The organism is Streptomyces sp. NPDC006332 (genome assembly GCF_040612855.1).
In the GTDB taxonomy this organism is placed as follows: domain Bacteria; phylum Actinomycetota; class Actinomycetes; order Streptomycetales; family Streptomycetaceae; genus Streptomyces.
The window spans coordinates 1-112,617 of record NZ_JBEXRA010000009.1; the positions used below are offsets into that span (position 1 = coordinate 1).

104 protein-coding genes (1 of these 104 only partly in view) are annotated in these 112,617 nt (G+C 71.1%); 35 read left to right on the plus strand and 69 right to left on the minus strand.

Annotated elements, in window-relative coordinates; translation table 11 throughout:
* Positions 1-126: 126 nt before the first annotated feature.
* The 12 genes from ABZ027_RS10660 to solA form a co-directional block, all read right to left on the minus strand.
* Complete coding sequence (locus ABZ027_RS10660) at positions 127-1,410, minus strand: FAD-binding oxidoreductase (RefSeq protein ID WP_356766532.1); 1,284 nt, start codon at positions 1,408-1,410, stop codon at positions 127-129.
* 50 nt (positions 1,411-1,460) lie between these two features.
* On the minus strand, positions 1,461-2,126 hold the full coding sequence (locus ABZ027_RS10665) for a haloacid dehalogenase type II (RefSeq protein ID WP_356766534.1): 666 nt from the start codon (positions 2,124-2,126) through the stop codon (positions 1,461-1,463).
* 62 nt (positions 2,127-2,188) lie between these two features.
* Positions 2,189-3,127, minus strand: coding sequence for an aldo/keto reductase (locus ABZ027_RS10670; protein ID WP_356766535.1), 939 nt, complete (start codon positions 3,125-3,127; stop codon positions 2,189-2,191).
* Positions 3,124-4,584, minus strand: coding sequence for an aldehyde dehydrogenase family protein (locus tag ABZ027_RS10675; protein WP_356766536.1), 1,461 nt, complete (start codon positions 4,582-4,584; stop codon positions 3,124-3,126). Before ABZ027_RS10675 ends, ABZ027_RS10670 begins: the two co-directional genes overlap by 4 nt.
* A complete protein-coding gene (locus tag ABZ027_RS10680; RefSeq protein ID WP_356766538.1) occupies positions 4,581-5,534 on the minus strand; it encodes a M14 family metallopeptidase in 954 nt (317 codons plus the stop codon). The genes ABZ027_RS10675 and ABZ027_RS10680 overlap by 4 nt, the downstream gene beginning before the upstream one ends.
* Before the next feature lie 34 nt (positions 5,535-5,568).
* Entirely contained in the window at positions 5,569-6,960 is a 1,392-nt protein-coding gene (locus ABZ027_RS10685; protein WP_356766540.1) for an aminotransferase class III-fold pyridoxal phosphate-dependent enzyme, read from the minus strand.
* Complete coding sequence (locus tag ABZ027_RS10690) at positions 6,957-7,826, minus strand: ABC transporter permease (RefSeq protein WP_356766542.1); 870 nt, start codon at positions 7,824-7,826, stop codon at positions 6,957-6,959. The genes ABZ027_RS10685 and ABZ027_RS10690 overlap by 4 nt, the downstream gene beginning before the upstream one ends.
* Entirely contained in the window at positions 7,823-8,704 is an 882-nt protein-coding gene (locus ABZ027_RS10695) for an ABC transporter permease (RefSeq protein WP_356766544.1), read from the minus strand. The genes ABZ027_RS10690 and ABZ027_RS10695 overlap by 4 nt, the downstream gene beginning before the upstream one ends.
* Positions 8,705-8,748: 44 nt before the next feature.
* The gene (locus tag ABZ027_RS10700; protein WP_356766546.1) at positions 8,749-9,888 is read right to left on the minus strand and encodes an ABC transporter ATP-binding protein; all 1,140 of its coding nucleotides are present in this window, start codon (positions 9,886-9,888) and stop codon (positions 8,749-8,751) included.
* Entirely contained in the window at positions 9,881-10,990 is a 1,110-nt protein-coding gene (locus ABZ027_RS10705; protein WP_356766548.1) for an ABC transporter substrate-binding protein, read from the minus strand. Before ABZ027_RS10705 ends, ABZ027_RS10700 begins: the two co-directional genes overlap by 8 nt.
* A gap of 72 nt (positions 10,991-11,062) precedes the next feature.
* Positions 11,063-12,136 carry a succinylglutamate desuccinylase/aspartoacylase family protein gene (locus ABZ027_RS10710; protein ID WP_356766550.1) on the minus strand — a complete coding sequence of 358 codons (1,074 nt, stop codon included), beginning with the start codon at positions 12,134-12,136 and terminating at the stop codon, positions 11,063-11,065.
* Positions 12,133-13,269 carry an N-methyl-L-tryptophan oxidase gene (solA, locus tag ABZ027_RS10715; protein WP_356766552.1) on the minus strand — a complete coding sequence of 379 codons (1,137 nt, stop codon included), beginning with the start codon at positions 13,267-13,269 and terminating at the stop codon, positions 12,133-12,135. The genes ABZ027_RS10710 and solA overlap by 4 nt, the downstream gene beginning before the upstream one ends.
* 283 nt (positions 13,270-13,552) lie before the next feature.
* Here solA and ABZ027_RS10720 point away from each other — a divergent pair, with 283 nt between their 5' ends.
* Both ABZ027_RS10720 and ABZ027_RS10725 read left to right on the plus strand, forming a co-directional pair.
* Entirely contained in the window at positions 13,553-14,299 is a 747-nt protein-coding gene (locus tag ABZ027_RS10720; RefSeq protein ID WP_356766878.1) for an IclR family transcriptional regulator, read from the plus strand.
* A gap of 121 nt (positions 14,300-14,420) precedes the next feature.
* Positions 14,421-15,164 carry an IclR family transcriptional regulator gene (locus ABZ027_RS10725; protein WP_356766880.1) on the plus strand — a complete coding sequence of 248 codons (744 nt, stop codon included), beginning with the start codon at positions 14,421-14,423 and terminating at the stop codon, positions 15,162-15,164.
* A 183-nt stretch (positions 15,165-15,347) separates the two neighbouring features.
* On the opposite strand, the gene ABZ027_RS10730 is transcribed toward ABZ027_RS10725, so the two are convergent.
* Genes ABZ027_RS10730 through ABZ027_RS10740 form a run of 3 tightly spaced genes read right to left on the minus strand, consistent with a single transcriptional unit; the run spans position 15,348 to position 20,934 of the window.
* Positions 15,348-16,787, minus strand: a complete 1,440-nt coding sequence (locus ABZ027_RS10730) for an NAD-dependent succinate-semialdehyde dehydrogenase (RefSeq protein WP_356766554.1) — start codon at positions 16,785-16,787, stop codon at positions 15,348-15,350.
* Positions 16,784-19,669 carry an FAD-binding and (Fe-S)-binding domain-containing protein gene (locus ABZ027_RS10735; RefSeq protein WP_356766556.1) on the minus strand — a complete coding sequence of 962 codons (2,886 nt, stop codon included), beginning with the start codon at positions 19,667-19,669 and terminating at the stop codon, positions 16,784-16,786. Before ABZ027_RS10735 ends, ABZ027_RS10730 begins: the two co-directional genes overlap by 4 nt.
* Positions 19,666-20,934, minus strand: a complete 1,269-nt coding sequence (locus tag ABZ027_RS10740; RefSeq protein ID WP_356766558.1) for an aminotransferase class III-fold pyridoxal phosphate-dependent enzyme — start codon at positions 20,932-20,934, stop codon at positions 19,666-19,668. The genes ABZ027_RS10735 and ABZ027_RS10740 overlap by 4 nt, the downstream gene beginning before the upstream one ends.
* Before the next feature lie 226 nt (positions 20,935-21,160).
* Between ABZ027_RS10740 and ABZ027_RS10745 the strand changes: the two genes are divergently transcribed.
* Complete coding sequence (locus ABZ027_RS10745) at positions 21,161-22,828, plus strand: PucR family transcriptional regulator ligand-binding domain-containing protein (RefSeq protein ID WP_356766560.1); 1,668 nt, start codon at positions 21,161-21,163, stop codon at positions 22,826-22,828.
* Positions 22,829-22,931: 103 nt separating this feature from the next.
* Here ABZ027_RS10745 and ABZ027_RS10750 read toward each other — a convergent pair whose 3' ends face one another.
* The 4 genes from ABZ027_RS10750 to ABZ027_RS10765 are packed head-to-tail and all read right to left on the minus strand — an operon-like array spanning position 22,932 to position 27,647.
* A complete protein-coding gene (locus tag ABZ027_RS10750; protein WP_356766562.1) occupies positions 22,932-24,332 on the minus strand; it encodes an acyl-CoA reductase in 1,401 nt (466 codons plus the stop codon).
* Entirely contained in the window at positions 24,329-25,672 is a 1,344-nt protein-coding gene (locus tag ABZ027_RS10755; protein WP_356766564.1) for a hypothetical protein, read from the minus strand. The genes ABZ027_RS10750 and ABZ027_RS10755 overlap by 4 nt, the downstream gene beginning before the upstream one ends.
* 17 nt (positions 25,673-25,689) lie before the next feature.
* Positions 25,690-26,394, minus strand: a complete 705-nt coding sequence (locus ABZ027_RS10760) for an ATP-binding cassette domain-containing protein (RefSeq protein ID WP_356766566.1) — start codon at positions 26,392-26,394, stop codon at positions 25,690-25,692.
* A gap of 11 nt (positions 26,395-26,405) precedes the next feature.
* Positions 26,406-27,647, minus strand: a complete 1,242-nt coding sequence (locus tag ABZ027_RS10765; RefSeq protein WP_356766568.1) for an ABC transporter substrate-binding protein — start codon at positions 27,645-27,647, stop codon at positions 26,406-26,408.
* 127 nt (positions 27,648-27,774) lie between these two features.
* Here ABZ027_RS10765 and ABZ027_RS10770 point away from each other — a divergent pair, with 127 nt between their 5' ends.
* The gene (locus ABZ027_RS10770; protein WP_356766570.1) at positions 27,775-30,540 is read left to right on the plus strand and encodes a branched-chain amino acid ABC transporter permease/ATP-binding protein; all 2,766 of its coding nucleotides are present in this window, start codon (positions 27,775-27,777) and stop codon (positions 30,538-30,540) included.
* An 80-nt stretch (positions 30,541-30,620) separates the two neighbouring features.
* On the opposite strand, the gene ABZ027_RS10775 is transcribed toward ABZ027_RS10770, so the two are convergent.
* The 5 genes from ABZ027_RS10775 to fabG are packed head-to-tail and all read right to left on the minus strand — an operon-like array spanning position 30,621 to position 36,160.
* Positions 30,621-31,415 carry a glucose 1-dehydrogenase gene (locus ABZ027_RS10775; protein WP_356766572.1) on the minus strand — a complete coding sequence of 265 codons (795 nt, stop codon included), beginning with the start codon at positions 31,413-31,415 and terminating at the stop codon, positions 30,621-30,623.
* A 16-nt stretch (positions 31,416-31,431) separates the two neighbouring features.
* Positions 31,432-32,640: an acetyl-CoA acetyltransferase gene (locus ABZ027_RS10780; RefSeq protein ID WP_356766574.1), complete on the minus strand. Its 1,209-nt coding sequence runs from the start codon at positions 32,638-32,640 to the stop codon at positions 31,432-31,434.
* Positions 32,637-34,112 (minus strand): OB-fold domain-containing protein, encoded by a 1,476-nt coding sequence (locus ABZ027_RS10785; RefSeq protein ID WP_356766576.1) that lies wholly within the window; start codon positions 34,110-34,112, stop codon positions 32,637-32,639. Before ABZ027_RS10785 ends, ABZ027_RS10780 begins: the two co-directional genes overlap by 4 nt.
* The gene (locus ABZ027_RS10790) at positions 34,112-35,362 is read right to left on the minus strand and encodes an acetyl-CoA C-acetyltransferase (RefSeq protein WP_356766578.1); all 1,251 of its coding nucleotides are present in this window, start codon (positions 35,360-35,362) and stop codon (positions 34,112-34,114) included. The genes ABZ027_RS10785 and ABZ027_RS10790 overlap by 1 nt, the downstream gene beginning before the upstream one ends.
* 51 nt (positions 35,363-35,413) lie before the next feature.
* A complete protein-coding gene (fabG, locus tag ABZ027_RS10795; protein WP_356766580.1) occupies positions 35,414-36,160 on the minus strand; it encodes a 3-oxoacyl-ACP reductase FabG in 747 nt (248 codons plus the stop codon).
* 158 nt (positions 36,161-36,318) lie between these two features.
* Here fabG and ABZ027_RS10800 point away from each other — a divergent pair, with 158 nt between their 5' ends.
* The 3 genes from ABZ027_RS10800 (at position 36,319) to ABZ027_RS10810 (ending at position 39,133) form a co-directional block, all read left to right on the plus strand.
* Positions 36,319-37,545 carry an acyl-CoA dehydrogenase family protein gene (locus ABZ027_RS10800; protein WP_356766582.1) on the plus strand — a complete coding sequence of 409 codons (1,227 nt, stop codon included), beginning with the start codon at positions 36,319-36,321 and terminating at the stop codon, positions 37,543-37,545.
* Between the two features lie 118 nt (positions 37,546-37,663).
* On the plus strand, positions 37,664-37,912 hold the full coding sequence (locus tag ABZ027_RS10805; protein WP_356766882.1) for a hypothetical protein: 249 nt from the start codon (positions 37,664-37,666) through the stop codon (positions 37,910-37,912).
* A gap of 15 nt (positions 37,913-37,927) precedes the next feature.
* Positions 37,928-39,133 carry an SPFH domain-containing protein gene (locus ABZ027_RS10810; protein ID WP_356766584.1) on the plus strand — a complete coding sequence of 402 codons (1,206 nt, stop codon included), beginning with the start codon at positions 37,928-37,930 and terminating at the stop codon, positions 39,131-39,133.
* Positions 39,134-39,243: 110 nt separating this feature from the next.
* On the opposite strand, the gene ABZ027_RS10815 is transcribed toward ABZ027_RS10810, so the two are convergent.
* The gene (locus tag ABZ027_RS10815) at positions 39,244-40,905 is read right to left on the minus strand and encodes a DUF5597 domain-containing protein (RefSeq protein ID WP_356766586.1); all 1,662 of its coding nucleotides are present in this window, start codon (positions 40,903-40,905) and stop codon (positions 39,244-39,246) included.
* 105 nt (positions 40,906-41,010) lie between these two features.
* Here ABZ027_RS10815 and ABZ027_RS10820 point away from each other — a divergent pair, with 105 nt between their 5' ends.
* On the plus strand, positions 41,011-42,276 hold the full coding sequence (locus ABZ027_RS10820) for an MFS transporter (protein ID WP_356766588.1): 1,266 nt from the start codon (positions 41,011-41,013) through the stop codon (positions 42,274-42,276).
* 43 nt (positions 42,277-42,319) lie between these two features.
* Entirely contained in the window at positions 42,320-42,928 is a 609-nt protein-coding gene (locus tag ABZ027_RS10825) for a TetR/AcrR family transcriptional regulator (RefSeq protein WP_356766590.1), read from the plus strand.
* Here the strand turns inward: ABZ027_RS10825 and ABZ027_RS10830 are convergent.
* Entirely contained in the window at positions 42,907-43,503 is a 597-nt protein-coding gene (locus tag ABZ027_RS10830; protein ID WP_356766592.1) for a DUF2889 domain-containing protein, read from the minus strand. The two genes, ABZ027_RS10825 and ABZ027_RS10830, sit on opposite strands and share 22 nt — an antisense overlap.
* Positions 43,500-44,348, minus strand: a complete 849-nt coding sequence (locus ABZ027_RS10835) for an enoyl-CoA hydratase-related protein (RefSeq protein WP_356766594.1) — start codon at positions 44,346-44,348, stop codon at positions 43,500-43,502. The genes ABZ027_RS10830 and ABZ027_RS10835 overlap by 4 nt, the downstream gene beginning before the upstream one ends.
* A gap of 167 nt (positions 44,349-44,515) precedes the next feature.
* Between ABZ027_RS10835 and ABZ027_RS10840 the strand changes: the two genes are divergently transcribed.
* Positions 44,516-45,319, plus strand: a complete 804-nt coding sequence (locus tag ABZ027_RS10840) for an FCD domain-containing protein (protein WP_356766596.1) — start codon at positions 44,516-44,518, stop codon at positions 45,317-45,319.
* A 150-nt stretch (positions 45,320-45,469) separates the two neighbouring features.
* Positions 45,470-46,651 carry an amidohydrolase family protein gene (locus tag ABZ027_RS10845; RefSeq protein WP_356766598.1) on the plus strand — a complete coding sequence of 394 codons (1,182 nt, stop codon included), beginning with the start codon at positions 45,470-45,472 and terminating at the stop codon, positions 46,649-46,651.
* 45 nt (positions 46,652-46,696) lie between these two features.
* On the opposite strand, the gene ABZ027_RS10850 is transcribed toward ABZ027_RS10845, so the two are convergent.
* The 6 genes from ABZ027_RS10850 to ABZ027_RS10875 all read right to left on the minus strand — a co-directional run bounded on the left by ABZ027_RS10850 (position 46,697) and on the right by ABZ027_RS10875 (position 51,586).
* Positions 46,697-47,824, minus strand: a complete 1,128-nt coding sequence (locus ABZ027_RS10850) for a serine hydrolase domain-containing protein (protein WP_356766600.1) — start codon at positions 47,822-47,824, stop codon at positions 46,697-46,699.
* On the minus strand, positions 47,814-49,280 hold the full coding sequence (locus ABZ027_RS10855) for a class I adenylate-forming enzyme family protein (RefSeq protein WP_356766602.1): 1,467 nt from the start codon (positions 49,278-49,280) through the stop codon (positions 47,814-47,816). Before ABZ027_RS10855 ends, ABZ027_RS10850 begins: the two co-directional genes overlap by 11 nt.
* Before the next feature lie 4 nt (positions 49,281-49,284).
* The gene (locus ABZ027_RS10860; protein WP_356766884.1) at positions 49,285-49,686 is read right to left on the minus strand and encodes a MaoC/PaaZ C-terminal domain-containing protein; all 402 of its coding nucleotides are present in this window, start codon (positions 49,684-49,686) and stop codon (positions 49,285-49,287) included.
* Between the two features lie 17 nt (positions 49,687-49,703).
* A complete protein-coding gene (locus ABZ027_RS10865; RefSeq protein WP_356766604.1) occupies positions 49,704-50,156 on the minus strand; it encodes a MaoC family dehydratase N-terminal domain-containing protein in 453 nt (150 codons plus the stop codon).
* An 85-nt stretch (positions 50,157-50,241) separates the two neighbouring features.
* A complete protein-coding gene (locus ABZ027_RS10870; protein ID WP_356766606.1) occupies positions 50,242-51,090 on the minus strand; it encodes an enoyl-CoA hydratase-related protein in 849 nt (282 codons plus the stop codon).
* Between the two features lie 4 nt (positions 51,091-51,094).
* Positions 51,095-51,586 (minus strand): PaaI family thioesterase, encoded by a 492-nt coding sequence (locus ABZ027_RS10875; RefSeq protein ID WP_356766608.1) that lies wholly within the window; start codon positions 51,584-51,586, stop codon positions 51,095-51,097.
* Between the two features lie 145 nt (positions 51,587-51,731).
* Between ABZ027_RS10875 and ABZ027_RS10880 the strand changes: the two genes are divergently transcribed.
* The gene (locus ABZ027_RS10880; RefSeq protein ID WP_356766610.1) at positions 51,732-52,928 is read left to right on the plus strand and encodes a CoA transferase; all 1,197 of its coding nucleotides are present in this window, start codon (positions 51,732-51,734) and stop codon (positions 52,926-52,928) included.
* Positions 52,929-53,150: 222 nt separating this feature from the next.
* Here the strand turns inward: ABZ027_RS10880 and ABZ027_RS10885 are convergent, their stop codons facing one another.
* The 4 genes from ABZ027_RS10885 to ABZ027_RS10900 are packed head-to-tail and all read right to left on the minus strand — an operon-like array spanning position 53,151 to position 56,751.
* Positions 53,151-53,909: an SDR family oxidoreductase gene (locus ABZ027_RS10885; RefSeq protein WP_356766612.1), complete on the minus strand. Its 759-nt coding sequence runs from the start codon at positions 53,907-53,909 to the stop codon at positions 53,151-53,153.
* Complete coding sequence (locus ABZ027_RS10890) at positions 53,906-54,421, minus strand: nuclear transport factor 2 family protein (protein WP_356766614.1); 516 nt, start codon at positions 54,419-54,421, stop codon at positions 53,906-53,908. The genes ABZ027_RS10885 and ABZ027_RS10890 overlap by 4 nt, the downstream gene beginning before the upstream one ends.
* Positions 54,418-55,596: an acyl-CoA dehydrogenase family protein gene (locus tag ABZ027_RS10895; protein ID WP_356766616.1), complete on the minus strand. Its 1,179-nt coding sequence runs from the start codon at positions 55,594-55,596 to the stop codon at positions 54,418-54,420. The genes ABZ027_RS10890 and ABZ027_RS10895 overlap by 4 nt, the downstream gene beginning before the upstream one ends.
* Before the next feature lie 36 nt (positions 55,597-55,632).
* Complete coding sequence (locus tag ABZ027_RS10900; RefSeq protein WP_356766618.1) at positions 55,633-56,751, minus strand: acyl-CoA dehydrogenase family protein; 1,119 nt, start codon at positions 56,749-56,751, stop codon at positions 55,633-55,635.
* A 107-nt stretch (positions 56,752-56,858) separates the two neighbouring features.
* On the opposite strand from ABZ027_RS10900, the gene ABZ027_RS10905 reads away from it, so the two are divergent.
* Both ABZ027_RS10905 and ABZ027_RS10910 read left to right on the plus strand, forming a co-directional pair.
* Positions 56,859-57,680, plus strand: a complete 822-nt coding sequence (locus ABZ027_RS10905; protein ID WP_356766620.1) for an enoyl-CoA hydratase/isomerase family protein — start codon at positions 56,859-56,861, stop codon at positions 57,678-57,680.
* 85 nt (positions 57,681-57,765) lie between these two features.
* Positions 57,766-58,293: a MaoC/PaaZ C-terminal domain-containing protein gene (locus ABZ027_RS10910; protein ID WP_356766622.1), complete on the plus strand. Its 528-nt coding sequence runs from the start codon at positions 57,766-57,768 to the stop codon at positions 58,291-58,293.
* A gap of 40 nt (positions 58,294-58,333) precedes the next feature.
* Here the strand turns inward: ABZ027_RS10910 and ABZ027_RS10915 are convergent, their stop codons facing one another.
* Complete coding sequence (locus ABZ027_RS10915; RefSeq protein ID WP_356766624.1) at positions 58,334-59,755, minus strand: family 1 glycosylhydrolase; 1,422 nt, start codon at positions 59,753-59,755, stop codon at positions 58,334-58,336.
* 77 nt (positions 59,756-59,832) lie between these two features.
* Complete coding sequence (locus ABZ027_RS10920; protein WP_356766626.1) at positions 59,833-60,768, minus strand: crotonase/enoyl-CoA hydratase family protein; 936 nt, start codon at positions 60,766-60,768, stop codon at positions 59,833-59,835.
* 115 nt (positions 60,769-60,883) lie between these two features.
* Between ABZ027_RS10920 and ABZ027_RS10925 the strand changes: the two genes are divergently transcribed.
* The 3 genes from ABZ027_RS10925 to ABZ027_RS10935 are packed head-to-tail and all read left to right on the plus strand — an operon-like array spanning position 60,884 to position 63,834.
* Positions 60,884-61,669 (plus strand): enoyl-CoA hydratase/isomerase family protein, encoded by a 786-nt coding sequence (locus ABZ027_RS10925; RefSeq protein ID WP_356766628.1) that lies wholly within the window; start codon positions 60,884-60,886, stop codon positions 61,667-61,669.
* Positions 61,670-61,672: 3 nt separating this feature from the next.
* Positions 61,673-62,815: an acyl-CoA dehydrogenase family protein gene (locus tag ABZ027_RS10930; protein WP_356766630.1), complete on the plus strand. Its 1,143-nt coding sequence runs from the start codon at positions 61,673-61,675 to the stop codon at positions 62,813-62,815.
* Positions 62,812-63,834: a TIGR03617 family F420-dependent LLM class oxidoreductase gene (locus tag ABZ027_RS10935; RefSeq protein WP_356766632.1), complete on the plus strand. Its 1,023-nt coding sequence runs from the start codon at positions 62,812-62,814 to the stop codon at positions 63,832-63,834. The genes ABZ027_RS10930 and ABZ027_RS10935 overlap by 4 nt, the downstream gene beginning before the upstream one ends.
* Before the next feature lie 44 nt (positions 63,835-63,878).
* On the opposite strand, the gene ABZ027_RS10940 is transcribed toward ABZ027_RS10935, so the two are convergent.
* The 6 genes from ABZ027_RS10940 to ABZ027_RS10965 form a co-directional block, all read right to left on the minus strand.
* Positions 63,879-64,637 (minus strand): FCD domain-containing protein, encoded by a 759-nt coding sequence (locus ABZ027_RS10940; protein ID WP_356766634.1) that lies wholly within the window; start codon positions 64,635-64,637, stop codon positions 63,879-63,881.
* A gap of 5 nt (positions 64,638-64,642) precedes the next feature.
* Positions 64,643-65,044: an OB-fold domain-containing protein gene (locus tag ABZ027_RS10945; protein WP_356766636.1), complete on the minus strand. Its 402-nt coding sequence runs from the start codon at positions 65,042-65,044 to the stop codon at positions 64,643-64,645.
* Positions 65,041-66,240: a thiolase family protein gene (locus ABZ027_RS10950; RefSeq protein WP_356766638.1), complete on the minus strand. Its 1,200-nt coding sequence runs from the start codon at positions 66,238-66,240 to the stop codon at positions 65,041-65,043. The genes ABZ027_RS10945 and ABZ027_RS10950 overlap by 4 nt, the downstream gene beginning before the upstream one ends.
* Positions 66,197-67,828 carry an AMP-binding protein gene (locus ABZ027_RS10955; RefSeq protein ID WP_356766640.1) on the minus strand — a complete coding sequence of 544 codons (1,632 nt, stop codon included), beginning with the start codon at positions 67,826-67,828 and terminating at the stop codon, positions 66,197-66,199. Before ABZ027_RS10955 ends, ABZ027_RS10950 begins: the two co-directional genes overlap by 44 nt.
* Before the next feature lie 28 nt (positions 67,829-67,856).
* A complete protein-coding gene (locus tag ABZ027_RS10960) occupies positions 67,857-69,347 on the minus strand; it encodes an aldehyde dehydrogenase family protein (protein ID WP_356766642.1) in 1,491 nt (496 codons plus the stop codon).
* Positions 69,348-69,440: 93 nt separating this feature from the next.
* Positions 69,441-70,583: an acyl-CoA dehydrogenase family protein gene (locus tag ABZ027_RS10965; protein WP_356766644.1), complete on the minus strand. Its 1,143-nt coding sequence runs from the start codon at positions 70,581-70,583 to the stop codon at positions 69,441-69,443.
* A gap of 85 nt (positions 70,584-70,668) precedes the next feature.
* Between ABZ027_RS10965 and ABZ027_RS10970 the strand changes: the two genes are divergently transcribed.
* The 6 genes from ABZ027_RS10970 (at position 70,669) to ABZ027_RS10995 (ending at position 76,071) form a co-directional block, all read left to right on the plus strand.
* Positions 70,669-71,424, plus strand: a complete 756-nt coding sequence (locus ABZ027_RS10970) for a 3-oxoacyl-ACP reductase family protein (RefSeq protein ID WP_356766646.1) — start codon at positions 70,669-70,671, stop codon at positions 71,422-71,424.
* A gap of 10 nt (positions 71,425-71,434) precedes the next feature.
* Complete coding sequence (locus ABZ027_RS10975) at positions 71,435-72,205, plus strand: enoyl-CoA hydratase/isomerase family protein (protein WP_356766648.1); 771 nt, start codon at positions 71,435-71,437, stop codon at positions 72,203-72,205.
* 32 nt (positions 72,206-72,237) lie between these two features.
* Positions 72,238-73,392, plus strand: coding sequence for a CoA transferase (locus ABZ027_RS10980; RefSeq protein WP_356766650.1), 1,155 nt, complete (start codon positions 72,238-72,240; stop codon positions 73,390-73,392).
* A gap of 23 nt (positions 73,393-73,415) precedes the next feature.
* The gene (locus tag ABZ027_RS10985; protein ID WP_356766652.1) at positions 73,416-74,327 is read left to right on the plus strand and encodes an SDR family NAD(P)-dependent oxidoreductase; all 912 of its coding nucleotides are present in this window, start codon (positions 73,416-73,418) and stop codon (positions 74,325-74,327) included.
* Positions 74,324-74,842, plus strand: coding sequence for a DoxX family protein (locus ABZ027_RS10990; protein ID WP_356766653.1), 519 nt, complete (start codon positions 74,324-74,326; stop codon positions 74,840-74,842). Before ABZ027_RS10985 ends, ABZ027_RS10990 begins: the two co-directional genes overlap by 4 nt.
* A gap of 71 nt (positions 74,843-74,913) precedes the next feature.
* Positions 74,914-76,071, plus strand: coding sequence for an acyl-CoA dehydrogenase family protein (locus ABZ027_RS10995; protein ID WP_356766655.1), 1,158 nt, complete (start codon positions 74,914-74,916; stop codon positions 76,069-76,071).
* Positions 76,072-76,134: 63 nt separating this feature from the next.
* On the opposite strand, the gene ABZ027_RS11000 is transcribed toward ABZ027_RS10995, so the two are convergent.
* The gene (locus tag ABZ027_RS11000) at positions 76,135-77,244 is read right to left on the minus strand and encodes a glycoside hydrolase family 76 protein (protein WP_356766657.1); all 1,110 of its coding nucleotides are present in this window, start codon (positions 77,242-77,244) and stop codon (positions 76,135-76,137) included.
* A 180-nt stretch (positions 77,245-77,424) separates the two neighbouring features.
* Complete coding sequence (locus ABZ027_RS11005) at positions 77,425-78,198, minus strand: DeoR/GlpR family DNA-binding transcription regulator (protein ID WP_356766659.1); 774 nt, start codon at positions 78,196-78,198, stop codon at positions 77,425-77,427.
* Positions 78,199-78,427: 229 nt separating this feature from the next.
* Between ABZ027_RS11005 and ABZ027_RS11010 the strand changes: the two genes are divergently transcribed.
* The 3 genes from ABZ027_RS11010 to ABZ027_RS11020 are packed head-to-tail and all read left to right on the plus strand — an operon-like array spanning position 78,428 to position 81,587.
* Positions 78,428-79,813, plus strand: coding sequence for an extracellular solute-binding protein (locus ABZ027_RS11010; protein WP_356766661.1), 1,386 nt, complete (start codon positions 78,428-78,430; stop codon positions 79,811-79,813).
* 8 nt (positions 79,814-79,821) lie between these two features.
* The gene (locus tag ABZ027_RS11015) at positions 79,822-80,769 is read left to right on the plus strand and encodes a sugar ABC transporter permease (protein WP_356766663.1); all 948 of its coding nucleotides are present in this window, start codon (positions 79,822-79,824) and stop codon (positions 80,767-80,769) included.
* On the plus strand, positions 80,766-81,587 hold the full coding sequence (locus ABZ027_RS11020; protein WP_356766665.1) for a carbohydrate ABC transporter permease: 822 nt from the start codon (positions 80,766-80,768) through the stop codon (positions 81,585-81,587). Before ABZ027_RS11015 ends, ABZ027_RS11020 begins: the two co-directional genes overlap by 4 nt.
* A 49-nt stretch (positions 81,588-81,636) precedes the next feature.
* Here the strand turns inward: ABZ027_RS11020 and ABZ027_RS11025 are convergent, their stop codons facing one another.
* The 7 genes from ABZ027_RS11025 to ABZ027_RS11055 are packed head-to-tail and all read right to left on the minus strand — an operon-like array spanning position 81,637 to position 88,610.
* Positions 81,637-82,752, minus strand: a complete 1,116-nt coding sequence (locus tag ABZ027_RS11025; RefSeq protein WP_356766667.1) for an acyl-CoA dehydrogenase family protein — start codon at positions 82,750-82,752, stop codon at positions 81,637-81,639.
* Complete coding sequence (locus tag ABZ027_RS11030) at positions 82,749-84,008, minus strand: acyl-CoA dehydrogenase family protein (RefSeq protein ID WP_356766669.1); 1,260 nt, start codon at positions 84,006-84,008, stop codon at positions 82,749-82,751. The genes ABZ027_RS11025 and ABZ027_RS11030 overlap by 4 nt, the downstream gene beginning before the upstream one ends.
* Before the next feature lie 17 nt (positions 84,009-84,025).
* The gene (locus ABZ027_RS11035) at positions 84,026-85,174 is read right to left on the minus strand and encodes a thiolase family protein (protein ID WP_356766671.1); all 1,149 of its coding nucleotides are present in this window, start codon (positions 85,172-85,174) and stop codon (positions 84,026-84,028) included.
* A complete protein-coding gene (locus ABZ027_RS11040) occupies positions 85,171-85,638 on the minus strand; it encodes an OB-fold domain-containing protein (RefSeq protein WP_356766673.1) in 468 nt (155 codons plus the stop codon). The genes ABZ027_RS11035 and ABZ027_RS11040 overlap by 4 nt, the downstream gene beginning before the upstream one ends.
* Positions 85,625-86,551 carry an SDR family oxidoreductase gene (locus ABZ027_RS11045; RefSeq protein WP_356766675.1) on the minus strand — a complete coding sequence of 309 codons (927 nt, stop codon included), beginning with the start codon at positions 86,549-86,551 and terminating at the stop codon, positions 85,625-85,627. Before ABZ027_RS11045 ends, ABZ027_RS11040 begins: the two co-directional genes overlap by 14 nt.
* A gap of 23 nt (positions 86,552-86,574) precedes the next feature.
* Positions 86,575-87,285: a hypothetical protein gene (locus tag ABZ027_RS11050; protein ID WP_356766677.1), complete on the minus strand. Its 711-nt coding sequence runs from the start codon at positions 87,283-87,285 to the stop codon at positions 86,575-86,577.
* The gene (locus ABZ027_RS11055) at positions 87,285-88,610 is read right to left on the minus strand and encodes a phenylacetate--CoA ligase family protein (protein ID WP_356766678.1); all 1,326 of its coding nucleotides are present in this window, start codon (positions 88,608-88,610) and stop codon (positions 87,285-87,287) included. The genes ABZ027_RS11050 and ABZ027_RS11055 overlap by 1 nt, the downstream gene beginning before the upstream one ends.
* 184 nt (positions 88,611-88,794) lie before the next feature.
* Between ABZ027_RS11055 and ABZ027_RS11060 the strand changes: the two genes are divergently transcribed.
* From ABZ027_RS11060 to ABZ027_RS11085, 6 genes are all read left to right on the plus strand, one after another.
* The gene (locus ABZ027_RS11060) at positions 88,795-89,556 is read left to right on the plus strand and encodes an electron transfer flavoprotein subunit beta/FixA family protein (protein WP_356766680.1); all 762 of its coding nucleotides are present in this window, start codon (positions 88,795-88,797) and stop codon (positions 89,554-89,556) included.
* Positions 89,557-89,605: 49 nt separating this feature from the next.
* The gene (locus ABZ027_RS11065; RefSeq protein ID WP_356766682.1) at positions 89,606-90,568 is read left to right on the plus strand and encodes an electron transfer flavoprotein subunit alpha/FixB family protein; all 963 of its coding nucleotides are present in this window, start codon (positions 89,606-89,608) and stop codon (positions 90,566-90,568) included.
* A 120-nt stretch (positions 90,569-90,688) separates the two neighbouring features.
* Positions 90,689-91,768: an amidohydrolase family protein gene (locus tag ABZ027_RS11070; protein WP_356766684.1), complete on the plus strand. Its 1,080-nt coding sequence runs from the start codon at positions 90,689-90,691 to the stop codon at positions 91,766-91,768.
* Between the two features lie 23 nt (positions 91,769-91,791).
* Positions 91,792-94,218 carry a GNAT family N-acetyltransferase gene (locus ABZ027_RS11075; protein ID WP_356766686.1) on the plus strand — a complete coding sequence of 809 codons (2,427 nt, stop codon included), beginning with the start codon at positions 91,792-91,794 and terminating at the stop codon, positions 94,216-94,218.
* On the plus strand, positions 94,215-95,189 hold the full coding sequence (locus ABZ027_RS11080; RefSeq protein WP_356766688.1) for an LLM class flavin-dependent oxidoreductase: 975 nt from the start codon (positions 94,215-94,217) through the stop codon (positions 95,187-95,189). Before ABZ027_RS11075 ends, ABZ027_RS11080 begins: the two co-directional genes overlap by 4 nt.
* Positions 95,190-95,219: 30 nt before the next feature.
* Complete coding sequence (locus ABZ027_RS11085; protein WP_356766690.1) at positions 95,220-95,741, plus strand: PaaI family thioesterase; 522 nt, start codon at positions 95,220-95,222, stop codon at positions 95,739-95,741.
* On the opposite strand, the gene ABZ027_RS11090 is transcribed toward ABZ027_RS11085, so the two are convergent.
* Positions 95,735-96,886: an acyl-CoA dehydrogenase family protein gene (locus ABZ027_RS11090; RefSeq protein ID WP_356766692.1), complete on the minus strand. Its 1,152-nt coding sequence runs from the start codon at positions 96,884-96,886 to the stop codon at positions 95,735-95,737. The genes ABZ027_RS11085 and ABZ027_RS11090 overlap by 7 nt on opposite strands.
* A 159-nt stretch (positions 96,887-97,045) precedes the next feature.
* Here ABZ027_RS11090 and ABZ027_RS11095 point away from each other — a divergent pair, with 159 nt between their 5' ends.
* Together ABZ027_RS11095 and ABZ027_RS11100 are read left to right on the plus strand one after the other, a co-directional pair.
* Entirely contained in the window at positions 97,046-97,843 is a 798-nt protein-coding gene (locus ABZ027_RS11095; protein ID WP_356766694.1) for a phytanoyl-CoA dioxygenase family protein, read from the plus strand.
* Complete coding sequence (locus tag ABZ027_RS11100) at positions 97,828-98,703, plus strand: AraC family transcriptional regulator (protein ID WP_356766696.1); 876 nt, start codon at positions 97,828-97,830, stop codon at positions 98,701-98,703. The genes ABZ027_RS11095 and ABZ027_RS11100 overlap by 16 nt, the downstream gene beginning before the upstream one ends.
* A 24-nt stretch (positions 98,704-98,727) precedes the next feature.
* On the opposite strand, the gene ABZ027_RS11105 is transcribed toward ABZ027_RS11100, so the two are convergent.
* From ABZ027_RS11105 to ABZ027_RS11115, 3 genes are all read right to left on the minus strand, one after another.
* On the minus strand, positions 98,728-99,495 hold the full coding sequence (locus ABZ027_RS11105; protein ID WP_356766698.1) for a transposase: 768 nt from the start codon (positions 99,493-99,495) through the stop codon (positions 98,728-98,730).
* Between the two features lie 64 nt (positions 99,496-99,559).
* Positions 99,560-100,495 (minus strand): aminoglycoside phosphotransferase family protein, encoded by a 936-nt coding sequence (locus ABZ027_RS11110; protein ID WP_356766700.1) that lies wholly within the window; start codon positions 100,493-100,495, stop codon positions 99,560-99,562.
* Between the two features lie 91 nt (positions 100,496-100,586).
* Positions 100,587-101,756, minus strand: coding sequence for an acyltransferase (locus ABZ027_RS11115; protein ID WP_356766702.1), 1,170 nt, complete (start codon positions 101,754-101,756; stop codon positions 100,587-100,589).
* Positions 101,757-102,065: 309 nt separating this feature from the next.
* Between ABZ027_RS11115 and ABZ027_RS11120 the strand changes: the two genes are divergently transcribed.
* Positions 102,066-102,440 carry a hypothetical protein gene (locus tag ABZ027_RS11120; RefSeq protein ID WP_356766704.1) on the plus strand — a complete coding sequence of 125 codons (375 nt, stop codon included), beginning with the start codon at positions 102,066-102,068 and terminating at the stop codon, positions 102,438-102,440.
* A gap of 99 nt (positions 102,441-102,539) precedes the next feature.
* On the opposite strand, the gene hypE is transcribed toward ABZ027_RS11120, so the two are convergent.
* The 11 genes from hypE to ABZ027_RS11175 all read right to left on the minus strand — a co-directional run.
* Positions 102,540-103,622 carry a hydrogenase expression/formation protein HypE gene (hypE, locus tag ABZ027_RS11125; protein WP_356766706.1) on the minus strand — a complete coding sequence of 361 codons (1,083 nt, stop codon included), beginning with the start codon at positions 103,620-103,622 and terminating at the stop codon, positions 102,540-102,542.
* Positions 103,615-104,742, minus strand: a complete 1,128-nt coding sequence (gene hypD, locus ABZ027_RS11130) for a hydrogenase formation protein HypD (protein WP_356766708.1) — start codon at positions 104,740-104,742, stop codon at positions 103,615-103,617. The genes hypE and hypD overlap by 8 nt, the downstream gene beginning before the upstream one ends.
* Positions 104,739-105,044 carry a HypC/HybG/HupF family hydrogenase formation chaperone gene (locus tag ABZ027_RS11135; RefSeq protein ID WP_356766710.1) on the minus strand — a complete coding sequence of 102 codons (306 nt, stop codon included), beginning with the start codon at positions 105,042-105,044 and terminating at the stop codon, positions 104,739-104,741. The genes hypD and ABZ027_RS11135 overlap by 4 nt, the downstream gene beginning before the upstream one ends.
* 30 nt (positions 105,045-105,074) lie before the next feature.
* Positions 105,075-107,453, minus strand: a complete 2,379-nt coding sequence (gene hypF / locus ABZ027_RS11140; RefSeq protein WP_356766712.1) for a carbamoyltransferase HypF — start codon at positions 107,451-107,453, stop codon at positions 105,075-105,077.
* Positions 107,450-108,241: a hydrogenase nickel incorporation protein HypB gene (gene hypB, locus ABZ027_RS11145; protein WP_356766714.1), complete on the minus strand. Its 792-nt coding sequence runs from the start codon at positions 108,239-108,241 to the stop codon at positions 107,450-107,452. The genes hypF and hypB overlap by 4 nt, the downstream gene beginning before the upstream one ends.
* Positions 108,242-108,244: 3 nt before the next feature.
* On the minus strand, positions 108,245-108,643 hold the full coding sequence (locus ABZ027_RS11150) for a hydrogenase maturation nickel metallochaperone HypA (RefSeq protein WP_356766716.1): 399 nt from the start codon (positions 108,641-108,643) through the stop codon (positions 108,245-108,247).
* A gap of 265 nt (positions 108,644-108,908) precedes the next feature.
* Entirely contained in the window at positions 108,909-109,451 is a 543-nt protein-coding gene (locus tag ABZ027_RS11155; RefSeq protein ID WP_356766718.1) for a hydrogenase maturation protease, read from the minus strand.
* Positions 109,448-110,878, minus strand: coding sequence for a hypothetical protein (locus tag ABZ027_RS11160; RefSeq protein ID WP_356766720.1), 1,431 nt, complete (start codon positions 110,876-110,878; stop codon positions 109,448-109,450). Before ABZ027_RS11160 ends, ABZ027_RS11155 begins: the two co-directional genes overlap by 4 nt.
* On the minus strand, positions 110,875-111,567 hold the full coding sequence (locus ABZ027_RS11165; RefSeq protein WP_356766722.1) for a DUF6084 family protein: 693 nt from the start codon (positions 111,565-111,567) through the stop codon (positions 110,875-110,877). The genes ABZ027_RS11160 and ABZ027_RS11165 overlap by 4 nt, the downstream gene beginning before the upstream one ends.
* Positions 111,564-112,205 carry a DUF5947 family protein gene (locus ABZ027_RS11170; RefSeq protein WP_356766724.1) on the minus strand — a complete coding sequence of 214 codons (642 nt, stop codon included), beginning with the start codon at positions 112,203-112,205 and terminating at the stop codon, positions 111,564-111,566. The genes ABZ027_RS11165 and ABZ027_RS11170 overlap by 4 nt, the downstream gene beginning before the upstream one ends.
* On the minus strand, positions 112,202-112,617 hold the 3' portion of the coding sequence (locus tag ABZ027_RS11175) for a hypothetical protein (RefSeq protein WP_356766726.1). Its footprint extends 130 nt past the window's final position; the window shows 416 of its 546 coding nt (coding positions 131-546); its start codon lies off the right edge, out of view — the gene reads right to left on this strand; the stop codon is at positions 112,202-112,204. Before ABZ027_RS11175 ends, ABZ027_RS11170 begins: the two co-directional genes overlap by 4 nt.

Genomic DNA, 112,617 nt, shown 5'->3' on the forward strand with positions numbered 1-112,617 from the left:
GCGTTGGCGAACTTGTGGCGGGTGAAGTGGGTGTTGATGCCGGCCAGGAAGTCCTTCTCGCTGACACCGGGACGGGCGGCAGCGGCTTGGTGCGGTGACCGCGAGGACCACCGCGCGGTCTCGAACTCAGCGCAGCCGGTCCTTGGCCTTGTAATAGGCGCCACCGAACGGCAGGAACCAGGGGGTGCCGTTGTAGAAGGGGACGGGGACCTTCGGGAAGCCGAGACCCCGCAGGGGGTTGGCCTCCGGGCGGCCGTCCATCATCTCGGCGACCGCGCGGCCCATGTACGTGGCCATCTGCACGCCGTGGCCGCAGTAACCCATGGAGTAGTACAGGCCGTCGGCCTCGCCCGCGTGCGGCAGGCGGTCCCAGGAGAAACCCACCATGCCGCCCCACACGTAGTCGACCCGGACGCCCGCCAGTTGCGGGAAGATCTCCGTCATCTCCCGCTTGAGGACGTCGCCGCTCTTGACGTCGGAGGCGGGATTGGACGGCGCGAAGCGGGCCCGGCCGCCGAAGGCGAGGCGATGGTCGGGCGTGAGACGGATGTAGTGGCCGATGTTCTTCGAGTCGACCACCAGACGGGCGTTCGGGATGAGTTCCTTGGCGCGCGCCTCGCCGAGCGGTTCGGTGACGATGATGAAGCTGCCGACGTTGATCAGCCGCTTGCGGAACCACGGCATCACCTTGTCGGTGTAGGCGTCGGTGGCGGCCATGACCTGCTTGGCGCGGATGGTGCCGTTGAGGGTCTCGACCAGGAAGCCGCCGCCGGGGAGGCGGGTGAGGCCGGTGGCCGCGTTGCGTTCGTGGATCTCCGCGCCGGCCCGCTCGGCGGCCTCGGCAAGACCGTGCACGTACTTGCCCACGTGCAGGGCGGCGCTGAGCGGGTCGAGCAGGGCGCCGTGGTAGTAGTCCGAGTTCAGCTCGGACTTCAGCTCGCCGCGCGTCAGGAGGTGCATCTCGTGGCCGAAGTTCTCGGCCAGGTCACGCTGCTTGGCGCGCATCGCCTCGAAGTGCTGGGGCTTGAAGGCGACACCGAGTCGGCCGGCGCGGTGGAAGTCGCAGTCGATCCGCTCCTCGCGCGTGAGGTCCTCGACGACGTCGACCGCCTCGCGGAACGCATTGTAGAGCTCGACGGCACGCTCCTGGCCGTAGCGCTTGCGGGCCTCCGCGGGGCTGATGGTGATGCCCTGGGTGCACATGCTGCCGTTGCGCCCGGAGGCGCCCGAGCCGACCTTGTCCTTCTCGACGAGGACGACCCGGGCGCCCTTGCGGGCGGTGTGATAGGCGGTGGAAAGACCGGTGAGGCCGCCGCCGATGACCACCACGTCCGCCTCGTCGGGCAGGTCCTTTCCGGATCGGTCGGCGAAGACGGGGGCTGTGTCGAGCCAGTAGGGGATCTGCTTCATGGCGTACGTCCTCTGTGTTCTCTGTCCTGTGTCGCCGTGTCGCCGTGGGGTCAGCAGCCGAGCAGGGCCGGCAGGCCGGACAGGTCGGGCAGTTCGTCGTAGGGCTGGTAGTCGGCGCTGCCGGGGTGGCCGTAGCGGTTGATCCACACCCGGCGCCTCAGGCCCAGGTCGCGGGTCGGGATGTGGTCGTACTCCCAGCCCTGGGCGGTGTGGATGACCTGGGAGGGCTCGACACCCATCGCCTTGAAGGCGTGCTCGAAGGTCTGGCGGTCCGGCTTGTACGCGCCCGCCTGCTGGGCCGTGACGACGTGGTCGAACTCGACACCGATGTTCTCGACGTTCCGGGCGATCAGGTTGTCGTCGGTGTTGGAGATGATGGCGATCTCGTACCTGCTCTTCAGCGCGCGCAGGGCGTCCGGGACCTCCGGGAAGGGGCCGAAGGTGGGGACGGCCTCGACGAGGGCGTCGCCGTCGGACTCGCGGTACTCCAGGCCGTGCAGACGCATCGCCATCTTCAGGCTGGAGTGCAGGATCTCGTGGTAGGGGCGGTAGGCCTCCAGGACGGCCTGGAAGCGCATGACGCGGAAGTCGTCGAGGAACTCGTCGACGTCCAGGTTGTCCAGGTCCAGCCGGTCGGAGATGACCTTCAGGGTGGTGGGGCCGAGTTGGAAGTCGACCAGGGTGCCGTAGGCGTCGAAGGTGACGATCTCTCGCATGGTGTTCAGCCTCGTTTTCCGGGTGCCTATCAGGGAGTTGACCTATAAGGGAGTTGGGTGGGTCAGACGACTCGTTCGCCGGGGGCCACGATGGCGTCGAGGGCGGCCAGATCGGTCGTGTCGGGTATCCAGTCGGCCGCCGCCGCGTTGGCGATGACCTGTTCCGGCCTCATGGCGCCGCAGATCACGGACCCGACGGCGGGCAGGGCGGCCAGTGCGCCCACGGCGACCTCGAGGAGGGTCAGACCGCGTTCGGCGCCGTACGCGGTGAGCGCCTCGACACGGTCGAGGGCGGCGTCGGTGAGCCAGCCCTGCCGCCAGGACAGCCGACTGCCGGGCGGAGGCTGTTCGCCGCGCCGGTACTTGCCGCTGAGCAGGCCGTTGGCCAGCGGGTAGTACGGAAGCAGTCCGATGCCGTGACGGAGGCAGGCGGGGATGAGGCCCTGTTCCACGCCGCGGTCGAGGAGATGGTAGGGGGCCTGCGTGGACACGAAGGCGTCGGTGAGCTGCTCGGCCGGGAGGTTCGAGCAGCCGATGTGTCCGATCGTGCCCTCGTCGACCAGCTCGCGCAGGGCCGCGGCCGTCTCGTCGAGCGGCGTGACACCGTCCGGCTCGTGGTACTGGTACAGGTCGATCCGGTCGGTGCCCAGGCGGCGGAGTGAGGACTCGACGGCGTGGCGGATGTAGGCGCGGGCGCCGCGTCGGCCGTACCGGTCGTCCTGCGGGTACATCTCCATGCCGAACTTGGTGGCCAGGACGACACCGTCACGATGTCCCTTGAGCGCCGCGCCGAGCAGGCGTTCGCCGTCACCGCGCCCGCTGCTGCCCTCGCCGAAACCGCCGTACATGTCGGCCGTGTCGAACAGGGTGATCCCGGCGTCGAGGGCGGCGTGCACGACCGCCTTCGTGCCCTCCTCGTCGAGGCGGGAGCCGAAGTTGTTGCCTCCGACGCCGACGACCGAGACGGTCGGGCCGCGTTCGCCCAGCGTGCGGTACCTCATGACCGGTCGCCGAACCCTATGCAGACGTTCTTGGTCTGCGTGTAGCCGGCCAGGGCTTCGAGGCCCTTCTCCCGGCCCCATCCGCTGTGCTTGTAGCCGCCGAAGGGGAGTTCGACTCCGGTGCCGACGCCGGTGACGTTGACGGAGACCTGACCGGCCCGGATGCCCTCGGCCAGGCGCATCGCCTTGTCGATGTCACGGGTCCAGACGTAGGAAGACAGGCCGTACGGGCTGTCGTTGGCGATCCGGAGAGCCTCGTCGGCGTCGTCGAACTCGATGACCGTGATGACGGGGCCGAAGATCTCCTCACGGGCGCAACGCGCCTGGTTGGTGAGGCCGGTGAGGACCGTCGGCTCGATGTAGTAGCCGTCGGCCAGGGCGGGGTCCGACGGGGCTTTGCCGCCCACGCGGACCGTCGCGCCCTCCTCCCGTGCCAGGTCCAGGTAGCTCAGTACCCGGTCGCGCTGCCGGGCGGCGACCAGAGGGCCGATGTCCGGGTCCGTGGAGCCGGGGCCGACGCGGAGCATGGCGATCCTCTCGACCAGCCGGTCCAGGAACTCCTCGGCGCCGCGCTGGAGCAGCAGCCGGGTGCCGGCCGAGCACATCTGTCCTGCGTTGCTGAACGAGGCGCCCATGATCGCCTTCAGTGCCAGGTCGAAGTCGGCGTCGGCGAAGACGACGAACGGCGACTTGCCGCCCAACTCCGTGACCGACGACACCACGTTGGCGGCGGCCGCCTGGGCGACCTTGATGCCGGTGGGCACCGAGCCGGTGAAGGTGACCTGGTCGATGTCCGGGTGCCCGGCGAGGGCCGCGCCGGTCTCGCCGTCGCCGGGGACGACGTTCAGCACGCCCGGCGGGAGACCGCACTCCAGGGCGATCCTGCCGATCTCCAGCGGGGTGAGCGGCGCCTCCGGGGAGGGCTTGAGGACCACCGTGCAGCCCGCGGCCAGTGCCGCGGCGGAGCCCCTCGCGGTGTTCTGCAGCGGGTAGTTGAACGGGATGATCTGGCCGGAGACGCCGATCGGCTCACGGACGGTGTAGTCGATCAGACCGGGCCCGAGGGGGATCGTGGATCCGCCGAGCTTGTCGGCGACGCCCGCGTAGAACTCGAAGTAGCGGGCGGCGGCCTCGACATCGGCCCGGGCCTGGCCGAGCGGCTTGCCGACGTCCTGGCTCTCCAGGCAGGCGAGCCGTTCACCCTGGTAGCGGATGGCCTCGGCGATCCGGTACAGGACACGGCCCCGGTCGGCGGCGCGCATCCGGGCCCACTCGGGCGCCGTGAACGCCGCGCGGGCGGCGGCCACCGCCTGGTCCACGTCCGCCTCGCCGGCCAGCGCCACCTGGGCGATGGCCGTCCCGTCGGACGGGTCGAGGACGGTGAAGGAGCGTCCGTCGGCGGCCGGGACCTGTTTGCCGTCGATCAGCAGCTCGGTCAGCTGAAGTGCGGCGGTCATGGCCGGATCTCCCCCTGGACCTCGCCGAAGATGACGACCTCGTCGCCCGGACGGACCGTGCGGATCCGGCGCACCCAGAGCACGATGCCGTCCTGCGGGGCGCGTACCTCCTCCAGCGTGTTGCCGTAGTGGTCGCTGATCGCGGCGATCAGGTCGCCCTCCTTGCAGTTGTCCCCCGGCTCGACGTGAGCGACGAAGAAGCCGCCGGCGTCCGAGCGGGCGAAGGTGCCGGAGACGGCGGTGTAGGTGCGCCGCAGCTCCGCCTCGCCGTCGATCATCTTGAGCTGCCGCATGATGTTGCGGATCGAGTGCATGTGCAGGGCGACGTTCTCCTCGCGGTACGTGCCGCCGCCGACCTCGATGGTGATGGCCGGCTTGCCCGCGGCGAGGGTGGGGTGGCGGACCGTGCCGCCCCACTTGCCGCCCTTCCAGACCAGCTCGTGCCCCGCGGCCAGGGCGAGGTCCGTCGCCAGGTCCTCGTAGCCGCCCTGGAGGATGACCAGCGGGGCGATCTCCCCGAAGGTGCCGCCGGTGTGGAGGTCCACGAGGGCGTCGATGGCGGGGACGACCTGCTCGACGAACGTGGCGGCCAGCCGCAGGGAGTACGAACCGTCCGCGTCACCGGGGAAGATGCGGTTGAGGTTGAGGTGGTCCAGGCCGCTCGTGCGGGCCGCCGCCTCGAACGCCGGGGTGTTCATGCAGGGGATGGCCACGAGGGTGCCGCGCAGGGTGGCCGGGTCGACCTCGGCGAGAACACGGCGGACGGCTTCCTGACCGTCGTACTCGTCGCCGTGCACGCCCGCGTCCACACACAGGACCGGACCGTCCAGCGTGCCGTTGACGACGACCAGCGGGATGCCGAGTTCCACGCCGTAGGTGCTGGTGCCGACCGGGATGAGGCCCTGGGCGCGCGTACCCGGGGCGACGGTCAGGGGACCGATGGAGTACATGTCGTTCCTTCCAGAAACATGGTCGAAGCGGGTGTCACAGGCGGGCGGCCGCCTCGTCGAGGGTGTCCGCGACGACCTCGGCGATACGGTCGAGGAGGGCCCGGTCGCTGATCAGCGGAGGCGCGATCTGCACCAGCGGCGCGGCGCGGTTGTAGACGCGGGCGAGGAGCCCCGCTTCGCGCAGCCGGCGCGGGATCAGGTCGACGATCAGATCGGCCCGGGCGGTGTCGCTGAAGCCGCCGCCGTCGAGGTCACCGACGAGTTCGCAGGCGTAGAAGAAGCCGGCGCCGCGGACGTCACCGACGATCGGCAGGTCCGTGAGGGACGTCATACGGTCCGCGAGACGGTCCTGGAGGCCGCGGACGTTGTCCAGGATCCGGTCCCGCTCCATGATCTCCAGGCTGCGCAGGGCGATGGCCGCGCTCAGCGGGTGTCCGGCGAAGGTGTAGCCGTGGTTGAGGACGGCGCCGGGCCGGTTGATGACCTCGGTGACCCGATTACTGACCAGCGTCGCGCCCATGGGGGCGTATCCGGCCGTGATGCCCTTGGCGACGGTGACGATGTCCGGACGGGCGCCGTAGCGGTCGCCGCCGAACCACTCCCCCAGTCGTCCGAAGGCGGTGATCACCTCGTCGGCGACGAGCAGGAAGCCGTACCGGTCCGCCAGGACCCGGAGTCCCTGCCAGTAGCCCTCGGGCGGGGTGATGCAGCCGCCGCGGTTCTGCACCGGCTCGGCGATGAGCATGGCGACGGTCTCCGGGCCCTCGGCCAGGATCGCGGCCTCCAGCTCGGCGAGGAGACGGGAGGTGAACGTCTCGTCGTCGACGAACTCGGGTGCGAGACCGAAGCGGTTGGTGTTGGACACGAACCGGGTCTCGATGGCGCCCGGGCCGTACGGCTCCCGCAGCCCCGGGTCGTCGGTGAACGACAGGGCACCCACGGTCAGCCCGTGGTAGGCGCCGCGCCGGGAGATCGCCTTGGTGCGGCCCGCCTCGCCGCGCAGGGCGTGGTAGCGGCGGGCGATCTTCCAGGCGGTCTCGACGGCTTCGGCGCCACCGCCCGAGAAGAAGGTGTGCTCGATGTCCACCGGGGCGAGCCGGGACAGCCGCTCGGCGAGCTCGATTCCCGTCCGGTGCGCCGAGCCGGACCACAGCGGGCTGAAGCACAGCTCACGCAGCTGCTTGTCCGCGGCCTCGGCGAACTCGGGGCCGTAGGAGTAGCCGAGCTGGCAGCAGTACAGGCCCGAGAGGCCGTCGATGTAGCGCCTGCCGTCGGCGTCCTCGACGTAGGGGCCCTCGCCGCGCCGGACGACGAAGACGTCCTCGCCGCCCGGGCCGAGCGAGCCGTTGGGGGTCATGTTGAGGAGCAGGTGTCTGGCCGCGGTGGCGGACAGTTCACCGGCGGGGGTGCGGGTGCTGGTGGTCATGGGGCGATCTCACTTCCGGCGGCGAGGCCCACGCCGGGCTCGGTCGGCAGGATGCCCTCGTGCCTGCCGGTGCCGCTCAGTCGGCGTACCACGGCGACCAGGGCGAGAGCCACCACGGCGACCCCGATGAGGATCGCGCTGACGGCCGTCACCGACGGATCGACGTCGTACTGGAGGACGTTGAACACCTGGACCGGCAGGGTCACGGTGTTCACGGAGGACAGGAACTGCGAGATGAAGAACTCGTCGAAGCTGGTGATGAACGAGAAGGTCGCGGCGGCGACCAGTCCGGGCATGGCCAGCGGGAAGGTGATGCGCCGGGCGACGGTGACGCGGCCGGCGCCCATGCTGGCGGCGGCGTCCTCCAGCCGTTCGTCGATGCCCTGCAGCGTGGCCATGAGGATCATCACCGCGATCGGTGCGGCCAGCACGGTGTGGCCGAGGGAGATGGCGATCGGGCTGCCGAGCATGGCGGCCGGTTCGAAGAGCAGGAACAGGCCGAGCGCGAGGACCACTTGGGGGATCACCAGCGGAGCCAGGACGAGACCGTAGACGGCGGAGCGGAGTGGCAGCTTGCTGCGGACCAGGGCCGTGGCCGCCGTCATGCCCAGGATCAGGGAGAAGACGGTGGTCAGGGAGGCGACCAGGGCGCTGAGCGACAGCGCCGCCGGCCACTTGCTGCCGTCCGCGAACAGCGCCTTGTACCAGTCGATCGTCCAGGAGGAGGGCGGGAAGGCTCCGAAGGCGTCCTTTCCGAACGAGGTGACGACGATGACGACGATCGGCAGCACCAGGAACAGCAGGATCAGCGTGGACAGGACGGCCAGGGTGACGCGTCCGGCCGGCGTGGAGCGGAGCTCGGTCATGACGCCGTGCCTCGATTCCGGTACGCCTCGCCCGCCGACTTCAGCACCCTGAGCAGCAGCAGTCCGGCGAAGGTGAACAGCAGCAGGATGATGCCGAGGGCCGCGGCACCGTTCCACTGGTCCTGCTTCATCACCTGTTCGTTGATGAGCGAGGCGACCATGGTCTGCTTCGCGCCGCCCATGAGGGCGGGGGTGAGGTAGTAGCCGAGGCAGAGGATGAAGCACAGCACACCGGCGTTGACGAGGCCCGGGGCCACCAGCGGGACGTAGACCCGGCGGAAGATCGTCAGCCGTCCCGCGCCCATGCTGGCCGCGGCGGCCATCAGCCGGCGGTCGATGCCCTTCATGACCGCGTACAGCAGCAGCACGGTGTACGGCAGCATCACGGAGGTGGTGCCGATGACGACTCCCAGCTCGTTGTAGAGCAGGTCGAAGGGGGCGCCCGGCACGTGCAGGCCGGTCAGCGCGTTGTTGATGACGCCGTGTTCACCGAGCAGGATGATCCAGCCGTAGGTGCGCACCAGCGCGCTGATGAAGTGCGGCACGACCACGACCACCATCACCAGCCCCGCGAGCAGGGGCTTGAGCCGGGACACCGCGGCGGCCAGGACGAACCCGATGACCAGGCTGAGCAGCGAGGTCTCGGCGGAGATCCGGAGTGTGGTGAACAGGATCTCCAGGTTGGCGCCCCGGAAGGCGTCGGCGTACCAGTGGAGGGTGAAGCCGCCCCGCTCGCCCTTCAGACTCAGCAGCAGGGTGCTGAAGATCGGATAGACGAAGAGAACCAGCAGATACACGACGACAGGGGCGGCGTTGAGCAGCCCGAAGCGGGTGCGGCGGTCGGACAGCGCGCGGTTCAGTCGCTTCTTGTGGGGCACCGGAGGGGCGGAACCCGTTACGGGAGCCAGCACGGCCATACTTGTCACCCCCCGCTTTCCGCGTCGGGGAACACGCTGACGTTGGCGGGATCCACGCTGAGGCCGACGCGCTCGCCCAGGACGGGGGCCCGGCCGGCCGGAAGTTCCAGTCGTACGAGTCCGGTGTCCGCGCCGCCGACGGGGCGGACGGTGGCGCGGACGAGCGTGCCGACGTAGGTGACCGTCTCGACGGTCCCGGTACAGAACCCGTCGTCGGCGGGACACAGGACGAGCCGGCCGGGCTGCACCGCGGCGCGTACCCGTGCGCCGTCCGGGGCTGCCTGCGGACGGGCCTGGAGCAGGCCGCCGGTGTCCAGCCGTACCAGGGTGTGGTCCGCCGTCTGTTCCTCCAGCCGGCCCGGGAGGAAGTTGGCCGCGCCGAGGAAGTCGGCGACGAACGGGGTACGGGGGCGCTCGAAGAGTTCCCGCGGGGTGTCGAACTGGTCGATCAGCCCGTCCCGCATGACCGCGATGCGGTCGGAGAGGACGAGAGCCTCCTCCTGATCGTGCGTCACATAGATGACGGTCAGGCCGAGTTCCTGCTGGATGCGTTTGATCTCGGTCTGGAGCTGATCGCGCAGTTTCTTGTCGAGGGCGCCGAGCGGCTCGTCCATGAGGATCACCGGCGGGCGGTAGACCAGGGCCCGGCACAGGGCGACGCGCTGCTGCTGTCCGCCGGACAGTTCCCGCGGGCGGCGTCGGGCCATGGCCGACAGGCCGGCCATCTCCAGGGTCTCGCCGACACGGCGCCGCAGCTCCGCCTTCGGCACGCCGCGCAGTTGCAGCGGGAAGGCGACGTTCTCCCACACGGTCATGTGCGGGAAGAGCAGGTACTGCTGGAAGACGAAGCCGAGACCACGCTTCTGCGGGGCCAGTCGGGTCACGTCGTTGCCGCCGACGACGATGCTTCCGGAGTCGGGTTCGCAGAACCCGGCGATCATCATCAGGGTGGTGGTCTTGCCGGAGCCGGAGGACCCCAGGAAGGTGACGAACTCGCCCGCCGCGATCTCCATGGAGACCTCGTCGACGGCCGTCACTCCCCCGTAGGTCTTGCGCAGTCGCCGCGCGGACAGCGGCTTTCCGCTGCCGGCCAGTGCCGCCGGGGCGACGATCGACGGCTCGGGCATCACGTCGGTCTCAGGCATGCGCCCACTCCTGCCAGCGCTTGGCCACCATGTCGTCGTTCTCGGCCCACCACGCGACGTCCAGGTCGAAGCCGGTCCTGAGGTGCTCCGGGGAACTGCCCAGGTTCGCGGCGACGGACGGGGAGAGCTTCTTGTATGCGGCGGGCACCGAGGGGGCCATCGGGTACAGCTCGGCGTAGGCGGCCTGCACGTCCGGCCGCAGCGCGAAGTCGATGAACTGGTAGGCGGCGTCCAGGTTGGCGGTGCCCTTGGGGATGCCGTAGGCGTTGCTCTGCCGGCGGGCGCCGTTCCACTGGTAGGCGAGTGGCGAGCCCTGCTTGATCAGGGCGTCGAGGCGGCCGTGCCAGACGCTGGAGGCCACGACCTCCTTGCGGCCGAGGAGCACGCCGGGGAGGGCGCCGGTGTCCCAGAACTTCTTGACGGACCCCTTGATGGTGTCGAGGGACTTGAAGGCACGGTCCACGTCGAGCGGGTAGAGCTTGTCCAGGGGCACACCGTCGGCGAGGAGGGCGAACTCCAGCTCGGGCCGGTCCGCGTCCAGGCCCTGGAGGGAACGGCTGCCGGGGAATGCCTTGGTGTCCCAGAAATCGGCCCAGGAGGAAGGTTTCTTCCCACCCCAGGCGTCGGTGCGGAAGGCCATGACACTGGCCCAGTAGTTCTTGCCGATCGCGTTGGGGGTGACCAGGGTCTTGGCGATACCGGCGTTCGTGGCGTTCTTCAGCCGGTCGTAGTCCAGTTCCTCGGTCGCGTCCGCCTTCTTGAAGCGCAGGAAGTCGGACATCGAGTCGTCGATGACGTCGAACTGCGGGCGGCCCTGCTGGATCTGGGCGAGCATCTGCGCGTACTGGATGTTCACCACCTCGATCCGGATCCCGGTCTCCTTGGTGAACGCGTCGTAGACGGCCTTCTGGTTGGCGTCGCCGTACGTGCCGCCGCTGTCGCGGACGACCAACGTCTTGGAGCTCTTGCCACCGCCGCCACCGGCCACGGACCGGCTGGTGCCGGTGCCGCAGGCGCTGAGGGTGGTCGCGGCGGCGATACCCGCCGTGGCTCCGCCTATTCCGCGCAGGAACAGTCTGCGGTCGATCCGGGAGTCTTTCATCGTGTGCCTCCTGGTGGGGCTGGCCGTAGGAAGGGGAGCGCTGGGGCGTCCGTAGGGGGCTGGACAGAGGGTCTAGGCGTGGGGGTCCGGCTCGGCGGGTGCGACACCGACGCCGGGGGTCCGGAAGTCGGCCGGTCGCGTCGCCGGGTCGGGGTCCCACGGGGCGGCGATGGCGGCGAGTTCGTGGCCGGGGGCGACGGTCAGGCCGTGCATGCCGTAGAAGAGCCGCCCGCCGACCGGGGTGTGGACCTCGTGCTCCGCGCCGTCAGCCGGGTCGATGATGCGGCCGATGAGGTCGCCTTCCGCCACGTCGTCACCGGCGCTGAACTCCGGGTACCACAGGCCGGTGGCCTCGGCCGTGACACCCGCGGCCCAGACCCATTCCCGGACGGCCGGGGCGGTGGTGCCGGTCGGGCCGTTCTGGCCGGTCGGGGCGAGCACGCTCAGGTGGCGCAGTGCCTGGAGGACACCGTCGACGCGGCGGTCGGCCGTGGCGCCGTCGCGCTGCCCGAGTTCGCCGACCTCGACGAGTACCGCCGAGATGCCCCGGCGGGCGGCGGCCGCGTGGCTGTTGCCGCCGTCGGCCTCCAGTCCGAGGATGACGTCCTCGATACCGAAGGAGCCTGCCAGTTCGGCCGTCGCCCCATCGAGGTCCGGGGCTCCGGTGAGGCGGTAGCCGACGAAGTCGCGCAGGACCTGGTCGATGCCGCCGCAGTGCAGGTCGATGTAGACGTCGGCGCCGTCGACGAGGTGGGCGAAGAGCCAGGACGCGAGCCGCTCGGTGGGGCTGCCGTCCGGGTCACCGGGGAAGACGCGGTTGATGTTCACGCCGTCGACCGGAGAGACGTTGAGCCGGCCGTCGTACACGGCGGGCGGGTTGGCGACCGGGCAGATGATCACCTGGCCGCGCACCTCGTCGGGGTCCAGCAAGGTCGCCAGGCGCGCGGCGGCGTCGACGGGGGTGAACTCGCCCCCGTGCACGCCCGCGGTGATGGTGACGCGAGGGCCGGGGCGGGCACCGTTGACCAGTGTCAGCGGAAGGTCGACGGTGAGGGTACCGAGGTCGGCGCGGACGCTGCCGCGGGTCTTGGTCCCGGGCTCGGCCCGCAGGGCACCGACGGAGAGGGCTTTGGTCACGGTGGTCACGCCTTCGCTCGGTCGAGGGTGGAGATGAAGTCGATGGGCCGGGGCGAGGAGCCGTCCAGGGCCAGGTCCGCGGCGATGTCGCCGAAGGCGGGCGAGAGTTTGAAGCCGTGGCCGGAGAAGCCGGCGAGCAGAACGACGTTCTCGGCGCCGGGGAGCGGGCCGACCAGTGGTCGGCTGCTCTCGGTGTAGCCCTCCATGTAGACGGAGAGGCGGGTCGGATCGGGGTGCAGGTCCGGCAGGTGACGCACGATCAGCTCGGAGAAGATCTCCAGCTCGTCCGGCTGTACGGTCCGGTCCAGCTGGTTGGGGTCACCGGCCGGGCGGTGCAGGGCTCGGGACAGGCCGAGCTTGACCGACACCCCGTCCGGGGAGGGCAGGCCGTAGCAGTGGGTGGGCGCCGTACGGATGAACGCCGGGCGCTCCTCGCCGAACCAGGCGTCGGTGGTGGGCACGTACCAGGCGCTGACGAGGCGGCGGATGTCCACCTCCCAAGGCAGGTCGGGAAGCAGGTCGTTCACCCAGGGGCCCGGGGTGACCACGGCCGTGTCGAAACGCTCACTGCCCGCGTCGGTCCGGATCTCCACTCCGCCGGCGACGGGCACGATCTCGCGGACCGTGGTGTAGCGGTGGATACGGGCGCCCAGCTGCTCGGCGCGGCGAGCGGCGGTCTGGATCGTCAGCTCCGGGCGGATGAAACCGGCGCGGCGGTCGAGCACGGCCGCGTCGCCGTTCTCGACGCGGTACTGCGGGAAGCGCTTGGCGAGGGCCTCGGCGTCGAGGACCTCGTGGTCCAGGTCGTGCTCCGCGATGGACTGGAGGACCGTGGCCATCTGCTGGTGCTCGGTCGGCCCCATCAGCAGGCACCCGGTCAGGCGGCGAAGCTCACGGCCGGTCTCCTGCTGGAGCTGCTCCCACAGGACGTCGGCGTGCTTGAGCAGTGGCACGTACCGGGAGTCCTCGAAGTGGGCACTGCGGAAGATGCGGGTCTCACCGCCTGCGGCGCTGCGGTCGTGGCCGGGGGCGTACCGGTCGTATCCGACGACCTCGGCACCACGGGCCGCCAGCCGCCAGGCGGCCTGGCTGCCCATCGTTCCGACGCCGACGACGGCGACGCGCTTCCTGGCAGCTGACACAGGGGTTTCCTTTCGTATCGCCGGGGCGCATTCTGAGCGCCCCGGCGCGAGGCTGTCCGATTCGAAGAGAGGTCCGGGCGAGGGCCAGGCCCTTCGGCGCCCTGCGGACTGCATCCGCCCCGGGCGGGGAGTCCGGCTCGCTTCCTCGGAGCCCTCCGAGGAGCCGTGCCACATTGTGGAATGCTGTGCTAGAATCTGGCACGAGAATGGCAGTGGCCCGGAGGGGAGTCAAGAGGGTGTCTGCAAGAAGTTCCGAGGATTAACGGGGGGAAATCGGATGGAAATGAAGAGCGTCACCAGATCGCTGCGCATCCTGGAGGCGGTCGCCCAGCATCAGCCGGTGACCGTCGGGGAGCTGACGAAGCTCTTCGGCCTCCCGAAGTCGACGGTGCAGCGCACCCTGGTCACCCTGGCCGAGGCGGGCTGGCTGCGGGCGAACCGCAAGGACACCACCCGCTGGGAGATCGGTGCACGCGTGCTGGCCGTACGGCCCGCCGCCCTGCAAGGGTCGAGCCTGTTCGCCGCCGCCCGCGAGCCCATGGTGCACCTGCGCGACAAGGTGAACGAGACGATCCACCTGTCGGTACCGGACGCCCTGCAGTGCATGGTCGTGGTCGACCGCGTGGACTGCGACCACGCCGTACGAACCTTCCACGCCATCGGCGACACCTCACCCCTGCACGCGACAGCCGCCGGACGAGCGGTCCTCGCCCATCTGCCGAGGCGGGACGTCGAGGAGCTGATCGCGCGGGGGCTGGAGCGCTACAGCGACACGACACCGACCGATCCCGATGAGCTGCGCGCGGAGCTGGACCAGATCCGCACCGGCGGCTACGCGGTCAACCGCAACCAGTACCGCCCGGGCGTCTGCGCGATCGCCGCACCCGTCCTCGACGAGGACGGCACACCTCTGGCGACGGTGGCAGTCTCCATGCCCGATTCCCGGTTCGACGCGGACGAGCTGCCCGAATGGGGCCGCCTCGTCACCGAGACGGCCGCGGAGATCACGGGGCGCCGGCTGGGCGCCTGAGCAGGCGGTGCCGCCATGGCGGCGCGCCGCGAACTCCGACCCCGACACAGATGCTGACCCATGCCACATTGTGGCATGGTATGCTGTAATCCGGCACACGAGTGAGGGGGTCCGGATGGAGATGAAGAGCGTGACCAGGTCGCTGCGCGTCCTGGAGGCCGTGGCGCAGCACCAGCCGGTCACCGTCGGGGAACTCACGAAGATCTTCGGGCTGCCCAAGTCGACCGTGCAGCGCACCCTGGTGACGCTCAACGAGGCGGGCTGGCTGCGGGCGAACCGCAGGGACACCACCCGCTGGGAGATCGGCGCACGCGTGCTGGCCGTACGGCCCGCCGCCCTGCAGGGGTCGAGCCTGTTCGCCGCCGCCCGCGAGCCCATGATGCGGCTCCGCGACACGCTGAACGAGACCATCCACCTGTCGGTGCCCGACGCCCTGCACGGCATGGTCGTGGTGGACCGCGTCGACTGCGACCACGCCGTACGGACCTTCCACACCATCGGCGACATCTCCCCCCTGCACGCCACCGCCACCGGACACGCGGTCCTCGCTCATCTGGCGAAGCGCGAGATCGACGAGGTCGCGGCAGGCACCCTCCAGGGCTACGGCGAGGAGACCATCACCGACCCGGTGGAACTGCGCGCGGAACTCCGCCGCGTCAGAGACCGGGGATACGCCGTCAACCACAACCAGTACATCCCGGGTGTCTGCGCCATCGCGGCACCTGTCCTGGACGGTGACGGCGTGCCGCTGGCCGCCGTGGCCGTCTCCCTGCCCGACTCCCGCTTCGAGCCCGACCGGCTCCCCGAGCTGGGACGACTGGTGACCGGCACCGCGGCGGACATCACCACCCGCCACCTGGGCTGAGGGGTCCTTTCCCTATGAGCGGCAAACCCGCCGCTCCACCGATGCCCGGCAGCGGACCGGCCCGAAGCGTGGCCGTCCTGCGCCCCACGACGCCCCGTGCTCGGCCACGAGGACAGTCGGCCGGAGCACGGGGCGGCCCGCGCGGTGCGCGATGGGGCGGGCGTCAGGGCAGGACTGCCACCGTCATCGCATGGGCACCGCGAGGTACTGGTACTCCAGGAACTCGTCGATCCCGACGCGGCCGCCCTCCCTGCCGATCCCGGACTGCTTGACGCCGCCGAAGGGGGCGGCCGGGTTGGAGACGAGACCGGTGTTGAGGCCGACCATTCCGACTTCCAGCCGTTCGCTGACGCGCAGGGCACGGTCGAGGCCCTCGGTGAAGACGTAGCCGACCAGTCCCCACGGCGTGTCGTTGGCCCTACGGACGACCTCGTCCTCGTCGTCGAAGGTGAGGATCGCCGCGACCGGGCCGAAGATCTCCGTGTCCATCAGACGGCTGTCGGGCGCCACGTCCGTCAGGACCGTCGGCGGGTAGAAGCAGCCCGGCCCCTCCGGCGTGCGGCCCCCCACGAGCACCCGGGCACCCCGCTCCACCGCGTCGGCGACCAGCTCCTCGACCTTGGTCCGCCCTGTCCTGTCGATCAGCGGGCCGACGTCGACACCGTCTCGGGTGCCGGGACCCACCACAAGGGCGCCCATGCGCTCGGCGAGCCGCCGTCCGAACTCCTCCGCCACCGAGCCGTGCACGAAGAAGCGGTTGGCGGCGGTGCACGCCTCGCCCATGTTGCGCATCTTGGCGATCATGGCGCCGTCCACGGCCACGTCCAGGTCGGCGTCCTCGAACACGATGAACGGCGCGTTGCCGCCCAGCTCCATCGAGGCCCGTACGACGGCGTCCGCGCACTGCGCCAGCAGCAGCCTGCCGACGGCCGTGGAGCCGGTGAAGGACAGCTTGCGGACCCGTCCGCCGCGCAGCAGCGGTTCGCAGACCTCTCCCGCGCGGGAGGTGGTGACGACGTTCAGTACACCGTCCGGCAGCCCCGCCTCCTTGAGGATCGCGGCGAGCGCCAGGCTCGACAACGGGGTCTGCGGGGCCGGCTTGAGGATCATCGTGCAGCCGGCCGCGATCGCCGGGCCGATCTTGCGGGTGCCCATGGCCAGCGGGAAGTTCCACGGGGTGATCAGCAGACAGGGGCCGACCGGGCGGCGGGTGAGCAGCATGCGGTTGCGGCCGTCGGGCAGGACGCCGTGGCCGCCGTCGATGCGCACGGCCTCCTCGGAGAACCAGCGGAAGAACTCCGCCGCGTACGCCACCTCACCGCGTGCCTCGGCCAGCGGCTTGCCCATCTCGGCGGTCATCAGGTGGGCCAGCTCGTCGGTGCGCTCAAGGATGAGCTCGTGGGCACGGCGCAGGATCTCGCTGCGTGCCCGGGGTGCCGTACGGGCCCACGCCTGCTGGGCGTCGACCGCCGCGTCCTCTGCGAGCCGGGCGTCCTTGGGACCCGCGTCGGCGACGTGGCAGAGGACCTCGCCGGTCGCCGGGTCGTCCACGGCCAGGGTCGCGCCGTCCGCGGCGTCCACCCAGGCCCCGCCGATGAACAACTGCGTAGGTGTGTCGGTCATGAGGTCTCTCCTGGTCGGTCGGTGGCGGGGTCGAGGAGTTCGGCGAGGTGCAGGGCGCGGAGGTCACGGTCACCGGCGAGGTGGTCGATCTGGGTGGCGCAGCTGAAGCCGTCGGCCACGACGACGCCGGGCGTGTGGTGGTCGAGGCCGTCGAGGCGGGGTGTCAGGGCGAGGTCGGCGACGGCCATGGAGGTGTCGTAGTGCTGTTCCTCGAACCCGAAGTTGCCCGCGAGTCCGCAGCAGCCCTCGGCCTCGTCGACGGTGCGCACGCCGAGTCGGCGCAGCAGATCGCGCGGGCGGCGGTCGGTGAAGGTGGCGTACTCGTGGCAGTGGGTCTGCAGGACGACATCGGCGGGCAGGGGCGGCGGGGTCCAGTCCGGGGCGGCGAGGTCGGTCAGCGCACCGGTGAGGGTGTGGACGCGGGCCGCGACCCGGCGGGCGGCCTCCGTGCCGAGGAGCTCGGGCACGTCGCGTCTGAGGGCGGCGGCGCAGCTGGGTTCCGCCACCACGATGGGCCGGTCGTCGCCGTCGTCCAGGTGCGCGACCGTACGGGCCATGACGCGGCGTGCTACGGACAGCTGGCCGGTGCTGACCCAGGTCAGGCCGCAGCACAGGCCGTCCCGAGCGGTGCTGGGGATGCCGGCGTCGGCGAGCACCCTGGCGGTGGCACCGGCGACCTGGGGGCGGAAGGCACGGGTGAAGCTGTCGACGAAGAGCAGGGCCCTGGCCGGTTCGGCGGTCCTCGTCCCGCGCAGCTGCGAGCGCAGGGCGCGTCGGGAGGCGAAGGCGGGGATCGTGCGCCGGGTGGTCACTCCCCCGAGCCGGGCCAGAACCCTGCCGAGGGGCCCGCGCAGCAGCGCGTTGAGCGGGCGGGCGGCGAAGCCGGCGAGCGCGGAGGTCAGGGGAAGCCAGCCGAGCGAGTAGTGGGACCGGGGCCGGAGCCTGCCCCGGTAGTGCTGGTGCAGGAACTCGGCCTTGTAGGTCGCCATGTCGACGCCGACCGGGCAGTCGGTGGAGCAGGCCTTGCAGGACAGACACAGGTCGAGGGCGTCGCGGACCTCGGTGGAGCGCCAGCCGTCCTGGATCGACTCGCCGCGCACCATCTCCTGCAACAGGCGGGCGCGGCCCCGGGTGGAGGCGTTCTCCTCGCCGGTGGCCCGGTAGCTGGGGCACATCACGCCGCCCGCGTCGCCGCGGCAGCGGCCGACACCGACGCAGCGGCGGGCCGCGCCGGTGAAGCCGTCCTCGTCGTGCGGGAAAGTGAACTCCGTGGTCAAGAGCGGGAGTTCACGCAAGGCGAGGTCGGTGTCGAGGGGGGCCGGAGCGACGATGACGCCGGGGTTCAGCATCCCCTCCGGATCGAAGATCCGCTTGAACGCGGCGAACGCCTCGACCATCCGGTGGCTGTACATGATCTCCAGCAGCTCACCGCGCGCCCGTCCGTCGCCGTGCTCCCCCGAGAGCGTCCCGCCGTGCTCGACGACCAGGGCGGCCGCCTCGCCGAGGAACCGGCGGGTGGCGGCCCGGCCGGCCTCGGTGACGAGGTCGAAGTCGATACGCACATGCACGCAGCCGGCGCCGAAGTGCCCGTACAGCACCCCGGTGAGCCCGTGGCGGGCCAGCAGTTCACGGAAGTCCCGCAGGTAGCCGGCGAGGTTCTCGGGGGCGACCGCCGCGTCCTCCCACCCGGGCCAGGACTCCCTGCCGTCCACCAGGCGGGCGGCGAGCCCGGCCCCGTCCTCGCGGACCCGCCACAGCGAGCGGCGTTCGGCCGCGCTGTCCACGACCCGGCCGCCCGTCATCCGGCCCCGGGCCTTGAGGACGTCCAGCAGTTCGGCCGCCCGGGTGGTGACCGTCGCCGAGTCCTCGCCGTCGAGTTCGACGTAGAGCCAGGCACGCCCCTCGGGCAGGCCGGTGACGGCGTCCGGACCGCGGCGGGCGCGCATAGTGGCGACGATCGCCTCGTCCATGCCCTCCACGGCGGTGGGCTCCCGGCGCAGGATCTCCGGGACGTCCTCGGCGGCGTCGACGACGTCGTCGTAGCCGAGAGCGAGCAGCGCGGAGGCGGGCGCGGTGGCGACCAGACGTACGGTCGCGCCGGTGACGACCGCGCAGGTGCCCTCGGTGCCGACCAGGGCGCGGGCCGCGTCGAAGCCGTTCTCCGGCAGGAGGTGGTGCAGTTGGTAGCCGGAGACCTGGCGGGGGACGCGGCCGAGTTCGGTACGGATCGGCGCCAGGTTGTCGGCGACCAGGCGGCGCAGGTCCGCTTCGAGCCGGGCGACGCGTCGGACCGCGTCGGTGTCGTCAGGGTCGGCGGCGCGCAGTCCGGCGTGGTCGGCCACGGCGCGCACGCCGTCGGCGGTGACGATGTCCAGGGATTCGATGTGGCCGCTGGTCCGCCCGTGCCGTACGGACCGGTTGCCGCACGCGTCGTTGCCGATCATTCCGCCGAGGGTGCAGCGGCTGTGCGAGGACGGGTCGGGGCCGAACGTGAGCCCGTGCTCGCCGGCCGCGTCCCGCAGCGCGTCGAGGACCACGCCCGCCTCGACGCGCGCGGTGCCCGCCTCGGGGTCGATGGCCAGGATCCGGTTCATGTACCGGGAGAAGTCCAGGACCACGCCGGGTCCGACCGCGTTGCCCGCCATGCTGGTGCCGCCGCCCCGGGCGGTCACCGGGATGCCTTCCTCCCGGCAGGCCCGCAGCACCGCGCACACGTCGTCGGCGGTGCGCGGGAACGCCACGGCACGGGGAGGCACCCGGTAGTTGGAGGCGTCGTAGGCGTAGGGGACCGTGTCTCCGGCCCCGGTTTCCACCCGCAGGCCGGGCGCGGCCTGCGCGATGCGGGCCGACAGACCCGCCAGGTCGCGGGTGGCGCTTGTCATCGCTGCGACGCTCCCGACGTACCGGCCTCCACCGCGGCCGCCCACGCCTGAAGGCCGGCGTCCACCGCCGACTCGTCGATCACGAGCGCCGGGATCATCCGCACGACCTGGTTCCAGGCCCCGCACAGCAGCAGGAGCAGGCCCTCGTCGACGGCTGCCCGCTGCACACGGGCGGCGGTCTCGGGGTCGGGGGCGCCGTCCTCGGTGACGAACTCGGAGGCCAGCATCAGGCCGAGGCCCCGTACGTCCCCGATGGCCGGTGTCCGCTCGGCCACCGCCTCCAGGCCGTTGCGCAGCCGCTCGCCCATCGCCTCGGCGTTCTCGACGAGCTTCTCGTCGCGTACGACGTCGAGGGTGGCGCAGGCGGCTGCGCACGACACCGCGTTGGCGCCGTACGTGCCGCCCTGCGAGCCCGGCCACGCCTTGCCCATGAGTTCCTCGGAGGCGGCGATGCCGGACAGCGGGAACCCGCTGGCGAGGCCCTTGGCGGTGATCAGGATGTCGGGCGTGACCCCGAAGTGGTCGTGCCCCCAGAACCGGCCGGTGCGGCCCACGCCGGTCTGCACCTCGTCGAGGATCAGCAGGAAGCCGTGCCGGTCGGCCCGCTCCCGCAGTCCCTCCAGGAAGGCGCGGTTGGCGGGCACGTAGCCGCCCTCGCCGAGCACCGGCTCGACGATGACCGCGGCCGTGTCGGCGGGCGAGGAGATGGTCTGGAGGGTGTAGTCGAGCTCCTGGAGGGCGAAGCGGGTGGCGGTGTCCTCGTCCCAGCCGTAGCGGTAGGCCGTCGGGAACGGGGTGACGACCACGCCGCTCATCAGCGGCGAGAAGCCGGACCGGAAGCGGGTGCCGGAGGTGGTCATGGCGGCCGCCGCCACGGTCCGGCCGTGGAACCCGCCGTGGCAGACGAGCACGTTCGGGCGGCCGGTGGCCTGCCGGGCCAGCCGCAGCGCTGCCTCCACCGCCTCGCTGCCGGAGTTGGTGAAGAACAGGCTGTCCAGGCCGGCCGGCAACACCTCTCCGAGCCTGTCGACGAGCTGCCGCAGGGGCTGGTGCATGACGGTCGTGTACTGGCCGTGGACCAGCGTGCCCACCTGCTCCTGCGCCGCCGCCACGACCGTGGGGTGGCAGTGCCCTGTGCTGGTGACGCCGATGCCGGCGGTGAAGTCGAGGTAGCGGCGGCCGTCCTCGCCGTACAGGTGGACGCCCTCGCCACGGACCGCCACGACGGGCGTGGCCTGGCGAAGGTGCGGCGACAGTGCGGTCATGTTCGTCTCCCGGCCCATGCGTTGTGGTCTACTCCGGCATCCCGAGCATCTCGACCCGTTCGCGCGCCGACAACGCGTGATCTGTCCAGCGGGGAGGCGGTGTTCGGACGTTGTGTCAACCGAGGCGGGTCCGGCGGGCCGCCCGGGGCCCTGGTGACCACCGTCGGTCCGCTCTTGCGCAGGTCAGCCACGCTTGTCACAGTGTCCGGGCGGGCAAGGAGGCACCATGAGCGAGTACGTCGAAACGTCCCGGACGTCCGGATCCGGCGGCCCTGGCGCCGCCCCCACGGGCGGTGTGCTGACCATCGCCGACGTCCTGGCCCTGCCGGTCCTGGCCGCGGGGCGACCGGAGGTCGTCACCGGCGTGACCCGCCTCGACCGACCGGTCCGCTGGGTCCACATCACCGAACTGACGGACCCCGCCTCCTTCCTCAAGGGCGGCGAGCTCGTCCTGACCACCGGCATGCCGCTGCCTCAGGACACCGCGGGCGTGCGCCGCTACGTCGACGAACTCGCCGACATCGACGCCGCGGCCCTGGTCATCGAACTCGTCCGGCGCTACCACCGGCCGCCCGACCCGCTCATCCAGGCCTGCCGGACCCGTGGACTGCCGCTCGTCACCCTGGCCGAGGACGTCAACTTCCTGGAGGTCACCCAGGTCGTCCACACCCTCATCCTCGGCAACCAGGCCGATGCCATGCGCCGGACCCAGCGCGTCCACGAGGCGTTCACGGCCCTGACCTTGCGCGGCTCGGGCCCCGAGGAGGTCGTGCGGGCGGCGGCGGAGATGAGTGGCCGCACGGTCGTCCTGGAGAACCTGGTGCACCAGGCGCTGATCTGCGAGCCCTCCGGCAGCACCGTGGACGAGGCACTGACCGGCTGGGAACAGCGGTCCAGGGCGACACCTCCCGGAGATCGCACGGAGGTGAGCGGCCCCGAGAGCTGGCTCGTGGCGCCCGTGGAGTACCAGGGCGAACGCTGGGGCCGGGTCGCCATGCTCCCGCCCCCGTCCGGCACCCCGGCCGCCGCCTCGGCGGCTTTCGTCCCCGAGGACGTCACCGTCCTGGAGCGTACGGCGATGGCGCTCACGATCGCCCGCCTCATCCACACCACCCCGTGGGAACGCACGGCGCACCGCAACGCGCTGCGCGATCTCGCCGGACAGCGCCACCACTCCCCCGAGGACGCCCGTGCCCGGCTGGCCGCGCTGGGCCTGCCCACCGAGGGCGGCCTCTTCCTCGCTGTGCTGGCGGACATCCGTGCGGAGGACGACGGCGGTGCGGAGAGCCGGCTGTCGCAGGAGCTCAGGACGACGGGCGTCCCGGCGCTCGTCGGCATACTTGCCCCCGGCCGCCTCGGCGTCCTGCTGGCCCTGCGCCCGTCCCAGCCGTGGCGGCCCGTCGTCGAGCGGCTGAGCCGTATCGCCCTCGACCTGTGCCCCGAGGCTGTCGTGTGTGTCGGTCCGGAGGTCACGCACCTCTCCGACGCGGCGCGTTCCTTCCGCGCCGCGGCCCGCGTCGCCGAGGCGGCCCTGCCCGGGCGACAGCTCCGCGAGGGCAGGACCTTCCTCGAACTGTCCGACATCGGCCTGCCTCAGCTGCTGTACGCGCTGCGCGAGGACACCCGGATCCAGGACTACGCCGAGCGACAGCTCGGGCGCCTCATCGAGCACGACACCCGCCACGGCACCGATCTGCTGTCGACCCTGCGCCACTATCTGGACGCGGCGGGCAACAAGACCACCGCCGCCCGGCTCGGCGCCCTGTCCCGGGAGACCGTCTACCAACGGCTGCGCACCATCGAGCGGCTCCTCGACCGTGACCTGGAGTCCGGCGAACAACGCACCGAACTGCACGTCGCGCTCACCGCGCTCGACGTTCTCAGGCTCGGCTGACGCACGGCGCCACCGGTGCGCCCACGACCCCACGCACGACTGCGCGCACGGCCCGCCATGAGGAGCAGCCAGATGACGTCCGCCCCGCGCCACGCCCGCGGGATCACTCGTCGTTGACCCAGCGCATCAGCCGTTGCAGTGGGTAGAAGCCGTCGTGCGAGAGGCCCGGGGGCATGCCGCCCGCACCGCCGAGGGAGACCACGCGCTGCACTCCGGCGCAGGCGAGGGCGTCGCGCAGGTCCGCCTTGCGGGAGTCGGGGTACACGCCGACCGTCTGGGTGGCGACCCCGGCGTGCCGTACGGCCTCGGACAGTTCGCCGACCGGAACCACGTCGACGATCTTTCCGTCGGGGTGGAAGTCGACGGGTTCGGGAGAGCGGATGACCAGGCCCCGGCCGTCGTAGCCGCCCCACACCCGGTACTCGGGGGCCATGGACCTCAGAACGTCGATCTCCTCGCGCAGTCCGGTCGGGACCTGCGGTCCGCCCGCCGAACTGAACTCCCGGGCCACGCCGAGGCGTTCGCACAGCAGGGCGGCATAGCGGTCGGCGTCGTCCCAGGAGCCCTCGACGAACTGGAAGCGACTGGCCACGCAGGCCTGCTGGTTGAAGAACGTGGCGTCGGCGGCGCCCGCGTCGGCGGCCCGGGCCAGCGTCTCGGGGGAAGCGAAGGCCTCGCGGCCGATCAGGGAGATGGAAGTCTTGGGGTCGAAGGAGACGAGCTCGAACCCCGGGCCGACGTACCTCAGCGCCCCGCGGATGGTGGCCTCGCCGCCCCAGGCGACCAGCTTGTCGAAGAACTGCGGGCGGAACAGCACGCTCTCCACCGTCTCGTCGCCGCCGCGCCAGTACACCGCGGAGAACGAACGCACCACGGGGTGCCCGGGGGCGACCGCGGCCATGGTGCGCAGGATCGCGGTGGCGGTGAACAGGTCGTTCGAGGGCAGCTTCAGCAGGTTGACGCCCTTGGTGAGGGCTCCGCGCACGACGGACATCGCGGCGACACCGGGTGCGTTGCCGGCGATGATGTGCACCAGGCGCGGCGGGAAGGCACGGGTGGCCGCGGTCCGGTTCCCGGGCAGCCGCACCTCGCGCCAGCCGTCGAGCACGTCCGCTCCACCGAGTTCGTGGTCGATCTGGGCGTACAGCGCGGGCCGCTGGAAGCTGCGCCACAGCACGGCGTAGGCGCGTTCGAGCACTTCCGCGGGCAGCGGACTGACCCGGGCCATCCGGTCCAGGGCCTCGGCGAGCAGTCCCGCCCGGTCCGCCTTGAGTGCCTCGCCGGTCTCCACCAGCAGGTCGACGATCTCCGCGACGGGCACCTGGAACGCGGGGCCGGGTTCGGTGCGGGGCCACACGAGATCGTCCAGGTCCAGGGTGGGCGCGGTGAAGGCGGCGCCCGGGCGGCCGTGCTGGGTGGGTGAGCCGTGCTGGAGCTCGCCGCGGACCACGTGGACGACGGGTACGGAATCAGCCGCGGTGGTGTCGAGCATGGTGCCGCTCATCCGTGGATCATCCCCCGCACATAGGAGTCGAGTGTCGCGGCGCAGGTGACCTTGTCGTCGCCGCCGAGGTCGCCGTAGCGCCGGATGTCGGGCAGGACGACGGGCCCCGCTCTGCCGCAGTCGCACGGCGAGAAGTCCACGAAGACCCGGTCGCCGCTGATCAGCCCGCCCCAGCGGCCTTCCAGGGAGACGTCCAGGAAGGCGAACCGCCCCTCCACCACGCCGTGTTCGGCGTTGAGCAGCGTCTCGCCCGGCTGGTCGAGGATGAGGGGGATCACCCACGGCGGCACGTGGTAGTTGCCCTTCTCGCAGGCGGGGCAGGAGCCCTGCATCTCGGTCATGCCGTAACTGCGCACGCGCCGCACACCGTCGTAGAAGGCGGCGAACTGCGCCTGGTAGTCGTCGGGCAGCGCCCGGCCCTTGTTGCCGCCGCCGCTGAGCACCAGCGTGTCGGGGTGCAGACTGCCGTCGGACACACCCCGGGCGCGCAGGGCCTGGATCAGGGTGAACTGCTGGTTGTTCATCCCGGCGATCAGCAGCGGCTCGTCGCGGTGCGCGAAGATGTCGTCGACGATCCGGGACACGGCCGTGCCCAGTTCCTCCTCACGCGTCTCGGAGGCGGACTCGAAGGAACTGATCTCCTGCGGGGTCGCGGTGCCCTCCGCCATCCGGCGGCGCAGCAGTGCGCTGCTCATCAGGTCGGACACCCTGAGCGGCTCCTCGGTGAGCAGCTGGGTCTCGCCGGGCCTGGCGAAGACGTCCGCGTGCCAGCGGAAGCCGTCGATGGACCGCATCGGACCGCTCGCCGGTGCCAGCAGGTAACCACGACGGGTGGGCTTCGGGGGGAGCGGGTCGGGCCAGCAGGTGACGTGTTCCAGGATGTCGTGCAGGAAACTCAGGTCGGTGGCGTCGCAGTTGAGGAAGGACACCTTTCCGGAGGTGCCGCTGGTGATGTAGGGGCGGTGGCCGGCGGCGGTGACGCGTTCGGTCCACTCGTCGATGTCGCCTACGCCCTCGATGTCGACGTCGCCGGGTTCTACCGCCGACACGGTCGTGTACCAGCGCAGGAGCCGGTCCCAGCGGCCGCCGGTGATGAGGGAGAGCGGGTACGACTTGTAGCTGGTGTGCGAGAAGAGCAGCGGTACGAGTTCCTCGAAGCCGTTGATCTCGCGTACGCCGGTCTCCTCCGCCCGGGTGCGCAGCAGCGGGACGCGCTCGCGGTGGGCGGCGAAGGCCTCCCGTGCGGCTTCCAGCTGCAACTCCCGTGTGTCCTCCCCGGGTTGGCCGAACGGGTCGTCGGATGCGACCAGGGCCCGGAGTTGCTCGCGTGCGCTTGCCACAGAACCATCTCCATCAGTCAGGACTTCGTGTTCTTCGCGAGGTAGGACGACTCGATCGCGGCCAGGTCGGCGCGCAGTTCCGCCGGGGTGCCGGTCATGGTGACGCGGCCGCGGTGCAGGACGTAGACCCGGTCCGCGATGTCCAGCACCTTGCGGACGTGCTGTTCGACCAGCAGCGCGCCGAGGCCCTGGTTGGCCGCCTCGCGCACGGCGCGCAGCAGCCGGTCGACCACGAGCGGGGCGAGGCCGAGCGAGAGTTCGTCCGCGAGGAGCAGCTTGGGGGCGCGGCCCAACGCGCGCGCCAGGGACAGCATCTGCTGCTCGCCGCCGGACAGCATGCCGGCGCCGGTGGTGAGTCGTTTCTCGAGTTCGGGAAAGAGCCGCAGGGCCTGCCGGGTCGGCACCCGGCCGACCCGCAGGTTGTCCGCGGTGTCCAGGCGGGTGAAGACCGCCCGCTCCCCGACGTACGCCAGGCCCTGACGGGCGCGGCGGTGCAGCGGTGCGCGGCCGGTCCCGCCCAGCCAGCACACCTCGCCCGCCATCGGGTTCAGGTCGCCCCCCAGCGCCCTCAGGGTCGTGGTCTTGCCCGCGCCGTTGGGTCCGAGCAGGGCGACGACCTCGCCGGGTCGGACCTCGATGTCGAGGTCACGCACCACAGGTTGGCTGCCGTAACCGGCGGACAGGGAACGTGCTTCGATCAGGGGGGCGTCGGTGTCGGGCACGGGGCCGCTCCTCAGCCGGCCGGCGGGGTCGTCAGGACCTTGCGGACGTCGACGAAGGTCGATCCGGACTTCAGCCACTCGATCTTCCCGTCGCGGATGGTCAGTTCGGTGGCGGTGGTGTTGTGGATGCGGTTGAGGCCCTTGATCGGCAGGGCGGTGGACGCCTTCCAGTCCAGCGGCGGGGTCAGGCCGCCGGTGTTGATGCCGGGCGTGGTGTCGAGCTCCTGCACCAGGGCCTTCGCCGTGATCGTGGGGAGCTTCTTGACGGCCTCGGTGAAGACCTTGAAGGACACCCAGGTGGTGGCGTTGGCCCCGTTGGTGGGGTCGATGTCCTTGTTGCCCTTGGTGGCCGCGAGGAAGTCCTTCCAGGCGGGGTCGGAGGTCGGCGGGTAGTAGCCGGTGATCGCGGCGCCCTCCAGCGGGCTGCCGCTGCCGCCGGTGCTCTCGGCGAGTTGCGGGGTGAGGTTGCCGACGACGCTGCCGAGCTTCGTCTTGGCACCGGACTGCACGTACGACTTCACGAACAGGCCCGAGGCGGTGCCCATGATGACGCTCACGCAGTCGCTGCCCTTGGTCGCGGCGGCGACCTGCGGGGCGAGGTCGGTGGCGGTCAGCGGCACCTTGATGTCCTTGGGTGCCGATCCTCCGGCGGAGACCGCGCCGAGGGTGAGGAACTGTGAGACGACGGCGGCGGCGGCCACGTCGTAGCGCACGCCGGAGATCTTCTTGCAGCCGCTTTGCACCAGCTGCCGGCCGTGGGCCGCGAACACCACCGGGGTGCCGCCGTTGACCGGGAACGACAGAGGGTTGGAGAACTCGGCGGCTGAGACACCGGTGCCGCCGAGGTAGGGGATGCCCGCCTTCTGCAGGATGGGCATGTAGCGGTCACCGGCGAGGCTGTACGACCCCACCACGGCGACCACCTTCTCCGCGACGGCCTGCTGGGCGCACTTCTCGGCCTCGTCGGGGTTGTTCTTCTCGTTGCAGGTGAGGACCTTCAGCGGGCTGCCCTTGATCCCGCCGTTGGCGTTGACCCACTTCTCGTAGGCCTGCGCGGTGAGCCGGACCCCGGGCTGGGCGCTGCCCTGGGTGTCCTCCGGCGTCCAGACCATCACCTTGACCGGTGTGCCCTTCAGCGAGGAGGTCTCGGCCGAACTGCCGGACGCCTCTCCCCCGCACCCTGCGGCGAGCAGGACTCCCGACACCGCGAGGCAGCTCGCAGCGGTGGTTCTGCGTCGTCGTGAGTCGTTCATGGTTCCTCCGCGGAGCTCGTCGTCGAGATGGCGAACAGCATGGGGTGCGTTTTCGAGTTAGTGAAGTACTCTCGGCACAATTATTTAAATGAATGTGCTGTCTCGCCCCGCTCCGGGAGGTTCCCCGATGGACGACATCCTGCGGTTCGCGCTGCTCGGCCTGGGGCTCGGCGCGCTCTACGCGCTCACCGCCCACGGCATCGTGCTGGTCTACCGGGGATCCGGAGTCCTGAACCTCGCGCACGGCGCGCTCGGCATGGCCGGCGCCTATGTCCAGTGGGAGCTCTCCGCCCAGCACGGCCTCGCGTACTGGCCCGCCACCATGTGCGGGGTACTCACCTCGGCGGCGCTGGGTGTGCTCACCCATCTGCTGGTGCTGCGTCCGCTGCGCACGGCTTCCGCGCCGGCCCGCCTGGTCGGCACCCTGGCGGTGTTCATCGTGCTCACCGCCCTCGCCGTCAAGCGTTACGGCGACAGCCTGCAACTGGTGCCGGGCAAGCTGCCCACCCGGCTGCTGACGATCGCCGGGGCGACGGTCTCCGAGGACCGGGTGTGGCTGCTCGGCATCGCGATCGCCATCACGGCGGTCCTTCATCTCCTCTACCGGCGCACCCTGTTCGGCCTCGGCACCACCGCGGTCGCGGAGAACGAGAACGCCGCCGCCGCGCTCGGCTGGTCCCCGGACCTGATCGCCACCGTCAACTGGGCTCTGGGATCGGCGCTCGCGGGACTCACCGGCATCCTGATCGTGCCGGTCATCGGACTGTCGGTGACCGGGCTGACCACCCTTCTGCTGAGCGCACTGGCCGCCGCCCTGGTCGGCAGGTTCTCGTCGTTCCCGATCACCCTGGCGGGCGGTCTGCTCATCGGAGTCGTGCAGTCCGAACTGACCCGCTTCGGCTCCGGCGTCACCGGGCTGGCCGCGTCGGTGCCGTTCCTCTTCATCGCCCTCGTGCTGGTCGCACGGGGCAGGGCGCTGCCACTGCGCGGCACGTTCCTGGACCGGCTGCCCGCCCTGGGCACCGGAAAGGTACGTCCCCTGCCGCTGGCTCTCGCCGTCGCGGTCGGGCTGCTGCTGGTGAGCCTGTCGACACCGCTGTGGGCCGACGCGATCACCAACACCCTGGTGCTGTCGCTGATCATCCTGTCGATCGTCGTGGTCACCGGGTACGCGGGACAGGTGTCCCTCGCCGCTTACGCCCTCGCCGGCACCGGCGCCTTCATCGCCGGGCACACGACGGCCGACTGGGGCTGGCCGTTCGAACTCGCCCTGTTGGCCGGGGTGTTGGGGACGGTGCCGATCGGTCTGCTGTTCGCCCTCCCGGCGGTCCGCACCCGCGGGGTCAATCTCGCCATCATCACGCTCGGCCTCGGCACCACGCTGGAGGCGATGGTCTTCCAGAACACCGATCTGTCGACGACCCCCGGCAGCGACGGCATCGTGGTGGGCAAGCAGACGCTCTTCGGGATCAGTGTCTCCGGCGTCGACCATCCACAGCGGTACGCCGCCGTGGTCCTGGTGATGTTCGTGGCCGCCGCGCTGGTGGTCGCCAACGTGCGACGCAGCCGAACCGGCCGCCGGCTCGTCGCCGTACGGGCCAACGAGCGGGCCGCCGCCGCGCTCGGTATCGACGTCCGCGCGGCCAAGCTGTACGCGTTCGGCTTGTCCGCGGCCATCGCCGCGCTCGCCGGGGTGCTCACCGGCTTCCGTTCGACCTCGGTGGTCTTCTCCGACTTCGCGAGCTTCGGCTCCGTCACCGCGCTGGGGCTCGCCGTCATCGGCGGCGTCGGCTTCCTCGTCGGACCATTGTTCGGGGCCACCTTCGCAGCGGGGACGGTGGGGGCCCGGTTCGGGGACCTGGTGCTGCCCGGGCTGAGCGAGTGGATGCCGCTGATCGGCGGGGTCATCCTGGTCCTGACGCTGGTGGGCAACCAGGACGGCATCGGAAAGGAACTCGGCAGCCAGGCCGCGGGCGTCCGGCGCAGGGTGTCCTCGAAGCGCGGCGCATCCGGGCGGAAGGGCGAACGGGCGACCGCGGCCGTGCGGCAGGGCGCACGGAGGGACGTACCGGAGGTCATGCCGAGGGAAGAGCGAGAAGGGCCCGGGCCGGACGTGCCGCGCTCCGCACCACTCCCCCTCCAGGTACGTGACCTCACCGTGCGCTACGGCGGTGTCGTCGCCGTCGACGGGCTCTCGCTGAACGTCGAACCCGGCCAGGTGGTGGGGCTGATCGGACCCAACGGCGCCGGCAAGACCTCCGCCATCGACGCCGTCACCGGATTCACCAGGGCCGCGTCCGGCCGGGTGTGTCTGGGCGACCGGGACCTGACCCGGCTGCCCGTGCACCGGCGGGCCGCGGCCGGGCTCAGCCGGTCCTTCCAGTCGCTGGAGCTGTTCGAGGACATGACCGTCCTGGACAACCTGTACGCGGCCTGCGACCGGCCGGGCCGATGGGCGTACCTCATGGACCTGGTCCATCCCGGCAGCCGCGCGCTGCCCGCCCATGTGCTGGTCGCGGTGCGGGAGTTCGGCCTTCAGGACAGTCTGGACCGGCCGGTGGGTGACCTGTCGTACGGCGAGCGGCGGTTGCTGGCCATCGCCCGGGCGGTGGCGGCCTCGCCGTCCGTGCTGCTCCTCGACGAACCCGCCGCCGGACTGTCGGACGACGAGACGCGGGAGCTGGCCGGCCTGGTGCGGCGGCTGGCCGAGGACTGGGGCATGGGGGTGCTGCTCGTCGAGCACGACGTCGACATGGTCATGAGCGTCTGCGACCAGGTGGTCGTCCTGGACTTCGGACGCCGGATCTGCGCCGGCACACCCGAGGAGGTACGCCGGGATCCGGCGGTGCGGGCGGCGTACCTGGGCGACCTGGAGCCGGAGATGCTGGGCTGACCGGCCGTCGAGCACCGGTACGACACAAAGCCGGAGGCGCTGTCCTGAAGCGCCTCCGGCTTTCTGCGGCAGGAGTCGTGTCACGCGTCCCGCAGGTCCGCCACGTACGGCTGATGGGACAGCAGCCCGCCGTCCACCCGCAGGGTGTGCCCCGTGATGAAGGCCGACTCGTCGGAGGCCAGGAACACGACCGCCGACGCCACGTCCTCCGGCCGTCCGAGGCGGGGCGTGAGGTGATGACGCAGCATCGCCTCCCGGATCGCCCCGTGCGCCGAGCCGGAACTGGCCGGCGTGACGATGAATCCCGGCGCGATGGCGTTGCAGCGCACGCCCTGCTTGCCGTACTGGGTGGCGACGTACTGCGTGAGGTTGATCAGGGCGGCCTTGGAGGCGCCGTACGCCGGATTGCGCAGGTCTCCGGCGAGGCCGGATCCCGACGAGGTGTTGATGACGGAGCCGCCGCCGCGCGCGACCATGTGCGGGACGGCGGCCTGGATGGCGACCATGGTCCCGCGCAGGTTGATCCGCATCGTGTCGTCCCAGACCGCCGGATCGGCCTCGACGACGGCGAGGTCCCGGCGGGCGGCCAGATGGGTGGCCGCCGCGTTGTTGTGCAGGACGTCGAGGCCGCCGTACGTCTCGACCGCCGCGGCCACCATGGCCCGTACGCTCGCCACGTCACCGAGGTCGACGGCAACCGCCGTCGCGGAACCCCCGGCGGCGCGGATCTCCTCGGTCACCGCCCCGGCGCCGTCGAGGTCGATGTCGGCGACCACCGTGTGCGCGCCCTCGGCCGCCAGGCGACGGGCGGTGGCCGCGCCGATGCCGGACGCGGCCCCGGTGACGACGGCGATCTTGTCTTCGAGTCGCGGCATGACCGAACCGCCTTTTCTATTCGGTGAGTTGGCTGCCGACGACCGACACGAACGAGACGCACTCGCCAGGTCCGCCGCCGAGGTTGTGGGTCAGGGCGAGCGAGCGTCCTTCGGCGACGGACTTCACCGTCCGCTCGGCCGGTGCCTCGCCGCGCAGTTGCAGCCAGGCCTCGAACATCATGCGCAGGCCCGAGGCGCCGATCGGGTGGCCGAAGGCCTTCAGGCCGCCGTCCGGGTTGACCGGCAGCGAGCCGTCCAGGTCGAAGGCGCCGCTGGTCACGTCCTTCCATCCCTGACCGCGTTCGGCGAAGCCCAGGTCCTCCATCAGCACCAACTCCGTGGGCGTGAAGCAGTCGTGGACCTCGGCGAGCGCGAGTTCGGCACGCGGGTCGGTGATACCGGCCTGCCGGTAGGCCTCCTGCGCGGAGGCGACGACCTCGGGGAAGGTGGTGAAGTCGTACTCCGGGTCGAGGAGCCCGTCCGCCGGGCCGGCGACGAAGGACAGCGCCTTCACGAAGATCGGCTTGTCGGTGTACTGGTAGGCGTCCTCGGCGCGTACGACGATCGCGGCCGCCGAGCCGTCGGAGACTCCCGAGCAGTCGAACACGCCGAGCATGCCCGCGACGATCGCGGCCGACCGGATCCGTTCCGGCGAGACCTCCTTGCGGAACTGGGCGCGGGGGTTGCGGGCCCCGTTGACGTGGTTCTTCCAGGCGATGCGGGTGATGACGTCCTTCATCTCCTCCGTCGCGAGGCCGTACTTGGCCGCGTAGGCAGGGGCGAGGAGGGAGAAGTTCGCCGGAGCGGTGATCTCGCCGCGGCTGTCGTCGCCGGCGCCCGGGATCGCGGTCCCGGACAGCCCGGACATGCCGGAGTCCTTCAGTTTCTCCACGCCGACGGCCATGGCCACGTCGTACGCGCCCGAGGCGACCGCGTAACAGGCGCCTCGCAGTGCCTCGGAGCCGGTGGCGCACATGTTCTCCACCCGGGTGACGGGCTTGCAGGGCAGGCGCAGCGGCCGGCTCAGGGTCAGCCCGGAGACGCCGGAGGCCTGGGTGCCGAGCCAGAAGGCGTCGATGTCGTCGAGGGTGATACCGGCCGAGGTGAGGGCCTCCCCCACAGCGTCGATCAGCAGGTCGTCCGCCGAGCGGGCCCAGTGCTCGCCGAAGGGCGTGCAGCCCATGCCGACGATCGCGACCCGGTCCCGGATTCCGTGTGAGCTCATCTGTGTGTCTCCTCGGTCTCGCCGGTCTCGGGGGAATCGCTCGATTCACTGGAATCGCCCATGCGTACCGGCCGGGCCTTCCAGAAGTAGTTGTGGACGCCGGACGCCGTGACCGTGCGCCGGAACGTCATCTCCACCCGGGCGCCGATGACGGCGTCCGCCTCGGTCGCGTCGGTCAACTGGCAGCGGAACCGGCCGCCGCCGTCGTAGTCGACCACCACGACGAGCATCGGCGGACTCGGCGTGTGGGCCAGCCGGTCGACGGTGAACGTGGCGACGGTGCCGCGTACGTGCTGCATCGGCTCGTCGGTCATGGTGTCGACGCTCCGGCAGGACGCGCACACCCGGTCCGGCGGCAGCTGCCGGGTGCCGCACTTCTCGCAGCGGGAGGCGACGAAGCAGTACTTCCAGCCGGTGCGGCGGTGGGCGGGCGGCGCGTAGGGCGGCTCGGGGTCCGGCCTGCGGGGTGGTTCGCGGTCCAGGAGGCCGCGCCAGGAGAGGTAGGTGGCGTACGGCACGGGGGCGCTGCCCGCGGCGATCTGGGCGGCGACCGGGCGGGCGCCGCGGTGGGCGGGGAGCGCGTCGGTGGTGCGCAGCAGGAGGACTCCGGCGCCGTCACCGAGCACGACGAGCGCGACGACCTCCCCGGGCCGGGCCCGGTCGAGGACGTCGGCGAGGAGCAGGCCGGGCTGGGCGGTGCCGGCGTTGCCGATCGCCCCGGTGAGGTCCGGGGTCACCGCCTCGGGGCGTACGCCCGCGGTGCGCCGCACCGAGGCGCACGCGCGTGCGTGCAGTCCCGCGACCACGAAGTGGTCGATCGATCCGATGTCGAGAGCCGCCTGTTCGAGCGCGGCACCGAGCGCGTTGTCCGCGAGGGACACGTAGATCTCCTCGGCGAACCGCTCCTCCCAGACCCGGGACGCGGGGGCGCCCGGCAGCCGCCAGCGGTCGAGGAACTCGTCGCTGACCGTGTCGTGGGCGAGCAGTTCGGCGATGACGGGGGCCCCGTTGCGGTGGCCGCCGAACACGAACGCCGCCGCGCCGTCGCCGCCCGCGACCTCGTCGTTGCCGCCGGGCAGGCCGGTGCGCAGGTCGGAGAGGATCGTCAGGGTGGGGACCGGGGAGCGGGCGGCGGTCACCAGCGCGCCGAGGCCGGAGCGGACGGAACCGGTCATGTCGGCGGCGAGCACGTGCTCGTCGAGGCCGAGCGCGGCGTGCACGGCGGTCGCGTTCGTCTTGTCGAGGTAGGCGGGTGCGGCGGTGGCGAGGAACAGCTGGCCTACGCGGGAGCGCAGGCCGTCGCGGTCCAGGGCGCCGCGGGCCGCCTCGACGGCCATGGATGTGGTGTCCTCGTCGTAGCCCGCGACCGCGCGGGTTCCCTTGCCCGCCCGGGTGCCCAGTACGGTGCCGACGTCCGCTCGCGCGAGGCGGTGGTACGGCACATGGGCGCCGTATGCGATCAGTCCGGCCATCAGCGTCCTCCATTGGCGATGGTTGCGTGCGTGGGGCGCTCGAAGACCGCGGCCAGTCCCTGGCCGCCGCCGAGGCACATGGTCTCCAGGCCGTAGCGGGCCTGGCGGCGGTCCAGTTCGCGCAGCAGGGTGGCGAGGATGCGGCCGCCGGTGGCGCCGACGGGGTGCCCCAGCGAGATGCCGGAGCCGTTGACGTTGAACCGCTCGAAGTCGGTCTCGGTCAGGGCCCATTCGCGGGTGCAGGCCAGCACCTGGGCGGCGAAGGCCTCGTTGAGTTCGATCAGGTCGATGTCTGCGAGCTTGAGCCCGGCACGCTCCAGGGCCCTGGCGGTGGCGGGCACCGGGCCTATGCCCATCGTCTCGGGCGGCACGCCGACGACGGCCCAGGAGACCAGGCGGCCCAGCGGGCGCAGACCGAGTTCGGCGGCGCGCTCGGGGTGGGTGACGACGCAGAGGGCGGCGCCGTCGTTCTGGCCGCTGGCGTTGCCCGCCGTGACGGTGGCCTCCGGGTCCTGGCGGCCGAGCACGGGGCGGAGCTTCGCGAGCTTCTCCAACGAGGAGTCGGGGCGCGGGTGTTCGTCGGTGTCGACGACCGTCTCGCCCTTCCTGGTGCGCACGGTCACTGGCACGATCTCGTCGGCGAACCGGCCCTCCCGCTGAGCCGCGACGGCCTTCTCGTGGGAGCGCAGGGCGAGTCGGTCCTGTTCCTCGCGGGGGATGACGTACTCGCGTCGCAGGTTCTCGGCGGTCTCCAACATGCCTCCGGGGACCGGGTGGTTGACGCCGCCGGAGGTGACCCGGCCGCGGGCCAGCCGGTCGTGCAGCGTGGTGCCCGCGCCGCGCACACCCCAGCGCACGTCGGTGGTGTAGAACTCGGCCTGGCTCATGGACTCGACACCACCGGCCAGCACGAGGTCGCTGGCGCCGGTCTGCACCTGCATCGCCGCGGTGATGATCGCCTGGAGCCCGGACCCGCAGCGGCGGTCGATCTGCAGCCCCGGCACCTCCACCGGCAGGCCCGCGTCCAAGGCGGCGACCCGGCCGATGGCGGGTGCCTCGCCGTTGGGGTAGCACTGGCCCAGCAGGACGTCGTCCACGGAGGCCGGCGGGATGCCGGTGCGGTCGAGTACGGCGCGGATCACCGTGGCCGCGAGTCCGGCCGCCGTCACCTCGCGGAAGACACCGCCGTAGCCGCCGACAGGGGTACGCAGGGGTTCGCAGATCACCGCGTCACGCAGCAGGGCGGGCATCGGCTGGGCCTTTCGTGAGACGTGTGGGATGTACGAGGGTGAGGTCGGCGCTCACATGTACCGGCCGCCGGTCACCTCGACCACGGCTCCGGTGACGTAACTGGCCATGTCGGAGGCGAGGAACAGGACCGTCTGGGCGACCTCGGCGGGTTCGCCCGCGCGGCCCAGCGGGATCTCGGCGAGCTTGGCGTCCCAGGCGGCCGGGGGCATCGCCTCGGTCATCGCGGTACGGATCAGCCCGGGCTGTACGGCGTTGACGCGGATGCCCGCTTTCGCCAGCTCCTTCGCGGACGCCTTGGTGAGGCCGACCAGGCCGGCCTTGGCGGCGCTGTAGTTGGTCTGGCCGAAGTTGCCGACCTTGCCGGCGATGGAGGAGATGTTGACGATGCTGCCGCCCTGCCCGTGGGCACGCATCGCCTCGGCGGCGTGCCGGGTGCCGTTCCAGGCGCCGGTCAGATGGACGTCGACGACGGCACGGAAGTCGGCGATGGCCATCCTGCGCAGGGTCGCGTCGCGGGTGATCCCGGCGTTGTTGACCATGACGCCGACCGGCCCGAAGGTGTCGGCGCAGTGGGTGACCAGGGCTGCGACCTCGTCCTCGTCGGTGACGTCGCAGCGCAGCGAGGTGGCCGCGACGCCGTTCTTCGCCAGGCGTTCGGCGGCGTCGGCCGCGCTGTCCTCGTTGATGTCACCGAGGACCACGCGGGCGCCCTCGGCGCCGAGGACGCCGGCGATCTCGAAGCCGATGCCCTGTGCGCCGCCGGTGATCACCGCGTTCCGGCCGTCCAGCAGTCCCATCTCAGCCCGCCCCAGACTCGACGCTATTCCTCATAAATAGATAACCTATTATGCTGAAACAATCAATACAGCGATCGGTTGGGCGGGCGGGGTCGGACGGGCCGCGCGGGCCGGGCCGGACGAGTCGCTCGAGCGGGCCGGACGAGGAGACGACGCAGGTGGACATCAACTATCCCGCCAAGACCCAGACGTTCCGCACCGAGGTCAGGGCGTTCCTCGCCGAGACCCTGCCGTCGGACTGGAAGGGCATCGGCGCCCTCGACGAGGACGCGGCCTGGGCCTTCGCCCGCGACTGGCGCCGTCGGCTCGCCGAGCGCGGTTTCCTCTCCCTGACCTGGCCCGAGCGCTACGGCGGCCGCGGCCTGTCCAAGCTGCACCAGGTGGTCCTGATGGAGGAGCTGGCCCTGGCCGGGGTGCCGTTCGGGCTGCCGCAGGACACCTTCGGCGTGAAGATGCTGGCGAACACGCTGCTGCGCTGGGGCACGGAGGAGCAGAAGGGCCACTTCCTGCCCCGCATCCTCAGCGGCGAGGACACCTGGTGCCAGGGGTACTCGGAGCCGGACGCGGGGTCGGACCTGGCCTCCCTGAAGACCCGCGCCGTGCTGGACGACGGGGAGTGGGTGATCGACGGCCAGAAGGTGTGGACCTCCGGCGCCCACCACAGCGACTGGATCTTCGTGCTGGCCCGCACGAACCGCGAGGCGCCCAAGCACCACGGCATCTCCTTCCTCCTCGTCCCGCTCGACCAGCCCGGCGTCGAGGTGCGGCCGTTTCGCATGATGAGCGGGCAGCTGCACTTCAACGAGGTCTTCTTCAACGGCGCCCGCACCCGCGCCGACCTCGTCGTCGGCGGCGTCGACAACGGCTGGACGGTCGCCCAGAGCCTGCTGGGCGTGGAACGCGGGGAGGAGGCGGCGACCAACCCGATCCTGTTCCGGGCCGAGGTGGAACGCCTCGTGGAGCTGGCCCGCCAGTACGGCAAGGACCAGGACCCGGTCGTCCGGCAGCGGATCGCCTGGTGCTGGTCCAAGGTCGAGATCATGCGCTACCTCGGGTACCGGATCCTCACCGGCTGGCTGAAGGGCGCCGAGCCCGGTCCCGAGACGTCGATCGCCAAGCTGTACTGGAGCGAGTACCACACCGAGGTCACCGACCTCGCGATGGACATCATGGGCCTGCACGGCCAGGTGCCGGTGGGCCGCCCGCCCCTGCGCACCTACCGCGCCGACGACCCCGGCGCCGCGAACTCCTCGGCGTCCTGGTCGACGACGTACCTGATCGCCCGCTCCGGCACCATCTACGCGGGGACGTCCCAGGTGCAGCGGAACATCCTCGCGGAGAAGGTGCTGGGGCTGCCGCGGGAGCCGAGGGCCACGGCGGGTTAGGGCCTGATCGGGATCGCGCTCCCCGGCGAGACAGGTCGAAGCGTCATGCCCGTTGGGCGCCCGGCCCGGGTGGGTCTATCGTCGGATCGTGGGCCAGAGCGATGGAGGGCGGCCGGTGATGCCGCAGGACGAGGCCGTGATCGGCTGTACGGGGAAGGTGCTCATCGGAACCCGCGGGTCCGCGGGCCCCGGAGAGATCCTGGTGCGGGTCAGAGGCGGTTCGGAGACCTTTCTCGCCTGGTCGGAGGATCCACTGCCCACGGGGGCGTCGGTGCTCGTGATCGAGTCGCGTGGCTGCCGCGAGGTCGGCGTCATCGAGTGGGTGGATCCATTGGACGCGCTCGGCGATCCCGCCGGCGCCGACTGAGGAGTAGAAAGACACATGTTCGGATACCGCGTTCCCGCTCCCGACGAGGCGATGCTGATCTCGGGGGGCAGGCGGGGACTGGGGGGCGCGCCGTTCCGAGTGGTGACGGGGCACGGCAAGTTCGTGATCCCGTTCTTCCGCAAGACCCGTTTCCTCACCCTGTCGATGTGCGAGTCCGAGGTCACCGAGACCTGTGTGACCCGGCAGGGAATCGCGCTGCACGTCCGTGCCGTCATCGCGTTCAAGGTCGGCAACGACCACGAGAGCATCATCAACGCGGGCCAGCGCTTCCTCTCCGACCAGGACCAGATGTCGGTCCTGACCGGCCGGATCTTCGCCGGCCACCTGCGGGCCATCATCGGCTCGATGACCGTCGAGGAGATCGTCACCGAGCGGCAGAAGCTCGCCGCGGAGGTCCTGGACACCTCGAAGACCGAGATGGCGAAGATCGGCCTGATCGTCGACTCGCTGCAGATCCAGTCGATCGACGACGGCGACGCCGGCTACATCGACGCGATGTCCGCGCCGCACAAGGCGGCCATCCAGCGGCAGGCCCAGATCGCCCAGGCCCAGGCCACCCAGGCCTCGGTCGAGGCGGAGCAGGAGGCGGCCCGCAAGCAGGCCGAGTACTCCCGGCAGACCGCCATCGTCAAGGCCGAGTACTCCGCCGAGGTGGACCGCGCGCAGGCGCAGGCCGCCCAGGCCGGGCCGCTGGCGCAGGCCCATGCCCAGCAGGAGGTGCTCGCCGCCCAGACCGACCTGGCCCTGCGCCAGGCCAAGCTGCGCCAGCAGCAGCTGGTGGCCGAGATCGTGAAGCCCGCCGAGGCCGAGGCCGAGCGGATCAGGGTGCTCGCCGCCGCCGACGCGCAGCGGATGAAGATCCAGGCCGAGGCCGCCGCCTCCTACGACCGGGTCGCGCTCGACCGGATGCTGATCGACCAGCTCCCGCAGATCGTGAAGGAGGCCGCGGGCGGCCTCGCCGGCGCCAACGTCAACGTCCTCAACGGCGCGGACGGCCTCGGCGAGATCGCCGCGGGCCTGGTGTCCCAGGGCCTGACGATCCTCGACTCGGTCCGGCAGAACCTGAACGGCCAGGACCCTGCCGCGCCCCGCTCCGAGGAGGGCAACGGTTTCCTCCAACTGCACGCGAACAACGAGACCACGGCGAGCAAGGAGAACAAGGAGAAAAGGACCGACAACGGCTCGGTGGACCTCGACTAGAGACGGGATCAGCGAGCGGAAAGCGGCCCCCCGGCGCCGCTTGAGGTCGTCGGCGCCCGCTTCTCGGCGCGCGGGTCCGCACGACGGGCCGCGAGTCGGCGACCGGGGGGTCAGTCCAGAGCGGGTGCCTCCCGGGAGGGGAAGCGATAGATCCGGCAGCGGGAGATGCCCGAGTGGTCACTGTGGGCGGGGATGGGGAACGGGCTGGCGGAGGCTCGTCCGGGCTGCGGATGCAGCCAGGCGGTGCCTCCCGCGGTTTCGTCGCCGTTGAGGCGGCGCTGCGCTGTCCAACCCTCTGGACCGTAGCGCCCCTCGGTGACGGCTTCGAGACCGATCTGCCACGCCGGATCCGTGGTCGTGAAGCCGATGCGGAAGCCTCGGCCGACCGCGAGAAAGACGTCCTCTTCTTCGGCCACGATGACGCCGCAGCCGTATGTGCCCGCGGGGTCGACCCCGATGGGGGCCGACCGCGTCACCGTCAGGACGATCGAGCCGATGGTCAGCTCGGTGCGCGGAGTCGTGTCATCGAGGTGGAACCCCCTGGTGACGGCCGGCGTGCCGTCCCTGTGGGTCAGCGCGGGCTCGGTCTGCCGGATCAGGTCGTAGACGTCGGAAAGTGCGGCGAGCTCGGGGCCATCGGCGGAGTCCGTGCCGAACGGGGAGACACCCAGGGCGTGGTACTCGCCGATCGCGAGCATCGCGTGCCCGGCACCCGCCGCGTCACGGCGCATCTCCGGTATGAAGAGACCGTCCGACATGATCAGGAAGTCACCGAAGACCGTCTCGGGCAGGCCGAAGTAGAAGTCGGGGGCGTACAGATCGACAGTGGGCGCGATCGTTCGCCAGACGCCGGCCACGCGCGGGAGCGGCCCTCCGCTCGGGTAGGTGCCCGGGACCTGGCCCCCGGCGACCGCGAAGCCCGGGATGTCGAGGTCGATCTCGCTGTCCAGCCAGGCGTTGGTGAAGAAGGGCAGGGGGGAGACAGCCCGGCCCGCCCGCGCCAGCTTCTCGATGTGGCTCGCCAACGCCCAGGCCATGAACGCCTCGTCGCGTGCTGAGGGATCACCCGGCAGGTCGCTCCAGGACGGGTCCGCGGGTACGACGGCCGCGTCCTGCGAGGACAGCACGACATCGCGGAGGTTCTCGGGGACGGGCTGGGTGAAGGCCTGCTGCGCCTGTCGGGACCGGTCGCGGGAGGCGCCGAGCAGTCCGACCTCGTTCTCGATCTGCACCATGAGCACGGTGCGGTGTTCGGCGTCGATCTCCTCGACGTACTCCATCAGGCGGCGGAAAGCGGCCAGGTCGAGGTCGCTGGGGGCGAACGGGGTCAGGGTTTCGGTCACGCTCCCGTCGTCGAGGACACAGCGCGGAAACCGGTCCCAGTCGCGCTTCACCCATGCCGGTGCGTAGCTGGACGAACCGTTCTTCCACGCGCCGAACCACAGCAGGATCACACGCAGTCCGGCGGCCCGGGCCTCCTCGATGACGGATCGGACCGAGTCGAGGACGAAGTGCCCCTCCACGGGTTCGACCTCTTCCCAAGTGACGCCTGCCAGCACGGTGTTGGCGTTCGCAGCGGTCGCGGACCGCAGACCCGCGGCCAGCGAGCCGGCTGCCGAGGGGGAGGAGTTGTGCAGTTCGACGCCGCGCACGAGAAACGGGTTCCCGTCGACGAGGAGCCGGGCCGGTCCGTGCGATCTGTCCAGCCGCGGCGGCGGGCAGCCTCCTGCCGGCCGCATGCCGATCGCCGAAGTGGTCACTGCGTGATTCACGGAGCCTCCTGGGAAAGAACGGTCGGCGAAACTGTAGCGCTTGAGCTGTTTTCGCGGCTAGCATCTCGCGCACCCTCTCTCACAGCGCTGCAAAGGAGCAGGTCAGTGAAGCCAGTGCCCTCTGCCACGACAACGGACACGCCCCCGAAAGACCATGAACCGACCCGGACTCCGGCCCGGCTCGGCAGGCTCGGACCGCTGCTGTTCCTCGCTCACGCGGGCTGGATGCTCCCGTTCTCCGCTGCGGGCACGCTCATCCCGGCGATCATGACGGAGATAGATCCCGACCGGAAAGTGGCGCTCTACGGCATCCTCGCCACTACCGGCTCACTGGCGAGCATGATCGCCACGATCGTCATCGGCGCACTGTCCGATCGCACCCGTACCCGCCTGGGCAAGCGCAACCCGTGGATCGCCAGTGGTGGCGTCGTCCTCGCCATCGCAGCCACCGCCATGTCGTTCACCAGCGACTTCCCCCTGCTCGTCGCGCTCTGGATCACCCTTCAGGTCGGCCTGGCCGTGGTCCTCGCTCCGTTGTTCGCCGTGCTGCCGGACCGGGTGGCCCCCGGCAACCTGGGGAAGGCCTCCGCTGTCGTCGGATTCGGCCAGCTGGTCGCTCAGAGCCTGGGCAGCGTCGTGGCCGGCGCTCTCATCACGGTTCCCCGGGAGGGCCTGCGCTGGCTGCCCTGGCTGATCGCCGTCACCACGGTGCTCTTCGTCCTCCTGGCCCCGGAACCGGACAACCGGGACGAGCCGCGGGAGGCGGGGTCGGCACGAGCACTGCTGCGCAGCTTCGTGCCCCCGAGCGACCGTGACTTCCTCCTCGCGCTGGTCGGCCGCTTCCTGCTGCTGATGTCCTTCATGAGTGTGCTGCTCTACCAGCTCTTCGTACTCACCGACTACATCGGGCTCGGCATCGAGGAAGCGGGCCGTGTCATCGCCACCGGTGGCGTCGTCATGGCGGTCAGCTCGGGTGCGGCGACGGTACTCTCCGGTCCCCTCTCCGACCGCCTGCGCAGGCGCAAGCCGATCGTGATCAGCGCCTCGCTGATCTTTGCCGCAGCCGAGGTGCCGCTGGCCCTGTCCGATTCGCTGGCGGCGTTCTACACGTTCCTGGGCGTCGGCGGTTTCGCCTACGGGATCTACATCGCCGTCGACCAGGCCCTCTTGGCGGAGGTCCTGCCCAGCAGCGACGACCGCGCGAAGGACATGGGGATCCTCAACATAGCCAATACGGGGCCTCAGATACTCGCGCCGATCGTCTCGGGGCTCGTCGTCACCATGATCGGCTACCGCAGTGTCTTCGTGATCGCGATCGTTCTGGCGGTGGTGTCGGCCCTGGTGCTCCTGCCGCTGCGGCGCGTGCGGTGAAACGCGCCGACGGTCGTCGTCGCGCGGTGCCTATACTCGGATCATGGGTGACGTTGCAGCGACGACCGGGCGGCGTGGTCCGTACGCCAACACCGCACGGCGCAAGGCCGAAATCGTTGACGCCGCCGAGCGGGCCTTCGCGGTCACCGGCTACCACGGCGGGTCGCTGCGGGAGATCGCCCGCGACCTCGATCTGAGCTTCACCAGCCTGCGGCATCACTTCCCCAGCAAGGAAACGCTGCTGATCGCGGTGCTTGAGAACGCGGACCAGCGCGAACAGGCAGTCTTCGAAGAGGACTTGCTGCACAGGGGGCTCATCGAGGCGGTCGTCGCCCTGGCCGAGCGCAACCTCGCGCGACCGGAGGCGCTGCGACTGCTGGCGGTCATGTCGGCCGAGGCGTCGTCCACCTCCCATCCTGCCCATGCCTGGTTCGTCGAACGGTACGACCGGGTCCGGGCCCTCATCGAGAACGGCATCCGGTCCGACATCGCCCAGGGGCGCCTCCCAGCGGACACCAAGCCCGCCGAGGCCGCGTACGCGTTCGTCGCGCTGTGGGACGGACTGCAGCTGCAGTGGCTGATCGATCCGAATTTCGACCTCGTCCCCGCCTTGGAGAAGAGCCTGCGCACTCAGCTCGGCCAAACCCCCTGAGCACCGTGCCGCTCGAACGTCTCCAGCGGTGGGACCGGGCGCGGACCGGTGCCCGGGCGCCAGCCCCTGTCGAGTTTGCGCAGGCCCACGCCGTCCGGGGCCCAGATGTGGCAGCTGTTCATCACTCCGGCGGTGGCGCGCGGGTTGTGGACCGGTTCGCCGTTGGCGGCGCGGTGGCGCGCCCCCGCCGAGATCGCCGCCTGGACGGTCGCGGGTCCGAGGGCACGGGTCAGCTCATACAGGTGGGTGCAGCCGGAGACACCGCGGAAGCGTTCCTGGATCGCCCGGTTGTACCCGGCGGCGACGCTCAGTCCGACCAGACCGTCGAAGGCCGGGGTGATCAACGGGCACTCCGCGTGCGGGAACTCCCGCATGTGCGCGTCGGCGCCTGTGATCACCATGTCCGCGAGGCGGACCCGCACGGCGAGCGACATCCGGTGGACGACACCGCCCGGCGATGCCTCCCAGGGACGCTCGTCACACAGTTCCGCCTCGACCACGATCTCCTCGCCGCCCTCCTCATGGGCGGTGACGGTGATCGTACGGCGGTGCAGGGGGAGTTCGGCGCGTGTCATGACCGGGTCTCCTCCAGCTCGGACGCGGAGTCGCCGGCGGCGGGCGCGTTCTCCCCCAATGCCGCGAACTCCGGATGCCGGCGTTCGATGAAGCTGCGCACTCCTTCGCGGTAGTCCGGGGCGCGCTTGGCCGTGGCCAGCAGGGCGGCCGCTCGGTCGCGGCTCTCGGTGAAGGTCTTCGCCTGGTCGTCGGCGAGCTGGCGCTTGATGAGGGACATCGCGTACGGGCTGGCCGAGCGGGCCAGTTCGGTCGCGTACGCCAGCGCCGCCGGGAGGAGTTCCTCCGGCTCGGCCAGTCGGTTGACCAGCCCCATCGCCAGGGCCTCCGTCCCGGTGATCCGGCGCGAGGAGAGCAGCAGGTCGGCGGCGTTGCCGTAGCCCACCAGCCGGGGCAGGATCCAGGACACGCCGTCCTCCGCCACCAGTCCGCGGGCGCTGAACGCGGCGGCGAACTTGGCGTGCGGCACGGCGAACCGGACGTCGCACATCAGCGCCTGGTTGAACCCGATGCCGGCGCAGGCACCGTTGACCGCCGCCACCACGGGCTTGGGGAAGGACATGGGGCGGGTTCGCGGAGGCAGCTGGTCGGTGGGCCACGGACGGGCGCCGGACGACGCCGCGTCCAGCACGCTCATGTCCATCCCCGGGCAGAAGCTGCGACCGGCGCCGGTGAGCACCACGGCCCGCACCCGTGGATCCGCCTCGGCCCGGTCGAACAGCTCGTTGTAGAGCAGCTCCATCTCCAGCGTCCAGGCGTTGTGGCTCTCGGGCCGGTTCAGGGTGAGCAGCATGACCCCGTCGTCGGTGAGCTCGGTGAGGATCACCGGGGTCGGGTTCTCGGTCATCGAGGGTCACTCCCACGGAGCCATCGTCTTTATAGATAGATGAATCATCTATATACCAGAAGACGAGCCGGACACCAGACCAATGAGGCAAGAGGAAGATCACTCATTACTTGACCTGGTACCCTTCATGCACTAAGACGATTCATTTTGCTATATGAGGAGACCCCGTGACCGAGGCAGCCCGCGCAGCAGAAACGGCGACCGTACCCGCCCCTTCCCGCAGCCGCGTCGGGCGCCAGGTGCGGGTCCCGAAGACCGCCGAACTGGTCGCGGCGCACCTGCGCCGCCAGATCGTACGGGGCGAGCTCAAGCCCGACGACGCGCTGCCGCCGGAGTCGGGGCTGATGGAGCAGTTCGGCATCTCGCGGCCGACCCTGCGCGAGGCGTTCCGGGTGCTGGAGTCGGAGTCCCTGATCACGGTGCGCCGCGGCGCCCACGGCGGCGCCCGGGTGAGCGCCCCCGACGCCGACGTGGCAGCTCGCTTCGCGGGCCTGATCCTCGAGTACCGGGGCGCCACCCTGGGCGACATCTACCGTGCGGCCGCCGTCATCGAGCCGCCCTGCGCCCGCCAGCTCGCACTCAAGCACACGGCCGGCGACATCAAGCGACTGCGCGACGCGGTCGCGGCCGAGAAGGCCGTCCTGGACGACCCGCTCGCCCTGGTCGACGCGCAGGACACCTTCCACGCCCTACTGGTCGAACTCACCGGCAACCAGACCCTGATCCTGCTGTGCGGGATGCTGCGCACCATCATCGACCGGGCCAACGCCTCGTACACCGCGGCCGCCACCGACGCCGAGACCCAGAAGGCACAGGCCCTCAAGGGGCACCGGGCACATGTGCGGATGGTCGGCCTGATCGAGTCCGGCAAGGCCGACGAGGCCGAGAAGCTGTGGCAGCGGCACATCTCCAGCGCCGACGACGTGGTGAACGCGGCCGGACCCAAGACGGTGCTCGAACTCCTCGACTGACCTCGACCGACCCGACCGCGACACCCGGCACCATCCCGCCTCGGCACCCCTCCTCGCCTCACCCCTTGCGCTCGATAAACAGTTAGATAATTATAGAAGGCGTACTGAATCAGCGTACTGATCACACCCCGGGGTCCGGAGGCGACGGCCATGGCCGAACAGCGCAAGCGCATCTTCGACTGCGACCAGCACATGTACGAGGAGCGGGACTCCTTCACCCGCTACCTCCCGAAGGAGTTCCTCGGCGCGGCCGTCGCACCGGTGACCCTCCCGGACGGGCGGGAGGTGATCCTCGCGGGCGACCGGATCGTCGTATGCCTGGAGCCGGAGTTCGGGCAGGTCTACCGGCCCGGTTCGCTGAAGGAGATGCTCAAGGCGATGGCCTCGGGCAACCCCGAGGAGACCTACCAGTTCGAGCCGATGCACGAGGCGTACCAGAACCGCGACGCCCGGCTGCGGATCATGGACGAGCAGGGCCTGGACCAGACGATCATGTACCCGGGCGGCTGGGCGCTGGTGGCGGAGGAGTACGTGAAGGGCGTCGAGCCTCTCTACGCCAACTACCACTCCTTCAACCGGTACATGAACGAGGTCTGGGGCTTCAACCACCAGGGCCGTATCTACGCCCCCGCGCTGCTGTCCCTGCGTGATCTGGACAGCGCGGTGAAGGAGCTGGAGTACGTCCTGGAGCAGGGCGCCCGGTTCATCATGCTGCCGACCGGCCCGCAGTACGGCCGCTCCCCCGGCGACCCGTACTTCGACCCGTTCTGGAAACTGGTCAACGAGGCCAAGGCCAGCGTCTGTTACCACATCAGCGAGTTCTACTACAACTCGAACGTCGCCCCGGCCTGGGGCCACGACCCGAACCCCATCCACTTCCGGATGTCCGCGTGGCAGTGGATGAACACCTACGGTCAGCGCCCGATCGAGGAGACGCTGTCCGCGTTGATCTTCGACAACCTCTTCGGCCGCTTCCCCGACATCAACGTCCTGGTGTCCGAGTTCGGCGCCGAGTGGGTGCCGCACTTCGTGCGCCACATGGACAAGAGCCGGGGTATGGGCCGCAACGGGCCCTGGCTCGGCGGCCAGTTGGACGAGCGTCCCAGCCAGATCTTCCGCAAGCACGTGCGTGTGGTGCCCTACCCGGAAGACGACATCCCGAGCCTGGTCAAGCGCCTCGGGTACCACGAGTCCATCGTGATGGGCTCCGACTTCCCGCACGCGGAGGGCATCGCCAACCCGGCCGACTACCGCAAGCTCCTCGCGGAACTCGACGAGTCGGTCCAGGACGACATCATGTACAACAACGCTCAGCAGCTGATCAGCCGCTGAGCGAAAGGGACGTGAAGAGGGGCGGGCCCGATACGGGTCCGCCCCTCAGTCGGTGAGATCGGCCGCCAGGTTCGCCAGGTTCGTCAGCAGCGCCGTGCCCCGTCGGGAGTGGTCGTAGCCGGCGAGTGGGTAGCCGTTGCTCAGGCATGCGAAGGACAGGCCCGTCTCCGGATCCATGAAGCCGAGTTGGTAGGCGGCCCCGGCGCTTCCGAAGAGGGCGGGTGAGCCGGTGGACGGCAGGTTGCTGCCCGCGTCGGGACCGGCCACCGTGACGAACAGGCCCATGCTGGTACGGCGGTTGGAGCCGCCTCCGTAGATCTGCTCGCCGTGCGGGTGCTCGGTCAGCCGGATCCGGGTGCCCTCCGCCACCGCCTCCGGCTTCCACAGGCCCGAGTGTTCCAGTGCCTGGAAGTACAGGGCGACGTCGGCGGCCGTGGCGACCAGCGCGTGGCTGGGCTCACCGGCCGCGAGGACGCGTGGGTCGGACAGGTACCAGGGGCCCCAGGGGTCTGCCTCCTGGTCGTCGCTGGTGCGGTCGGTGGCGGTCATCGGGGCGACGGTGCCGGGCTGCCGGTCGACCGGGACGCCCAGTTCGATCGACGACAGGCCGAGTGGGTGGGTGATCCGCTCCCGCAGGTAGTCGGCGAAGGCCAGGCCCGTACGCCGTTCGACGATCTCGGCGATCAGCCAGGCGGCCGAGGTGAGATGGAACTGGAAGCGGCTGCCGGGCGCATGATCGAGCCGCCAGCGGCCGAAGGCGGCCAGCCGCTGGTCGCGGTCCAGCATCTTCGGGTATCCGAGGGGCGCGAAGGGGAAGCCGGCGGTGTGGGTGAGCACCTGCTCGACCGTCACCTCGTCCTTACCGTTCGGCGCGAACTCCGGGATGATCGCGGCGATCCGCTCGTCCAGGGCGAGCAGCCCCTCGCCGATCAGTTTCCACACCACGCCGGCCACGATCGACCGGCCGACGGACTGCAGGACGTACCGGGTGTCCGCAGTGGCGGCGCCCCAGGTCTCGAAGGCGACCAGCCGACCGTCGCGGGCGACGGCGACCTGCGCGGACGGCAGCGGCCCGTGCTCGACCTCGATGCGGATCCTGCGCAGCAGTACGTCCAGCCGGTACGGGTCGACACCCACGCTCTCCGGGTCGACGACCGAGCGGTCAGCTCTCACACGTTCCTCCTTCGTGCGGCTCCCGCAACCGGCGGCGTACCACCTTGCCGTTGGCGTTGCGCGGCAGGTCGGTCACGAACCACCAGCGGACGGGGACCTTGAACCCGGACAGCCGGGCGCGGGCGTGGCTCCTGAGGACGTCGGGTGGCGGCGGGGCGTCGGGATCGGCGGGGACGACGAAGGCGACGACGGTCTGCCCGAGCCGCTCGTCGAGGACGCCGGTGACGGCCACGTCCGTGACTCCGGGGCACGAGGCCAGGACCGCCTCGACCTCCAGCGGGTGGACGTTCTCGCCACCGCGGATGATCATGTCGGTGCGTCGGCCGAGGAGGTAGAGGTAACCGTCCTCGGCCACCCGGCCCAGGTCGCCGCTGTGCAGCCAGCCGTCGGCGTCGAGCCGGAAGAGGTGGTCGGCGCGGGCGTGGATCTCGCCGACGCCGTCCGGCCCGGCGTCCTCGACCCTGACCTCGACGCCGGGGGCGGGCCGGCCCACCGAACGCAGCAGTTCGTCCCGTCCGGCGACCGCCTCCCGGTGGTCCTCGGGGGTGAGGACGCTGATCGGGGAGCCCTCGGTCTGGCCGAACATGTTGAGCATGCGCACGCCTGGCATCGCCTGATACGTCCGTCGCAGGGTGCCGGGGCGGACGGGCGCCCCGCCGTACTGGAGGACCCGCAGCGTCTCGTGGCGTGCCTGTCCGGCCGCGAGCAGGGTCTCCAGCATCGCCGGGACCATGCTGGTGTGCGTGGTGCCGAGGCCCCGCAACCGGGCCCAGCCCTCGACGGTGAAGCGGGGCAGTCCGGTGACGAGTGCGCCGGCGGCGAGGGCGACGGCGATGTTGCCGAGACCGGCGATGTGGTGGAAAGGCGCGCTGCCGCCGTAGAAGCTCTCGGGGTCGAGTGCGCACAGCCGGCCGTTGACGCGGGCGCGGGCGGCGAGCCGTCGCTGGGTCATGGGGACGGGTTTGGGTCGGCCGGTGGTTCCGGAGGTGTGCAGGACTGCGGCGAGGTCGTCGGGCTCGGCGGTCAACGTGCGGGTAGCGTCGCGCAGTTCGGGGAGGACCTCGACCCGCCGCCCGGACAGCTCGGCGACCTGCCTGCCGAGCTCGGCGAACTCGGGCTGTGTCACCAGAACCTCGGTCCGGATTCCTTCGACCACGTCGGCGATCTCGTACGGCGTCATGCGGACGCCGAGCGGGGCGAGCGGGTGACCGGACCCGGCGCCGCCGATCACCAGGGCGAGCGCGTCGGCGGAGGTGGCGACCAGCGCGGGGACCGGTACGCCGGGCTCAAGGCCGAGCGTGTCCAGCCAGTCGGCCATGGCGCCCGCCCGGTCGAGCAGTTCGCGTCCGCTCCAGGTCAGATCACCGAAGCGGACGGCGGGACGGGCATGGTCGTAGGCGCGGTTCACCATGGCGGTCCAGGTGTCTGCCGTACCGGGATCCTGCGCGGTGCCCACCGGTTCAGGGCTCCAGCCGGGCCGCCGCGGTACCGGTGACCACCTCGACGCCGTCCTGGTTGAGGGTGCGTACGGAGAACTGGGCGACCGGTCCGGTCGGGGTGTCCTCGATCGACTCGACGGTGACCGTGGCCGTCAAGGTGTCGCCGGGCCAGACCTGGGCCTTGAAGCGCACGCCGTAGCGCAGCAGCGCTTCGGGGCCGACCCAGTCGGTGAGGACCCTGCCGGTCATGCCCATCGTCAGCATGCCGTGGGCGAAGACCCCGGGATATCCGGCGGCCTCGACGGCGAACCTCTCGTCGGTGTGCAGGGGGTTGAAGTCGCCGGAGGCGCCCGCGTACTGCACGATCCGGGTGCGCTTCAGGTCGTCGACGAGGACGCTTTCGCGGGTCTCGCCGACCTTCATGTCGCGCCTGCTCGTGCTCATCGCGTGTCCTTCGGGGTCGCGGGGCCCTCGGGGACGACGGCCACGGTGACGGCGCTGACGACCGGTTCGCCGTCGGCGTCCCGGTACTCGGTGACGCGCTCACTGAACAGTAGGCGGCCGGTGCGGCCCTGCTTCTCCCAGCTGCGGCCGGGAACCATGTGCGCGTGGAGCGTCTCCCCGGCGCGCACCGGGCGGTGGTACTCGAAGTGCTGCTCGGCGTGCAGCCCGCCGCCGCCCGCCGCCATCACCCCCGGGCCTCGGCCGGAGCCGAACCACTCCTCGTCCGCCTTCGGACGCAGGTGGTACTCCGGGTCGTAGTGGGCGCTCGCCATGGTGAAGGTGGGTGGTGCCAGCGCGGTCTCGCCCTGGTAGGCCGGGTTCTCGTCGCCGACGGCGCGGGCGAACATCATGATGTGCCCGGCCTCGACGGGGAACGGCTGCCCTGTCATCGTCGTGCTCCTCGGTCGGTACGGTCGGTGATGTCGATACCGTCGGTGCGGTCGACTCGGTCGGTGCGGCGGGTCATTCGGCGGGTCAGTACGGCAGGAACGCGTCGCGGGTGGCCTCGTCCGGGTCGAAGTCCGGCGGCAGCCCCTCGAACTTCGGCTCCCGCTTCTCCACGAAGCTCGCCACGCCCTCGCGGAAGTCCGGCGAGCCCGCGAAGAACTCCATCGCGGAGTAGGACCGGGTTAGGGCTTCGGTGAAGGTGCGGTCCAGGTCGCCGTACACCTGATGACGTACGACGGCCATGGCGCGCGGGGAGCAGTTGCGGGCGATGTCGCGGGCGTAGGCGCGGGCGGCGTCGAGCAGGTCCTCGGGTTCCACGACGCGGCTGACCAGGCCGAGGTCCTTCGCCTCGTCGGCGTCGACGACACGGCCGGACAGCAGCAGGTCGAGCGCGTTCTCCAGGCCGACGACGCGCGGCAGCACGTACGGCAGGTTGTACTCGCCGGCCAGGCCGCGCCGGGTGAACGCGGTGGTGAAGCGGGCCCCGCGGGCGGCGAACCGGACGTCGCAGATGAGGGCCTGGACCAGGCCGATGCCGGCGCAGGCGCCGTTGACGGCGGCGATCATCGGCTTCGGCAGGTCGCGCCGGCTGTACATGGGGACGCGGGCCCGGAGGTTGAGGGACTGCCCCGGCTGGGAGTTCTGCTCCAGGCGCTGGACGTCCATCCCGGGGCAGAAGGCCTTCCCTGTCCCGGTGACGACCACGACCCGGACGGCCGGATCGTGCGCGGCGTCGTCGAGGAGCGCGAAGAAGCGGCGCTCCATGGGGATGCTCCACGCGTTCTTGCGCTCGGGCCGATTGAGGGTGACGGTGGCGACGCCGTCCTCGTCGACCTCGTACAGCACCAGGTCGTCCTGGGCGGGTTCCGCGCTCATCGTGTCACTCCTCGGTCAGCGGTTCGATGGGGTCGCCGACGCCCGGCCGTTCCCCGGAGATGGTCACCACCACCTGACCGCGCGCGCAGACGCGTCCGTCGGTGATGACATCGACGTCGGCGAAGTGCACCCGGCGGCCCCGCCGCACGCAGCGGGCGTGGGCGACGGCCTCCCGGCCCCGGGCGGGCGCGAGGTACTGCACCGACATCGACACCGTGCTGAGCAGGCTCCCCTTGGTGAAGTCGTGCCCGGCGATCACGGCCCCGGCGCCGGCGGTGTCGATGAGCGCCGCGATCACCCCGCCGTGGAAGACGTCCTCGTGGGCGGAGAGGGACTCGGCGTAGGGAAGCACGATCTCGACTCGGTCCGGGTCCCAGCGGGTCACGCGGATGCGGCAGCGGCGGTTGAAGGCGACCCCGCGCTCCCAGCGGGCCCGGAACCACGCCCGGCGTTCCAGCTGTTCCTGGTCGGTGAGGGTCCTCGCCGCGACGGTCATCAGCACGCCCTCCGGTCTCGGCCTGGCGGCCGATCCATATAGTTACATGAATTGGATAGTTGAAGCAATCATGCCGGATGCAACTGCTCGCCTAGATGTATTATTTATATAACTGATTCGCTGACTGTGAACAGAGGGAGCCTCGATGCCGTCGACCGCCCTGGCTGGGATCCGCGTCCTGGACCTGTCCCGCGTCCTCGCAGCACCTCTGGCCACCCAGATGCTGGCCGACCTCGGCGCCGAGGTGATCAAGGTCGAACGGCCGGGTACGGGGGACGACTCACGGACGTACGGCCCCCCGTTCGCCGCCGGGACCGACACCGCCGCCTTCTATCTCTCCTGCAACCGCAACAAGCTGTCCATCACCGTCAACCACGCCACCGCCGAGGGGCAGGAGCTGATCCGCGCCCTCGCCGCACGCTCGGACGTCCTGGTCGAGAACTTCCGCGCGGGGACGCTGGCGAAGTACGGCCTCGACCAGGAGAGCCTGCGGGAGCTGAACCCGCGGCTGGTCTACCTCTCCGTGACGGGCTTCGGCCAGACCGGGCCGTACGCGGAGCGTCCCGGCTACGACGGCATCTTCCAGGCCATGTCCGGGATGATGAGCGTCTCCGGGCACCCCGAGGAGCCGATGAAGGTCGGCGTCAGCATGGTCGACATCCTCACCGGGCTGTACGCCTCCACGGCCGTGCTGGCGGCGTTGCGGCACCGGGACATCAGCGGCGAGGGCCAGTTCATCGACCTCTCCCTGCTGGACTGCGGTCTGGCCTCGCTGTCGCACTTCGCGATGAACTATCTGATCTCCGGTCAGGTGCCGCGGCGGCGCGGCAACGGCGGGTACGGCGGGATCCCCTCCCAGGCCTTCATGTGCGCGGACAAGCCGCTGTTCCTGGTCGCGGGCAACGACAAGCAGTTCGCCGCGTTCTGTGCCGCGGCCGGCCGCGCCGATCTGCTCCAGGACGAGCGGTTCGCTTCGACCTCCGCCCGCATCACCCATCGCGAGGAGATCCTGCCGGTGCTGGAGGCGATCCTGCGCACCCGGACCCGGGACGAGTGGTTGACGGTTCTCGACGAACACGACGTGCCGGCGGGGCCGTTCAACGAGATGCCCGAGGTCTTCGCCGATCCGCAGGTTCGGCACCGGGGGATGCTGGTCGAGGTGGAGGACCCGGTGTCGGGTCGGATGCCGATGCTGGCCAATCCGATACGGTTCGCGGCTACGCCGGTGGAGGGGTATGGGCCGCCGCCGGGGCTCGGGGAGCACACGGCGGAAGTGCTGGGCCGGCTCGCCGGGGTGACGGAGGAACGGTTCTCGCAGCTGCGGGGGTGGGGGGTTGTGTGAGGTGGGTGGGGGTGCGGGTGTCACGTTTTTCGCCCCCGCCGCCCCTACCCGTCCCATCCCTGGGGCTCCGCCCCAGACCCCGCTCCTCAAACGCCGGAGGGGCTGTCTTCAGCCCGTCCGGCGTTTGAGGACGAGGCCCTTTCAGGGCCGAAGCGGGGGTCTGGGGGCGGCAGCCCCCAGGTATGGGACGGGTAGGGGCGGCGGGGGCGAAAAAAAACCGCCTCAGCCGATCAAGGTCCGCCCACCCTCCAGCATCAGTGTCGCCCCCGTCAGATAGGCCATGTCGTCGCTGACCAGCGCCGCCACCGCCCGGCCGATGTCCGCCTCCGGGTCGCCCATGCGACCCAACGGGATACCGGCCAGCACCTGTTCGGCCTTGTCGGGGTGATCGGCGAAGTACGCCTCAGCCGCCGGGCTCAGCGCGGCAGGGCAGACGACGTTCACCCGGATCCCGTACGCGCCCCACTCCCGCGCGGCCACCCGCGTCAGCCCCCGGACGGCCTCCTTGGCCATCGCGTACGCCGCGAAGGTCACCTCACCCTGCACCGCGGCCGAGGAGCCGAGGTTCACCACACTCCCCCGGCTGGCCCTCAGGTGCGGCAGCGCGGCCCGCATGGCGTGGAAGGTGGCCAACGGGCCACTGCGGTAGGTGAGTTCGACGTCGTCGTCCGACGTCTCCTCCAGCCGACGCCGCACAGAGCTCTGCGCGTTGTTGACGAGCACGTCGAGCCCGCCGAACTCCCGGACCGTCTCGGCCACCATTCGGTCCACGTCGCGCCGCTCCCCCACGTCCCCGACGACCGTGAGCGCCCGCCCGCCCCGCCCGGCGATCTCCCCGGCCGTCTCCTTCAGCTTGCTCTCGGTCCGGCCGGTGATCGCGACGGCCGCGCCCTCGGCCGCCAGCGCCAGCGCGATACCACGCCCCACGCCCTGCCCTCCGCCGGTGACCAGCGCTGCCTTGCCGGACAACCGTGCCATCATGCCTCCTTCCAGAACGCCGCCCAGGAGGCGAACGCCTCCGGCAGCGCCGGTTCGCCGGACCCCTCCTGCCAGCCGTTGAATCCGACCGCCTGGGGTCGCTCGGTGACATCGGCCGCGTACCAGTGCTGCTCACGCCGCCGGGAGAAGTACCACTCGCCGTCGACGCGCGCGTACGCGTCGAGATAACGGATGGCCATGACGATCCACCGCTCCCCCACCTCGTGCTCGGCCCGGCAGTAGACGGAGCCGGTCGCGGTGTCGCGGCCGGTGAACTCGATCCGGTGGCCGCAGATCTGGTGCACCGAGCGGCGGAAACCACGGAGCAGGGGTTCGATGTACGCCGACAGTGCCTGCCGTCCGCTGCCGTGGCGGCCCATGTCCACATCGGGTCGGAAGCAGCCGACCCAGGCTTCGAGGTCGCGGGCGTCCACGGCGAGCGCGTAGCGGACGGGCAGTTGCTGGATGGCCAGCTGCGACTCGACGCGGTCGAGGCGGTCCTCGATCGACGTCATGGCCGGGGCTCCTTCGGCAGGCCGAGGAGCTGTTCCCCGATGATGTTGCGCTGGATCTCGCTGGACCCGCCGTAGATCGTCTCCGCCAGGGAGAGCAGAAAGGAGCGCTGGCGGGTGTCCAGGCCGTAGTCCTCGCCGACGATCTGTCCGGCGGGGCCGGCCAACTCCAGGGCCAGGTGACCGAGTTGCTGGTGACGGGTGGAGGCGTACAGCTTGGCCGTGGTGGCCTGCGCCCCCGGGGTGCGGCCCGCGGTCAGTTCGGCGAGGGTGCGCAGGTTGGTGGTGCGCATGATGCGTACGGAGATCCAGGCGTCCACGATTCGTCGGCGCAGCATGGGGTCGTCGAGCGCGCCCCGGTCCCGGGCCAGGTCGATCAGCGCCTCGGCCTCCCGCTCGAAGGTGAGCTGCTGGGGCAGGAGCGTGGTGCCGCGTTCGATGCCGAGCGTGGCCATGGCCGTGCGCCAGCCCTGCCCGACCTCACCGACGACCATGTCGGCGCCGGTGCGCGCGTCGGAGAGGAAGACCTCGGCGAACTCGTCCTGACCGGCGAGGTTGCGGATGGGGCGGATCTCCACGCCCGGCTGGTCGGTGGGCAGGAGCAGCATGGTCAGGCCCTTGTGCCGCACGGAACGGGGGTCGGTGCGGGTGAGGACGTAGAGCCAGTCGGCGTGGACACCGAAGGACGTCCACACCTTCTGCCCGTTGACCACCCAGGTGTCGCCGTCGCGTTCGGCCCGGGTGCGGACCGACGCCAGGTCGGAACCGGCTCCGGGTTCGCTGAAGCCCTGACCCCACAGTTCCTCGACGGCGAGGATCGGCGGCAGGAAGCGCTTCTTCTGCGACTCCCCGCCCACCTTGAGGAGCATCGGGCCGAGCAGGTCGAGGGCGTTGACGGTGGCCCGGTAGGGGGCGCTCGCCCGGGCGTACTCGTACTCGAAGACGATCTCCTCGAGCAGTCCGAGTCCGCGTCCGCCGTACTCCCGGGGCCAGCCGACGCCCAGCCAGTTCCCGGCGGACAGTTCGCGGTCCCAGGCGAGGCGGACCTCCCAGGCCGCGCCGTCGGTGGGGCCGCCCACACCCCGGTGTTCGGCGAACTCCCCCACCAGATGGTCCGCCAGCCAGTCCCGCAGCTCGTCGCGGAAGTCGCTCACCGCGGGCCCGAAGTCCACTTCCATGTCTGCTTCTTTCTCGGGGTGCCGGGGGGTGTGGTCTCAGATGCCGAGCCGGGTGGCGAGCAGCTCCCGGTGGTACGACGGGGTGCCGAGCAGTACCTCGGAACTCTTGGCCCGCTTGAAGTACAGGTGGGCGGGGTGCTCCCAGGTGAAGCCGATTCCGCCGTGGACCTGGATGTTGTCGGCGGCGACCCGGGTGAACGCCTCCGAACAGAAGGCCTGGGCGAGGGCCGCCGCGATCGCGATCTCGGCCTGGTCGTCCGTGTCCAGGGCCCACAGTCCGCCGTACGCCGCCGAGCGGGCGGACTCGATCTCCACCAGCATGTCGGCGCACTTGTGCTTGATCCCCTGGAACGAGCCGATGGGCCGCCCGTACTGCACCCGGATCCTGGCGTAGTCCACGGCGGCGTCCAGCGCGGCTGCCGCTCCCCCGACCTGTTCGGCGGCGAGCAGGACGGCGGCGGTGGCGAGGGTGCGTTCGAGGGCGGGCCATGCCGTGCCCTCGGTGCCCAGTAGGCGGGCGGGGGTGGTCGTGAACTCCAGTCGGGCCTGTTTGCGGGTCTGGTCGAGGGTGGGCATGGGGGTGCGGGTGAGGCCCGGCGCGTCGGCTTCGACCGCGAAGAGGCTGATGCCGCGGGGGGTGCGGGCGGCTACCAGGAGCAGGTCGGCGAGGTGGCCGTCGGGGACGTAGGTCTTGGCGCCGGTCAGCCGCCATCCGCCCGCCCGGTCGTGGGCGGTGAGCCGGATGCCCGGCTCCTCCCAGCGGCCTGACTCCTCGGTGAGCGCCAGCGTGGCCACCGTCTCGCCGGACGCGATACCCGGCAGCAGGTCGCGTCGGGCCTGTTCGTCGTCGCAGCGCAGGAGGGCCTCGGCGGCCAGGGCTACGGTGGCGAAGTACGGGCCGCCCAGCAGCGCGCGGCCGGCTTCCTCGAAGACGATGCCGAGGTCGACGTAGCGGAAGCCGAAGCCGCCGTACTCCTCCGGCACGGCGAGTGCCTGCAGGCCGAGTTCGGTGGCCATCCGCCGCCACACGACCCCGTCGTATCCGCGCGGGTCGGCGGCCAGGCGGCGCACCTCCGCCTCGTCGGAGTGCTTGGCCAGGAACGAGCGCACGACCTTGCGCAGTTCGTCCTGTTCCTCGCTGAAGGTGAGATCCATGCCGGGCTTCCCGTCTCGGTGGGCCGCGCTCGCCGACTGCTTGCCGCTCGCCGCTCGATACAGTTAGATAATTATAGTATCCACACTGAATGCACCAGGAGCGCGACGTGACCGATCTCTACGCCCCGTTCACGAGCCTGACCTTCGAGCGGCCCGCGCCGGGCGTGCTGCGTGTCGTGCTCGACGCCCCGAACCTCAACGCCGTGGATCCCCGGATGCACGGTGAGCTGGCCGATGTCTGGCCCGTCGTGGACCGGGACCCGCAGACCCGGGCGGTGCTGGTGCAGGGAGCGGGCAAGGCCTTCTCGGCGGGCGGGACCTTCGACTCCATCGAGGCCATGACCGAGGACTACGCGGTCCGCGCCCGCGTGATGCGTGAGGCACGGGACATGGTCTACGGGGTGATCAACTGCTCCAAGCCGGTGGTCTCGGCGATCCACGGGCCCGCGGTCGGCGCGGGCCTGGTCATCGGCCTGCTCGCGGACATCTCCGTGGCCGGACGCAGGGCGAAGATCGTCGACGGGCACACCCGGCTCGGGGTCGCCGCCGGTGACCACGCCGCCATCTGCTGGCCGCTGCTGTGCGGCATGGCCAAGGCGAAGTACTACCTGCTGACCTGCGAGACGCTCACCGGTGAGGAGGCCGAGCGGATCGGGCTGGTCTCGAAGTGCGTGGACGACGCGGAGGTCCACGCCGAGGGCCTGCGGGTGGCGACCGCCCTGGCCGCCGGGCCGGCGAGCGCGATCAGCTGGACCAAGCGGTCCCTCAACCACTGGTACCGCTCGGCCCAGCCGATCTTCGAGGCCTCGCTGGGGCTGGAGTTCTTCGGGTTCGCGGGTCACGAGGTCGTCGAAGGCCTCGCCGCCCATCGGGACAAGCGCGCCCCCGACTTCGAGGGTGTGGCCGACAAGCACCCGATCGACCTGTGACCCCGCAGACGCCCGGGGCTGCTGCCCCCAAACACCACCGCCGCACGGACACCACGGATACCCACCGATGCTTGAGGAGCCCGCGATGACGTCGGAGCACACCACGGAGTACACCACTGAGTGCCCCACCACCGAGATCCCTCCGCTGGTCAGGGGCATGACGTACGAGGAGATGCCGAAGGGGCAGATCTTCCGGACCGCCCGCCGCACCATCACCGAGACCGACCTGGTCAACTTCATCACCTGGGGCGGTTTCAACGAGCCGCTCTTCTGGGACGCCTCGCACGCCGCGGACGGCGGTTACACCGGCCGGCTGGTACCGGGCGCGCTGACGTACTGCATAGCCGAAGGACTCGTCCTGCAGACCAACGTGCTGCACGGCACCGGCCTCGCCTTCCTGCACATGGAGCTGACCGTGCGGGGTCCCGTGTACGTCGGTGACACGCTGTACGCCGTGGTGGAGACCACCGGCTCGCGGCCGTCCAGCAAGCCCGGCCGGGGTGTGGTCACCAGCCGGATCACCGTCCGCAACCAGCGGGACGAGGACGTGCTCGTCTACACGCCGGTGCGGCTGATCCGGGGCAGGGACTACGAGGCCGGGACGCGGCGCTGAGTCCGGGTCCTACGGGGCCGGGGATGCGGTGAGCCCTGGGCTACGGGGCCGGGACGCGCCGGGTCCGCGTGGTGCCCGGCACCAGGGTCAGCCCGGCCGCGCGGCCCTCGCCGAGGACGACGGCGTCGGGGTGCGCGAACGCTCCCCCGCGCACCCAGTCCGACGGGATCGGGGGGCGCGGCGGAGGCTCGTGGTCCGGCACGGCCATCGCGTAGAGACGGGTGTAGCGGAACTTCGCCTCCAGGTTGTCGAGCACCGACCAGTACTCGTAGCCGCAGACGTCCACACCGGCCGCGACGAGTCGCGCCAGCCAGGTGAGGCGGGCTCGCAGCAGGGCCCGGCGCCGGGTGTCGTCGCTGTGCCCCCTCTCGTCGACCAGGTCCAGGTCGCCCATGCCGTTGTCGATGACCGACAGCGGCGGCAGCAGGTCCCCATACAGGTCGTGGAGGCTCGCGACGGCGTCGGCGAGACCTTCCGGGACGATGGGCCAGCCGTAGGCCGTCGTCTCCACGTCGTCGAACGGGACGATGGCGAAGCCGAGGCCGACGAGCAGCCGGTTCACCTCGTTGAGGGCGCCGAGGCACTTGCTGGTCGGCAGGACACGGGGCAGGTTCTCCGGCGCGGTGACCCGGAACGGGGTGTGCCAGGACAGGCCCAGCAGGTCCTGGGCGGTGGCGATGACCTCCAGGTCACCTGGGCGTACGCAGCCGGTGTCCGCGACGGGCACGATGTCGTCCTCGGTCACCATGTGCGCGCCGAGCAGGAGGGGATCGAGGAAGAGGCGGTTGGTCCAGCTCTCCAGCCGCTCCAGGGCGAGGCGGTCGTAGGGGTCGTCGGTGGCCGGGTAGCCGCCGACGAGGGTGACCGTGGTGCCGATCCGGCCCCGCGCTCCGGCGGCCCTGAGGGCCAGGGTCGCGAGCCCGTTGGCGAGCAGGATGTGGTGGACCGTCGCCAGCCCGGCCCGGCCGACGCCCCGGCCCGGGGAGTACATCCCGGCCACGTGGTCCGCGAGCGTGGGACCGGCCAGGTCGGTGGAGGTGATCCAGCGGTCCACCCGGTCACCGAAGCGACGGCCCAGTTCGGCGGCGTACTCGGCGAAGTGTTCGGCGGTTTCGCGGGCGAGCCAGCCGCCTTCGGCGTCCAGCCACGGCGGCAGTGAGCGGTCGAGCAGCGTGAGACCGGGACGTGTCCCCTGCGCGAGGAGGGTGTCGAGCGCGCGGTCGCAGCGGTCCAGGGCGTCTGCGTCCCAGCTGCCGGGGCCGTCGGGCTGGAGCTGCGACCAGCCGGCGACCATCCTGTGCGTGTGGGTGACCACACCGGTCAGGTGCCGGATGTCGTCGGTCCACTGCCGGAAGTGCCCGTCCCGCTCGGGCGGGGGAGGCGGCGGGGCCGCGATGGTGTCCGCGGTGGCGACTCCCCAGTCGACGCCGCGAAGGGTTTGGTGCAGGGAACCATCGCTCATGGTTACCGTCCAGGCGGTCAATGGTTTAGCGCATTCAACTGAATGTCCGCCGGTCGGACGCTAACACTTCGAGCAAACTACGACAATGTTTCGTCCGCATTTTCCGCTCCCTGGGGATCGGGCTCCGGTTCCCCGAAGGGGCTAAACCCCTCCTCCCGCCACCAGGGGTAGAGCGCGGGCATGTCCTCGCTGACGCGCCCCGGGAACTTCGGCGGTCGTTTGGCGAGGAAGGACTCGACGCCCTCCACGGGGTCGGGGCCGCCGCCGATCTGGCTCATGATCCGCGAGTCGAGCCGGTGCGCGGTCATGGGGTGGGACTCGCCGAGCATCCGCCACATCATCTGGCGGGAGAGGGCGACCGAGATCGCGGAGGTGTTCTCGGCGATCTCCCGCGCGAGTTCGTACGCCGCGGGGAGCAGTTCCTCCGGCGGGTGGACGGAGCGGACCAGTCCGGCCGCCAGGGCCTCGTCCGGGCCGAAGATCCTGCCGGTCGCCACCCATTCCATGGCCCGCTGCATGCCCACCGCCCGCGGCAGGAACCAGCTCGCCGCCGACTCCGGCACGATGCCGCGGCGCGCGAAGACGAAGCCGAACTTCGCCGAGGTCGACGCCAGCCGGATGTCCATGGGCAGGGTCATGCTGGCCCCGACGCCCGCCGCCGGACCGTTGATCGCGGCGATCACCGGTTTGGCGCTGGAGAAGATCCGCAGCGCGACCCGGCCGCCGGTGTCCCGGTGCCAGGCACCCGCCCTGCGGTGGTCGAAGGAAGAACCGCCGGAGCTGACGTCGGCGCCCGCACAGAATCCGCGCCCGGCCCCGGTCACCACGATCACCCGCACCTCGTCGTCGGCGTCGGCGGCGTCCAGGACGTCCAGCAGGTCGGCCATCATCCGCGGGTTGAAGGCGTTCAGCTTCTCGGGCCGGTCGAGGGTGACGGTGAGGATCCGGTCCGCCACCTCGGCCCGGACGGTCTCGTACTCGGCCCGCACGGTCTCGTACTCCTGCTCCGGCATACGCGTCCTCCGTCGCTCGACAGACCGCCGTCACTCCACGGGGCCGGTTTCCAGAAAGCTTAATTAGTTATAGCATTCAACTCTACTGACTGGTTCATGACTGATGGCGGTGGAGATGACGGACCTCTTGGTGACGGCCGTCGGGCCGATCCGGCTGATCGAGCTCAATCGGCCCGACCAGCTCAACGCGATGAGCGAGGAGCTGCACTCGGGGCTCGCGTCGGTCTGGGACACGTTCGCCGACGATCCGGGGGCCCGGGTGGTCGTGCTGACCGGGCGCGGGCGCGCGTTCAGCGCCGGGGGCAACTTCGACATCATGACCCGTGTCCAGCGCGAGAGCGCGTTCCGCGAGCAGAACGTCGACGAGGCGCGGCGGATCATCACCGGCATGGTCCGCTGTCCACTGCCGGTGATCGCGGCGGTCAACGGGCCCGCCGTCGGCCTCGGTTGCAGCCTGGCCCTGCTGAGCGACCTCGTACTGATCGCCGACGACGCCTACCTGGCCGACCCGCACGTCCAGGTCGGGCTGGTCGCGGGCGACGGCGGCGCGCTCGTCCTGCCCCTGCTCGTCGGCCTGACCCGCGCGAAGGAACTGCTGTTCCTGGGCGACCGGGTCGGCGCCGAGGAAGCGGTCCGGCTGGGCATCGCCAACCGCACGGTCGCGCAGGACAAGATCAGGGACGAGGCCATGGAGCTGGCCGGGCGACTGGCCGCCCTGCCCGCCCAGGCGCTGCGCGAGACCAAACGGGCGGTGAACCTTCACCTGGAACAAGCCCTCGGCACGGTGCTGGAACCGGCCCTGCTGGCCGAGCGGGACACCATGCACTCACCGGACCACATCGCCGCGGTGGAGAAGATCATCGCCTCCCGGGGCCGGCGCCGGGCCGCCGAGGAGGTCTGAGTCATGGACTTCGCCTTCAGCGCGGAGCAGGAGGAACTGCGGCGCACGGTACGGGCGTTCCTCGCCGACACCTCGCCCGAGACCGAGGTACGCCGGCTGATGGAGACGCCGGAGGGCTTCGACCGGGGATTGTGGCGCCGGATGGGGACCGAACTCGGCCTCCAGGGGCTGGCCGTCCCGGAGGAGTACGGCGGGGCGGGGTGCGGGCCGGTCGAAATGGGCGTGGTGCTCGAGGAGACGGGCCGGGCCCTGCTCTGCGCGCCGTTCCTGTCCTCGGCCGTGCTGGCTACGACCACGCTGCTGCGCTCGGCCGACGAGGACGCCCGCAAGCGGCTGCTGCCGGGCCTGGCCTCCGGCGAGCTCGTCGCGACCCTGGCCCTGACCGAGGACTCCGCCCGCTGGGACGCGGCGGGCGTGCACCTCACCGCCCGTGAAAGCAACGGGAGTTGGCTGCTGACGGGACACAAGACCTTCGTCCTCGACGGTGCCGCCGCCGACGTCGTCCTCACCGTGGCCCGTACCGACGACGGCATCGGAGTGTTCTGGGTGGACTCGGACGCGGCCGGCCTGTCGCGTGAGCCGCTGCCCACGATGGACCCGACCCGCCGCCAGGCCCGCCTCGACTACCGGGACGTACCGGCGACCCGGCTGCGTACGCGCGGCGGCGGCTGGGAGCTGGTCTCGGAGGTCCTCGACCGGGCCGCGGTGGCGCTGGCCGCCGAGCAGGTCGGAGTGGCCTCCCGGGCGCTCGACATGGCGGTGGACTACGCCAAGGTGCGCCACCAGTTCGGGCGGGCCATCGGCTCCTTCCAGGCCGTGAAGCACCTTCTCGCCGACGTCCTCCTGGAGGTGGAGTCGGCGCGTGCCGCCGCGCACTACGCGTCGCTCGCCGCCGCGGGCGAGGACCCGGAACTGCCCGCCGTGGCGAGCCTGGCCAAGGCCTTCTGCTCCGACGCCTGTCTGCGGGCGACGGAGCAGAACATCCAGGTGCACGGCGGCATCGGCTTCACCTGGGAGCACCCGGCCCACCTGTATCTGAAGCGGGCCAAGACGTCACAGCTGCTGTTCGGAGACCCGGCCCACCACCGGGAACTGCTGGCACAGCGCATCGGTCTGGACACGGTCACAGTCGAAGGAGCGGCATGAAGGTCGACGGCAAGCTCAATGTGTGGGGCACCACCGAGGTGGTCGAGGAGGCCCGGCACCACGAGAAGGCCGGCTACGACGGCCTGTGGGCCTCGGAGTCCAAGCACGACCCCTTCCTGCCGCTGCTGCTCGCGGCCGAGCACACCGACCGGCTGGAGGTGGGTACGGCCATCGCGGTCGCCTTCGCCCGCTCCCCCATGCAACTCGCGTACACCGCACACGACTTGCAGAGCTACTCCGGCGGGCGGTTCGTCCTCGGCCTGGGCAGCCAGATCAAGCCGCACATCGAGCGGCGCTTCTCGATGCCGTGGAGCCGGCCCGCGGCCCGGATGCGGGAGTACGTGAGCGCGCTGCGGGCCGTCTGGGCCGCCTGGAACGAGGGCGAGAAACTCGACTTCCGCGGTGACTTCTACTCGCACACCCTGATGTCGCCCTTCTTCTCTCCCCCGCCCGCGCCGGGCGGTGCGCCCAAGGTGTTCGTGGCCGCGGTCGGGGAGGCGATGACCCGGGTGGCGGGCGAGGTCGGCGACGGGCTCCTCGCGCACGGCTTCACCACCGAGCGGTATCTGCGGGAGGTGACCCTGCCGACGGTGGAGACGGGGCTGGCTGCCTCCGGCCGCACCCGTGCCGACTTCTCCCTCTCCCATCTGCTGCTCACCGCGACCGGCCGCACCGAGGAGGAGATGGCCCGCGCGGTGGACGGCACGCGCCGCCAGATCGCCTTCTACGGCAGCACACCCGCCTATCGCGGCGTGCTGGAGCTGCACGGCTGGGGCGAACTCGGCGACGAACTCCACGCGTTGTCCAAGTCGGCCCGCGAGGACAAGTGGGAGGCGATGGGCCGGCTCGTCGACGACGAGGTGCTCGACACCTTCGCGGTGGTGGCCGAGCCCGACCGGGTGGCGTCCGAGATCCGGCGCCGGTACGGATCGCTGGTCGACCGGGTGTCGTTCTACACGGCGTACGAGATCGACGCGGAGGTGTGGGAGCCGATCGTGCGGGAGTTGCGCACGGCCTAGTGTCGCGACAGACAACGTTCGCCCCGTCGCGGCACCGGTGACGCTCAGCCGAGCAGGTCCAGGACCGTCGTCATGGACCTGTTCTGCAGGAGGTAGTCCTCGGCCTCCTGGAGGTGCAGGCGCCACAGTTCCTCGGCGGCCTCGGTCCGGCGGGCGGCCACCAGGTCGACCAGCGCGCCGTGGGCACGGAAGCCCCGGCGGTTGGCACGGACGTTCTCGGGGCTGCCGGCGTCGAGGTCGACGTGGGACCAGTTCGCCTGGTCGATGATGTGCCGGACCATGCCGTTGAGGACGCTGAGCGTCTCGTTGCCCGCCAGTTCGACGACGAGGGCGTGGAACTCCATGTGGGCGCGGATGAAGGCCGACGGGTCGTCCATGAGCCCCTCGGCCTCGGCCACGGCGGCCCGCAGCCGCTCCAGGTCCTGGTCTGTGCGGCGCTCGGCCAGCAGCCCGGCGCACGGCGCCTCGATGACCGTACGGGCGTCGTAGACGTCCTTGAGGGTCGTGCCCCGGTACTCCAGGACGACCCCCGCGTAGCGTGCGGCCACCGTGCCCTCCGGGACCTGCACCCGCGCCCCGCCCCGGGCACCCCGGCGCACGGTGATCAGCGACTCCGACTCCAGCACCCGGAACGCCTCGCGCAGCGTCGGCCGGGACACGGCGAACTCCGCCATCAGCGCCGTCTCGGCGGGCAGCGCCTCGCCCTCCGCGAGTTCCCCGCGCACGATCTTGCGGCGGAGCTGCGCCGCCACCAGCTCGGCCATCTTGGGGACCCGCACCGGCGTGTTCGCCACGGCGTCCATCTCCTTCAGTCACCCGCATCCGGTACGAAGTACGGCAGTGTGATCTCGTCGGTGAGCGGGCGGAAGTCCACCCGGACGCGCATGCCGACGACGACCTCGTCCGGGTCGCCCGCGTCGACGTGGGACAGCAGGGTGCCGCCGTCGTCCAGATCGATCACGGCCAGCGCGAAGGGCGTGTCGAACCCCGGCCCCGGCGCGCGGTGCACCACCGTCACCGAGTAGACCGCGCCCCGGCCCCCGCTGGGCGCGTACCGCCAGTCCTCCGCCAGGCATCCGGGACAGGCGCGTTCGGGGGCGAAGAAGCGCAGGCCGCAGCTCGGGCAGTGCGGGATGACGAGGTCACCGCGCCGGGCGGCGTCCCAGAACGGCCGGGACAGCTCGGTGGGGGCGGGTACGGGCCGGTTCATCCCATCCTCCCGAGCACGCTCATCTCGTAGTGCTGCGCGCCCGAGCCGGCGTTGCCGACGACCGCCAGCTCGGCGCCCTCCACCTGGTGCACCGCGTTGCCGCGCAACTGCCGTACGGCCTCGACGACCTTGAGTGTCATCTGCTGCGTCCCGTTCCAGGCGTACGACAGACAACCGCCGTCCGGATTGACGGGATGCTTGCCGCCGACGGCGATCGCGCCACTGGCCGCCAGCGGTCCGCCCTCGCCCTCGCCGCACAGACCGAGGACCTCCAACTGCCGGATGATCTCGAAGGAGTTGGGGTCGTAGAGGGAGAAGACGTCCACGTCGTGCGGGCTGACGTCGGCCATGGCGTAGGCGCGAGTGGCGGCGTCCCGGCCGATCTGCCCGACCTCCCGGTACAGCGCCGGGTTGGCGTACGCGGCCTGGTGGTACTCCATGCCGCCGCCGAGCACGGCGACGGGCGGGTGCGGCAGGTCGCGGGCCCGTTCGGCGGTGGTCACCACGAGGGCCGCGCCGCCTTCGCCCACGATGCAGCAGTCCAGCAGGTGGAAGGGCGTGGCGACCATCCGGGAGGCGAGCACGTCGTCGGCGGTGTACGGGCCGCGGCCGTACATCATCGCCTCCGGGTTGGTGGTGCCGTTGTTGCGGATCGTGGCGGCGACCTCCGCGAGCTGGCGGGAGGTCGTGCCGTACTCGTGCATGTGCCGGGCCGCGACCAGGGCGAACTGGGCCACGACATAACTGCCCCAGACGTCGGCGAACTCCAGCGGCACCCCTGCCCCGACGGGGCCCGCCCCGCGCGATACCAGCTTGCAGCCGCCGACGACGACGGTGTCCGCGAAACCGGCCCGGACGGCCGCGGCCGCCTTCAGCAGGCCTCGCGAGCCCGCGTTGTCGAGCATGGAGTCGCTGGTCCAGCGCAGGTCCCGGCCGAGCACGCGGGCCCAGGAGCTGCCCTCGCCGGGGACGCCGCCGGGGCCGGGCCAGTCGACCTGGGCGCCGTCGATGTCCGCCGGCGTCAGCCCGGCGTCGTCGATCGCGCCCCGCACCGCTTCGAGGGCGAGGCCCATGGCGTCGCGGTCCGGCAGGGACAACGCCTGCTCGGTGGCGTACACGCCGACGATCACGGGCCGGCGGGCGTTCACGGTGTCACCGTCCCGCGCCGAGGGTGTCGCCACCGGGGTAGCCGCCACCGCCGAAGCGTTCGTCGAGCGCCTCGTAGTCCTTGGCGAAGTCCTTGGTGCGAGGCAGCGCGTCTACAAACTCCACCGTCTTCGGTTTCTTGTACGAGGCGATCCGCGCCCGGCAGTGCTCGATGAGGTCCTCGGCGGTGACCGGGCCGGCGGCCGGGTGGAGCACCACGACGGCCTTGACGTCCTGGGCCCAGCGTTCGTTGGGCACGCCGATGACGGCGGCCTCCTTCACCGCCGGGTGCGACTCGACGCAGTTCTCCACCTCGGCCGGGAAGATGTTCTCGGCCGCCGACTTGAGCATGCGGGTGGTCGTGCCGAGGAAGCTGATGGTGCCGTCCGGCTCACGCCGTCCGAGGTCGGTGGTGTGCCACCAGCCGAAACGGAAGCGCTCCTCGTTGATCTCGGGACGGTTCCAGTAGCCGAGGTGCACGAGGTCGCCCCGCACGCAGATCTCACCGGCCTCCCCCACCGCGCACTCCTGACCGGCGCCGTTCAGGACGCGTACGGCGGTGGCGGGGCCCGGGCGTCCCGCGTTGCCGGTGCCCGTCCCGCCGTAGGCGCCGGTCACCGCGAAGCCGGTCACCTCCGTCTGGCCGTAACCACGGCCCTCTCCGCCACCGTTGCGGGTGAAACGGCTCTGGTCGGTCGGTACGGTGCCCTGCCACAGCGGGGCGGCGACGCTCGCCCGCAGGTGGGAGAGGTCGTGCCCGGCCTCGCGGTTCAACGCGACGAGCTGTGCGATGGTCGGGGGCATCAGATAGGCGTGCGTGCACTGTTCCGCCGCCAGCAGCGGGAGCAGTTCCTCGGCGACCACACGGCGGACGATCACGTTCTTGCCGCCGTGCACGAACGCCGGAACGCCCCAGAACTGGTAGTTGCCGATGTGGAACATCGGTCCGGCGCCGAGGAAGGCGGTCTCCGTGCCGATGTCCCCCATCCAGGCGGCGCTCGCGCCCATCGCGAGCAGGTTGCGGTGCGAGAGCATCGAGCCGGACTGCCGTCCGGAGATCGCGGCGGTGTAGATGACCAGCAGCGCGGAGTCCGGGTCGACGTCGGTGTCCGGGTCCTCGGGTGATCCGGAGGCCAGGAAGGACTCGTAGGAGTCGGTGTCGGTGGCGCCCACGGCGCTCACCGCGCTCTCGATGTCATGCCGCAGCCACAACGCCCGGTGGTCGCCGCCGAGTTCGGCCCTGGCCTTGCGGACGGTGTCGCCGATCTCCTCGTCCTGCCAGACGACCACCCGGGGGTCGAAGTCCTCGATGGCGAACGCCATTTCGGGGGCGGCCCAGCGCCAGTAGCCGGGGCACACCATGGCACCGACCTTCGCGGCGGCACCCAGCAGCTCCCAGATCCGGAAGGAGTTCTGCCCCAGCCACAGGATCCGGTCACCGGCTCCGACGCCCGCGCCGGTCAGGGCGTTGGCCAGCCGGTTGGTGCGCTCGTCCAGTTGCGGCCAGGTGAGCCGGACGTAGCCGTCGACGAGCGCGGTGCCCTCGGGGAAGGACCTTCGGTGCTCGCGGATGGTGTCGCCGAACGTCAGACGGCGGGCGCGCAGACCCGAGGGGTGCCCGCCGGGGGAACTGTGCATGGTCGTGGCTCCAGAAGGTGAGAGGTCGTCAGACGCGGCCGATACCCACGCCCTTGACGTTGATGAACTCGTCCAGCCCGGCCTTGCCGCCCTCCCGGCCGAACCCGCTCACGCCGACACCGCCGAACGGCGTGGCGGGCGAGGTGATCGGGTTGGGGCCGGGGTTGACGTACACCGTGCCGGCCTTCAGGCGAGGCACCAGACGGTTCACGCGGGCGATGTCGCGGGACTGGATGTAGGCGGACAGGCCGTACTCGGTGTCGTTGGCGAGGGCGACGGCCTCGTCCTCGGTGTCGAAGGGGGTGATGGCGAGCACCGGGCCGAAGACCTCCCGCTGCGCGAGGTCGCTGCGGTTGTCGACGTCCGCGAAGACCGTCGGGGAGACGAAGTAGCCGTCCGTGTCGAGGTGTTCGCCGCCGTACACGAGCCGGCCCGCACCACTCTCGACCGCCTTGTCGATCACACCCTGGACACGGTCACGGGCGGCCGCGTCGATGAGGGGGCCGATGTACGTGTTCGGGTCGAGCGGGTCGCCGACCGGCAGGTGGGCCACCACGCCGGTGACGCGCGCGACGACCTCGTCGTGGATCGTCCGCTCAACCAGCAGCCGGGTGGGCAGTGCGCAGCCCTGGCCGCTGTTGCTCATGGCGAAGGCGGCGCAGTACGGCACGACCGTGTCCAGGTCGGTGTCGGCGAAGAGCAGGTTGGCGGACTTGCCGCCGAGTTCGAACAGGACGGGTTTGAGGCTCGGCGCCGCGGCGGCCATGATGCGGCGTGCGGTGGCGGGTCCCCCAGTGAAGGAGATCTTGTCGACGCCCGGATGCGTCACCAGGGCCGATCCCGCGTCGCCGAGTCCGGTGACGACGTTGATGACACCCTCGGGGATGCCCGCCTCATGGGCCAGGTCGGCGAAGAGCAGCGCCGAGAACGGGGTCGACTCGGCGGGTTTGATGACCACGGTGTTCCCGGCGGCGAGCGAGGGCGGGACCTTCATCGCCAGCGACAGCGCGGGTGAGTTCCAGGTGATGATGTGGCCGATGACGCCGTACGGCTCGGCGATGGTGTACTCGACGTTCTCGTGCGGGCTGTAGGCCGCGCCCACCATGCCCTCGATCTTGTCGGCCCAGCCGGCGTAGTACTCGGTCCACTCGGCGACGTGCGGCCCGACGTTCGAAGCCCAGCCGCCGACGCAGACGCCGTTCTCCAGCGGGCAGATCGCCGCGAAGTCGGGGATGTGGTCGCGCAGCAGTCCGGCGAAGCGGGTCAGCAGCCGGCGGCGCTCGGCGGGCCGCATGGTGCCCCACACCTCGAAGGCCTGGCGTGCGGCGGCGACGGCCCGGTCCACCTCGGCGGCTCCCGCGAGCGGAATCCGTGCCTGGACCAGACCGGTCGCCGGGTTCCGGTGCTCGTGGACGCCGCCACTGGCGTCGGTGATGTCCTTGCCGCCGATCACCAACCGCGGCTGCGGCAGGTCATGCTCGGCTCTGTCCTGGTGCAGCTTCACGTCCACCGTGACCACGGATGCCTCCTCGAACCGACCCACCCCGCATCTCGCTTAAATAGATAACCTATTTAGCCTTGGTTATCAATGAGCGGAACGAGCGAGGTCACCTCACAGCCCCAGGGACCGTCCGATGATCTCCTGCATGATCTCCGACGTCCCGCCGAACACCCGCTGCACCCGGCTGTCGCGCCAGATGCGGGCGATCTCGTACTCGTTGACGTAGCCGTAGCCTCCGAAGAGCTGCATGCAGCGGTCGATGACCGCCCAGCCGGTCTCCGAGGTCCAGTACTTGGCCGCGGCGGCCTCCTCGGAGGTCAGCTCGCCGTGGACCAGGGCCAGGATGCAGCCGTCCACGTAGACCCGGGCGGCCCCCAGCTTGGCCTTGATGTCGGCGAGGGCGAAGCGGTTGGCCTGGAACTCGCCGATCGGCTGGCCGAACGCGGTGCGGGTCTTCGCGTACTCCAGCGCCAGCTCGTAGGCCCGCTCGGCCGAGGCCAGCGAGGCGACGGCGATGGCGAGGCGCTCGGTGGGGAGGTTGCCCATCATGTGGTAGAAACCGCGCCCTTCCTCACCGATGAGGTTCTCGGCGGGGACGCGGACCTCGTAAAAGAAGAGTTCGGCGGTGTCCTGGGCCTTCATCCCGACCTTGTCGAGCTTGCGCCCGCGCTCGAAGCCCTCGGCGCCTCGCTCGACGACGATCAGGCTGATGCCCTTGTGTCCGGCGTCCGGGTCGGTCTTGCAGGCGACGATGACCAGGTCGGCCAGGATGCCGTTGGTGATGAAGGTCTTGGAGCCGTCGATCACCCACTCGTCGCCGTCCCGGCGGGCCGTGGTGCGGATGCCCTTGAGGTCGGAGCCGGCGGACGGCTCGGACAGGGCGAGCGCGCAGATCGTCTCGCCACTGGTCACCCCGGGCAGCCAGCGAGCCTTCTGCTCCGGGGTGGTCAGGTGTGCCAGATACGGGGGGATGACGTCGTTCTGCAGCCCGAGCCCGATGCCGACCGAGCTGGTGGCGGCCATCTCCTCCGCCATGATCGCGTTGTAGCGGAAGTCCCAGATGCCCTGACCGCCGTACTCCTCCGGGAACTGCCAGCCGATGAGCCCGGCCTTGCCGGCGGCCGCCCACGCGGCCCGGCTCACCTGCCCCGCACGCTCCCACTCCTCCGCGTACGGGGCGCATTCGCGCAGGTAGTAGGAGCGGGCGGTGTCCCGGAACAGCTCGTGCTCCTCGGTGAAGATCGTACGGCGCATGCTCGACTCCGCTCACGCATCTCGCTTATTTAGCTGAAGTAGTTATACGATAGCGCTGTATCGGGACCAGGGCGAGGGAGGGCGCGTGAGCGTACGGGACAAGGTGGCACTCGTCACCGGAGCGGGCCGCGGCATCGGCGAGGCGATCGCCGACCGACTCGCCGCCCAGGGGGCCGCGGTCGCCGTCTGCGATGTGGACACGGAGGCGGCCGGGAAGGTCGCCGCCCGGCTCACGGAGCGGTACGGGGTGCGCTCGGCGGCCGTCGGCGCGGACATCTCCGACAGCGCTGCCGTGCGTGACGCGGTCGCCCAGGTGACCGGCGAGCTCGGCCCGGTGGAGGTCCTGGTCAACAACGCGGCCATCGACGTGATCGGCCGCTTCGTCGACAGCGCCGAGGAGACCTGGGACCGGATCATCTCGGTCAACCTGCGCGGCACCATCACGGTGACCCGGGCCGTCCTTGACTCCATGATCGAGCGTGGCGGCGGCCGGATCGTGCACATCGCCTCGGACGCCGGCCGGGTCGGCTCGTCCGGGGAGGTCGTGTACTCCGCGACGAAGGGCGGGATCATCGCCTTCGGCAAGGCGCTGGCCCGCGAGGTCGCCCGGCACGGCATCACCGTGAACAGCGTCTGCCCCGGACCGACCGACACCGCGCTGCTCGGGCAGGTCGCCGAGTACAGCCAGAAGATGTACGACGCCACCGTGCGGGCGATCCCGCTGCGCCGCGTCGCCCGGCCCGCCGAGATCGCCGACGTGGTGGTCTTCCTCGCGTCCGACGACGCCGCCTACATGACCGGGCAGACGCTCTCGGTCAGCGGCGGCCTCACGATGGTCTGAGGTGAGCTGCGTGCTGCGCGTCGAACTCCGCGACCGGATAGCCGTGTTGACCCTGGACCGGCCGGAACGGCTCAACGCCGTCGGCTCCGCCACCGTCGAGCGACTGCGGCAGGCCCTCGACAACGTACGTGACAACGGCGACGTACGCGCGCTGGTCCTGACCGGAGCGGGCCGGGCCTTCTCGGCCGGCGCCGACCTCGGGGAGATCGAGTCGTTCACCGCCCCCGGGCAGTTCCGTGCCTTCGTGGGGCGGCTGACTGAGACGTTCGCGCTGCTGGAGGACTTCCCGAAGCCCTCGGTCGCCGCCATCCATGGATTCGCCTTCGGCGGCGGCCTGGAGCTGGCGCTCGCCTGTGACCTCAGGGTGGCGGAGCGGGGCACCCGGCTCGGGCTGCCGGAGATGAAGCTCGGCGTCCTGCCGGGTGCGGGCGGCACGCAGCGGCTGCCGCGTCTGGTGCCGCCCGCGATCGCCAAGCAGATGATCCTCACCGGCGAACCCATCGACGCCGAGCGGGCCCGGGAACTGGGTCTGGTCAACGAACTGGCCGAGCCCGGCACCGCGCTCGCCGCCGCCGAGGCCCTGGCCCGCACGCTGGCCGCCGGGGCCCCACTGGCACTCGCTGCGGGCAAGCGGCTGATCGACTACGGCCTCGGCATGGACCTGGAGGCGGCGATCGCCTACGAGCGCGAGACCGTCTCGGTGCTGTTCTCGACCGAGGACCGCGTCGAGGGGCTGAAGGCCTTCCGGGAGCGCCGCCCGGGCGAGTTCCGCGGCGTGTGACCAACCGTCCCCGACAGATCTGGAGGTGTGCCGTGCGGCCACTGGAGGGCATCGCCGTCGTCGAGCTGGGCATGTGGGTGGCGGCGCCGGCCGCGGCCACCATGCTCGCCGACTGGGGCGCGGACGTGGTGAAGGTGGAGGCGCCGACCGGAGACCCCAACCGGTACACGCTGCGGCACGTAGGACAGGACATCGACAGCGCACCCCCGTTCGAGACCGACAACCGGGGCAAGCGCGGGATCGTGCTGGACCTGCGCTCACAGGACGGCAAGGACGCACTGACGCGGCTCCTGGAGCGCGCGGACGTGTTCGTCACCAACCTCCGCCCGGGCGCCCTGGAGCGGCTGGGCCTCGCACCGGACGAGCTGCGGGCCCGCCATCCCCGCCTGGTCGTCGGCACGTTGACGGGCTACGGCTGGACCGGCGCCGAACGTGACCGGGCGGGCTACGACGTGTCGGCCTTCTGGGCCCGGCCCGGGATCGCCGCCATGCTCAACCCGGCCGGTGAGCCGCCGCCCGGCATCCGGCCCGGCCTCGGTGACCGTACGGCCGCGTCCAACCTGGTCGCCGGGGTACTGGCGGCGCTGCTGCGCCGGGAACGCACCGGCGAGGGCGGCGTGGTCGACGTGTCGCTGCTGCGGTCCGGCACCTACGCCAACGGCAACGACCTCGCGCTGCAGAACTTCTTCGGCAGACGCGGCCGCACCCGCCACCGCACCGAGCACGAGTCCCCGCTCTACAACTCCTACCGGGCCGCCGACGACCGCTGGTTCTGGCTGGTGGGCCTGGAGGGCAACCGGCACTGGCCCGGCGTCGTCAAGGCGCTGGGCCGCGAGGACCTGGCCACCGACGAACGCTTCGCGACCGGCAAGGCCCGCCGCGGCCACGTGCGCGAACTGATCGCCGTGTTCGACGAGGAGTTCGCCGGGCGGCCGCTGGAGGAGTGGGCGGCACGGTTCGACGCCGAAGGTGTGTGGTGGGCGCCCGTGCAGACCCTCGCCGAGGTGGCCGCCGATCCGCAGGCGGAGGCGGTGGGGGCGTTCGTCGAACAGCCCGGCATGGGGGGTGCGCCGCCGCTGCGGACGGTGGCGACGCCGGTCAGCTTCTGGGGCGTCGACGACAAGCCGCACGCGGGCGCGCCGACGCTGGGCGAGCACACCGACGACATACTGCGCGAACTCGACTGAACTCATACATCTGGAGGTACGGCGTGGGCATCCTCGACGACAAGGTCGCCATCGTGACCGGCGGTGGCAGAGGGCTGGGCCGGGCACACTGTCTGGCTCTCGCCGAGGCCGGCGCCACCGTGGTGGTGAACGACCTCGGCTCCGGCGTGCACGGCGAACACACCGGCGACTCTCCGGCCGATGACGTCGTCACCGAAATCACCAAGCTGGGCGGCCGGGCGGTCGCGAACCACGCCTCGGTGACCGACTGGGTGGCGACCGAGGCCATGGTCGCGGACACCGTCGCGGAGTTCGGGCGCCTCGACATCGTGGTGAACAACGCGGGCATCGTGCGTGACCGGATGCTGTTCTCGATGACCGAGGCCGAGTTCGACGCCGTGATCGCGGTGCATCTGAAGGGCACCTTCGCGCTGACCCGGCACGCGTGCGCGTACTGGCGCGAGGCGTCGAAGCGGGGTGAGCGGGTGACCGGCCGCGTCATCAACACCACGTCCGGAACAGGCCTGTTCGGCAACCAGGGACAGTCCAACTACGGCGCCGCGAAGGCCGGGATCGCCGGGCTCACCGTCCTGACCGCCCTGGAGATGCGCAAGTACGGTGTCACCGCGAACGCCGTCTCACCTATCGCGGCGACCCGGATGACGGACGGCCTGGCCGTCGGCGCCTCCCTCCAGGCTGTCGACGGCTTCGACCCGCGCGATCCCGCCAACGCCTCCGGAGTCGTCGTCTACCTGGCCTCGGACAGCGCGGCCTGGCTCACCGGCCAGGTCCTGCGCGTCGAGGGCAACCGGCTGAACCGGCTCCAGGGCTGGACGGTCGCCGCCGTTCACCCCAGCGACTCCGGGCAGGCCCTCACCTACGACGAACTCGTCGACGCGGTACCGCGGTTGTACGGTGTCGCCCCCGCGGGCCGGGCCACCGGAGTCGGCCAGTGAGGGGCCACGACGCGGCGGCCCTCGTGCTGCGCGCGACGCTCGGCCCGATGCTCTTCGCCCACGGGTGGAACAAGGTCGCCGGTCCGGGCGGGCTGGAAGGGACGGCGGGCTGGTTCGAGGCGCTGGGCCTCGAACCGGCCGAGGTGCACGCCCGGATGGCCGCCGGGACCGAGATGGCGGCCGGGGCGGGCATCACCCTGGGCGCCGCGGGCCCGCTCCCCGCCGCGGCGGCCGTCGGCCTCATGACCGTGGCCGCGCGGACCGACCACCGCGGCAAGGGGTTCTTCGTCTTCAAGGGCGGCTGGGAGTACGTCGGTGTGGTGGGCGGCGCGGCCGTCGCACTGGCGGCGCTCGGCAACGGCCGGTACTCGCTCGACGGGCTGCTGCGGCGCCAACGCGCGGGCGTGGGGCCCGCGTTGCTGGCCGTCGGCATGGGCACGGCGAGCGCGGCAGCGCTGCTGGCGGTGTGCTACCGGCCCCGGCGGAAGCCGGACGAGACCCGAACAGATCACTGAACACCATCCAGATCAATCAAGCCCGGCGAAACCCAGCAGGGGCCATCAGGGCCATCTATCAAGGAGTCGACATGGACGCGGCTGACTTCAGCGCGGTGCTGTCAGAGGTCCGGCGCTTCGTCCGCGAACGCGTCGTGCCGGTCGAGGCGGAGATCGACGAGAAGGACGAGATGCCCGCGGACATCCGGGAGGCGGCCAAGGCGATGGGGCTGTTCGGCTTCGCGCTGCCCGAGGAGTACGGCGGGCTGGGCCTGTCGGCGTACGAGGAAGCCCAGCTGATGTTCGAGCTCGGGTACACCACTCCGTCCCTGCGCTCCATGTTCGGGACGAACAACGGCATCGCCGGGCACGTCCTGATGGTCGGTGGAACCGAGGAACAGAAGACTCAGTGGCTGCCGAGGATCGCCTCGGGCGAGGTATTGGCGTCGTTCGCGCTGACCGAGCCCGAAGCCGGTTCGGACCCGTCGACGCTGACCACACGCGCCCACCTCGACGGTGGGGAGTGGGTGATCAACGGCGCCAAGCGCTACATCACCAACGCCCCCCTGGCCGACGTCTTCATGGTCTTCGCCCGCACCGACCCCGACGCCCCGCGTACCCGCGGCATCTCCACCTTCCTGGTCCCGGCCGGCACCCCGGGGCTCACCGTGGCTCCCCGGGACCACAAGATGGGCCAGTTCGGCGCCTGGACGGCGGACGTGTACTTCGACGACGTACGCGTGCCCACCGAGGCGCTCGTCGGCGGCGCGGACGGCCTGAACCGCGGGTTCTCCACCGCGATGGGCTGCATCGCGCACGGGAGGGTGCACATCTCGGCGTTGATGGTCGGCATGGCCGAGCGACTGGTCGACGAGTCCGTGGCGTACGCGAGCACCCGCAAGCAGTCCGGGAAGCTCATCGGTTCCTTCCAGCTCGTCCAGGGCCTGATCGCCGACTCGATGACCGACTACTACGCGGGTCGCGCCACGGTCCTGGAGGCCGCCCGGCGCTTCGACTCCGGCGAGGACACGAAGATCGGTCCGTCCTGTACGAAGTACTTCGCGAGCGAGATGGTGTGGCGGGTCGCGGACCGGGCGGTACAGATCCACGGAGGTGCGGGCTACATGCGCGGGGTCGCCGTCGAGCGCTTCTACCGTGACGCCCGGCTGTTCCGCATCTACGAGGGCACCAGCCAGGTCCAGCAGGTCATCATCGCGAAGGCGCTGCTGGGAGAGGCCGCGCGGGCCTGACGGACGGGACGTCCCGCGTTCGAACCGTGCCGAACGCAGGACGTGTCCGGACGCAGGTCGTGGTCACAGGACCGCGGTGAGCAGCGACACGGCGGATTCCTGTCGGCCGATGGCGGCGCTGTCGAAGGGCCCCGCCCAGCTCAGCCCGTACTGATCGGAGCCGTTGCGGTCGTGCGCGTAGGCCGAGTCCGCCTGCGCGGTGAGGTAGGCCCGGTAGGGGCGTCCGGGAAGCAGGGCGTCCAACTCGTCGAGGTTGCGGGCGAAGATGCCCTTGAACGCGGCCTGGTCGGCGTTGCAGTCACCGGCCGGCTCGCAGGTCTCCGTCAGGATTCCCTGCGCGGACAGCGCCGGACTGGCGATCACCGCGTCAGTGATCTTCCTGCCCTCGGCGAGCAGTTGACGTTCGTGGGTGCCCCGGTACAGCTCGGCGAGCCCGCCCAGGACCACGCCCTGGTTGTACGTCCAGGTGGTACCGCCGTTGTTGGCACAGCCACCGCTCTGCGTGTTCAGACCGTCGTTGACGAGGTGGTCGGCGTTGATCATCCCGCTGTCGCTGAACCACTTCCACGCCTGGCGGGCGCGGTCCAGGTACACGGTGTCCTGCGGGATCCGGTTGTGCAGGGATGCGACGAGCTTGAAGTACAGCTCGTTGCTGATCGCGTTCTTGTACGTCTTCGCGGGCAGGTCCCACCAGATGCCGCCGCCGCAGGTGTCGTCCCAGTACTGGCGCATGTAGGCCTCGTCGGTCCGGGCGATGTCCAGGTACTGCTTGTCGCGGGTGAGGTCGTACATACGCACCATGGCGAGTGCCCACCAGCCGGTGTCGTCGGTGGAGTCCGCCCGGAAGTCGCCACCGCCCTGGGGCCACCAGTCCAGAGGCCGGCGCTGGAGCGCGATGGTGTTCTTGACCTCCGGCATGTACGTACGCGAGCCGGTCTTGTCCATGTAGTCGAGCAGCGCCTGGAGGGCGTTTCCCGACTGCCACCACGGAGAGTCGGGATCCCAGCGCCCGGTGGTCCGGTCGTAGAAGCCCATCATCGCGTCCACGGCCGCCTTTGCCTTGGCGCGGCTGGTGGCGGCGCCACCCGGGGCGGGGCCGGCCACGGCCTGGGCGGGCACCACGGCCCCCAGCAGGCAGAGGATGGCGGCGCAGACGATGCTGCCTGTGGTCATGCAGAGTCTTCGGATCCGTTCGGGCATGTCGCAAACTCCTTGCGAGAGGTGATGCCGGGGTGCCGATGCGCGGGTGCCGATGCCTGGATCAGGTGGCGAGACCTGGGAGCTCTGGGGGGGGTGGCTCTGGGACGGACTGGCTCTGGGCGGGCGTAGTGACGGTGTGTCAGTCAGCCCGTTTCAGGCGGTTAATACCTTTCCGCCCGCCTGACGGCAGAGCTGGAGCGCCCGGGGGTCGGCGCCGTCCGTGGTGACCAGGACGTCGATGTCGGACAGCGAGCACAGACGCAGGGACCCGGTGCCCGGGAACTTGGCCTCCGAGGCGACCAGGACCACCCGGTCGGCAGTCTCGATCATCGCGTGCTTGATGGGTTCCTCGACGGCCATGTCGTCCACCACATGGCCGTTGGCACGTACGCCCGTGCAGCTCAGGAACAGCATGTCGGCACTGACCTGGCGCAGTGCCCGCTCGGTGAGGGAACCCACCAGCGACTGGTAGTTGCGGCGCAGGACGCCGCCGAGCATCACCAGCCGGACCGTGTCGTCGTCGCGCAGCTCGTCGAGCACGGCCACGTTGCTGGTGACGACGGTGACCGGACGGCCCCGTAGCCGCCGTGCGATCAAGGGAGTGGTCGTGCCGATGTCCAGCACGACCACGCTTTCGTCGGCGACGAGGGCGGCGGCCCGCTCCGCCATCGCCTCCTTCATCGCCCGGTCGTGCGCGGCGGAGACATCGAACGGCTCCTCGTCGGCCGTGTTTTCCGCCGCCCCGCGCGGCGGCAGGGCGGCGCCGCCGTAGGTGCGCAGGAGCTCGCCGTCGCGGTCCAGCAGGGTCAGATCCCTGCGTATCGTCGACTGGCTGACCTGCAGCCGTTCGGCCAGTTCACGTACCGAGGCGACCCCTGTCGCCCGGAGCGCCTCTTTGATCTTCGCGTGCCGCTTGCTCGATGTCACGCAGCGAAAGTAGCACTCCATGCGCAACTTCAGTCATCTCTGAACGGAAACACTCATTTTACTGACCGAACCTTGTCAGACCCCTGCAAGAGTGCTCACAGTTGAGCACGTCGTGAAGGAGGCGACGTCAGGGAGGTCACCTCCGTGCTCGATGTGATCCGGGACGAGCAAGTCCGCCTCCCGAGGCCGCCCGTTCCCGGCCGACCAACCAGCACCAGGAGAACAGCCCATGAGCGACAGAACCCGCTCTGCGCGGCCCCGCCGACTCGCCACAGCCGTACTCGCCGTCGCCTGTCTTGCCACCGCGGCGGCCTGCGCGCCCGGGCCCAGCGGCGACTCGTCCAAGAACGCCACGAAGAACAGCGCGAGCCCGGTCTCCACCGACCCCGCGACCGCAGGCAAGGTCACCCTCACCGAGTGGGACCAGAACACCGACACGGGCACCAACGCCTCCACCGTGGCGCTCAACAAGGCGTTCATGAAGAAGTACCCGAACGTCACCATCAAGCGCGTCTCCCGCTCCTTCTCCGACCTCAAGACGACGCTGAAACTCGCACTGTCCTCGGACAGCCCCCCGGACGTCGTCCAGGCCAACCAGGGCTATCCCGACATGGGCGCCTTCGTGAAGGCCCAGCTCCTCCAGCCCGTCGACCGCTACGCCAAGACCTACGGCTGGAACACCGCCTTCCCGTCCCAACTGCTCGACCTGAACAAGTTCTCCACCGACGGAAAGACCTGGAAGACCGGCAGCCTGTACGGCGTCTCCCAGACCGGTGAGATCGTCGGCGTCTACTACAACAGGGCCAAGCTGAAGTCCCTCGGCCTCGCCGTGCCCACCACCCTCGCCCAGTTCGAGAGCGCGCTCGCGAAGGCCAAGACCTCCGGCCTGCTGCCCATCTCCTACGGTGACTCCGACAAGAGCCCCGGCATCCACATCTTCGGCGTCGTGCAGGCGGCCACCGCGGGCAAGACCGAGGTCCGGGGGCTCGTCTTCAACCAGGGCGGCGCGAAGTGGACCGACCCCGGGACCGTCAAGGCGGGCCAGACACTGCGCGACTGGGCCACCAAGGGCTACCTGACCGCCGGCTTCAACGGTCAGAGCGGTGACCAGGCGGCGGCAGCCTTCGCGCAGGGCAAGTCCCTGTTCCTGGTGGACGGCACCTGGCAGGCCGCCACGCTCGCCCCCAAGATGGGCCAGAACGTCGGCTTCACCGCGCTCAGTCCGAGCGCCGGAGCGTCCCCGCTCACCCAGGGCGGCGAGGGACTCGCCTGGGCCATCACCTCCAAGTCCAAGCACCCCGACGTGGCCGCCGCCTACCTCAACTTCCTCGTCGACCAGCACGGCATGCAGGTCTCCGCCGACAACGGCAACCTCCCCGCCCTCCCTCCCACCGGCTACCAGGCCCCCGCCGGCAGCGTCCAGGCCGATGTCCTCGCCCAGTGGAAGGCCGTCAGTGAGAAGGACGGCCTGCTGCCGTACCTCGACTACACCACCCCGACCTTCTACGACACACTCACCGCCGCGATACAGGAGTTGACGGCGGGACAGCTCACGCCGCAGAAGTTCGGCGACACGCTGCAGAGCGACTACTCCTCGTTCCAGCAGAGCAAATAAGGCCACCCATGGCTGTCACCGCACCCCGCCCGGACGCGCGCAAGCTCCCGGCCGGCGCCTCCCGCAGGCGCACGGCCGGGCGCCGTGACCGCGTCCAGTGGAAGGGCTACCTCTACGCCCTGCCCGCCCTGACCGTCCTCGCGGTCTTCCTGCTCGTCCCACTCGGTCAGCTCGTGCGGATCTCCCTCTACCACTGGGACGGCCTGTCGGCCTCCACCTGGGCGGGACTCGGCAACTACACCGAGATCGTCCACGATCCGCAGCTGCGGGCCTCCTTCGGCCACTCCTTCGTGCTCATCTTCTTCTTCGCCCTCGTCCCGATCGCCCTCGCCCTGGTCCTCGCCGCCGTCACCACCCGCGCCGCCAGGCTGCGCGGGGTGTCCGTCTTCCGGGCGGTGATCTTCCTGCCCCAGGTCGTGGCCATGGTCGTCACGGCCACCGCGTGGACGGCCGTCTACGCACCCGACGGCGTGCTCAACGAAGCACTGGACGGCCTCGGTCTGCACGACGTCACCCGCTCCTGGCTCGGCGACTTCGGTACCGCGCTGCCCGCCGTCGGACTCATCGGCACCTGGCTGGAGATCGGCCTGTGCCTGGTGCTGTTCATCGCCGGCATCGGCCAGATTCCCCGTGAGCTGTACGAGGCGGCCAAGGTCGACGGTGCCGGGGCGGTCCGGGAATTCTTCGCGGTCACTCTGCCGGGACTGCGCGGACAGCTCACGGTGGCGCTCACGCTCACCGTCATCGCGGCGCTGCGGACCTTCGACCTGGTGTACATCGCCACGCACGGCGGCCCGGGCAACGCCACCAGCCTGCCGGCCTTCGAGGTCTACAACCGGGCGTTCAACACCGGCCAGGTCGGCTCGGCCTGCGCGATCGCCGTCGCTTTGACCGGGGTGATCCTGCTCCTCACCTTCCTGATCACCAAGCTCCAGCCCGAGGAGGACGGATCGTGATCTCCCGGCGCGAACGCGCGCTGAACTACGCCGTCCTCACGGTCTTCGCCGCGCTGGCCCTCGTCCCGCTGGTCGGGGTGGTGGCCTCCTCGCTGACGCCGCCCGCACAGTCCTCCCCGACCTTCACCTGGCCGGACCACCTGGACTGGAGCAACTTCGCGACGGCATGGGCGCAGGGCCACTTCGCCACGTACCTGCGTTCCAGCCTGCTGGTCGCGGTGAGCGTCGTCCTGATCACGGGCGTACTGGCGATACTCGCCGGGTACTCCTTCGCGCGCTTCGACTATCCCGGCCGCTCGCTGCTGTTCTACGTCACTCTGGTGGGGCTCATGGTCCCGCCGGAGGCGTTCGTCATCCCCCTCTACTTCAACCTGCGCGATGTCGGTCTCACCGACTCGTACTGGTCGCTGATCCTCCCGCAGACCGCCCAGTCGCTGGCCTTCGGCGTCTTCTGGATGCGCAACTTCTTCCGCTCCGTACCGGCCGCGGTCATCGAGGCGGCGCGGCTCGACGGGGCGTCGGACTGGCGGGTGCTGTGGCAGATCCTCGTGCCCATCAGCCGTCCCGCGCTGCTCACCATGGCGATGCTCGTGTTCATGTGGACCTGGAACGAGTTCCTGCTTCCGCTCGTCATGATCACCGACGAGGGAAAGCGCACCGCGCCCCTGGGTCTGGCGTTCTTCCAGAGCGCGCACACCACGCAGTACTCCCTGCTGGCCGCGGCCTCCGTCATCGTCGCCCTGCCGGTCGTCGTCCTGTACGTCTTCCTGCAGCGGCACTTCATCTCCGGAATGCTGTCCGGTGCGGTGAAGGGGTGACCACAGCCGCGCAACGGTGACGATCGCGGGCCGAACCGCTCGGGAGACGTCAGATACCGAGCCGGTCCAACAGCCGCTCGTGGTACACCGCCGGGCCGCCGAACAGGAGTTGCGAGGACTTCGCCCGCCGGAAGTACAGGTGGGCGGGGTGCTCCCAGGTGAAGCCGATACCGCCGTGGACCTGGATGTTCTCCATGGCCGCGACCATGTACGCCTTGGAGCAGCAGGCGTGTGCCACCGCCGCGGCGACCGGGCACTCGGCCGAGCCCTCGGCGGCGAGCAGCGCGGCCTCCCGGCTCGCCGCCTCCGCCAGCTCCACCTGGACGAGCATGTCCGCGCACTTGTGCTTGATTGCCTGGAAGGAGCCGATGGGCCGGCCGAACTGCTCCCGGGTACGGGCGTGGTCCGCGCTCATCTCCAGGCATCTGCGTGCCCCGCCGGCCTGTTCGGCGGCCAGACCGATCGAGGCGATGTCCAGGACCCTGGCCATGACGCGCCCGCCCGCCCCGTCCGCGCCGATCAGCGTCGCGGGCACGGCGTCGAGGGTCAGCCGGGCCATCGCCCGGGTGGCGTCGAGGGTCTCCATCGAGGTGGCCGTGAGCCCGGTCGTCGCCCGGTCGACGGCGAAGAGCGAGGGGCCGGCGACGGTGCGGGCCACCACGAGCAGCAGGTCGGCCGTCGTACCGTCGATGACGAAGCTCTTGCGGCCGCTCACCGTCCAGCCGCCGTCGCCGTCCGGTACGGCGCGCGCGGAGATCAGGGCCGGGTCCCAGGAGCCGTCGTCCTCGGCGACGGCGAGGGTGGCCGTGGTCCGGCCGGCCGCGATACCGGGCAGGTGGCGCGCGCACGCTTCCTGGTCGCCGGAGGCCAGCAGCGCCTGGGCGGCGAGCACGACGGTGGCGAAGAACGGCGCGCACAGCAGGACGCGGCCCATCTCCTCCAGTACGACGCCGAGTTCGACCTGGCCGAAGCCGTCGCCGCCGTACTCCTCCGGGATCACCAGGCCCGGCAGTCGCAGCTGGTCGGCCGCCTGGGCCCAGACGGCGGGGTCGTAACGCGGTTCGCTCTCCATGAGCTTGCGCACGGCCTCCTCGGGTGACTTGGCGGCCAGGAACTCCCGTACCGAGGAACGCAGTTCCCGCAGTTCGCTCTCGTCCGCGGTCATGGCCGCACCTCCTTGGCAGCGGCGGCCACCGGCTCCTTGGGCAGGCCGAGTACACGTTCCGCGAGGATGTTCTTCATGATCTCCTCGGTGCCGCCGAGAATGCGCAACGCCGGGGTGGCCAGGAGCAGTTCGGACCAGGCGTACGTTCCCCACCGGCCGGTGTCGGCGATGATCTGGGGGCCGAGCACATCGGACACGAAGTGCGCGGCCCGGGTGAGGTTGTGGCCGTACATCAGCTTGGAGACGGACATCTCGGGGCCCGGTGTGCCCCCGCCGCGCAGGGTGCGCAGGGCGCGGGTGTTGAGGTGCTCGGTGGCCATGGCGTCCACCAGGAGGTCGGCGAGGCGGGCCCGCAGGGCGCGGTCGTCCCAGGTCCAGGTGGCGCGCATCAGGGCCGAGAGGCGGTCCGGGGACAGGGCGGCGGCGACCGGGCCCGCGCCCTCGCTGCCGACTGTGGCCCGCTCGTTCATCAGGGTGGTCAGGGCGACGCTCCAGCCGCCGTCGACCTCCCCGAGCCGGTGGTCGTCGGGAACCCGGACGTCGGTGAGGAAGACCTCGTTGAAGTCGGCGCCGCCGGTCATCTGACGCAGCGGTCTGACGTCGACGCCGGGGGCGTCCATGGGAACCAGGAAGGCCGTGATGCCCCGGTGCTTGGGTGCGTCGGGGTTCGTGCGGGTCAGGGCGACGCCGATCTGGCTGTGCTGGGCGACCGAGGTCCACACCTTCTGCCCGTTGAGCACCCAGTTCTCGCCCTCGCGGACGGCCCGGGTCGCCACGCTCGCCAGGTCGGATCCGGCGCCGGGCTCGCTGAACAGCTGGCAGGCGATGGCGTCACCGCGGTACAGGGCGGGCAACCAGCGGTCCTTGATGTGCGGCTGGGCGTGCGCCACGAGGGTCGGGCCGATCATGCCCAGGCCGATCACGCTGAGCACGCCGGTGTCGGCGACGTCGTAGTCGGACTCGACGGCGTCGTAGACCAGGTCGTGGACGGGACTCAGGCCCCGGCCGCCGTACTCGGGCGGGCCGGTGATCCAGCCGAAGCCGTTCTCGTGGCGGATCCGCTGCCAGGCGCGCGCCCGCCGCACGTGCTCGCGTTCCTCGTCGGGCGGGAGGCTGCTGAAGTACGCCATCGAGTCGTCGCCCTCGCCCCAGGTGAAGGCGGTGCGGTCGGGGGCCTTCGCCGCGTGCGCGTCGAGGAAGCGGCGCGCCTCGGCGGCGAAGTCCTGCAGGTCGTGCGGTTCGTGGAGCAAGCCCATGGCGGGTCCCTGTGGTCTCAGGTCGACAAGATCGTCACCGCGGACGCGCCGGGCGCGCCGTACAGGTGGGTGTAGCCGACGCGGGGTGTGCCGGGGATCTGCCGGGTCCCGGCGGTGCCGCGCAGTTGGAGGACGATCTCGTGGATCTGCCTCAGACCGGACGCGCCGATGGGTTCCCCGTTACCGAGCAGGCCGCCGTCGGTGTTGACCGGGAGCGGGCCGCCGATCTCGGTGGCGCCCTCGGCGATCAGGCGCTCCTGTTCGCCGTCCTTGCAGAGGCCGTTCTCGGCCATGTGGATGACCTCCGACCCGGCGTCGGTGTCCTGGAGTTGGGCGACGTCGACGTCCTCCGGGCCGATGCCCGCCCGCTCGTACGCCTCCCGCGACGCGTCCACCGTCGGGCTCTCGACCAGTTCCCCGACGGGGAACGACGGGCTCTGCACCTCGAAGGCGCCGAGCCTGCGGCTGCGCAGGGCGGTGGAGCGGACCCGTACGGGCTTCCCGGTGTACTTGTGGGCCTGGTCGGCGCGGCACAGGACGAGGGCGGCGGCGCCTTCGTTCGGGCCGCAGTACATGAACTGGCGCAGGGGGTAGTTGAGGACCGGGGAGGACAGTACTTCCTCCGGTGTGAGGGGGGTGCGGCGCCAGGCCTTCTCGTTGCCGGCCGCGTTGCGGAAGTTCTTCGACGCCACGCGGGCCAGCGTCTCGTGGGAGATGCCGTGGTCGTGCATATAGCGGTTGATCTTCATGCCGAAGAAGTGGGTGGTGAGGAACAGTCCGGTCTGTCCGTACCAGGACGGGATGCCGGCCACGGACGGATCGGCGGCGAACGCACCCCGCGGGTGCTTGTCCATGCCGATCGCGACGGTCAGGTCGTGCTCGCCGCTCTCGATGGCGCGGGCGGCCAGCGCGAGGGCCGTACCGGCGGTGGCGCAGCCGTTGAACACACCGCGCAGCGGGATCCCGGTCAGACCGAGCCGGCCGACGATCGCGTCCGGGTTGGCGACCTCGTAGCTGCCGATGTAGCCGCCCTGGACCTGCGGCCATGTCACTCCGGCGTCCGCGAGGGCCAGCCGGACCGCGTCCGCGCCCATGTCCAGCGCGGGTTTGCCGGGGAAGCGGCCGAACGGGTGGAGTCCCACCCCGATGATGACGGCCTCGGTCATGATGCCTCCTCCTCGGCCGAGAGCTCCGGGGCGAACGCGAACGTCATGACCTCGGTGCCGTCGTCCTGCACGGTGTAGGGCACGAGGGTCAGCCGCATGGGCTGTCCGATGCGCAGCTTCTGTGGGTCGGGTTCGGTGAGCCGGGCCTCGACCAGCAGCTCACCGGGGAGTTCGATGTAGCCGACCGCGTAGGGCTCGAAGGTCTCGGGTCCGTCGTAGGGCGGGGACGGTGGGCGGAAGTCCTGGGTGGTGTACGTCCACAGCGTGCCGCGATCGGCGAGGAGCCGTTCCTTTGACTGCCCGCTCGCGCATCGCACGCAGACCGGGGCGGCGGGGAAGCTCACCAGACCGCAGTCCGCGCACTCGGAGCCGATGAGCCGGAGCGGCTCGGACGTGCTGGGCGGCCAGGTGAACAGGCCCTGCGCGACGGGCTTTTGAGTGGTGGTCACCTCAGTGCTGGTCATCTCGGACTCCGTTCCGGTTGCCGAGGGCGTCGGCGTTCGGCGCGGCCTTGGCCACCAGGTTCGGGACGACCGAGGACAGTTCGTCCGGGGTCCACCGGGAATCCGCGCTCGCGCCGGGTCCGTTGACCCAGCCCTCCAGGACGGTGATCCGGTTACCCATGACCCCGAAGACCCGGCCGGTGACCTCGCGCGAGGCAGCGGAGCCCAGCCACACCACGAGCGGCGAGATGGCCTCGGGTGTGAGGTCCTGGGCCTTCGCCGCCCGCTTCATCATCTCGATGTCCTCGGTCAGCCGGGTGAGCGCGGTGGGAGCGATGGCGTTCACCGTCACGCCGTAACGCGCCAGTTCGGCGGCGGCGATGAGGGTGAGGCTCGCGATGCCTGCCTTGGCGGAGCCGTAGTTGGACTGGCCGGGGTTGCCGAAGATGCCGGACGGCGAGGTCGTGTTGATCACCCGGGCGTCGTTGGCGTGCCCGGACTTGGCGCGCTCGCGCCAGTAAGCGGCCGCGTGGTGCAGGGTGGCGAAGCCACCCTTGAGGTGGACGGCGAGGACGCTGTCCCAGTCCTGTTCGGTCATCGACACGATCATCCGGTCACGCAGGATGCCCGCGTTGTTGACCAGGACATCCAGGCCGCCGTAGGTGTCCACGGCCTGCCGGACGAGTTGGCCGGCGCCGTCCCAGGTGGAGATGTCGTCCGTATTGGCCACGGCCACGCCGCCGGCCGCGACGATCTCGTCCACCACGGCCTGGGCGGGCCCGGCTGAGGCGCCCGCCCCGTCGCGCGTACCGCCGAGGTCGTTGACCACGACCTTCGCCCCGTGCGCGGCGAACGCCAGGGCATGGGCCCGGCCGATCCCGTTGCCGGCGCCCGTGACGACCACGACCCGGCCGTCGACGACTGCTTCGGACATCCTCAACTCCTCTGTCGAGATGATCAGTTGGCCTCGGCGAGCAGGACCCGTGGGTCCTCGCTGCCGCAGGCGCATCGGCCGGTGATGACATGGCCAGCGACACCGAGCGGTGTCTCGGTCAGCGGCGAGCCGCGTCCTTCGCCCGCCGCCACGGTCAGCTGTCCGTCCCGTTCGCCGACCCGCCATTCGGCGGCGTTGACATGCGCTCCGCAGCGCTCGGGGCACTCCAGCGCGAGGGCAGGACCCACGGCCGAGAACACGCCGGCGGGCACGCCCACCGCGCGCAGCGGCGGGACGGCCGCGGGCCGGGCCAGCACGAGGGGCGTCGCGCGGAACATCTCGCCGATGTCGGTGCTGCCGGCGAGTCCCTCCAGGGTCTGCGCCGACAGGCCGATGACGGCGTGCGGGGCGAGTTCGCGGTGGAAGACCGAGGTGCGGCGGTGGTCCCAGCCCATCGCCTCGGCGATGCCGTACGTCACCTTCAGCGCACGCAGGGCGCCGATCACGGCGTGACACCAGAAGCCCTCGAAGCCGGAGGTGGTCAGCAGCGCCCGCTGCCCGGCGCCGAGGCCGTGCTCCCGCAGTCGTGCGGTGGCCCAGTCGGTGTCGCGGGCGAGTTCCGCCCAGGTCAGTTCCATGTCCTGGGTGCCGTCGGCGGTGGGGAAGCGCACCAGGTAGGCGAGTTCGGGCCGGTCGAGGCTCCGGGCCCGGGCGAGGGTGTCGGCGCGGGCCATCAGCTCTTCACCACCCGGGGGAACTTCGCGACGCTGGTCATGGTCTTCAACAGGTCCTCCTCGGTGCGCATGTCGAGCACCGGTTTCACACCGGTCCGCTCGCGCACGGCCTCGCCGAGCCGCCCGGCCAGGGCGTCGACGTCGTCGGTGAGATGGGGGTCGTAGCCGACCCGCAGCAGCAGTTCGTCGACCTCGCGGCCGTCCCGGACGATCTGGAAGACCCCGGCCACCGTCTCGGGCTGGTCCTCCACGGCCTGCCAGATGTCCCGCAGGACCACCGAACGGCCGTGGACCAGTGTCTCGTCGCCGCGCCGCCCGGCCACCCACATCCGGGCGTGGGTACGGCCGCAGCCGCAGCGGTCCCCCGACAGCCGGACCAGGTCCTCGCTGCGGTAGCGGATCAGCGGTGCGGCCCGGTTGTCCAGGTCGGTGGCGACCAGTTCGCCGAGGTCGCTGCCCGGCACGTCGCGCCAGCCGCCGTCTTCGTCGACGTCGACGCACTCGGCGAACACGGTGTCCTCCCACAGGTGGAAGCCGTCGTGCTCGCGGCACTCCCAGGCGGTACCGGTGTCGGCGGCGCTGGTGTACTCGTAGACGTCGATGCCCCAGTCGTCGCGGATCCGCTCGCGCATCTTCCGGCTGAGGGGCTGACCGGCGCAGGAGGCGCCCTTGAGCGAGGAGAAGGCCTCCCTCAGGTCCACCTTCTCGGCCAGGTGTTCCAGCTCCACCATCTGCGGATACATCATCTGCAGGTAGGCCGGCCGGTAGGTGCGCAGGGCCTCGACCACCTCGTGCATCTTCCCCAGCCAGGTGTCCACCTCGATGACCACGGCGCCGAGCGCCTGGTAGCCGGGGTCCATGAGGTTGCGGAAGGTGCCGGGCGGGCTGAGCACCCGGTCTCCCGGCCTGAGTCCGAGCTCCCACAGGTCACGCACCTGCGCGGTCACCAGGGGCGGCGCGTCCTGCCAGATCTCGGCGAAGAACTCCGGGTCGCCGGTGGTGCCGGAACTGGAGGAGACCGAGGTCAGCTCTTCGACCGGGACGCAGAGCAGACCGCCGAACGGGTCGCCGGTGCGGGCCCGGTAGGAGCGGAACATGTCCTTGGTGATGAAGGGGATCCGGGCGCGGAAGTCCTCCAGACAACGGATGTCGCGCGGGTGTACGCCGTGCTCGTCCCAGAGTTCCCGGTAGAAGGCGGAGTTGGCGTAGGCGTACTCCACCAGCTCCAGGACGCGCTCCTCCTGGAGCGCCCGCAGTCGCTCGCGGGGCATGGTCTCCACCTGTGGCTCGAAGTACCTGTCACCGGTGTGCCTGTCACCCACCATGGCGCCTCCTCGCGGCTCAGTGCCCAGATCTTCCAGCTATCAGCGCAATCAGTCAACCAATTCGACGGATTCAGGAGTCCGGGCTCGACAGACTCGCGCTAGGTCGACAGATATAGTTAACTATTAGCACTCATTAGACCTTCGGGAGTGTTCAGGAGCGTGCGCTGTGAAGATCGTTGTCTGCGTGAAACATGTGCCCGACGCCACTGCGGACCGCACCTTCACCGAGGACGGCACCACCGACCGGGACTCGGTCGACTCGCTGCTGTCCGAACTCGACGAGTACGCCGTCGAGCAGGCCCTGCGGATCGCCGAGTCGGGTGTCGACGCCGAGATCAGTTACCTCACGATCGGCCCCGACGATGCCCGGGACGCGCTGCGCAAGGCGCTGGCCATGGGCGGCGACTCGGCGATCCATGTGAGCGACGAGGACATCGAGGGCAGCGACGCCTTCGGCACGTCCCTCGTCCTGGCCAGGGCGATCGAGCGGCACGGCTTCGACCTCGTCCTGTGCGGGATGGCCTCGACGGACGGCACCATGGGCGTCGTCCCGGCGATGCTGGCGGAGCGGCTCGGCGTCCCGGCCGTCACCCACCTGGAGGACCTGGCGATCGAGGACCGCACGGTGACCGGCCGCCGCGAGGGCGACGGCGCGACCGTACGGATCCAGGGCGCCCTGCCCGCCGTCGTCTCGGTGACGGACCGCTCCGGGGACGCCCGCTACCCCTCCTTCAAGGGGATCATGGCCGCGAAGAAGAAGCCTCTGGAGACCCTCGACCTCGCCGATCTCGGCATCGACGCCACCGAGGTCGGTCCGGCCGGCGCCCGGTCGGCCGTGGACGCCGCGACCAGGCGCCCGGCGCGCACCAAGGGAGAGATCGTCACCGACGACGGTACGGGCGGCGCCGGGCTGGCCGCGTTCCTCACCACCAAGAAGTTCATCTGACCCCTGGCCCCCGCGGCCCAGCGGGCCCTGGCGAAAGGAGTGCATCACCGTGGCCGAGATCCTCGTCCTGGTCGACCACACGGACGGCGCAGTACGCAAGCCGACCCTCGAACTGCTCACCCTGGCACGCCGGTTGGGCGAACCCTCGGCCGTCTTCCTGGGGCCGGGCGCCGACGCCGCCACCGAGACCCTCGGCCGGTACGGTGCGCACCGGATCCATGTCGTGGACGCCCCCGAGGTCGACGAGTACCTCGTCACTCCGGCCGTCGACGCCCTCACGCAGATCGCCGAACGCACCGGACCGGCGGCGATCCTGCTGCCGTCCGGTCCAGAGGGCAAGGAGATCGCCGCCCGGGTCGCCCTGCGGCTGGGGTCCGGTCTCATCACCGACGCGGTGGACGTGTTCGCCGGGTCGGACGGCCCGGTCACCGAGCAGTCGGCGTTCGCGGCCACCTACCAGGTCACCGCACACGTCACCCGGGGCGCGCCGGTCATCACGGTCAAGCCGAACGCCGTCGCGCCCGAGCCGGCCCCGGTCACCCCCGCCGTCGAGAAGCAGGACATCACTTTCGGCCCGGCGGCCACCGCCGTACGGGTGCTGTCCCGCACCCCGCGCGAGCGGGGGGACCGTCCCGAGCTGACCGAGGCCGACATCGTGGTCTCCGGCGGCCGGGGCGTGGGCGGGGCCGAGAACTTCGCCGTCGTCGAGCGGGTCGCCGACCTCCTGGGCGCGGCCGTCGGGGCCTCCCGGGCCGCCGTGGACGCCGGCTGGTACCCGCACAGTCACCAGGTCGGCCAGACCGGCACACAGGTCTCCCCGCAGCTCTACCTGGCCGCGGGCATCTCCGGCGCGATCCAGCACCGGGCCGGCATGCAGACGTCCAAGACCATCGTCGCCGTCAACAAGGACCCCGACGCCCCGATCTTCGAGCTCGCCGATCACGGCGTGGTGGGGGACCTCTTCGAGGTGCTGCCGCGCTTGGCGGACGAGATCGAGCGACGCCGGGGCTGATCCGGCGCTCCGCGGCCGCTTCGCGCCCGGAGCCAGTCTCTCATCGGTCCGGCCTTCCATTCGACCGCCCATACACCTAAAATCGCTAACTGATTGCATCCATTGACCCGAAGGGGCGTCATGACGAAGATCTGGGTCAACTCCGGGGACTCCCATGTGATGGAACCCGCCGACGTGTGGACCGAGAGGCTGTCCGCACGGCTCGGGGCGCGGGCGCCGCGCAGTGAGCGCGGCGAGAAGTACGAGATGCTCTACATCGACGGTGAACGCATCGACCGTCAGCTCGGCGACTTCATGGATGCCATGCGTCCGCCGGGCGCCTGGGACCTGAAGGTCCGGCTCAAGGACCTCGACCAGGAGGGCGTGTGGGGCCAACTGGCCTTCCCCTCCATGGGTTTCTGGCTCGTCTCGATCACCGACCGGGAACTGGCCCGGGAGACCGTCCGGGCCTGGAACGACTGGGCGTACGACGAGATCCTCCGCAAGAACAAGCGCGTCATCACGACCGCGTGTGTCTCGACGGCCGACATCGACGACGCGGTCGCCGAGGTCGAGCGGGTCGCCGAACTGGGCTTCCAGGCGGTCTTCCTGCCGTGCTCGACCCGGCCGGGCGAGGAGTACGCCCTCGACCGCTGGGAGCCGCTGTGGACCGCGGTCGAGCGAGCCGGCCTGGTGCTCGGCTTCCACATCGGCACGGGCGGCGAGAACGTCGTCTTCCGCGGACCCGGCGGTGCGGTCGTCAACTACATGGAGACCACCTATCCGGGCATGCGGGTGGTGTCCCACCTGGTCGCGGGCGGCGCGCTGGACCGCCATCCCGACCTGCGGATCCTCATCGCGGAAGGTGGCGCGGGCTGGGTGCCGGCCATCGGCGACCGGATGGACGAGGCCTACCGCCAGCACGGCATGTTCGTGCGGCCCAAGCTGAGCCGGCTGCCCAGCGAGATCATCAGGCAGCAGGTGTACGCGTCCTTCCAGCACGACAAGAGCTCGGTGGAGATCGTCGAGTCGACGGGCTACCGCAACGTGATGTGGGGCGACGACTACCCCCACCTGGAGGGCACGTACGGCCACACCCAGTCCACCCTGCACGACCTGTTCGACGGCGTGTCCGAGGACATTCGCGAGCGGGTCACCCGGGGCACCTTCAACGAGCTCTTCCGCCTGCCGGAGCAGACTCCCCAGGAGGCCGCCGTCTGACCGGCGTCGGCGACGGAACACCGGTGACCACTCCCCCCTCCCCCGCGTACCCCGACGACCTGGAACGGCCCGGGCTGGTCAGGACCGGGCGGTCCACCTTCCTCAGGCCCGTCCGGCCCGAGGACGCCGACCGTCTGGTCGCCTTCGTCGGCAGCCTGTCCCGGGCCACCCTGGCCTACCGCTCGCTCGGCCCGGTGGTCCGCGCCCGCGACGACGTCATCCGGCGCGGCGCGCACGTCGACTACCTCAACGAGCTGGCGCTCGTCGCTCTGGCCGGCGACGAGATCGCCGGCCTGGTCCGCTACGTCCGCGACCCCGAGGAACCCGAGCACGCCGAGGTCACCTTCACCATCCGGGACGACCACCAGAGCGAGGGGTTCGGCAGGCTCCTGCTGGAGCACATCGCCGCCGCCGCCCGCGCCCGGGGCATCCGGGTACTGGAAGCCGACGTCCTCGCCGACAACACCCGGATGATCAACGTGTTCCTCGGCTCCGGCTACCGCGTCGAGGCCGGGCCGCCCGGGCAGATCATCCACTTCGAGATCGCCATCGACCCGCAGACCCTGGCCGTCGCCCGGGCCGAGCGTCGCGAACACACGGCCGTACGGCGTTCCCTGCGGCCGCTGCTCGAACCCCGGTCGGTGGCGGTGATCGGCGCCAACCGCGACCCGCTGACGATCGGCCACGAGCTCGTGGCCAACCTGCTGCGGGGCGGCTTCGAAGGCAGCGTGTTCCCGGTCAACCCGCGCGCCGAGCAGATCGCCGGGGCGCGGGCGTATCCCCGCGTCGGTGCCCTGCCCGAGGCGCCGGACCTGGCGCTGGTCGCCGTACGGGCCGAAGCCGTGCCCGAGGTCGTGCGGGAGTGTGCGGACGCGGGGGTCAAGGCGGTGGTCGTCGTGTCGACGGGCTTCGGGGAGAGAGGAGCGGAGGGGCGGGCGACGGAGCTGGAACTGGCCCGTTTCGCCCGTGCCTCCGGGATGCGGCTGGTGGGCCCGAACTGCATGGGCGTGGTCAACACGACGCCCGCCGCGCGGCTTGCCGCGACCTTCTCGCCCGCCCTGCCGACGCCCGGCCGGGTGGCGATGTCCAGCCAGTCCGGGCCGCTGGGACTCGCGGTGCTCGACTTCGCCCGGCGGCTGCGGCTCGGCTTCTCGGGGTTCGTGTCGGTGGGGCACGCCGTGGACGTGTCCACCAACGATCTGCTCCAGTGGTGGGAGGAGGACCCGGCGACCTCGGTGATCCTGCTGCACGTCGAGACCTTCGGCAATCCGCGCCGGTTCGCGCGCGTCGCCCGCCGTATCGCACCGCGCAAGCCGATCGTCGCGGTCCATCCGGGCCTCGCGGACTCGGCGGTGAGTTCGCTGTTCGCCCAGTCCGGGGTGATCCGCACCCGTAGCCTCCAGGAACTGTTCGACGTCGCTCTGCTGCTCGCCCACCAACCTCCCCCGCCGGGCGACCGGGTCGCCGTGATCACCAACGCGGGCGGGCCGGCGGCGCTGACGGTCGGGGCGTGCGCGGCGAGCGGGTTGCGCGTACCCGCACTCGGCGACCGCACCCAGCGACAGCTGCGGTCGGCGCTCGGACCCCACTGCGAGGTCGCCAACCCGGTCGACCTGACCCCCAAGGCCACCGCCGCGCACTACCGGCAGGCGCTGGACGCGGTCCTGGCCGACGACGGCGTCGACGCGGCGATCGTACTGTTCATGCCGCCGCTGGCGGACAAGCCCGACGAGGTGGCGTCGGCGATCCTGGACGCGGCCGCGGCCCGGCCCGACAAGACGGTGGTGGCCAGTTTCCTGGGCGGCGCCGGCGTCGCCGATCTCCTGCACCGGGGCGACCTGGTGGTCCCGACGTACACGTTCCCGGAGGCGGCGGCCGCCTCACTCGGACACGCGGCGGCCTACCAGGCCTGGCGCGGTACTCCGGCGGGCGTCGTACCGGATCTCCCGGATGTCGACACCGAGCGCGCCCGGTCGCTGGTCGCCGCGTGCGACCCCGGCCCGGTCCCGGCAGCGGTGGCCGCCGAGTTGCTGGCCGCGTACGGCATCGCCGTACGCGACGCCCGTCCGGGTCCGGGTCCGGACGGGTTCCTCACCGTCGGCGCCGATCCGGTCTTCGGTCCGGTGGTCTCCTTCGGTCTCACCGGGGACTACGCCGATTTGATGGCGGACGTCGCTCACCGCGTCACCCCGCTCAGCGACCGCGACGCCCGGGAGATGGTCCGCTCGTTGCGGGCCGCCCCGCTGCTGGACGGCCGGGTGGGCGGTCCGGGGGTGGATCTGGCGGCCCTTGAGGAGACCGTCCTGCGGATCTCGGCGATGGTGGAGGACCTCCCGGAGATCGAGGCGCTGGAACTGCGCCCGGTACGACTGCTGCGGCCCGGGGACGGAGTGGCCGTCGCACGCGCGACGATCCGACTCGCGGCCAACCCGACAGGAGGCCTCTCGTGAAGGTCGGCATCTACTTCGATCTGCGCAACCCGCCGCCGTGGCAGCGGAGTTGGTCGCGGGTGTACGGGTTCGCCCTGGAGATGTGCGAGGAGGCGGACCGGCTCGGCATCGACTCGGTGTGGTTCTCCGAACACCACGGCTTCGAGGACGGGTACCTCCCGCAGCCGCTCACCATGGCGGCCGCGGCCGCCGCCCGCACCCACCGGGTGCGCCTGGGCACCGCCGTCATCCCGGCACCCCTGCACGCGGCCCCCGAGATCGCCGAACAGGCCGCCGTCGTCGACATCATCAGCGACGGCCGCCTGGACCTGGGGCTCGGCACCGGCTACCGGGTGCCCGAGTACCGGCTGTACGGGGCCGACCTCGCCAAGCGCTACACCACGACCGACCAACGCGTCCGGGAGATCCGCGGCCTGTGGGCCGAGGCCCGGGTCACGCCCGGCCCGGTACAGGATCCGCTGCCGATCTGGCTCGGCTACCAGGGTCCCCAGGGCGCCCGGCGGGCCGGCCGGCTCGGCGCGGGACTGCTGTCGCTCAACCCGGCGCTGCTGACGCCGTACCGGGAGGGACTCGCCGAGAGCGGGTACGACGGGTCGGCGGCCCGGATGCAGGGCTCGTTCACCACGTTCGTGACCGAGGACCCCGACGGCGACTGGCCGGTGGTGCGCGAGCACCTCGCCTACCAATGGGACAGCTACCGCCGGTACATGGTGGAGGGGACCGACCAGCCCGCTCCCCGCCCCATCGACCCCGAGAAGTGGCGGGAGACGGGGCTGCGCGCGAGTGGCGTGGGCCAGTTCCTGTACGGCACCCCACAGGACACCGCCGATGCCATCAGGGCGTACGTGGCAGGGTTGCCCGTGGAGGGCGTGTTCCTGTGGGCCTCGCTGGCCGGGATGCCCGAGGAGATGGTGGCCCGCCAGGTCCAGCTCATCGCCGGGAAACTGCGCCCGCTGCTGGCCGATGTCTGACAAGAGCCGCCTGACAAGAGGAGTCACACCATGTCCGCGACGACACCTACGGGGCCCTGGGCCGGCTCGGACTTCCAGGAGCCGCCGCGCACCCCTGGCGGGGTGGCCCTGTGCGGGGCGTGCCGCGCCGCCGGCTCCTGTCGGCTGGGGGTGGAGCACGAGCGGCTCGACGAGGACGGGGCGGCACGGTTCGAGCTGTCCTGCCCGCGCGATCAGGAGGGCGGGCCCGATGTCGCGCACGGGGGCTGGACCGCGGCCGTCCTCGACGACTGCCTCGGCCATCTGCCGCTGCTGCACCGGGTGTTGAGCGTCACCGCGGAACTGAGCGTGAGTTTCGTGAAGCCGGTGCCAGTGGGGCGGCCGCTGGAGGTCCGGGCGTGGGTGGAGAAGCGGGAGGGCAGGCGCTGGTACATCGCGGGCGAGATGGTGCTGCTGCCGACCCGGGCCGTGCTGGCCCGGGCCTCCGGGATCTGGGTGACCCGGGACCGGGGCCATTTCGACCGGCACAACGAGTGGCTGGCCCAGCAGGACACGGGCGGCGGGGCTCAGTAGGACCTGAGCCCCATGCTGCGGGCGATGCCGTTGCGCTGGATCTGACTGGTCCCTCCGGAGATGGTGGCGACGATGGACTCCCGGTAGCGGAAACTCATCACACTCTCCGTGGAGAAGCCGTGGCCCGCGCAGACCTGCATCCCGAGCCTGGCCGCCGCCACATAGGTCTCCGAGCCCTTCAGTTTCGCCATCGAGCCCTCCCGTGTGCACGGTCTGCCCTGGGCGAGCAGCCAGGCCGCGCGGTACGCGAGCAGCCGGGCCGAGTCGATCTCGGTCTGCAGATCGGCCATGGCGTGGGCCAGTGCCTGGAAGTTGCCGATCGGCCGGCCGAAGGCGTGCCGGGTGCGGGCGTACTCCAGCATCTCGTCGAGGGTGGCCTGGGCGGCGCCGAGATAACCGCCGGTGATGATCACCTTCTCCAGTTCGATGTTGGAGAGCATGACTTTCCAGCCCTCGTCGCGCGGGCCGACGAGGTTCTCCTTGGCCACCAGGGCGTCATGGAAGAAGACCTCGTTGGTGCCCAGGATGTGCCGGGCGAGCGTGGGCGTCCGGCGTACTTCGACACCCTGGGTCGCCGGGTCGACGAGCAGCAGGCTGATGCCGCCGTGCTTGGGCTCGCGGGGGCCGGTGCGTACGTAGGTCGCGATGGTCGTGTCCGGCAGACCGCCACCGGTGCACCACGCCTTCTGCCCGCGGACGAGGAAGTGGTCCCCGTGGTCCTCGGCCGTGGTGCGCAGGGCCGCGGCGTCCGACCCGCTGTCCGGTTCGCTCAGGCCGACGGCCAGCCGGTGACGCCCCGTCATCACCTGCTCGCGGATGAAGTCGCGCTGCGCCTCGCTGCCCCAGCGGAACACGGTGATCCCGGGGATGAGTACGCCGATGTAGCACATGGCGACGTCGAAGCTGGCGCGCCCGAGTTCCTCGGCGATCAGGATCAGCTCCAGCGGCCCCCCGCCGTCCCCGCCCTCGTCCTCGCTGAACGGCAGCGAGAACCACCCCAGGTCGGCCATGCCCCGGAACAGTTCGGGCGGTACGACGCCCTCCTCGTCCCACAGTTTGGCCTTCTCGGCCGGGCACACGTCGGCCACGAACTCCCGTGCCGTCGCCCGCAACAGGTCCTGCTCGTCGGTCAGCCCGAAGTCCACGGCCACTCCTCGACACCACTAGGATATTCATCTAGCTAATTAGGCTATGTTAGCGGATAGGTGGGAGAGCGGAAGGGGGAAGGAGCTCGATGAACACCCGACAAAGGCGGTGCGGCGGATGTCGGGTGCTCGGGGCCGGTGTCGTCGCACGATGGGGGCATGGATGACACCACCTTGGTATCCCGTTTCCTCCGCGACGGCTTCGTGAAGCTGGAGGGCGCCGTCGCGCCGCGCGTGGCCGCGGACTGCGCGCGGCTGCTGTGGCGGGAGACGGGCTGCGCCCCGGACGACCCGTCGACGTGGACGCGGCCCGTGCACTGGGTTGCCGGCATGGCGCAAGGGCCGTTCGCCGCCGCACCCAACTCCCCGTCGCTGCATCACGCGTACGACCTGCTCGTCGGCGCCGGGCGCTGGGAGCCGCGTTACTCGCTGGGCACGTTCCCGCTGCGCTTCCCGCACGAGGAGGAACCGGACGACGCGGGCTGGCACGTCGAAGGCAGCTATCTGCCCGAGGGCGAGAGCTGGTACTTCACCAATCTGCGTTCCCAGGGCCGGGCGCTGCTGATGCTGTTCCTGTTCAGCGAGGTCGGTACGGACGACGCCCCGACCCGGATCCGGGTCGGCTCACACCTCGACGTGCCGAAGGTGCTGGAGAAGTACGGGGAGGACGGGGCGAGCGGACTGACCCTCGCCGCCGATCTGGTGGCGGCGTCCGACCACCGGCCACTCGCCCTCGCCACCGGGTCGCCGGGCGACGTCTTCCTGTGCCATCCGTTCCTGGTGCACGCGGCGCAACCGCACCATGGGGTACGGCCGCGCTTCATGGCCCAGCCGCCGCTGATGCCGGCCACGCCCTACGAACTGGAGCGGGCCGACGGCGCGTACTCACCCGTGGAGATCGCGATCCGCCGGGGTCTGGGGAAAGAGGGAGGAGGCCGGGCATGCTGGAGCGGCTGAACCAGGCCATGGAGCACATCGAGGACCATCTCGACCAGGCCGTCGAGATGGAGGAGCTGGCACGCCTCGCGGGCACCTCGGAGTACCACCTGCGCCGGATGTTCTCCGCGCTCGCGGGCATGCCGCTGTCGGAGTACGTCCGGCGCCGCAGGCTCACCCTCGCGGGCGCCGAAGTACTCGCGGGGCGTGGGACGCTGCTGGAGATCGCGGTGCGCTACGGCTACGGCTCCGGCGAGGCGTTCGCGCGGGCGTTCCGCGCCATGCACGGCATCGGACCGGGCGAGGCCCGGCGCACCGGAGCCGCCCTCAACTCCCAGTCGCGGATGGCCTTCCGCCTCACCGTCGAAGGAAGCAGCACCATGCGGTACCGCGTCGTGGACAGGGCGGACTTCACCGTCGTCGGGCTCAAGGCCCGGGTACCGCTCGTGCATGCGGGGCCGAACCAGGCGATCATGAGTTTTGTCCGGGGGATCGACCCGCGGACCCTGGAGCAGCTGGAGAAGCTGTCGGACCAGGAGCCGCACGGCGTCGTCGCGGTCTGCGACGACCTGGACCCCAGCCGCGCCGAGGGCACCGAACTCGACTACATACACGGCGTGATCACCTCCGCGGCCGCTCCGGAGGGCACGACCACGTTGGCCGTCCCGGCCGGCACCTGGGCGGTGTTCACCGTCTCCGGCGCGGTACCGCGGGCCATCCAGGAGCTGTGGCGGGACGTGTTCACCGAGTGGTTCCCGTCGAACCCGTACCGCACCCGCACCGGCCCCGAGATCCTGCGCATCCGTCTGTCGCCGGAGCAGACCGAGGCCGACGCCGAACTGTGGCTCCCGGTGGAGCCCGAGCACGGCCGGAACGGCTAGAGGTTGTCCCGTATGGGGTGTGAGTTATCCAGTGAGGGCTAGGTTGTGGAGTCGGGCGATGCCGAGCATGGCTTGGTGCACTCCGTCGCCCTTGAGTCGGCAGTCCCGCAAAATCTTCCAGTTCTTCAGCCGCGACAGGGCGTGTTCCACCCGTGCTCGGGCCCGGCGATGGACGGCGTTCTCTGCCTCCTGCGATGGGCTGAGGTGGCTCTGGCCTCGTCGTTTGCGGTGCGGGATGAGGAGGCCAGTGCCTTGGTATCCGCCGTCGGCGATGGTGGGGGCTCCGCGGCAGGCGCGGTCGATGCCGGACTCCGTGAAGGCCCGGCAGTCGTTGCGGCTGCCGGGAAGCGGGAGGCCGATGGCCACGACCAGGCGGCTGTTGGCGTCGATAACGACCTGCAGGTTGGTCGAGTACCGGTAGTTCTTGCTGGAGGCGGCGATGCTGCGGTCGCGGGTGGGCACCAGGGTGCCGTCGACGATGTAGACGGTGTCCTTGCGCGGCCGTCGGGCCGGCGAGATCGCCAGCAGCGGTGCGAGATGGTCCAAGATGCGGTCAGCCGCGGACTTTGAGATTCCGAACAGCGGCGCCACCTGCCGCAACGTGAGATTCGTGCGCCAGTACGTCGCCACCAGCAACACCCGATCCTCGAGCGACAGCCGCCAAGGCCGGCCACGCTGAACGTCGCCACCTCGGCGCCGTACCAGTGCCACCAGCCTCGCGAACTGCCCCTCGGTCAGACCCGCAAACGGCTCGATCCACTTCGGATCATCTGCAGAGATCACCCCACCCATGCCCGACCAACGCCCCAGCCGCACCACTGGTTACGGGACAACCTCTAGCGGCTAGCTGTATCGATCACCAGGGCCCGCGATCGAGGAGGGCGGCGCACCAGCGGAAGTGGCCGTCGCTGCCGTCGGGGCTGAACAGGTCGGAGGTGGTGAGGGCGTAGACCGTCTGGTAGAGCGCCAGGGTGTCCGGGTCGTGGTGCAGCTCGGTGGCGAAGAGTCGGGTGAGGGCAGTGGTGCGCTCCTCGGCGTGCGGTCCGTACATGTCCCAGATGGCGGCGGTGACGGCGGCCTCGAAGGCGGGGTCGCCCGCGGTGGTGAAGAAACCGAAGTCGAGGAGGGCGACGGGGTGGCCCCGGTCGTCGACATGCAGGTTGGGCGGCACGAGATCGCCGTGGATGACGGTGACGGCGGTGTCGGGCAGCGCTCTCAGTGACTGAACGGCTCGTGCGACCTTCGCGGGAAGGTCGGTGACATGGGCGTCGAGCACGTTGCCGCGACGGCGTACGGCGCGTTCGACGAGGCCGGCGAGGGCGTCGGGGAAGCGTGTGTGGCCCGCCCAGAGTGGGCGGTCGTCGCCTTGGACGGTGAGCTGTCGCATGGCCTTGGTGCCCGGGACGGTGGCCAGTGCGCTCAGGACGGTGAGGAGAGCGTCGGTCTCCTCACCGGGCACGTCGGGTTCTTCGGGTCGGGCCGGTGAGTCCTGGGCGAAGGGTGATCCCGGCAGCTCACGTTCGTAGGTGACGAGGACGCCCTCGTGTTCCTCGACCTCGACGATGTCCGGTGTGGCGAAGGGCAAGGGGTGGCGAGCGATGTCCGCGTACACCTGGCGGGTCAGGGTGAGGTCGGCCGGTGGTCTGCCGCTCCACACTTTGGCGACCATGCCCTCGTCGAGCCGGTAGACGGCGCCCTCGACCCCGGCCGCCAAGGGTCGGGCCGCGTGATGTCCGCGGTGCGCGAAGTGACGGAGCCAGTCCGCGCTGTGCTGTTGCCTGTAGTCGACCACGGGGGAAGTACAGTTGCCCGCGCCGTGTCTGTCACATGAATTTGCCTCGACGCCACGTGCGAGAGACCTTGGCCCGCCTCACGATGCTTGGTCACAGGGCTGGTGGACGCGCCGGGGCGGCGACCGGCTCCAGCGGTCGTCGTACGCGGGAGCGGTCACGTCGGGACAAGGGCCGTTCGACGAGGACGTACGAGGCGAGAGCCGCAGCGACCGTCGCCGCCAACCCGGCGGGAAGCAACCGGCCGCCCTGCACGCCGAGGTCGGACAGCAACCTGATGACGGGGTAGTGCCACAGGTACATCCCATAGCTGAGGTTGCGCCCCACCCACACCGCCGCGGACACGGACAGCAACCGGGAGGGCCACGCCCCCGGGCACAGCTCCAGCGCGGCCACCACCACGGCCGACAGAACCGCGGCGGCCAGGAACCCGACCGTGAACCACACGGGGTTCCAGCCGCTCGCCTCGGTGATCGGGACCTGCCAGGCGATCAGCCCCAGCAGCGCGAGCGCGGGCCAGCACAACCGTCCCACCCAGCGACGCAACAGCGCCAGTCGGGGGTCGTCGGCCCGCAGTCGGGCCAAGGCGACGGCCAGCAGCGCTCCCACGAGGAGCTGGTCGGCGCGGGTGTCGGGGCCGTTGTAGATGCGGTGCGCCGCCGTGGGGTCCCACAGCACCGCCCGCCAGAGCAAGGGCAGGACGCACAGGGCCGCCACCCAGCCCAGCACGGTCCGCGCCGTCGCGTTCCGCAGCAGCACCAGCAGCACGAGCGGCCAGGCCAGATAGAACTGTTCCTCCACTCCCAGCGACCAGGTGTGGCTGAGCGGCGCCGTGAGGTCCGAGTAGGGTCCGGGCTCCCCGGCCCGTACGAGATTGACCACCGAGGCCGCGGCCAGCGCCGCCGCCGCCCACGCCCCGTCGAACAGCGGCAGCGGGAGCGCCACCGAGAGCAGGGCGGTGACCGCGCACATCACCAGCATGGCCGGCCCCAGCCGCAGCCAGCGCCGCCGGTAGAACGACCGCAGGTCGACGCTGCCGGTACGGGCGTACTCGGCGAGCAGCAGCCGGGTGATGACGAACCCGCTGATCGTGAAGAAGACGTCCACGGCCACCGACCCTCCGGGCACGGCGTCCGGCTCCAGGTGATAGACGATCACCAGCACCACGGCGACGGTCCGCAATCCGTCGAGCCCCGCCACCCGCCCGCCGCGCAGCGCCGACGAAAAGCCACGTCCGCCGCTTCTGCGCCGTGGCGTCGGCATGGGGACGAAGGGGGGCACCACTCGCCCGCCCAGGCTCTGCTCCGCGGGCTTGTCTACCGTGCTCCGGTGGGGGGTGCTCATAAGGGCGGCGTCTGCCCGGGCACTGTAGAGGGCACACAAATTCTCAGGTTCCCCACAGGTTCAGCACCGCTTTCCGGCCGCCGGGCGCCGCGACCTCGATGGTGGACATCCACGGCGGACCAGGAACAGCCACGACATGCTCGAAATTTATCGATAAGGGATAATTGACCTGTTCTGGCGACGCGTGATCGTGCGTCCCCCACTGACCATGAACAGGCAGGTCGGACCATGCCCAAGAAATCCCCTTCGTCCGAGCCACCGCACGGAAAGGGCCCCAGCCGTCATCAGGGGACCGGCCAGCACGGCTGGTCGCCCGACGTGGACGAGAAACGGCAACAGGACAACCCGAGCGCCCGCCGCTCCTTCCGTGCGGAGGAGGCCGGCGAGAAGGGTCCGGGCCGGCAGGAGTCCGCGGAGGAGAAGAAGTCCGTTCCCGGCGACACGGTCGACAGTCGCAGTGCGCGCGGCGAGGAGTACGGCGACGCGGACGAGAAGGGGAAGCGGGACACCGGACGCAGGGGCCGTTCCCGGCGGCCCAGCGGCACCCGGGACGCCTCCGCCAAGTCCGGCGTGGACCCGCAGGACCCGCCGTCCGAGCGCTGACCATGACCAGGTCAGGGCCCCTCCGGCGGATCGTGCCGGGCGGGCCCTGACGGCTGTTCGGGGCACGGACGGTCGGGCCCTCGGCGAGCGGCACCCCGGTCAGCAGATCCGCGGCAGCTGCTCCCCGATCGGCAGATCGACCACCCGTGTTCCCCCGAGGCCGGTCCGGGCCACGACCATGCCGGGATGCTCCTCGACGGCCTCACCGATGATCACGGAGTCCGCTCCCAGCGGATGGGCCCGCATCGCGTCGAGGACCGCGCCGGCGTGCTCACGCGGGACGAAGGCGACCAGCTTGCCCTCGTTGGCGATGTACATGGGGTCCAGGCCGAGGATGGCGCAGGCATTGGCCACGGCCGGCGGGACCGGGACCTCGCGTTCCCGGACCACCACCCCGGTGCACGAGGCCTGCGCGATCTCGTTGAGCGAGGCCGCCAGGCCGCCCCGGGTGGGGTCGCGCAGTACGTGCAGATCCGGGGTGACGGCGAGCATGGCGTCGACCAGGCCGCCGAGCGGCGCGCAGTCGCTCTTGATCTCCACTCCGAACTCCAGGCCCTCCCGGACGCTCATGACCGCCACCCCGTGCAGACCGATGGCACCGCTGACGATCACGACATCGCCGGGGACGACCCGCTGCGGACGCAGATCGACGCCCGCCGGGACGAGACCGATGCCCGCGGTGTTGATGTAGATCCCGTCGCCGTGTCCGGCCTCCACCACCTTGGTGTCCCCGGTGGCCACCTCCACGCCGGCGGTGCGCGCGGCCGCCCCCAGCGCCTCGGACACCCGCGTGAGGACGTCCAGCTCGACGCCCTCCTCCAGGATGAACCCGCAGGACAGGTAGGCGGCACGGGCGCCGCTCATGGCGAGGTCGTTGACGGTGCCGTTGACCGCCAGGTCGCCGATGCAGCCGCCGGGGAAGAAGAGCGGCCGCACCACGTAGGAGTCGGTGGAGAACGCCAGCCGGGCACCGCCCAGGGACAGCACGGCCGCGTCACCCATCTGGGCGAGCACCTCGCCCCCGAAGGCGGGCGCGAAGATCTGCTGGACCAGTTCGCCGGAGAGGACCCCACCGCCGCCGTGGCCCATGACGACGCGGGGCCGGTCACGCAGCGGCGCCGGACAGGTCCACCCTTCGACGTCCAGGGCGGCGGGGGCGGGAAGATCGGTGGTGTCAGACAACGGGGGTCGCCTCCCGGGTCTTGGCGGCGGGCATGTCCAGCCTCCGGTAGAGGTAGTACGCGGCGCAGGCGCCCTCGCTGGAGACCATGGTGGCTCCGAGCGGGGTGCGGGGGGTGCACAGGGTGCCGAAGGCCTCGCACTCGTGCGGCTTGAGCAGTCCCTGCAGGACCTCGCCGCTGCGGCACTCGGCCGGCTCCTCGGTCCGGATGCCGTCGACCGAGAAGCGGTGCTCGGCGTCGTGGTCGCGGTACTTCGACGACAGCCGCCAGCCGCTGTCGGGGATCACCCCGATGCCGCGCCAGGCACGGTCGGTGACCTCGAAGACGTCCTCCAGCATGGCGCGGGCGGCCGGGTTGCCCTCCGGTCGGACGGCACGGGCGTAGGCGTTGTCGACGGTGTGCTCCCCGCGTTCCAGCTGGCCAACGGCCCGGCGCACCCCTTCGAGGATGTCCAGTGGCTCGAAACCGGTCACGACGATCGGAACCCGGAAGCGTTCTGCCAGTTCCGGGTACTCCCCCATGCCCATCACGCTGCAGACGTGTCCGGCCGCGAGGAAGCCCTGCACCCGGCAGCTCGGCGACGACATGATCGCCTCGATGGCCGGCGGTACCCGGACATGGGACACCAGCATGCTGAAGTTGCCGATGCCCAGCTTCCGGGCCTGATGGACCGTCATGGCGTTGGGTGGTGCGGTGGTCTCGAAGCCGATGCCGAAGAACACCACCTCACGGTCCGGGTTCTGCCGCGCGATCCGCAGCGCGTCGAGCGGCGAGTAGACGACACGGACGTCACCGCCCTCCCCGCGGACCTGGAACAGGTCCCGTCCGGTGCCCGGCACGCGCAGCATGTCGCCGAAGGAGCAGAAGATCACCTCCGGCCGGGAGGCGATCTCCAGGGCCTTGTCGATGACCTCCAGCGGGGTCACGCACACCGGACAACCGGGTCCGTGGATCAACTCGACCTCATCCGGCAGGAGTTGGTCGATGCCGTGCCGGATGATGCTGTGTGTCTGCCCTCCGCACACCTCCATCAGCGCCCACGGCCTGGTGACGGTGGCGTGGATGTCGTCGAGGAGCCGGCGCGCCAGCTCCGGGTCCTGGAACTCTTCGATGTACTTCACTGGTTGTGCACCTCTTCCACCGGGGCCGAACCCGTCTCCGCCGCCGCCGCTTCCCAGGGGTCGCCGAACTCCTCCTGCAGCAGGCCGAGTTCGGCGAAGAGTTCGAGGGTGTGTCGTGCCGACTCCTCGTCCAGCCGTTGCAGGGCGAACCCGACGTGGACGATGGCGTACTCGCCGACCTGGAGGTCGGGCAGGTACTCCAGGCACACCTCCTTGACCACGCCGCCGAAGTCGACGGTGGCCATCCGGGTGCCGTCCCGTTCCTCGATGTCCAGCACTCTGCCGGGTACCGCCAGGCACATGAGCCTCTCCTCGCTGTGGGTCGCGCGTGGTCAGTCGGTGGGAGTGGTCCGGGCGGCCACCATCAACTGGCCCAGGGCCAGGCCGCCGTCGCCCGGCGGCACCAGGTGGTGCCGCAGGACCGTGAAGCCGTCCTCGCGCAGGGTGGTGGCGCAGGCCGAGGAGAGCAGCGTGTTCGCGAAGACGCCGCCGGTCAGGGCGACCGTGTCCAGCCCGTGCCGCTCCCGGGCCCGCGCGCAGATCCGGTGGACCAGGCCGCTCACGGCCCGGTGGAAACGAGCCGCGACCAGGGCGGTCTCGACGCCCGCGCGCAGGTCACCGACGATCGCCGCGAGTACGGGTGCCGGATCGGCCCGCACCGCGCCGTCCCCGCTCTCCTCCGGGGGGTGCAGGGCGAAGGCGTACGCGGTGGTGTCCTCGGCGGGTGCGTGCACAGCAGCGCCCTCCAGCTCGACGGCGGCCTGCGCCTCGTATCCGGCGCGGTGGCACACCCCCGCCAGAGAGGACACGACGTCGAAGAGCCGGCCCATGCTGGACGTGGGAACACAGTTCAGGCCGCGCTCCAACTGCCTTCGCAGCAGGCGGAGTTCGTCGGGAGGGCAGGCGGTCGTACAGGCCAGGTCGGCGGACCAGTCGATCCCGGCCGCCCAGAGATGGGCCAGCGCCATGCGGTAGGGCCGTCGGACCGCGGCGTCGCCACCGGGCAGCGGAACGTACTTGAGGTGCCCGAACCGGGTGAAGCGGTCGTAGTCCGCAAGCAGGAACTCCCCGCCCCACACGGCGCCGTCGTCCCCGTGGCCGGTGCCGTCCAAGGCGACGCCGATCACCGCCCGGGTACCGTCGAGCCCGTGCTCGGCCATCGCGGCGGCGACGTGCGCGTGATGGTGCTGTACCCGCACCACGGGCCGCTGCGCCGCGTTCCGGTCGGCCCACCGGGCGGAGCGGTAGCCGGGATGCCGGTCGGACGCCAGCGTCTCGGGCCGCACCCCCGTGATGGACTCCAGTTGCGCCGTCGCGCGCTCGAAGGCCCGCTGCGTACCGACGTCGTCCATGTCGCCGATGTGCGCCGACAGCCATGCCCGGCGGCCCGCCCCGAGACAGAAGGCGTTCTTCAGGTCTCCGCCGACGGCGAGGGCCGGCCGCACCGGCACCGGGAGGGAGAGGGGCAGCGGCGCGTATCCACGGGAGCGGCGGATCACCAACGGTTCCCCGTCGCAGACGCGGACCACGGAGTCGTCGCACGGGACGTGGATCGGCCGGTCGTGGGTGAGCCAGGCGTCGGCCAGGTGCGCGAGCCGTTCCAACGCCTCGGCGTCGTCGGTGACGATCGGCTCACCGGAGACGTTGCCGCTGGTCATGACGAGCAGCCGGGGTCCGTCCGGGTCGCCGGGCAGGCCGAGCAGCAGATGGTGCAGGGGCGTGTACGGCAGCATCACCCCGAGGTCGGGGCTGCCGGGCGCCACGGCCTCGGCGGGTCTCGGGTCCCCGGCCGGGGACGAGGGGTGCGGACGCCGCCGCAGCAGGACGACCGGCCTGGCCCGTCCTTCGAGCAGGTTCCGCTCCTCGGGACTCAGCCGGACGAGGTGACGGACGTCGTCCGCGGTCCTGGCCATGAGGGCGAACGGCTTGTCGCCGCGTGCCTTGCGGCGTCGTAGGAGGGCGACCGCCGACTCGTTGGTGGCGTCGCACGCCAGGTGGTAGCCGCCCAGTCCCTTCACGGCGAGGATGGCGCCGGCGGACAGCAGTGCGCGGGCGTCACCGACCGGGTCCGCCCCCGTGACGTGCTCGGACCGCGGGGCCAGCAGCCGCAGACGCGGCCCGCACGCGGGGCAGGCGACCGGCTGCGCGTGGAAGCGGCGGTCGGCCGGATCCGCGTACTCATGGGCGCAGTCGGCGCACATCGCGAAGCCGGCCATGGTGGTGTGGGCCCGGTCGTACGGCACGCCGGTGACGATCGTGAAGCGTGGGCCGCAGTGGGTGCAGTTGACGAACGGGTGGCGGTAGCGCCGGTCCGCCGGGTCGGACAGCTCGGCGAGGCAGTCGGCGCAGGTGGCGCAGTCCGGGGAGACCAGGGTGCGGGCCGGTCCGTCCGTGCGGGAGGTGAGGATGGTGAACGCGGTCCCGCCGGCCGGAGGAACCTCCCGGTGGTGGACGGACTCCACGCGGGCCAGCGGGGGTGCCTGGGCGGCGATCCGGTCGCAGAACCGGGCCACGGCCGAGGCGGTGCCCTCGACCTCCACGACGACACCTTCTGGAGTGTTGGTCACGTGTCCGGCCAGCGCGAGTTCGGTGGCGAGGCCGTACAGGTAGGGCCGGAAGCCGACCCCCTGCACCACTCCCCGGACGGTCACCCGGCGGCGTCGCGGGGTGGTGTCCTCGGCGACGGCGGTCGGGGCCTGCGGACCGCTCACGAGTGGGTGTGGGCCATCGTGCCGGTGGCTTCCGGGTGCGTGTGCGTGTCGGGCTCGTGCGGGTGACCGTCGGTCTCGTGCGTGTGGCCGTGGTGATGGGACAGCCGGGCCATGACCGGCGCGTGGACGGGTGCGCCGTCCGCGGCGGCCAGCGCCCTGTCGAGCAGCGCGCCGACTCCCTGCCCGCGGCGCGCCGAGGTCAGGACCACCTCGACTCCCGGGTTGACCTGCTCCACGTTCGCGCGGAACGCGGCCTCGTCGAACTCGACGGCCTCGGCGATGTCGGTCTTGGTGACCACCACCAGGTGGGCGAGGCCGAAGGCGGTGGGGTACTTGAGCGGCTTGTCCTCGCCCTCCGTCACGGAGGCGAGGGTGACCCTCAGGGTCTCCCCCAGGTCGTAGGAGGCCGGGCAGACCAGGTTGCCGACGTTCTCCACGAACAGCAGCCGCGTGTCGTCGGGCAGCCACCCGTCCAGGTGCCCGGCGAGCATCCCCGCCTCCAGATGACACAGTCCGTCGGTGAGCACCTGCTTGACCGGGACGCCCGAACGCGCGAGGCGGGCCGCGTCGTTCTCGGTGGCCAGGTCGGCGCTCAGCGCCGCGACCGGAACGGACCGCTCGCGTGCCCGCAGCAGCTCTTGCTCCAGCAGCGCGGTCTTGCCACTGCCGGGACTGGACAGCAGGTTGACGACCGCGGTGCCTCGGGCCGTGAGGTGGGCGCGCAGTTCCTGGGCGCTCGCGTCGTTCTTCGCGAGTACGGCCTGGCGCAGGTCGACGACACGACACATGGTTCAGCGCTCCTCGGAGATCGGTTCGCGGGTGGGCGCGTGCGGAAGGCCGCCGTCCTCCCATTGCACGTCGATGATCTGCAGCTCCCGGCCGGTCAGCAGGTCGGTCCGCGTGCCGCCGCACTCGGGGCAGGTCAGCCGGGGTGGCATGCCGACGGCCCAGTCGTGTGCGCAGGGCGTGCAGCGGGCCCGCCCCGGCACCGCCTCGGTGACCAGTTCGGCGCCTTCCAGCAGGGTTCCGGCGCAGGCCAGTTCGAAGGAGAAGGCGAGCGCGTCGGGTACCACACCGGCCAGTTCGCCCACCTGGAGTCGTACCGATCGCACCGCCGTGACGTCGCCGGCCCGCGCGGCGGCCTCTGCCACCTGGTCGACGACGGCCAGCGCGACGGACATCTCGTGCATGGGTCTGGCGTCCTTCCCGTCCGTGGCGTGCCTCCGGTCGGATTTCATTAGAGGCTCGCGCGCCGGGCCGCACGGCCCGGCACGCCGTGACCGGCCGGCGGGTACGCCGTTCGACGCAACCGCGCGGCGCACCGGTCGCGGCACGATTCACATCCGTCGGATACGCAGGTAGCGCCGTACGTCGGGGAACACCTCGACGACGACGGCGACCATGGCGGCGAGGGCCGCTCCACCGATGACGATCTTCTTCATCCCGTCTCTCTCCTCATGTCGAGGCCTCAGTGGTTGAGGCCTGCGCCCGGGTCGGCTCGCCGTCCCGCAGCAGCTCTTCGATCAGCCGGACAGCCTCCGGTACGGCGTCGGAGACCGGCGCGCTGAGACCGATGCCCTCCTCCACCGAGGCCGGTTCGCATCCGACGACCAGGACGCGGCGTGGTGGCTCGGCGCCGGTCCCGGCGCACAGGGTGCCCAGCAGCGCCAGCACGGCGTCGGGGGTCATCCGATGACCGTCCAGCGCGGGGGCGGCGGGCGAAGCGCTCTCGCCGAGGTCGTGTTCGATCACGTACAGCGTGCCGGGGGCTTCGCCGCGTGCCGTGGCGTCCACCAGGACGAGGGTGTCGTAACCGTCCAGGAGCTGGTACGCGAGGTGCACTCCGCGCACCCCGATGTCCACGACCTCGATGTGTCCGGGCAGCTCGCGCTCGGCGAGCCGGCGGGCGGTCTCCACGCCGAAGCCGTCGTCCCCGAGGAAGATGTTGCCGATGCCGGCCACCAGGGCTCTGGGGCCCGGCTGCGGGGAGGGGTTCATACGTCGTCCTCCAGCGGTGTGACCTCGTCGGGCTGGAAGTACAGGAACCGTCCCTGCTCGCGGCGGATGTCGGCGCCCGGGTCGCCGTCGACCGTGACCGCCAGGTGCACCTGGCCGTCGACGTCGTGCAGCACCGCCTCGACCGTCGCGGTGCGGCCCTGCAGGAAGATGTCCTGCGCGTCGGTGCGCCGCAGGCCCGGGCGCAGCTCGACGCGGCTGCCCCGGCCCACCGACCGGCCGTCCACGTCCACCCGGTCGCGCTCCGGGTCGAAGCCCGCCTCGCTCGCCGGGTCCCACCAGGGGGTGTCGGGCCGCCGCACTCCGTACTCGTCGGGGAAGCCGCCGTCCTGGGTGGCGAGGCCCGGGCCGGTCACCTCGCGCAGGCTGCGCACCGCCCCGTGCAGACGTTCCAGGACCTCGGCCGGCATCGAGTCCGCCAGGTCGATCACGGCGGCGGCCCGTTCGTCGGTGCCGCGGGCCTCGCGTTTCTCCTCGTCGGTGAGGGCCGCGGTGCGCAGCGCGAGGATCTCGTCGATCTCGGTGGCGTCGTAGAGCGCGCCGGGGCTCTCCGGCGCGATGGCGGGATGGTCCTCCAGGATGATCGGCGAGGACAGCACCAGGTCGGCGCGGCCGGGTTCGCCGGCCAGTACGGGCCAGGTGTGCAGATTGCGGCAGCCGGCGACCGCGGCCTTGGCCCACTCGGGGGGATCGGTCATCGACAGGAACGATCCGGCGCTGAGGGCCATGAGCGTGTGGGTGGCCACCAGGGAGTGCGGCAGCGCCGCGTCCCGGTCGGCGCCGCCGCCGTCGGGGGGTGTCCAGTCGCTGGTGTTCTCCACCACGGCGGTCAGCCGCATGGTCCGGTAGGGGCCGTCGATCTCGGCGGCGGACAGCCGGATCGTCCCGCTGATCTCCGCTCCGCGTCGGACCAGTCGGCCGACGGTGCGGCCGGCGGCGTCCAGAACGGGTGCGGTGTCCTCCCGGGCGGGGCGTCGGAAGGGATGCGTGACGCCGTCGCCGAGGAGCTCGTCCATCGACACGACCACCTCGACGTGCTCCTCCTCCCCTTCGTCCCAGGGCACCAGCACCCGGTCGTCGAGGCGGAGCTCGGGCACCGTCTCGTAGCCGCCGTCCGGGCGGATTCGCTGTACCGTGCGCCGTCGGGCGTGCAGGAAGCGCACCTCGACCGAGAGGGTCGCCCCCGCCTTCGGTTCCATCAGGCACTCGGTGTGCTGGAAGTCGTGTTCCTCGCACGCGGCGCCCCAGGCGGGCGGCACGAGCACCCCGAACTGCCAGCGCAGCCGGTTCTTGGCCGCCGAGGCGCGGTACGGGTAGAGCACATAGCCTTCGAAGAGGACCGCGTCGGCCACCTGCCGGGCGAGGGCGAACCGTTCCTCGGTCTCGGGGGCGAACGCGGGCGCGGTCACGGTGGGGTCCTTCCGGTGGTGGCGGTGAGTGCGCGCAGCGGGTCCCTGCGGGGCGGGTCCGCGGCACCGCTGTCGTCGAGCAGGGCCTTGAGGGTCGCCTCCCAGGAGGGCAGCGCGTGCCGGGAGCGGTAGGCGAGGAGGGCGTCCATGGTGTCGCGCGGCAGCCGGATCCAGCCGCATCCGGGGAAGTGTTGTTCGACCATCTCCCGCCAGGTGGCGACCGGCATCCCGAAGGCCGCCTCCCGGTCCCAGGGGACGGGTTCGACCTGGAAACCGCCGGCTCCGGTGAACGCCGTACCGGAGAACAGCATCAGCAGCGGAACCTCACCGCTGGTGAGCGCGGCGAGGTAACGGGTCGCGGCGATGTCCATGTCGTAGGTGCAGGGCACGACGAGGTCGGCGTCGGTCTCCCCGGTGAACCCGGGGACCATCAGCGGGATCTGCGCGAACTGCACCGGCTTGAGCGTGCTGCCCCAGCGTGAGCGCTCGCCGAAGAGGTCCCCCAGGCCGTCGGCCTCGGCCGGGTCGTAGGTGCGGCGGGCGGGTTCGATGCGGATCTGGCAGCGCAGCGCGAGGGCGTGCACGCGGGCGTTGTCGGCGGCGGTGACGCGCAGCCTGAAGACCAGGGTCGGTCCGGCGGCGTACCGGTCGGCGCGGACGCCGGTGCAGGCGAAGGAGAGCTCGGTCACGGACGCACCGCCTCGCCCACGGGCCGGGCGCGTCGTGTGACGTCCGCGAAGAACTCGTCCAGGGCGGCGCGGGCCTCGGCCCCGCCGTCGAAGCCCTGCCACAACAGGCGCATCCGGCCGACGAGTTCGTAGCAGATGTCGATGGGGACCAGGTGGCACTCGCCGTGGCCGTCGGTGCGGCGCAGCAGCAGCGCCTCCACGTCGGGTTCGAGCAGGGTGGCGAGGCGGCTGTCGCCGAGGACCGCCGTCCAGGTGGCCGGTTCGAGTTCGCTCTCGGTGGCTCCGGCCGGGCTCGGGTACAGGGCGACCAGCCGGTCGAGTGCCGCGTTGCGGAAGAGGAAGGCGACGCCGACCGGGATCTGCAGCGCCTCCCAGGCGCTGTCGTCGAGGTGGTGTGCAGGGTCGGTGAGGTAGCGGGCCGGGACCGTGCGGAAGCGGCCCGCGGCGGCGCCCGGCTGCTGCATCAGCAGCGCGCAGGGGACGCACGCGCAGACCAGGGCGCGTTTGTCGGTGTCGACGAGATGCCGGTGGTCCGCCTGAACCGTCACGGCGCACAGTTCGCACCGTTCGGCCCGCAAAGGTCTCTCGGTGAGGAACCTCCGCAGGCCTGGCGTGCGCGTCGCCGGGGACGCCGTCATCGGGCCCCCGCCGGTGCCGTGCCGATCTGGAGCAGGGCGGGCCCCGCGGGCGCGGCCTGTACGTCGACGGCGCTGACCTCCGGTGCGAAGCAGGCGAGCGCCGCCTCGGCGTCTTCCCGGGCGCCCGCAGCCGCTCCGGGCCCGGAGCCGCAACCGCAGCCGCCTGCCTCCCGGGCCCGCAGCGTCAGGGTGCCGCTGTCCTCGTCGAAGTCCACGACGTCCAGGGCGTGTTCCTGGACGCTGTCGAGGGCCCGGGCGATGCGGGTGTCGCGGTCCTCGGGGTGCAGGTCGTGCAGGACGAGCAGGCTCGCGACCAGTTCGTCACCGAGGAGTGCCACCGGCGGTTCGCCGGGGCCGGCGGACAGCAGGTGGAGGATGCGGGCGAGGCCGGCGCCGTAGAAGTCCATGAGGG

Coding starts and splice junctions, on each gene's coding strand:
- ABZ027_RS10745 (WP_356766560.1), top strand. CDS start 21,161: ATGAGCGAGTACGTCGAAACGTCCCGGACGTCCGGATCCGGCGGCCCT.
- ABZ027_RS10845 (WP_356766598.1), top strand. CDS start 45,470: ATGGCCGAACAGCGCAAGCGCATCTTCGACTGCGACCAGCACATGTAC.
- ABZ027_RS10705 (WP_356766548.1), bottom strand. CDS start 10,990: ATGAAAGACTCCCGGATCGACCGCAGACTGTTCCTGCGCGGAATAGGC.
- ABZ027_RS10920 (WP_356766626.1), bottom strand. CDS start 60,768: ATGCCGGAGCAGGAGTACGAGACCGTGCGGGCCGAGTACGAGACCGTC.
- ABZ027_RS11055 (WP_356766678.1), bottom strand. CDS start 88,610: ATGGTGGGTGACAGGCACACCGGTGACAGGTACTTCGAGCCACAGGTG.
- ABZ027_RS11100 (WP_356766696.1), top strand. CDS start 97,828: ATGCTGGAGCGGCTGAACCAGGCCATGGAGCACATCGAGGACCATCTC.
- ABZ027_RS10935 (WP_356766632.1), top strand. CDS start 62,812: ATGAAGGTCGACGGCAAGCTCAATGTGTGGGGCACCACCGAGGTGGTC.
- ABZ027_RS10735 (WP_356766556.1), bottom strand. CDS start 19,669: ATGACAAGCGCCACCCGCGACCTGGCGGGTCTGTCGGCCCGCATCGCG.
- ABZ027_RS11155 (WP_356766718.1), bottom strand. CDS start 109,451: ATGAACCCCTCCCCGCAGCCGGGCCCCAGAGCCCTGGTGGCCGGCATC.
- ABZ027_RS11045 (WP_356766675.1), bottom strand. CDS start 86,551: ATGTCCGAAGCAGTCGTCGACGGCCGGGTCGTGGTCGTCACGGGCGCC.
- ABZ027_RS10770 (WP_356766570.1), top strand. CDS start 27,775: ATGGACGACATCCTGCGGTTCGCGCTGCTCGGCCTGGGGCTCGGCGCG.
- ABZ027_RS11150 (WP_356766716.1), bottom strand. CDS start 108,643: ATGCACGAGATGTCCGTCGCGCTGGCCGTCGTCGACCAGGTGGCAGAG.
- ABZ027_RS10940 (WP_356766634.1), bottom strand. CDS start 64,637: ATGGACGCCGTGGCGAACACGCCGGTGCGGGTCCCCAAGATGGCCGAG.
- ABZ027_RS10885 (WP_356766612.1), bottom strand. CDS start 53,909: ATGATGGCACGGTTGTCCGGCAAGGCAGCGCTGGTCACCGGCGGAGGG.
- ABZ027_RS10880 (WP_356766610.1), top strand. CDS start 51,732: ATGCCGTCGACCGCCCTGGCTGGGATCCGCGTCCTGGACCTGTCCCGC.
- ABZ027_RS10930 (WP_356766630.1), top strand. CDS start 61,673: ATGGACTTCGCCTTCAGCGCGGAGCAGGAGGAACTGCGGCGCACGGTA.
- ABZ027_RS10810 (WP_356766584.1), top strand. CDS start 37,928: ATGTTCGGATACCGCGTTCCCGCTCCCGACGAGGCGATGCTGATCTCG.
- ABZ027_RS11035 (WP_356766671.1), bottom strand. CDS start 85,174: ATGACCGAGGCCGTCATCATCGGGGTGGGACTCCACCCGTTCGGCCGC.
- ABZ027_RS10915 (WP_356766624.1), bottom strand. CDS start 59,755: ATGAGCGATGGTTCCCTGCACCAAACCCTTCGCGGCGTCGACTGGGGA.
- ABZ027_RS10665 (WP_356766534.1), bottom strand. CDS start 2,126: ATGCGAGAGATCGTCACCTTCGACGCCTACGGCACCCTGGTCGACTTC.
- ABZ027_RS10660 (WP_356766532.1), bottom strand. CDS start 1,410: ATGAAGCAGATCCCCTACTGGCTCGACACAGCCCCCGTCTTCGCCGAC.
- ABZ027_RS10725 (WP_356766880.1), top strand. CDS start 14,421: ATGAAGAGCGTGACCAGGTCGCTGCGCGTCCTGGAGGCCGTGGCGCAG.
- ABZ027_RS10825 (WP_356766590.1), top strand. CDS start 42,320: ATGGGTGACGTTGCAGCGACGACCGGGCGGCGTGGTCCGTACGCCAAC.
- ABZ027_RS11025 (WP_356766667.1), bottom strand. CDS start 82,752: ATGACCGCGGACGAGAGCGAACTGCGGGAACTGCGTTCCTCGGTACGG.
- ABZ027_RS10780 (WP_356766574.1), bottom strand. CDS start 32,640: ATGAGCTCACACGGAATCCGGGACCGGGTCGCGATCGTCGGCATGGGC.
- ABZ027_RS10830 (WP_356766592.1), bottom strand. CDS start 43,503: ATGACACGCGCCGAACTCCCCCTGCACCGCCGTACGATCACCGTCACC.
- ABZ027_RS10925 (WP_356766628.1), top strand. CDS start 60,884: ATGACGGACCTCTTGGTGACGGCCGTCGGGCCGATCCGGCTGATCGAG.
- ABZ027_RS10765 (WP_356766568.1), bottom strand. CDS start 27,647: ATGAACGACTCACGACGACGCAGAACCACCGCTGCGAGCTGCCTCGCG.
- ABZ027_RS10775 (WP_356766572.1), bottom strand. CDS start 31,415: ATGCCGCGACTCGAAGACAAGATCGCCGTCGTCACCGGGGCCGCGTCC.
- ABZ027_RS10900 (WP_356766618.1), bottom strand. CDS start 56,751: ATGGATCTCACCTTCAGCGAGGAACAGGACGAACTGCGCAAGGTCGTG.
- ABZ027_RS10860 (WP_356766884.1), bottom strand. CDS start 49,686: ATGAAGGTCGGCGAGACCCGCGAAAGCGTCCTCGTCGACGACCTGAAG.
- ABZ027_RS11040 (WP_356766673.1), bottom strand. CDS start 85,638: ATGACCAGCACTGAGGTGACCACCACTCAAAAGCCCGTCGCGCAGGGC.
- ABZ027_RS10675 (WP_356766536.1), bottom strand. CDS start 4,584: ATGACCGCCGCACTTCAGCTGACCGAGCTGCTGATCGACGGCAAACAG.
- ABZ027_RS10685 (WP_356766540.1), bottom strand. CDS start 6,960: ATGACCACCAGCACCCGCACCCCCGCCGGTGAACTGTCCGCCACCGCG.
- ABZ027_RS10945 (WP_356766636.1), bottom strand. CDS start 65,044: ATGAACCGGCCCGTACCCGCCCCCACCGAGCTGTCCCGGCCGTTCTGG.
- ABZ027_RS11120 (WP_356766704.1), top strand. CDS start 102,066: ATGCCCAAGAAATCCCCTTCGTCCGAGCCACCGCACGGAAAGGGCCCC.
- ABZ027_RS10965 (WP_356766644.1), bottom strand. CDS start 70,583: ATGCGCCGTACGATCTTCACCGAGGAGCACGAGCTGTTCCGGGACACC.
- ABZ027_RS10995 (WP_356766655.1), top strand. CDS start 74,914: ATGGACGCGGCTGACTTCAGCGCGGTGCTGTCAGAGGTCCGGCGCTTC.
- ABZ027_RS11030 (WP_356766669.1), bottom strand. CDS start 84,008: ATGGGCTTGCTCCACGAACCGCACGACCTGCAGGACTTCGCCGCCGAG.
- ABZ027_RS10805 (WP_356766882.1), top strand. CDS start 37,664: ATGCCGCAGGACGAGGCCGTGATCGGCTGTACGGGGAAGGTGCTCATC.
- ABZ027_RS11135 (WP_356766710.1), bottom strand. CDS start 105,044: ATGTGCCTGGCGGTACCCGGCAGAGTGCTGGACATCGAGGAACGGGAC.
- ABZ027_RS11000 (WP_356766657.1), bottom strand. CDS start 77,244: ATGACCACAGGCAGCATCGTCTGCGCCGCCATCCTCTGCCTGCTGGGG.
- ABZ027_RS11105 (WP_356766698.1), bottom strand. CDS start 99,495: ATGGGTGGGGTGATCTCTGCAGATGATCCGAAGTGGATCGAGCCGTTT.
- ABZ027_RS10720 (WP_356766878.1), top strand. CDS start 13,553: ATGAAGAGCGTCACCAGATCGCTGCGCATCCTGGAGGCGGTCGCCCAG.
- ABZ027_RS11015 (WP_356766663.1), top strand. CDS start 79,822: ATGGCTGTCACCGCACCCCGCCCGGACGCGCGCAAGCTCCCGGCCGGC.
- ABZ027_RS11085 (WP_356766690.1), top strand. CDS start 95,220: ATGTCCGCGACGACACCTACGGGGCCCTGGGCCGGCTCGGACTTCCAG.
- ABZ027_RS10835 (WP_356766594.1), bottom strand. CDS start 44,348: ATGACCGAGAACCCGACCCCGGTGATCCTCACCGAGCTCACCGACGAC.
- ABZ027_RS10785 (WP_356766576.1), bottom strand. CDS start 34,112: ATGGCCGGACTGATCGCATACGGCGCCCATGTGCCGTACCACCGCCTC.
- ABZ027_RS11115 (WP_356766702.1), bottom strand. CDS start 101,756: ATGCCGACGCCACGGCGCAGAAGCGGCGGACGTGGCTTTTCGTCGGCG.
- ABZ027_RS11170 (WP_356766724.1), bottom strand. CDS start 112,205: ATGACGGCGTCCCCGGCGACGCGCACGCCAGGCCTGCGGAGGTTCCTC.
- ABZ027_RS10730 (WP_356766554.1), bottom strand. CDS start 16,787: ATGACCGACACACCTACGCAGTTGTTCATCGGCGGGGCCTGGGTGGAC.
- ABZ027_RS10955 (WP_356766640.1), bottom strand. CDS start 67,828: ATGCACAGTTCCCCCGGCGGGCACCCCTCGGGTCTGCGCGCCCGCCGT.
- ABZ027_RS11050 (WP_356766677.1), bottom strand. CDS start 87,285: ATGGCCCGCGCCGACACCCTCGCCCGGGCCCGGAGCCTCGACCGGCCC.
- ABZ027_RS10700 (WP_356766546.1), bottom strand. CDS start 9,888: ATGCCTGAGACCGACGTGATGCCCGAGCCGTCGATCGTCGCCCCGGCG.
- ABZ027_RS10790 (WP_356766578.1), bottom strand. CDS start 35,362: ATGCCCGCCCTGCTGCGTGACGCGGTGATCTGCGAACCCCTGCGTACC.
- ABZ027_RS11070 (WP_356766684.1), top strand. CDS start 90,689: ATGACGAAGATCTGGGTCAACTCCGGGGACTCCCATGTGATGGAACCC.
- ABZ027_RS10890 (WP_356766614.1), bottom strand. CDS start 54,421: ATGACGTCGATCGAGGACCGCCTCGACCGCGTCGAGTCGCAGCTGGCC.
- ABZ027_RS10870 (WP_356766606.1), bottom strand. CDS start 51,090: ATGAGCGCGGAACCCGCCCAGGACGACCTGGTGCTGTACGAGGTCGAC.
- ABZ027_RS11095 (WP_356766694.1), top strand. CDS start 97,046: ATGGATGACACCACCTTGGTATCCCGTTTCCTCCGCGACGGCTTCGTG.
- fabG (WP_356766580.1), bottom strand. CDS start 36,160: ATGGGACTGCTGGACGGCCGGAACGCGGTGATCACCGGCGGCGCACAG.
- ABZ027_RS11010 (WP_356766661.1), top strand. CDS start 78,428: ATGAGCGACAGAACCCGCTCTGCGCGGCCCCGCCGACTCGCCACAGCC.
- hypB (WP_356766714.1), bottom strand. CDS start 108,241: ATGTGTCGTGTCGTCGACCTGCGCCAGGCCGTACTCGCGAAGAACGAC.
- ABZ027_RS10740 (WP_356766558.1), bottom strand. CDS start 20,934: ATGACCGCACTGTCGCCGCACCTTCGCCAGGCCACGCCCGTCGTGGCG.
- ABZ027_RS10680 (WP_356766538.1), bottom strand. CDS start 5,534: ATGTACTCCATCGGTCCCCTGACCGTCGCCCCGGGTACGCGCGCCCAG.
- ABZ027_RS10875 (WP_356766608.1), bottom strand. CDS start 51,586: ATGACCGTCGCGGCGAGGACCCTCACCGACCAGGAACAGCTGGAACGC.
- ABZ027_RS10690 (WP_356766542.1), bottom strand. CDS start 7,826: ATGACCGAGCTCCGCTCCACGCCGGCCGGACGCGTCACCCTGGCCGTC.
- ABZ027_RS10865 (WP_356766604.1), bottom strand. CDS start 50,156: ATGACAGGGCAGCCGTTCCCCGTCGAGGCCGGGCACATCATGATGTTC.
- ABZ027_RS10750 (WP_356766562.1), bottom strand. CDS start 24,332: ATGAGCGGCACCATGCTCGACACCACCGCGGCTGATTCCGTACCCGTC.
- ABZ027_RS10910 (WP_356766622.1), top strand. CDS start 57,766: ATGACGTCGGAGCACACCACGGAGTACACCACTGAGTGCCCCACCACC.
- ABZ027_RS10670 (WP_356766535.1), bottom strand. CDS start 3,127: ATGAGGTACCGCACGCTGGGCGAACGCGGCCCGACCGTCTCGGTCGTC.
- ABZ027_RS10895 (WP_356766616.1), bottom strand. CDS start 55,596: ATGGAAGTGGACTTCGGGCCCGCGGTGAGCGACTTCCGCGACGAGCTG.